This window comes from Scrofimicrobium canadense (genome assembly GCF_009696615.1).
Lineage (GTDB): Bacteria > Actinomycetota > Actinomycetes > Actinomycetales > Actinomycetaceae > Scrofimicrobium > Scrofimicrobium canadense.
The window spans coordinates 1-112,597 of record NZ_VULO01000006.1 but is presented as its reverse complement, the minus strand read 5'-3'; the positions used below and the strand labels follow the sequence as shown (position 1 = coordinate 112,597).

Sequence of the window (112,597 nt, the reverse complement as noted above, 5' to 3'; positions counted from 1 at the left end):
CAATACCGATCACGATGATCCAGGCTTGCGGCACGCGAAGTAATCGCTTTGTGTCGCGTATGAAAATCTCCCAGGCTTTTCTCACCCCACAGATTCTACAAGCATCATGTCAGGAGACTGCGTGAATTGTGCACAGTCACATCTGTGAAGTGCTTGTCGCTGCAATACTGTGTGGGGGTCATTGCGCAATCCCCCCACTAAAGCAGTGTCCCGGCGACAAATATCTCACTGCCACGGGAATTAGGGCGCTGTGATGAAAGAGTCAGTTAGAAAGGAACTTGCGTTGTCCACTGAAGAGACTTTCAGCCAGCTAAGGATGGAACTTAGTGCGCTTGCGGATGAACAGCGCGCGGTTCAGCAGAGCGCATATATGCGCAATCAGTTTCCGTATTTTGGGGTTCCCACGCCGCAGCGTCGGAAGGCAGCGCAAGGCGTACTGCGAAACCTACGAGGGGCTGTCGACTGGGATTTCGTTGATTTGTGCTGGAACGCTCCTGAGCGAGAATTTCAGTACGTTGCCGCGGATCATCTGAAGGAGAATGCAAAAACGCTTAAGGCCGCAGACTTGCCGTGCGTGGAATCTCTTGTCCAAAGGAAGTCATGGTGGGACTCAGTGGATCACCTAGCCCAATCAGTGTGCGTCGTTGTTCCAGGTGACACCAATTCGGGCGAGGTTATGCGACAGTGGGCAAGACACCCCAACTTCTGGGTGCGTCGGGTTTCCATCATTAGTCAGCTAGGCGCAAAAGAACTCACTGACACTGGGCTACTTACTGAGGTAATACTGGCCAACACAGGTTCGCAAGAGTTCTTTATCAACAAGGCAATAGGATGGGCGCTGCGACAGTATGCCCGTATCGATCCAGTATGGGTGCGGGACTTCTTGTCGGACCATGAGGATACTCTTGCACCGCTGAGCATAAGAGAAGCCAGCAAACATCTGTGACGAAATATCACTATGTCACATAGGGAAGGAACAAAACGTGAATGTGAAGATTGCTAGCGTTGTTTTTGAGTCCACAAATGCTGAGGAACTCATGAAGTTTTGGGCGGCGCTTCTGGCAGCTCCAAGTGCTTTCAACCCCGAATCAGGATGGGGCGCGGTTGTTGCAGATAATGTCACCATCAGCACCAAACCGGTGCAATTGCAGGAACTTCCAGGACTTGAAAAGGGGTCCCGCGTCCATCTCGACATCGAAGTGGAGAATCTTGAATCTGCAACAGATAAGGCTGTCGCCTTGGGGGCCACCATCAAACGCGGGCCTTTTGGTGAGGCGGAAACAGGACAATACACAGTCTTTGCCGACATCGATGGAAATGCATTCTGCCTCTACACAGACCCCGCGGGTGCTCATGGTGAGATTATCGAGGCTATTCGCAGCGGCGTCATAAGCTAGTTGTAGGTAAACCTTTTGGGAGAACAATGGATGAACAGAGACATGCAGAGAAGCTGACTCTCGGAGAGTTGCGCCCGCAGGACGCTGGTGAAGTCCTCACTCTTCAACGGGCAGCCTATGTAACTGAGGCACAACTCTACGGTGACCCGTTTCTGCCCGCACTCACGCAGACACTTGCTGAGGTAGAAAAAGACCTGCGCGGACCTGCTTTGGGGGTCCGCGTGGGTTCCCGGCTTGTGGGGTCGGTCCGGTGGACTATCGAAGATGGGGTGGCATACATAGGGCGGCTGATTGTAGCCCCGGACATGCAAGGTCAGGGGATTGGAACCTGGCTTCTTGAAGCTGCTGAACGGGCCAGTGGTGTGTCAGTTTTTGAGCTCTTCACTGGTGACCGCAGTGAAGCAAATATTCGTCTTTACAGCCGCAGCGGATATGTACCGACTGGAACGAAGTCTCTTAGCGAGGGTGTGGATATTATCTACCTGCGTAAAGGTACTTCTGCGCAGAGTTTGTGAATTTGACGGGTGCTTCGCTCTAGGATTGGTAATAATCTGATACTCGCCGTCACCACAGGGGGCAATCCTGCAATCTCGAGTATTTAACGTGCTACTCGTGGTGAGTGCTGTCATTTTCTTAGCTGTTTCCTTCATCGGTGCCGTACAGTTTCCGCTGTTACCAGGAATCTCAGCTAAGGACGGCAGTCTTATTCCTTCTACCGCCCAGCATTGGATGGGATTCGCACCCATTGCTTTGGTGGCGCCGATCCTCTTGCTTATCGTGCTATCACTTCTTTGTGTGCGGGGTCAGCGGAGCACATGTAAGGCGTTCATCTGGGTGATTGGAGTGCTGTGTGTCCTTGTGATTCTTGTGCCGGGCCCGTGGTGTTACTTTCTATCTGGCTTTGATGTTATGTGTGGGAGAGGTGAGTGTTTTTCTCAGCTCAGCCGGGTTAATGCCTTCAATGCAACAGTCCCTCTATTGCTGGTGGCGGGGCTGACAATCGTCTTACTGCACGTGATCGGGCGCAAGGTCACTACTAGTGGTGGGTGAGTAGGGTTTGGTCTTATGTGAGGATAACCCCACGTCATTCTCGATGAGATTTTCTACCAATAGTTCAGGTAATGCGGTAGTTTTCCAAGTAGTCATTGTTGCTGTGAAAAACATGCATGATATTGGAGGGGACTATGTCAGGCGCACAACCAGGATGGTATCCGGACGGATCTGGAAACTTGCGGTATTGGGATGGTGCTGGGTGGACTGAACATCTGGCGCAGGGTGGCCCCCAAGTTCCTGTTGCACCCGGGTATCCGATGGTAGTCCGCACTGAAACTAACGGAATCGGGACGGCAGGCTTTGTCCTTGCAATCATCGGGATTGTGTTCTCATGGGTGCCGCTTCTGGGATGGTTATCGTGGCTTTTAGGTGCGATATTCTCGATTATTGGTGTTTTCAAAATGCCTCGGGGCTTTGCTATAGCCGGACTAGTCTTGTCATTTTTTGGCGTTATTGTCCTCATTTTGTTCCTTACAGTGTTTGCCGGGCTTATCGCGTTTATCTAACTCTTTTGCTGCACCGCAGATGTGGGGAGCCAGTAGCTATCAGGGACGGGTATTTATGCTCGTGGCAGTCTTTAGAGCGTTAGCCTATTCATGGAGCTACGGTGTGCGCTGTAAGAATCGGTTGAAAAACACCCTGGCGGCCGCCGTATTTGCGATAATGAACTATGAACGCTGATACCGCGACGCCGCACATGTCTCCTCTAGTTCGTACGGCCCTGGTGCTTCTTATTGGGGTGATAGTGGGCGGGTGCGTAGGGGGTCTGATTGCGTGGGGGGTGACGCGCAATCATTATGAGCGCCAGTATTTCGAAGATCAAATCGTATGCACCGCAATAGGTGCCGAAGATAGCGTGATTGTGGACATTCCTCTTGATGTGTTAGAGGGCGTCAACAGTATCGAGTTGCGCGTGACCACAGGAACATATCCTGGAGATTCATCCATTTCATTAATGCAGCAGGTAGTTCCACCATTGACCGATGACTTAACTGAAACATGGTGGGTAAGTATCCCTATGTCTAAGACGATGGTCGAGAATACTTCAGAAGTATCGCTCCAATTGGTTCGTAGCGAAGAAGCAGTGCCAAATATTACCGGTTCCCATATCGCGAATCCGAACGTCTTCCAGTTTTCCCCCAATGGCCCCGATTGTGAACCGCATGTCGCCCAGATTCGACTCGAACTCGTCGGCGGAGAATTAGTGGCTAAGTCTGATGTCGAATAACTGCCAATGTCGGACGAGGCGAGGTAGAGCCGTTCAATCGGGCCCGCGGTGATTGTCTTGATGTTGCGCTTCCCCACACAGTGACCTATTGTTTAGCGATGTAAATATATTGTTAAACGATAGGTTCTGCTATGAGTAAGATAGTGGTCTTTGGAACGAAAACCGTGATTGCTCTGCTCTTTGTGGTCACGTTGATTGCCCAGTTCCTACTAGTTCCATTGCTGGCACAGGAAATGGCACATGAGTTCCCAGAGGTTTCTTACCTGCAGTGGCCAGGAATTATTGGCTGTGTTTGCGTGCTGCTGTGCGGACAAGTGGTGCTTGTGTGCGTGTGGCGGTTGCTTTCCATGGTGGCCAAGGAAAGCATCTTTAGTTCTACTGCATTCACAATTGTTAACGTGGCTATTGCAGCTATCTTTGTGGCCGCGGTCCTTCTTATCGCAGCGCTCATAGTCTTGCAAGCGGTGAATGCTTTGCCCGCAGGAGTGATGATCATGCTTCTGACCGGAGCTCTACTGGGGACCGGCCTGGGACTTCTCTTAATTGTCATGCGCGGATTACTGAAGAAGGCAACTCTCCTTGACCAGGACTTGGCGGGGGTGATTTGATGCCGATCGTTGTTAACCTGGATGTTCAGATGGCGAAGAAGAAGATAACGGTGGGGCAGTTGGCCCAGCGAATAGGAATAACTCCAGCCAATGTTTCTGTTCTCAAAAATGGTCGGGCCAAGGCCATACGCTTTTCTACTCTTGAAGCACTATGTGAAATTTTAGAGTGTCAACCGGGAGACATTTTGGAGTATGAGGCTTAATCCTCAAGGTAGACAACGCAAAAGTCTCATCGTGAGGTGATAGCGGTGGACTTCTCGTTATGACTATTTTGGGACCACTAGTAAAGGTAGTCCCAACGACCCCTTGATGTGAGCAACGTCGTTCTCAATAATGTGAAGGCGCTCATCAATGGAATCGAATCGCGTTGCGGTCTCATTTTTAAGCTCACGGAATTCTGCGAGAATCTGGTCTTTGAAACTCTGTGAATCAACCTTGGTATCAGTCTTGTGATCGGCGAGCAGCACCCGTACTTCTTCTCTGTGCTCGGTAAACATCGCGTGTACTTGTTGTTTGTGTTCTGCGAACTGTGTCTGTATTTCTTGTCTGTGTTCGGAGAGCAGCGCGCGTACTTCGCGTTTGTGTTCCGCAAACTGTGCTACAAGTTCTTGCCGCAGACCCCGGATTTCATCGGTGAGGTCTTTCCTCAGTTGGTCGTGTCGCTCTGCTGTCCGCTTTTGTTCGGAGCGCATAAAAGTCACCATGGCAACGACGGCAACAAGAAATGTTGCCGCGGTAACTATCGCATCGATTGACACTTCCACCATCCCTCTATTGTGCAGCATGACGGCTGAAAATTCAGCACCCAGTAAGGAAAACATGGGTTGGGTTTCTCCGCACACGGGCTCTTTTCAATTGGTGGAAAACCGCGCACTCACATCCTGTGGACAACGTCCTGTGAGGCCTTTAAAGAACAAGGTGCCGGGTCTTCGAGGCCCCTTCTACTGACTGCGCTGGTAGCCCGATCGCATCGCTCGCACCATCAACTCACCTCGGTTGCTGCACTCGGTTGCCTGCAATAGTTGGGACACGTAGGCCCGCACGCTGCGTTCTGTCAGATCCAGACGGTTTCCCATTTGTTGGGTGGTATGCCCTGAGACAAGGAGGTCCAGAGTATTTCTGAGACGTTGAGGTAGGCGTTCGATCCTTTCGAGCAGGGCGTAGTCCGGGTCTGGTTCGTTGCGAAGATATGAGCGTATCAACACGTCGGTGGGACCCGGGTCTATGATCTTTTCGCCGGCCATCACCTTGTTGATGATGGTAACTAGGCGGCCTATGGGCATGTCCTTGGTGAGGAAGGCTTTTGCCCCAGCTTCCAGTGAGCGTTTGAGTGAATCCGAGTGCTCAAATGCGGTGAGCATGATGACTTTCACGTCAGGGTGATATTTGGTGATCTCCCGTGCGGTACTCACGCCGTCCATGATTGGCATGTCAACGTCAAATTGTTTGTGTTTGGGGTTTAGTGAATGTGGGGGTTGACGCGGTCGGGGTAGGCGATTGCGAGTTGGGCTAGGGCTTGTTTCCAGTTGGTGGTTACTTGTCCTTGGATTAGTCTTCCTGATGCTTTTCGGTTTTTACCTCTCTTTCCTTTATTTCGTTGTCTTTCGGTAGCTCTTTTGTCTTCGATGTTGCAGATCCCAAGCCATAAGAGTTTCACTGCTGCTTCATCGTTTGGGAACTGGCCGCGGTTCTTACTGATTTTGCGTAACTGGTAGTTCAGTGACTCGATCGCGTTGGTCGTGTAAATGACGCGGCGTAGCTCTGGGGGGAACTCCAGGAACGGGGTGAACCGGTCCCACGCTGATTGCCATGTACTCACCGTTGCGGGGTTCTTTGCCCCCAATTCGCTCGCAGCAAAGGCTTTGAGTGCTTCGGTCGCGGCGTCGGCGTCAACGGCCGTGTAAATGGGTCTAAGCGCGGCGGAGACCTTTTTACGGTCTTGGTAGTTCACGAACCGCATCGAGGCTCGAATCAGGTGCGCCACGCAGGTTTGGACTATGGTTTTGGGCCAGGTAGCTTCCACGGCTTCGGGCAGTCCGGTGAGCCCATCACAACAAACAATCAGGACATCGGCTACGCCGCGGTTACGCAGGTTAGAGCACACCGAGGCCCAGAAACTAGCGCCTTCGTTGTTTTGCACCCAGATCCCCAGGACGTGTTTGACACCGTCCATATCAACGCCAATCGCGATATGAGCGGCTTTAGAACGCACATGAGATCCGTCCCGGACTTTCACGCGGATCGCGTCTAGATACATGACCGGGTAAAACTCGTCCAGGGGCCGTTTTTGCCATTCCAGCACTGCTTCTAGGACCGCGTCCGTGATGTTCGAGATCGTCTCGTGGGATAAGTCAGTGCCAATGGTCTGACTCAGGTGCCACTGGATTTCCCTGATCGTCATTCCCCCCGCGTACAAGCTGATGATCATGTCATCTAGGCCTCCCAGACGCCGCGATCCTTTCGGTACCAGGCGCGGGGTGAAAGAACCATCCCGGTCCCTGGGGATCGAGACCTCTACCGGGCCGACCTCGGTAGCTACTCGTTTCTGGTATGAACCGTTCCGGGAGTTCACCGCCCCGGATGCGCCCTTAGCTTCACGGTCGCCGTTGGCGTATCCCAAATGCGAGGTCATCTCCGCTTCGAGCCCCCGTTCTAACGATGTTTTGATTAGAGCCGGAATCAGGCCCCCGTCCCCGGTCAGCTCCATCTCGCCAGAATCAATGCGGGCGAACAAATCTGCCAGGGCCCCGGAATGCCGGAGTTCCTGAGCCAGACGATTCGTCGCCTCGTTCGAAAGATCATTCACCAAATCAGTCTCAATCAGATCAATCGTTTGTGTATCAGACACAAGTTACAGCCTTTCAAAAACAGGCCCAAACACAAACAATCTGACACCCTTCATTCAATGGCCCATCCAACTATCCGGTGGGAGAACACGTCGAACGTGGCGTCGGACAAAACGTTGTGGCAGGAACTGTGGCCACTGACTCGGCAACCCGAGTGCGAGTAACTGCCACCGGAGAAAACACCTCATTGGCAGGTATCCAACGGATGGTCCGCCGGGCACAAGAATCCTCATCCACGGCACAAAGACTGGCCGACCAGGCAGCTGGATGGCCCTTCTGGTTCGCAATCGTCGCCGCAATAATCACCGCAATTGTCTGGACAGCTCTAGGGGATCTCGATGCTGCCGTGGCCAGAACAATAACCGTGCTTGTCATAGCTTGCCCCCATGCGTTAGGCCTCGCTATTCCACTTGTCGTAGCGATCGCCACCGAGAAAGCTGCACGCAACGGCGTTCTCATCAAAGACCGGATAGCACTCGAAAACATGCGCACAATTGGCGCCGAGCGCGACAGTGAACGCCCCCTCGCTCAAGCAATCGTCTCGGCTGCAAACGAGGGAAATCTGGAAATACCAGAGGCAGTCGATTTTCAATCAGTTCCAGCGCTCGTAGTTAGTGCAACCGTTGGAGAAAGCATCATTCAAGTTGGCGGACCCGGTCTCTTAATGTCCCTGAACACTGGCCCACTGGAGACCTCCACGCAGTGGAGCAAAAACGGGGCCACCGTGCTCCACATAGTCAACAATGGAACTCCCGTAGGGGCAGTCAAGATCACCGATGAAGTTCGTCCTGAATCTGCCGAAGCCCTCCAAGCCCTTTACAAACGTGGTATCGAGGTTGTCATGATGACCGGGGATGCAGAGCCTGTAGCTGAGATTGTCGCCAATGAGATCGGTATCGATCGCGTCTTTGCTCAAGTGCGTCCAGAAGACAAGGCAACACACGTAGCCTCGCTTCAGGCACACGGAGAGAAAGTCGCCATGGTTGGCGATGGAGTCAACGATGCACCTGCACTCGCCAAAGCTGATGTGGGGATCGCAATCGGTGCCGGGACAGACGTTGCCATCGCCTCCGCTGGTGTTATCCTGGCAAGTTCCGATCCGAGAGCAGTGCTTTCAATCATCGACCTATCTAAAGCCTCATACACCAAGATGAAGCAAAACCTTTGGTGGGCAGCAGGCTACAACCTGGCATCTGTACCGCTGGCGGCCGGGGTTTTAGCTCCCGTTGGATTTGTACTTCCAATGTCCGTTGGAGCTATCCTGATGTCCGTTTCGACAGTCGTTGTAGCACTCAACGCCCAGTTACTACGAAGGCTTGACCTGGACCCAGCAACCGTCACCCAAAGAATCTTAGGCCGCGACTGGCATGAGCAAAGGAGCACCAATGGAGCCAGAATGTCATGACTCCGGCTCATACTCCGGCTAGGCCTCTGATAAGAACAACAATGCTGCTGCGGCGCCCTGGGAACGTTTTGGCGACGGCTGTCCAAACCGGTGACGTAAGAGAATGCTCCACCGCTGGCAGTGTCCCGTATCCCATTAGTTACTGGGGTAACGGTTGGTAGCCAGGCAATCTCGAGGAGAGCGCCGCGTTCTATAGTCGTTGCCACCAGGCCATTTATAGTGCAGGGTGGACCCTAGCGAATGTCGCTGGATTCGATAAGACTCTTCGTGAGGTTCCAAGTGGTTGGGGTCGATAGCATGATGGGCGATTCTCCCCGCTAATAGAAACGGGGAGAATCACCCATTTGGGCTTAGGCCTTATGAACGGCGTTTGGCTGTGAGAAGGGCTAAGCCTCCTGCGAGGAAGATCGCCCCCAAGGTGAGGAAGGGCAGCGGAGATGCTCCAGTCTTTGCTAATGCGGACGCCTTCTCCGTCGAAGCCGTGGGCTTCTCTGGAGTTTCAGTCGAAGATGACTCCTCGCCAGGGGCATCTTTTGTCCATTGTGCAACAAATTCTACGTTGCTGTTCATCTGGAACTGTGCTCCAGGCTTCAGTACTTTGGCTGTCTCTCGCGTCTGGAGAACTGGTAACCAGCCAGTAAACGCGTATCCAGGTCTTGTTGGTTCGGCCTGCGGCAGATCCAGTTTGAACGCCGGGTTTTCACCAAAGAATCCCACAGGGTTCAGCGCAGTTGCGTTGGCCACAGGCTGGGCCTGAATTTGGCCTTCTGTCTCAGGGAACACACTCCATTCGGAAGCTAGGCCCTGAGGCAGAGAACCACCATTGGCACTGAATGTCGCCGTATAAGTTCCGCGAAGGTCGAAATCGCCCTTTCCTTCGTTTTGCCACGCTGCTTTAGTTGTGGTGCCGTCCTCTCCAAGCCATACCCACACTGCGTTACCTTCTGGAAGCCACTGATAGGTGGTCACGGGGGTAGCCACTTGAACATCGGCAGGCTTGTTACTCTCACTGAAAGGGAAGAACAACATAAGTTTGTCAGTTCGTCCGGTCTTTATTTCTCCGTCATCATCGACCACAGCAAAAGCTTGAAATCCCACGTCCAGCGAGGAGACCTCTTCTGGAAAAACAATGCTCTTGAGTGTTGACGGCTCTACCGCGTACTGGATTGGGGCGGTCATTGGAGTCTCGTTACACACGAGATTTGAACCGTTGCCGGGCAAATCTGTCCCCTGGGAAAATGCGGCGGCTCCCACCGATAGGTTGTTCAAGGTGCGCGGGAATGTCACTGTCTTTAGTGCATATTTCTGGTCAGCGCCTCCGCCAAGAGCCACTTCCTGACGAAATGCCCCACAACCGATGGTCAGGTCATCCATTTGCTGCGGGAAAGTCACGTCTGTTAGTGCTGCTTGGGAGTGCTGGAGAAAAGCAAAGTCACCAAGCGTCAGATTGCGCAGAGATTCTGGGAAGGAAATCTTTGACAAAGCGCTATTCCCAACTTGGATGAAAGCCTCAGTGTCAATTGTGAGGTCCTCAAGGCCCTCTGGAAACTCAACTTGAGTCAGCACAGGATCATCAACTTGCTGGAAGGCGTGCGCTCCGATCTCAAGAGACTTGAGCGTACTCGGGAATTTGACCTCTTTAAGTGAGGCCTTACTTCTAAGTGCGTTCTCACCTTGAGAGAACGCGAGCTCCCCAATCACCAAACTGGTTGGCCCTTCGGGAAGGACAACTTTTTCAAGAGAAGACTCACCAGTTAGACGAAATGCAGCTTCTTTAATGGAAAGCTCATCAACATGCTCAGGCCAAACAATTTCGGACAGAGCCACCTGACCATTCCCTTCGACGTACTGGTCGAAGGATCCGTGGCCAATGTCCAGCACTTCCAGCGATTTCGGAAAGACGACACTCTTCAGAGAAGTGTTGCCTGCCTCATAGATAGCTTGCGCGAATGACCAATGCCCGGTGATCAGTCGCTTCAAGCCTGTTTCTGGGAACCTGACGCTTTCCAGTCTTACGGGTGAGCCTGAAGGAAGCCCATAATCGCCGACACGCTGGTAGAAAGCATTGTCCCCGATTATGAGTTCGTCGTACCCCTCACCCACGAAGGTGACGCTAGTAATCTTGCTGACGCATTCCAGGCCTCCCGATTCATTAGAAGCCGTGCCGATGAAGAGGCTCTCTCCACCCCACATGTCGTGCGCAGCTCCTAAATCAACCATCACGGCACCGGATTCTTCATCAAACGTCACCGCCGGGAAGTATGGTCCAGAATCGTTGTCACAAAAATTGAGCACGTCAAGCTCGAAGTCAGCAGCGATTGATGCCGAACTAGGCGCAATCATACGCTCATCGTCATCACTTTCTTCAGATAGGGAAGTTCGGGACTGCTCATCCGAGATCAACTCTTGCTCAGAGTCCCTTCGCTCTCGACTGTTTTGTGACTCTAACGAGGCTCTCGTCCCTGACTGCTCAGCCGCAGTTAATTGGTCTCTAGTCCCCTCACTGGTGGCGGCATGAGCAACACCGCCGGTACCAACCAAGGCAGCTACGACTGCCACCGCGAATATGCTCCTGGACAACCTAAATTCTTTCTTCATTTCGATTTTTCCTCTTCAAAACTAATTGCTGACTCGAATCAGGAAGCCAAATTGAACCGCCCCCGGGTTTGGTGCTGCTTGCTTTATTAGGCAGCGGCACGGGTTTGTGCGCTAGTTTAATAGTAGTGGTTCTCGTATTCGATGGGTGGCTTGTTTCTGATGGTGGAGTGGAGTCGTTCCTGGTGTATCAGGTCACCCATTCCAGGGTGAGGGTCTCGACTTCTCTCAGGCCGTGTAGTGGCCCCGCGCGGAAGGGACTGTCAGAGCGGACGGCTTCGTTTTTGAACAGGCCAATTACGCTCTCAGCGGCGGCGTTATCGTGGGCGTCTCCAACACTGCCGATCGAGGCACGAAACCCTTCCAGGTCCAAGGTGTCAGTGAACCGTACGGATGTGTACTGCGCTCCCGCATCCGAATTAGGGACTGTCCTGGGATCTGTGTAACTGGCCTTATCCGCTGATCGTTGGTCGGCGTGGAAGGTGGGCATGGTTTATGTCTGTTGCAACACTGGATGCTGTGGCATCGAAGAAGAAGAAGAAAACGAGCGTGGAGCCGACGCCTGAGATGGTCGCTGCGGCTGAGTTGGTCCGGCAGGCCAAGGCCGCTGGATTGGATTTGACGGGTCCTGATGGGTTGCCCGCGCAGTTCACGAAGACGGTCCTGGAGACCGCGTTGAATGAGGAAATGACAGAGCATCTGGGCCGGGAGAAACACGAGAAGTCAGCCGAAGGAAGAGCATCGAACTCACGGAACGGCACCACACAGAAGACCGTGTTGACTGATAGCGTCGGTGAGGTCCAGATTGAGGTGCCCAGGGATCGGGAAGGGACCTTTGAGCCGGTGATTGTGCGGAAACGCCAACGCCGTCTAAACGACGTGGATGAGGTGGTGTTATCGCTTTACGCCAAGGGACTCACGACTGGGGAGATCAGTGCTCACTTCCAGGATATTTACGGGGCGTCGGTGTCGAAAGAGACGGTCAGCCCGGTCACGGACCGGGTCGTAGAAGAAATGCACGAGTGGGCCAGTCGTCCTCTGGATTCGGTGTACGCCGCTATCTTCATAGACGCCATCGTTGTGAAAGTGCGTGACGGCCAGGTAGCTAACAGGGCCTTCTATGCTGCTATCGGTGTCGCCTTGGATGGTACGAGGGACGTGCTGGGTATCTGGGGTTCCCCTGGGGGCGAAGGCGCGAAATACTGGCTCTCCGTACTCACCGAGATCAAGAACCGAGGCGTTACCGACACCTTCTTCCTGGTCTGCGACGGACTGAAGGGCCTCCCCGACGCGGTCGAGGTTGTTTGGCCCAAAGCTACAGTCCAGACATGTGTTCTTCACCTGATCAGGAATACTTTCCGCTACGCATCCAAGAAGTACTGGGACGAGTTGAAACGGGATGTCCGACCCATCTCTCCCCCGCCAAAGAAGCGGGAGGTACCCCCACGCACCCAGTCTGGAGGCAGCCGAAGCCGCTAGAGACCTGATGTTTGAGAAATGGGGGGACCGGTATCCCGCAACCTGGAAGCTATGGGAGAACGCGTGGGAACAGTTCACCCCGTTCCTTCAGTACGACGCCGAGATCCGTAAAGTTATCTGCTCGACTAATGCTATTGAGAGTCTGAATGCGAGGTTCCGACGCTCTGTCAGGGCCCGGGGACACTTCCTTTACCGAAAGCAGCACTGAAATGCTTGTACCTCACGGTGCGGTCCCTCGACCCAACCGGGAGGGGCCAGGTACGCTGGACAATGCGATGGAAACCCGCATTGAACGCGTTTGCCATTCCCCCGCCAAAGAAGCGGGAGGTACCCCCACTTTCGCAGACCGCTGGCCAGACGCGAAAGACTATTAAATGAAAAACGCCAGTTACACAGATAACGTTATAGTCCCGATGACCTTGAGTTCCTCGGGAATGTCAGGGCCGCTGGGCAGGGGGTGGCCTTCGTGTTTTCTGGCCCAGATAGCCATCAGGAGAGCCTCCTCCGTTTCATCGTTCAAGTAGAAGCAAATGCTGGAGTGCGCGGTGACGACCGCATGGGTGAATTGCGCCCTGGCGTCTTCGGGCGTAACAATCAGAAACCACGGGCTGTAATCAAGTCACCCACGCACGCCGCTGCCCGTCTGCGAGTAATGCCTCCGGTGGCTACAAGCGCGCTGACCGTCATTGATTGCAAGGTTTTGTCTGCACGTGCCTGGGCTTGGAGCAGCCTGGCGAGGGTCCAAAGCAGTACGCGCTGGTAGACGTGGCGCGGGATGCAGCGGCTTCATAGTTGGCCGTTGTATTGACATTCCCATACTTCTGCTCGGTGGGGTGACGTGGAGTGCCAGACCTTCTGCCCACAAAACGACCCACAGCTTGCGCAGACAAGGGGGGCTTGCAGTGTGAGGCTGGTTCGACATGCGCTTGCGGGTCTTCCATCTGCCCATGTCAGGTTCGTAGCACCGTCCCAGCCGAGAGTTGTTGGGAGGTTGAGGCGAGCTTCTTGTGCCTGTAGCCAGGTGATGTTTCCGGCAAGTGCGAGGTTTTCGAGCACAAAGCATGTCTGGTGGTAGCGCATTGCCGCTCGAGGGTTCCATTTGTAGACGGCGAACTGCTGCGTTTCTACGGTTGTGCCGCCGTCGATGATTTTCATTGCCATAGCAGACATGAACGCTCTGGCAGCCCCAGGCAGTCAAGCCATACTTTTTGACGTCGGCCCGAACCTTTTGACGCGCCCCGCTCAAGACGCCCCCGGTGGGTGCAGCGAGCGAAACATGAACGCCTCTGCCGGACGTCCGAGGACCCCGTGGGCTGAATGGCTGACCGGGAAAGCTTGGCGGGGACGCCTCCTGATCCAACCGAAGCCGTGTCTCCGCACCATTTCAAGCGGCAAGCACGAACCCAGGTACGCCGTCGCCTGGTATTAACTGGAGCATCCACTCTTTCTCGTGGATCCGCATGGCACCTGCTGTCAGCAGGAGCCTTCATTTCTGTGATTGTTCCCATGGCGGTGTTCTTATCGCTACAACGATTCTTTGTCCGCGGGCTTTTGGCAGGCTCAGTCAAAGGGTAATCTATCATCGACCGGGTACGTCACATGCAATCGTCGGCACGCAACACAAGTAGGGCTCATACATGACTAGTGAATACGAAGCTGTCCTCTTCGACCTCGATGGAGTTCTGGTACCCACCGCCACCGTCCACCAGCGAGCATGGACAGAGCTTTTCTCTAGATATCTGGAAGAACAGGGAATAGTCGAACCCTATACGGACGAGGATTACTACACTTACATTGATGGTAAACCCCGCTTTCAAGGCGTAGCAGCCCTCTTGGAATCGCGCGGCATAGAGATCCCGTGGGGAGAAGTGACCGATCTTCCTACAGCAAATACCGTTTGTGGCCTTGGAAATCGTAAAAATGTTGTTTTCCTGGAGCTACTGGAACTGGGAATTGACCCCTACCCTGAAGTAGTTGGAGTCTTGTCAGCGCTTGCCTATGAAGGGGTGAAAGTTGCGGTTGTCACCTCGTCCAGAAATGGCCCGCAGGTTCTGCGCCAAACCGGATTAGCTAGAGAGATCCCCGTCGTTGTAGATGGGAATATCACTGCTGAAGAGGGGCTCCCGGGCAAACCGGCACCTGATGCTTTTCTTCTTGCCGCAGCGCGCCTGGGAATAGACCCCGACAAAGCCGTTGTGGTCGAGGATGCAATTTCTGGAGTGAAGGCTGGCAAAGCAGGCGGGTTCGGCCTCACTATCGGAGTTGACCGCGGTGAAGTCGGTGCAGAAGCATTGTACGAGGCGGGCGCCGACCGCGTGGTGACTAACCTTGACCAGATTCTCGACATTATCAGAACAGATCGGGGCGAGGAGGTGGCGGCAGATAAGCCCCCTGCCGATCCGGTTGACCGGAGTAGGTTTCCAGTAGATGAATGGAAACTGATCGAGGTCGAGCAAGGAGAGCGACAAGCTGATCAACTTTCAGCCACACTGTTCAACCAGGGAAATGGATATCTTGGTATTCGAGGAGACGGCGAACCGTTCCGAGAGCTTGAATCATCCACTTTTATTAACGGCTTCCACGAAACCTTCACGATTGTTCACGCCGAAAATGCTTACGGTTTTGCCCACGTGGGGCAAACCATTCAGGGACTACCTGACGGCGTGGGGTATCGGATTGCGGTTGATGGGGTTGATCTTCACAAAGGTGAGCTTCTCGAGGGGCGAACTGAGCTAGACTTTCGCACCGGAGTGACCACTAGCGTGCGCCTATGGCAGACCGAGGCGGACAAACGCATTCGAGTGACTGAACGCAGACTGGTCGCGCTCTTTGACCCACATCAGGCAGCTGTTGAGGTTTCTGTAGTGCCTCTTGATTCTGATGCAGAAGTAGAAACCACATTCATTACCGAGACGCGCCGCTCCCCCGGACAAGACACCACTGGTTTTCAAGACCCACGCTTAGCTGATCGAGTTGAAGACGGCGGGCTGGACCTGCGATATGCACGGCTCTCTATCAGTGGATGGTGCCGCAACTCGCTTCTAGGATTCGCGTGCAGTTGGCGTGACGATGTCGTGGCTCCGTGGGCGCAGGCCAAAGCCACGACACACCGCCTACCCGACGGGCATGTTGAGGCCGTGACATCTGGCCTGGTGGGTAAAAATCAGCAGCTCACAGTAACCAGGTATCTTTCCTACTATGCTCAGTCCGTTCCTCCTCAAGGCGTGGCAGGGGGATTAGCGGTGACGGCGCGTGAAGACAACCGGGGCCTGCGTACCGCCGCCTCGCGCAGTGCCGCGAGGGCTAGGAAACTGGGATTCGATGAGCTCATGCGACGCCAGGTGTGGTGGCTGAAAAGCTATTGGGACAAGGCTGACATCGAAATCCGGGGAGCTGCCCCGGCTGTGCAACAGGCAGTGCGTTGGTCAATGTTCCAGCTGGCACAGGTTTCAGCGCAACTTCAGCCCAATACCAGCATTGCTGCAAAAGGGGTTTCCGGAAGTGGCTATTCGGGGCATACGTTCTGGGATACAGAGATTTTTGTTCAACCGTTCTTTGCCTACACGAACCCAGCATTGGCGCGCAGAATCCTGGACTATCGTCATGCGATGCTGCCTGCTGCCCGCAGGCGAGCAGAAGTAATGGTTGTTGACGGCGCCTTGTATCCGTGGCGAACCATCAATGGGGAAGAAGCATCCGCCTACTATCCAGCAGGCACGGCTCAGTACCACATTGACGCTGACATTGCCTATGCCGTTGCACAGTACGTCATGGTTTCCGGTGACAAGGAGTTCCTGGCCCAGTCGGGAATAGACATTCTGGTTGAAACGGCACGCATGTGGGCATCGTTGGGTTTCATTGGTGCAGACGGATATTTCCATATTCACCAGGTCACCGGCCCAGACGAGTACTCTGCCGTTGTCGATGACAACTTCTATACCAATGCTATGGCGCGGTTCAACATGCTGGAAGCCGCCACAGCTCTGGAGTCCTTACCCCCATCTGTAAGACAAAAAGCAGTCGAACGCTTGAGTATTACTGAAGAAGAAGTGGACAATTGGCGCGCTTGCGGGGGCGCAATGATGTTGCAGTGGAATGACGAATATGAAGTCCACCCGCAAGACGCGATGTTCCTGCAGAGAAAGCCCTGGATCCCCGACGACAATCCAGCCCCGCTACTTCTTAGGTACCATCCCCTGGTTATCTACCGGCATCAGATTTTGAAGCAGGCTGACGTTGTTCTAGCAATGCAATTGCTCTCCGGTGAATTCACGGATGAGGAAAAGCGTGCGAACTTCGACTATTACGACCCCTTGACCACAGGAGACTCCACCCTATCTGCGCCTACTCAATGTGCCATGGTGGCCGCAACTGGTCATATGCAGGTGGCTTTGGATTATTTCCTTCAGTTGCTCTATACCGATCTAGCTGATCGGCATGGAAACGCATCGGTGGGCATTCACGTTGCTTCCACCGGGGGAGTATGGCAGGCACTCATCAACGGATTTGCTGGGTTGCGGGACCTCACCTATGACATTCCGGCATTAGAGCCGCACCTTCCTAGTGGATGGGAGCAGATGACCTTCAGCCTGGTTGTTCATGGGACTTGGCTCCGCTTCATAGTCACACATGATGTAGTAACTATTGAACGAATCGAAGGTGGCGGCGCTGAACTTACAGTATGGGGAGAGAAAGTCGCACTAGACTCCTCACAAAGCCAAGTGGAAGTGAGGGTGCCCCACAAATCTTAGTGTTGACAGTACATGCGATTCTTGCCTGCAAAAACTTCAGCCAATCTTCATAAGACTCTCAGATAGTGAGAGTTAACTGGTCTGGTTAGATCGATAAGGTGAGGAAATATGCGAAAGAACATCACAGCGCTTCTCAGCGGTATTCTTCTTGCAGGCGCAGGCCTGTTGGGAGGGTGCAGTAACACTACTGATACGCCTACCTCTTCAGAAGCAGATGCTTCAGGAATTGTAGGAGATTGGCAGATGGCTGGGTATGAGGACGCCTCACAATCTTTTGATGCCGAGGAATTGGCTAGCTATGGATACGCTTCGGTACTAACGGTCAACTCTGATGGCACGCTCGAACTGGATGGTTTCCCGGGTACTTGGGAAGAAGATAGCGAAGGTGAATATGTATTCACTGTCGATAGTGGGACGTCTGAATCGGAAGAGTCCTCTAGCCAAAGTGATGCGCAAAGTGCTGAAACGTCAACCGATACGGTTTTTACTGTGACTTATGAGAACGAAAAACTCAAGTTAGGTATCGAGGAGGCGAACTGGATATTCGAGCGGGCAACGGCTAGTTCTACTCAATCGCAGTAGAGCACTCTTTGCTCCGATCTGTGTGGGGAGGTTTGATGTGAGGTGCGTTCGGCGCACATCAAACCTCCCCAACGTAGGTTAACTGAGGGTGTTCCAATGGGGGTAGGTCACCGCAAATATGTTCTGCAGGTTCTGCGGGATTCTCACGCTGGTTGTCGGTGCTTGCTTTCAGCCGCGCGACAGCCTGGTGTTGCTAGACGCATTTGCTCTTGCGGAGGAAGACCTATGTGAGTTTGAAATCTGTTTTCCCATACGTGCAGCGCGCTTGCGCTGAGCATTAGTACCTTGAGATTTTCCATTTCCAGATTTGCCGGGTGATAACTGTTGAGGAATTGGTTTTACATACGGTGCTCGCTCGCCAACTAGGTCAGCAACTGCAGTTGATGACGGTATGACACGAACGGGGCGGATGTTGATAGAGGCTTTCCGCAGCAGTATAGCTGTGTCTTTCCGCTGTTCAGGAAGAACTATTGTCACCACGTCACCGGCGTGACCGGCCCTTGCAGTTCTTCCAGAACGGTGCAGATAAGACTTGGATTCGGCTGGCGGATCGACATGGACTACCAGTTCAACCGAATCCACGTGAACGCCGCGGGCAGCCACATCGGTGGCAACAAGGACGCGGATTTTCCCTGAGCCAAATGCTGCAAGGTTCTTGTCCCTTTTGCTTTGTGAGAGATTTCCGTGAAGGTCTACAGCTGGAATGCCCTGTGCTGTGAGCTGCTTAGCTAGTTTCTTTGCTTGGTGTTTTGTTCGAGTGAAAAGAATCCTCTTGCCCCGGCCAGCTGCAAGCTCACGAATTAGGGCCTTCTTGTTGTCAGTGCTAACTTCGAATACATGGTGAGTCATTTCGTCGACGTGTGAAGTCTCATCGTCAACAGAGTGTAAGACGGCATTGGTGAGGAAAGCAGCCACTAACCGATCAACACCGTTATCGAGAGTTGCAGAAAAGAGCATCTTTTGACTTGAGTGAGGAATCTGCTTGAGTAAACGAGTCACGGCAGGGAGGAAACCAAGATCGGCCATATGGTCCGCCTCGCCAATCACTGTTATTTCAATGGAATCTAGAGAAACGAAACCCTGACCTATAAGATCTTCGAGCCGCCCCGGACAGGCCACGACGATATCGACGCCTTTGGTGAGTGTGTTCACTTGGCGTACTTGACTAACTCCCCCGAAAACAGTGACAGTATTGAGTCCTGCCGAATGTGCAAGGGGAATAATGACGTCATTGATTTGGTTGACCAATTCCCTGGTCGGCGCAAGGACCAAGGCTCTAGGGCGTCCAGACTTGCGGTGGGTAGCGGTAGCGCTTAGCCGAGCAACCAATGGCAGAGAGAAAGCAAGTGTCTTTCCGGAACCTCTGCGTCCCGAACTTTTGCTGTGATCTTTGCCTTCACTTCTTGAGAGAGAGTGGGAAGTGCTTCGATAGTGGTGGTGGCTGAAGTTTTTGTCTCAGCAAATTCCTGAGATTTTATCGTTGCGATAACCCGTTTGGCGTATTCAAAAGTGGTTGGACGAATTGAGGAATAATCAGGCTCGTCATAGGTCATTCCGTCCCGATCAATGGCGTATTGGAAGATTCCTCCTTTAGCGCCGCCAGCGGGTTGCCACTGTGCCATGGTTATTGCGTTTGATTCCCAGATCGGACCTATTGTATCTTCCCACCGGTTCCCATCGAGTTCTTCGGGGCTGGTGTATCCCGACAGAAACTGACATGAAGAAATATATTCTGAGTATCCCGTAATGCCTTGGTCGAGGCGGCTAGGGGAAGCCCCATATGACTGGTAGAAGAGATAGTCAATGTAGGGTGCAACGCGCTCGATATAGGAGTTGTTTGCATAACGATTGGTATCGTAGATAAGAAGCTTGCCAGTGCCAGAAAGCGGCCCAAGGTAAACAGAAAGTGCTTTGTGCATTCCTTCGAGGATAATCTGTTGATCGAGGTCGAGATACTGTTCCATGTCTACGTCAAGCCCGGCAATTCCATCTGAAGTGACAAAGGTTTCCAGAATTTGCTGGGCAGCCGCAGCGTAATCGTCTTCTGTGGAAGCTGCTGACAGTCCCTACGTCGGTTTGAAAAACTCGTCAATCCCGATAGTCCTAATGACCTTTGTTCTGCGTTCGTGTAGCGCGGGCACGTAGACATCTCGAACCGTGTTCCAAAACTCGCTTTGGTCAATGTTCTTGCTGGGATCTACGTAGTGGAAGAGCGAAACAATGTCTACTCCATATGGCAAATCTGTCATGGCGATGACATTTGGATCGGGCAAGTCCGAATTGGCATTGTGTGGCATTTTTACATCCCGCCATGTGCGGTAGTAAGCCATGAAAACTGGATCAGGACATTCAGATTTGAGTCCCGGGTTGGCGGCTGTCGCTGAATTGCCCAGCTGCGCCTCCATGTCACTTGAGGTAGCTAGCTCATCAAGAAGTGTAATTTCGTTGCGACCATGGTCTTGATTGGTCACAGTGGATGCGACTTCTTCGGAAAAACTCTCCGATTGGGGGGCTTGCTCTGATACCAGATTGTTTTCACTGTTGGATTGCCCCGTATCAGAGGCAACCGCAGGTCCCGCGTATAAAACAACGGCTGCTAAAGCTGCAGCAGTGAGTGCGGCGCTTAGGCGTTTGGCCTTCTTCGTTGAATCTCCAATCATGCACACCTGAACACGTGTATGAACAAGCGTGTACTTAAACGCTTCAGTAATTAGGTTGTCAGGAATGCTTGCCTCATCTCCATAACTTTTTACCAATACGTGCCGGTGCTATGCTTCAATCCGATATAGCGCTTTGTTGTGCTTAGCAGAAATGTGCGCCTACCTTTAGCGGATTAGTTGAACGTGCTAGGTCAAGTCTCTTTGAGGTTGGGTGCCCCAAGTGACCTGGGTTGGTGGGACTATTCAGAGAGCAGCTTGCACAGCCGTTGTAAATGGGTTTCGATATTCATCTCCCCGTGAATCGCCAGTTCGGCAATGATCCCCATGACGTTGCTGCGTATTATTTGTGAGATCTCCAGCGGAGTAAGGCGACGTGTGACGGTTCCGTTGTCTTGCCATTTCCCAATCAGTTGCTGTAATTCTTCATCGACCCGGCCTATGTGAGAGATGAAATTTTCCTGCAGTTTGCGATCGCGGGGTGCCTCTGCCCATGCCCCAATAGCCAAGCGTGCTGAACGGACAATGGCCGCAGCGCTGCTGTCAAAGTCATCGCACGCCCAAAGGCTCTGCAATCCAGTCTTCAACGCCTCCGACAATGTTGGGGTTTTCTTGGACGTTCCCCAGGTGGAAATGGCAGAGATCAGCGGGTCAAAACGTGAGTGTGAAATTGTCTCAATGAGGGATTCTTTGCCGTTGGGAAAATAGCGATACACAGTGCTAGAAGACATATTTGCTGTCTTGATGATCTGGTCCATCGAGGCATTGTGAAAGCCATCTTCCGCAAAACATTCCTCAGCCGCGGTCAGTATCTTGCGCATTTGGCGATCTCTATGTGCTTGGGTGACCTTCGGCATGTGCCCACCATAGCATAACAAAACGAAACGTTCGTTTTGACTTGACTAATAGCTGGGTATAACCTCTCATATCGAAATACTTATTTTGATTTGGGGGCAGACATGTCACAAACAACTGACATTCGCACTATGCGGCGCAGCGCGCAGAGCACCAACCGATTGGTCTTGACCAGCGCAGTGCTGACGCAACTAATGATCATTCTGGATCTAACCGTCATTGCAGTTGCACTGCCGCAAATGCAGCAGCAGCTAGAGATGGCCTCTAGTCAAAGCCCCTGGATCGTCACCGCCTACGCGCTGGCGTTTGGAGGTTTGGTGCTTTTTGGGGGCACCCTTTCAGCAGCACTGGGTCTACGGCGGGCATATCTGATCGGCCTGGGCGGATTCGCAATTTCTAGCCTGATTGCAGGATTAGCCCCCTCATTTGCGGTCCTCGTTGCTGGGCGGGCAGCCCAGGGTGTATTTGCTGCCTTACTGGCACCTACATTGCTGGCCCTGGTCAACCAGGCATTTGGTGAGGTGGCAGGGCGGAATCGAGCCTTTGCAATCTTGGGTGCAACCGGCGGAACAGGCGCAGCAATCGGTTTGCTACTAGGTGGCGCGCTAACTGAATACATGAACTGGCGTTGGACCCTTTTCATTAATGTCTTCATTGCGTTCTTCGCGGCGCTGGTGAGCCTGCGTAGTATCAGCGCGCACGGTGCTGGTAGTAGTGCAGTAAAAATGAACAGGGATTTTTTGGGACTATTGCTTGGATGCTCAGCTATCTTCAGCCTTGTTTTCGGCTTTGACCGCGCTCAACAGGACTCGTGGACATCAGCTTCTGCATTGACCTGGTTTATTGCCGGGGGTCTTCTCTTAGCGACGTTCCTGCTTAGGGAAAGATACGCTAAAGATCCAGCCATTCCAGGCTGGCTGGTTTTCAGTCGGACCAGGGGCTCGGCGTATCTGACACAATTCTTTGTTGGTACTGGTCAAATGGGTGCATTCATTTACCTCACCTACTATTTCCAGAATCACTTTGAGTATTCGCCAATGAGGGCTGGGGTGACCTTTCTACCTCTAGTTGCAGCCTTGATTGTCACCGCGCTTATTTCGGGTAGAACCCTGGCACCCAAGTATGGGGCCCGGCTGCTATTTCCTGCAGGATTACTAGTGCAGGCAGCTGCATTGCTGATTCTGTCACGCATCACGGTTGATTCCAGCTATGTGGAAGTTGCACTTCCTGGAATAATTGTCTTCGGTATTGGGCTGGGACTGTCGATGCCTATGGTTTTCAATGCGGGAACAGCGAATGTCAATAGTGCATTTAGCGGCAGAGCTTCTGCGTTGGTGCAGGCATCCCAGCAGATAGGTTCATCTTTTGGCGTGGCAATCCTCTCCAGCTATGCCGCCACCAGCATTCGAGATTACGTCGCAGGTAATCGCGAGGGAGCCCAGGCGCAAGTCCTGGAACAACTGGCGGCAGCAGGCAAAGACCCAATGAGTGCGGAGGGGCAAGGAATTGCTGCCAAAGCAATGGAGAGTTTCCAAGATGCAGCACAACTCAATGCTTACAGTGGGGGATTTCTTCTGATGGGAGTGATTATTAGCGTCGCGGCATTGGTGGTGTGTGCCGTGTTGTTTCTGGGGTCGCCAACCCGTTCCAAAGAAGAGTAAACATATCCTCAAGGGAAGAAAAGACAGTATCTTCAGGAAGTAGCGAACTAGCTGCCAAGGATGCGAATCCGTGTATAGCGCCAAATACTGACCGCGTGAGATCGTCGGTTCAGGCCGTGATGATCTGGCCGTTCCTTTGCCCCTGAGAAATCGTCTCTGTCAAGACTGCCATCGCCGCGGAGCTTGCTTTTCGAACCTCTGACGCCTGGGCATCCTGTTTGGCAGCAAATATGAATGTGAATAGTGCGGGGTGAAAAGCGGCAAAATGAACATAGGTTCTTGCCAAAGACCGCAGCTGAGCTTACGTGTCCCGAGGTGGGGAAGTGTCTACATTGGGGAGAAGGAAATGGACCAGAAAAACCGCGTTGCGCTGATCACCGGGGCTAGTAGCGGATTGGGGTTAGAGTTTGTACGCCAGCTTGCAGCCACCGGCCAAAGTCTGGTTCTGGTGGCTAGGGGACATGAGCGCCTCGAAAAAAGCTGCCGAAGTTGTTGAACAGTACATGGTTCGCGTACACGTGATTGTCGCTGATTTGCAGAATCCCAGCAGTGCGCGAAAAATTCACGAAGAGATAGATAGCTGGGGATTTACGGTTGACACTTTGATCAACAACGCGGGGTTCTCATCCTTTGGTGACTTTGCTGATAGTGGCATGGGGTGGGAGATGGGCCAGATCGATGTCAATGTTTGGGCATTGGTCGCATTAACTAAAGGGTTTCTTCCAGAGCTACTGATCGCATTCAATATGTGTTCATGCAGCGTATTTGACGCCAGTGGGTACTTACTCTGGCAGTTAAATGATTCCTCTTTATGAGATAGCAATTTGGTGGCCATCGAAACGGCAAATTACGGTCGGTTTCTACCAAGCGTAGAAAACGGAACGGCCACCTATCCATTCTCCACCTAGGGAGAGGTATTGGTAGGTAACTGTAAAATCGTTTCATAGCCGAAATAAGTCAACTTTTTTGCAAATTTATAATACGGTAATTAAATATCGGCATATTCTTCACTGACGGAAAAGGATACTCTTCGCAAGACCGCCAGCAAAGGGTTGGAACCGCAGGACTATTCCTTAATGCCAGAGATGATCCAGGTAAATCCGTAGCGATCAACTAGTGCCCCTGATACGCCAGTGTCGTCCGGTGGCGGGTTGGTGGTCAGTGGTGCGATGACAGTTCCCTCATTGCTTAGTGCTTTGAAAGTTTCTTCAGCGTCACTCTCAAGTGGAAGAGATGCGTGAAGTGCCACGGTGGACCCCGATGCGAGCGGCGTTAGTGAGTCAGCGCCGCTGATTTTGCCTCCATCGGCAAGCTCTAGCTCGGCATGCATTACTTGGCGATTAATCTCCTCGCCCAGCGGGTTGTCAGGATCGGCTGGAATATCACCATAACGTGAAAGGTGGGTGATCTTGCCGCCGAATATGTTGGCGTACCACGTAAATGCTTCTTCGCAGTTGCCTGAAAAACTAAGGTAAGGAGATATCAATATCGATTCCTTTGTCTGAATATTATTGACAATAATATTTTTCCACATATGGGTATCTATTGGTGGTATTTTGTGATCTATATTCCAGCACTTGAGACGTGCATTTTAAGTGTTGTGGTTATGGTGACATCCAGCGGCCCCAAGATGTATGTCGTTGCAGGATTACTGCCCCAACCTCCGGGCTTTAAGATTGCAAAAGTCGGTGCGATTGCTACGCGGCTGATGGTCCAAATTATTGTGGTTTATTTGGTGTTGTTTAGCATTTCCTCAGCGATGGTATCACGAGGTTACGTTGGGCAGTGGTCACAGTAGCCCTTTTAGAGTGTGCGTTGCCTAACCTGATTTTTCGCCTGGCAATTCCTCGCAGTATTGCCCAAGTATTTCAAGGTCAACTTTTTCGACAATAGGAAGGGCCTCGTGCATGAGTAGCGTTCCTGTTCCCATTAGTGCTACGGCGGACGGTAAGGGCAACTCTGGTATCTCAAGAATGGCTTCGCCTGTAATGGCAAGAGACCTGCGGGAAGTTGCCATTATTCGAAGATTCGGCTTAGCGGTCAACAAAAATGCTGCCAGGTTGGCGATAGAGTCGATGAGATGTTCGCAATTGTAGAAAACTAGCGGTGTGGGACCCACGGGTGCGTTTTGCGCGATCCAAGCTTCGCGAGACTGGACCCGGGAGTCGGCTCCAGTGCCCGAACGTAGATCCAACGCCTCGGCAACCACACTGAGAACTTCGCCTTCCCTTGAGATGAGGGTGAACGCAACAACCACCACATTAGGCTCTGTTGCAACCGCGGCTGTTGCCTGCGCCAGTGGTCTTGCCAATTCCTCCGGGACCGACAATGGTTACCAGTCGACTATGAGAGAGCAGGCGCAGCACTCGACGTTGATCTTCATTTCGGCAGACGATGTTTCCGGCCGCAAACCGCAACCCCCTACGGTGGGGACGGTCGGCTGCCAACAACTCTTCATGCACTGTTACAAGCAAGGGGGCTCGATATGAACCCAGTCTGGCATTAAGGCGTCGGTATCGGTCAAACTGAGTTAGCGCCTGCGCTGGGCCCTCGGCAACACTAAGTGAATGGAAGTAGGCAGCGAGAAGGTCTTTGTCGTGACTGCCACAAGATAGTGGTTCTAAGAGAGCGAGGGCATCAGGTCACTATTCGGACCAGGACCACGATTCCGACCAAGCATCGCGGTCGACCACAGATAACTAAATGTGAACCCAATCGGTATTTAGAGTTTTTGCGGGAGTCGCCGAACGGATCGATCAAGCAGTTGCATATGCCCGTCCCACTGCATGACCTCTTCAGGTACCTAGTGTGAGGGGAGCGGCGAAGCACTTTGTGCGGACTTTTGGTATTACACGTACGCTATCGCGATTACGACAGGGTGCTAGGCGATTCTTCACAGCACTAAGCCACTCATGGGGTCTGCTGTAGGGATGGAGGTTTTGCTGTAACAGACCTTCTAGTCACCACGTCAGAGTTGCTAGTGGGACTACATGAACTCCAGAGGGGAGAGTGTAGGCGGCTTCGGTACCGGTGACAATGGCTAAGAATGCAGGTGCTCCCATTTTTGTTTTATCCACTCTATCGTTCGAGAGTCGCAGTAGGTTTTTCTCGGCCTTCGCAATTTCAGTTGATCCTAGCTTTGCTTCTACCGCTGCCCATGTTCCCGGGTATTCGATGATGAAATCGACTTCAAGCTCAGAACTATCACGGTACCGGCGTAATCGCCCTCCCCGGGTTGCCGCATAGGCTCGTAGATCACGGCAGGCCATTGACTCGAATACGAATCCAAAAAATTGTCGTTGCAAGATTAACCTATCGATACCTATGCCGAGCGTCGCAAGTGCTAAGGCGGGGTCAGCTAAATGGATGGCTTCGGCTACGCGTATTCGAGTGCGAGAACGGACATCAGCACTCCAGGAGGGGAGCGGGTCGTATGCGAATACTCTGTGCAACGCATCGAGGTCTCCGCGGATGGTTGACTCTGAAACGCTGCGTCCGTCGGCAGAGATTTCCCGCGTAATCTTTGCGATATTGATTGCCGTTCCAAGATTGCGTGACAGGGTGTGTAGCAGCCTGCTGATTCGTTCAGGTGTGGCGGCTACGCCAAGCAGCTCTGGTAATTCTACTTCCGCAAGTGACCGGCAATATGCCCGGTTGTAACCTGTGGCAGCCTGCTCACTGGCTCCTAGAAGCCGCGGCCACCCGCCTCGCACCGCAAAATAGGCCAAATCTTTGAAAGTAGCAGGCGAAACAGCACCAATGGATTCCACACCTTCTAGTAATGCGCCCAAAGAAACAGCGCCTGAGGAGTCCCCAGATTCAGATAATGACATTGTGCGCATGCGCAGGCGCTCGAACCTGCCTGCACCGGTATGTCTGGTGGCATCGGTTGCTGGGGTGGCTGACCCTGAGAAGATGAACTGGGCTTCGTGAGGATACTCGTCGATGCTGTGGCGAGCGGTATTCCAAAGAGCCGGAGCAAGCTGCCATTCGTCAATTAGTCGAGGTTTCTCTCCAGCAAGAACTATTGAGGGCTGCTCCTGAGCAAGAATTGCCAGGTCTGGAGACTGGTCGAGGCGAATCGATGACACTGCGTGATGGAGACCTGTAGTTGTTTTCCCGCAGCCGCGCGGTCCCTCCAAGAGGATTGCTCCGGCCCATTCGAAGGCGTTGCGTATTTCAATGTCGGTGCAACGGGAATGGTACACAGAGGAGGTTTGAATGGTCATACTGCCAAGTAAAGTGGATTTGCAGGACTCTTGCAAGTGGATTTGCAGATGTTTTAGAAGTGGATTTGCAGGTATTGGTGTCTCATTTCTACCTTTATTTAGGTAGACTTCTGCCGTAAGTTTGAACATTAAGAATGAGGCGACTCATGCGAAGGTGCGTAAGCTGGCTGAGGTGTGGAAAACGTCGCAGGTTGATGCAGTCGACCGTGCAGTGAGTCTGCAGCTATCAGGAATTGAATACGACGGACGCATGTCGCAGCTAGAGCAAGTGTTGCGCGATGTCAGAACTTACCGCGCAGACGGAATCGACGCGGCTAGTTCGGCCGATTTCCTCTATGACCACGAAGGATTTGCGTCATGATCGTCGATACCTCTGCGGTGATGAGCATTCTACTTGAGGAGCCTGGCTATCAGGACTTGGCGCGGGAGATTGCCGCAGAACAATCGTATATTTCCGCTGCCACTGTAGTTGAGCTCTCGGCGGTTGCGATGCGTCGCCTTCCGCCTTATGGGCACCGCGATTGTACGCGGGTACTCCAAGCACTCAATGTGAAAGTCCTTCCCTTCACTGACGAGCAAGCGAACCTAGCTGCGCGGGCATACCAGGAATACGTCAAAGGCAGTGGCCATCCAGCTGCGCTGAACCTGGGCGACGTGTACTCATATGCTGCAGCAATGGACATGGACCAAAGGTTAGCGTTCGTTGGAGAAGATTTCACGCATACAGACGTACGCTACTAGGCATACGCCGTGTAAGTGAACAAAGTCGCTACGCTTCCACCCGGTAGCCAGCCGCAGCAAGGTGGTCAAGAGCCCAAGGCCAGCTGATACGTTCCTGCTCTAACCGGGCGCCAGCTCCGAAACGTCCTGAACGTAGTTCGGAGTAAAAGCCCTGCTCCTCTGCAGTGAGATGGCGGAGCGTGGCAGGCTTCGGTGTGACATCCCGCCCCCACCTATCTTGATGGGTCACAAATGTTTGCCGGTCCATCAAAACTGACTGGCAACGGGGTAGGTAATGTCGGGTGCGGTTGAGAATGGCAAAACCATCAAGGTCAATATCGCCCCAGTACAGGACCTTGGCGCCGCGCAACCAGCTTAGTGACGCAGGATGGTCAACCCCATAACCGCGGCCCCACAAGACAACGGACCCCGGAACCGCAGGAACGGACAAATAGGTGACCTCATTCTCAACGATGAGTACCACTTGCGGACGCAGAGGTATTTGGTCAAGTTCCTCAACCCTTAGAATTGCTTCACTGCCAGGCATTTTGGACCAATGGGGAGCATACCTTAGCCTCACCATCTGTGGTTTGCTGGAAAGTCCTAGACTTGATTCGAACCGCTTGCGGTTGGCGGGAATTCCTAGAATACCAGCAATAGGGGACAAATGAGTCTCAACGAATTTGGTGTCCACACCAGGGGCGTCGATTTCGCGTAAGTACCGGCCAGAATTTCGTTGACTTTCAAGCCAGATTGCAGCGGCAACAATGTGCTCCCACACCTGTGCATAGCGAAGAGTGGTCAAGGGGTGATTTAGTACCCAGGCTCTGGCAGGCTCATAAAGCGTAGATGAGAATAGGTCTTGGAACAGTGTGGCATCTTCGGCGACCCCTAGTAGGCGAAATGCCTGGGTAAATGAGGTGACATGGGCGCGGCGGGGAAGCCGCGAGCGGCCAGTATCGCGCCCACCGACACAGCCATATTCCAGCTCATAGCAGGTGCCGAGGCGTGAGCGTTCCTGAAGTACTGTCGCCCATCTGCGTGCCTGGTCGAAATGTTCTCCAATATCTTTTGCTGTTGGGGCGCGCAGAGAAATATCGAAGGCAGGGAAAGGCTCCTGTAAAACAAAAGCCCGCAGCAGCGTCCCGTCACTCCACCGGCGGTGTATTTTTGAGGCTATCTGCGAAGGCGTAGTCCACTTGGCTGGATCAGACACGGTGACTCTCAGATTCCAGGGCCTGGCGTGCGGAGCTGCGCCGATGGAACTCTTCAATAGTGAGGGTGTGAACCCGGGAATAGTCCCCGCTGGGGCTATCCACAAAACCGATGGTCTTCACATAGGGGGCAATCACATTGACTTTTTGTAGGGGAGTGACAATCAGCAGTTGCAGACCAAGTTTGGAAAACAGTTCCAAAGCGTAGCGGGTTGAGGCTTCTGAGCCACGCCCAAATGCCTCATCAATGACGGCGAATCGAAAATCTTTGGACTTAGAGACCCCCCATTCCAATCCGAACTGATATGCCAAAGAGGCAGCCAGAATGGTGTAAGCCAGTTTCTCCTTTTGTCCGCCCGACTTTCCATCGGAATCCGTGTAGTGTTCATGCTCCACACCGGTGTACCGGTCTATCTCAGAGGCAGCAAAACTGTACCAGTTACGTACATCTGTCACGCGGGAAGCCCATGTGCGGTCGCTCTCAGCGTGCTCAGGTCGGCCCCGCAACCGTTCGATCAATGCCCTAACCTTGTCGAATCTGCTCTCATTGTTAGCATCATCTGGGGTCAGTACGTCGCTAGTTGCCTCCTTTAGATCGGCGCGGAACTGGCGAATCTCCTGGTTCACCGTGGGCTGCGTGACTAGTGTGATGTGCCGACCCGGATTGTAGTCAATCGCAGCCAATGCCTCATTCACGCGGGCAACCCTTTCATGCATCACCTCTGCTTGACGGCTGAGCCAGTTATTGAAGCTGGAGAGTTCACGCAAAGCATTAGTATTCAGTTGAGTTCTAAACTCCTCCTCATACCGGGGCAGGTCATCATTGCGTACCTGGAGATAAAACGTGCGAAAATCGCCGATTGATCCCACGTCGGCATCCATTTCCTGCTTGAGTTCTTGCCACCGGGAAAGAATCTCATTCATTTGGCGGTGGATGCTGGTGGTCAGTCCGTTGATTTCGTTTTGAGCAGACTCAATTCCTTGGGTAAGTGAGTTACTAAGTCGTGTCCTCTGAGCGTCACACTCTTCAACAGTTGCCGGTAACGTATTGCCCAGGAGTTCGAGCAAAGAGTCATAATGCGTGCGGGCCCGATCCAAAGTGCTGGCATCAACTGAGCTCAGTGCTTGTTGTTCAGCTTCTTGCCGCTGAACTAGACGCGTGTGCTCGTGGCGCAATACGGTCAGGTCAGCGTGGAGACGCTGAATGTCGTTTTCCAGTGAAGCAATCGCCGCGTCAACTTCACGAATCTGTTGGTTGATTGTAGCCAACGCGGATGACCCCTCAATCAGTTCCTGGCGCTCTGATTTGAGATCTTCCAGTCGCTTCGAAGCGCCCAAGTGATCGATTTCTTCCCACGAGTCGAACTGGGTCAAAGCCTCCAACGCATTAAGCCGGGAATGTAGTTCAGCGAGGGAGCGATTCCGTTCAGCCTCCTCCTTTTCTGCCGCGGCCTTTCGTGCCTGCAAATCTTCCATATCTGCAGTCAGCGCCTGTAATACCCTCTCAATTCCTCGCATCATCAGCCATTTACGAGGATCATCAATCCGATACCGATCATCTTTTTCATGCCGATTACCATTCTTGATCAAACCCTGGCGGGTGACCGCCTTCGGATTCTCACGCAGCTCGGCCATCGACTCAGCTAGCACATGGTCGGCGCGGCGCCACAGTTCCTGCCTGATGAAAGACTCATATGGTCCCGGTTCAACGTCAATGATGCTGAACAGTCGCGCCGCCGACTGTTCAGAATAGGTCGCTGACACTTTTGGCGACCTGGCCCGCAAGTACACCAGACGGGTCCCCAAATGGGTACTGTTGATCCACTGGGATACGGAAGGGTAGTTCTCTTCGTCAACCAGCATCGTCAGGGCCAATCCCCGCAATACCCGTTCTGCGGCGCCCCGCCATTGTTCCGCCTGCGGCTGGACATCCATAAGCTCTGCGCCAAATGGGAGCTGGCCAGGATCGATATCCAATGCATCGCAGATCATAGAGCGAACGTGCAGCAATTCTTTGGGAAGGTTTGAGCGTCGACGCTGCAGATGATCCAGACGCTCACGCAGTGCCTGCACTTCGTGCTGGACTTGCCCAAGACCAATGACCAAGGGTCTGAGGGCATCCTGTTCGCTTTGTTCCTGCGCGGCCAAATCAGATCGCTGACTGTTGGCGTTGCTGATGAGGCTTGAGAACGCCTCGGAAGTGAAGTCATTGCCAACCTGGCTAAGGTGGGCCGCGGCGCACAACTTGTTGAAGCGATCCCGACGCATGCGCACCGTGTCAAGGTGTTGCTTAGCATGAGGGATCTGCGCATCCAGGTCAGCCAGTCTATCCCCGCCAACCCCGGCACGCTTGGAAAGCAGCTTATCACGGTCCTTTTTTCTGGCTGCTAACGAAGCTTCCAGTTGGTGCAGTGAATACTCTAATTCTTGAGATCGGCGGGCGCTATCGGCCGCAGCACTCTCCAGCACACGCAGGGTCGACTCGGAGATAAAACAACCAACCGCATCGCGTTGAAAAGAGAGATCTGCACGGCGGCCAACCGCGCTTTGGAATTTGTCGCACACCCCAATCAGTGGGGTGAGCAACTCTAGCTGCGCGGTTGCTTTCTGAACAGCTTCATGTGCTTTAGTGAGGTTCTCAAAGTGGCTGACCACATTGTTTATGCGGGGCTGAGCGTCAACCTGCTCTAGCATATGGCCGCGAACATACTCATTGAGATTGCCAACCGACTTCATGGAAACAGTCTGCAAAAACAGGTCCATCGCCTGTTCAGAGCGAATCCCCAGGAGGCGGCGCATTTTTCGACCATAATCGGGAAAATGCTTATCGATAGTTGCTCCACGTTTGCGCAGCGCCGCCCGCAAGTCGTTGATATCTCCACCAAAGCCGGAGAAATCCGACTCAATTGAGAGTTCCTGGGAGGCTGTCACGTAGAACCGTTCGGGCTGCCCCGACAGATCCTTATAGTAGAAAACCTGCGCTAGTGTGACTACCTCGTCAAAACCGCGGTTGCGGAATACGCCAAGAATCACCGAAAAGGAGTGATTGTCACGCAAAGCCACTGGGTGTGAAAACCCAGTCTCTTCGCTGCGTTCAGAACGGTAGTAGCCCAGCACATAAGATCTAAGGTTGCGCTCTCGCGTTTGGGCGCCCGCCGCCTTGTTATAAGAGATTTTCTGCGCTGGCAGCAGCAACGTGGTGATCGCATCAACCAAGGTGGACTTTCCGGCCCCGATTTCGCCGGTCAGAAGAGAGTTGTCACCGCAGGGCGCAATCGACCACGCGTAACGGTCAAAAGTTCCCCAATTGAACACTTCGAACTTTTCCAGGCGATATCCAGTCAGCGCACCGCCTGACTCAGTTAGTTCCAGCGTCGAAAACAGTTGATCAGTCATCGCCCTCCTTGCCTGTGTAGGTTGCGAGCTTGTGGTCCAGATCCCCCAAAACCTCAGCATCCACGTACGCTTTCAGGATACGTTGCACCTCCCACAAGTTACCCTGACCTCGCAGTGGGCGAAGAAAACCTAGTTCTGTAGCTTTAGAAATAGCTGAGTCCACTTGACGGGCGCTGCGCACCTCGTTCGTTGAATCGGGCAGAAATACCCGCATCATCTCAGAAAGCTTCTCTCTGTTCACCACCAGCTTTCCTTCTTCGCCCGAGGCGTCAAACTCCAACAAGCGTTTGCGCAGCAGAACCAGCAGCAGACTGGCCCCGTAGGTGAGCGCGCGCTTGCGAACCAGGGGCGGCAGAGCCTCTTCGCCCTCCTGCACCGGGTTGGTGCGCAAATATGCGTACCCCTCTAGCTGGTCAATGACAACGTCAACGCCGATGAGAGAAAAATGGTCCCTGATCTGCGCCTCGAACCGATCCAAATTGGTCCACGTAGCCTCGTTTGCTTGCCGGTAGACCACCCCCTGCATCAAAGTGATGATGGTCGCTGCGGTTGCATGTTCCTCAGGAGTCCTCATTTCCTCACTACTTTCACTTCCGGCATCCGCATGCGGCGCATCCCATCAGGCCCGTTACACTCGATAAGAATCCGTTTTTCGTGGTTGACCACAATCTCAATATCAGGCGCGTCAATTGTGAGGTAACCGAGCAGTTCAGCTACCCCCTCCTCCACAGGAAAAAGATCAAGAATTTCAGGTAAGAATGCGCTGGAGCGCGGGGGAAGACAGGTACGAATGTTATTTGCAAGACGGACGGTGTCAACAAAGCGCTGCGAAAGCAAAGAATCTAAATCAATATCTTCGGATACAGCCGGTTCGACCAGGCTATCAACACTGACATCATGTCGCATCGTGTGCAGTGGACGGGCCATAGGCAAAGAAATCTGCACTCCAGGCACGTCGATAGTCATTCCTGCCCGCGGCTTTGCCTCAGGGTCTTCGCGCAGAGCCAAAGCCCGTTTTTCGATGCTGCGGATCAGCTCCAATACACGTCGGTTCTCCAGCCAGACGCGGTCTTCCAAAAACGAGCGCAACTGCTCAGACAGGTTCCTCACGGTCTGTTGGGTCCGCTCGGCGCCCTCCGCCCAATCGTGATGAATAGTTCGCACGCCGCGAGCCACATCAATATCCTCAATAGAAGTCAGAGCAGCTAGAAGATTCGACAGCTCTTCTTGCCGGTCACTCGACAACAGAAAATCATGAAATGATTGGAAACTACGTCCCTCATCCGAATTCGCGATGCTAGAACGGCTTTGTACCAGATCGGCCAGTAGCTCTCCTTTGCTTCCATCCCATGCGGCAATCATCTCTCGGGTGGCGCGGTCAAGGTCACGGAAATTCTCTTCCACAGCTCGAAAATCGGCCATAAGGTCCCGGGAAGTTGCCATGAACAACTGGTATCTTTCACGCAGATTAGTTGCTTCTAAACGGCCCATAATTCCTGCTTCAACTTTGGCAATTTCCTCATCAATGCGCTGGCGTTGAGCCTGAAGATCTTGCATGCGAATGCTGGGATCCTCTTCAGCGCCGTGAACCATCTCCCGTAACAGTCCCACTAGCGTATGGAGCCGGGATTCAGTGCCAATAAAAGCGCGAGTTTTTATCCCTTCAATCCAGCGGTACGCCTTTTCAACTGCTGAGGTGGCATCGAAATGAACCTCATCGGAACCACTGGGATAAAACTTACGCAACCAACCCTGATCTGGCTCAGACCAACCATCAAGATATGTCTGCGCACCGGCGGTGTACAGGTCCTCATCGACCAAATGGACCGCGTACAGATATTCGTCTAGCGCCCCCACAAGAGTGCTCTCCGGGGTGGCTCCCTGGTGCCTTTCAATGAAGAAATCCCCTAAAAAACCCAGTACCAATGGCGCATTTGGGACTCGAAGCAACTTCCACGCGGGGCTGGTTTCGCGCAGGTGTGCCAGAGCTTGCACATCGCCATATGGGTCAAGGGCCACCCGACAAGTATACCGTGGCTGGTAAACGCGCCGAGGGCTGTAGTGCGTGAGCGCTTCATTTACTCGACGTTGAGGCGGACGACCTCTTGCCGAGTGTGTGTTTTTGACAGACATTTGGAAGGAATTTCGGTAAAAACCACGCACTCGGTAGAAATGAGGCTACGACACCGCTGGGTCAGCGCGTAGCATGACTGCATGTGCAGCGAAATCGTCGAGAAGTGCTAGGACAGCTGGGGCTTGCCAGGTTTGTTGTCTACGATCTCTTCCGGACTGGGTGACGATTCCCAGTTGCGATAGCTGAGTCAACGCCCGTCCAGCCGCTCTGTCGGAAATATGCAGTTCTTGCACCAGGAGAGGAATAGAAACAACAGGATGTAAAAATAACTGGTCGAGGGCTTTCCAAGTTGTGGCATCCGAGCGGGCAGTGATCTGTTGGCGCCAACCATCTCGTAAATCTTCAATTTCGCGGGCAAGTTGACCACCCAATAACGCCGCGTTGTCCGCCGCATTTGCAAAAACCGTAGCAATGGAACTGATATCTCCTTTTCGATACGAATTGAGAGCTGCAAAATACGTTGCTGTGTTAGACAGTAATCCAGCCGACAAAGGTAGCGGCGAGACCGTTACCAAACCTGATCTGCGCAGGAATGAATGTAAGAGCGCACGACCTACTCTGCCATTGCCATCTTCGAAAGGATGGATCATTTCAAATTGTGCGTGTGCAATCGCTGCTGACAAAAGTGGGACTGCCTCAAGGGCCGGTGAGGAAATGAAGTCGATCAAGTCCTGGAGTAGTGCCGGAAGAAGCTCTGGGGGTGGACCCACAAAGCTTGCCCCAATCGGTGCGAAATCCGAACCACCGATCCACACATCCACTTCGCGAAGCCTGCCAGCATTGATGTGCCTCGATTTGGCAAGTAACTCATGGTGCATGGCTAGCAGTGAATCGACCGTGATCGGAGACTCTAGAGAAAACGCACGGATCATAGCTGCAGTATTTGCTGATATTAGCTCTGCGTTCGCTGAATTCCTCAGACCAATCTCAGTCTCTGCCAGAGTGCGTGCAGAGGCAGACAAGTTTTCGACTTGCGAGGATGAAGCCGACTCAGACCGCAGCAAGACCGAGTGCATAAAGGGAGGTAGTTGCTTGGCTGTTGCCTCAAATTCTCGCACCGTGCTGGTTGCTTCAACAATACGTTCAAGAGTTGCAGAGTCAAGCGCAGTCAGTGGATTTAGATTGGCTATACGCGGAGGTATTGTCCGGCTGAATTCCTGTCCGTCAATACGCTGGGCTCGATGGTTTCCCAGGTAATCGCGGATTTCCCCCGATACCCGCCATATGCCTATTTCCTCCGTGGCAGCTGGCCACATTCCAGTCATTGTCTTTCACCTCCTTCTACCTACGCCAACCCTATAACGTATGGATAATCGCTAACTATACGTTAGTAGACTGACTGACGTATGGATAGGGCCTCTTGTGCCTGGCGAGGCAGTTGGCCGCCGTGGTTATTGCCGGTGGGTGGACCTTCCGAATAGAGCGCAGAGTGTCTTGAGTGTGGGTCGCCGCCGCAGCGGTGAACTCGGGAGTGGTCACGTGGGTGACCACATCAATCCGGCAGTCCGCATAGTTTGTGCGGGCCCAGAGCTCATCCCCACATGCGCGGGGAAATGTAGTCGACCTTTAGTCTCCTACTTTCAGGAACTGGCTCATCCCAAGAAGTCCGCGGCGGCTACGAGAATTATACCTCTTGAATTAACCTGAAGGTTCAAGAAAGGAGGAGTAGAAATAAGGGAAGTGCTCTGCTACGGTAAAAACGTGCGAATCTTTTTGGGTTCGCAAGAAGAAATGAACACCGGGTGTGCTTCGCGGCAACGAGGCACACCCGGGTCGCCCAAAGGCGTTGTACGACTAGACAGTCGAGTACAGCGTACCGGAGATACCCATCCGTGGGAACCTCCGATCTCCTTTGGGCGACAGTTCACCCAAAATGAAGGAGAAAATGTGAGGAATGATGTTGTTGGTTATTACAACATCAGACGACCATATCCGTTTGTGAACGTAGATGTTTTTGTGGACACACCACTAGTGGTAGACCCGCAAGCCATCAGGCTTTCAAGTTCGCCACAGCCTTTCGCGCGCGAAGCGATTGATTGCCTTGAGAGCTTTTGGAGCTTGGTCGTAATGTATGTTTTAGACGGTAGTGAAGAGGCTCTGGCGAAGGCTGAGTTATTACTGGGGTCATTCAAAGAGCCCAAAGAGAACAGGATGGGAGTAACCTGCGGGGGAATATCCGGCCGGGGGAGTGCTCACGTCATTGCGAAAAGAATTGTTGCTGTGCTAACACACGAAGCTTACGGCCTCATGCAAGCTGGATCCGTTGGACAAATTGATTTAGTTCCACTTTTCGTGAGAGGTGTTGCCGCGACATCATGTCCGACATGACCACACGTATAGCTTTCGGGCCTCTGGCGAGTTTCACGCAGTGGGTGACCGATACTTATCCAGAGTTTTCAATGCCAGGACATAGAGTCAGCCTATTTCGTAGGCAAGTATGGGACCCCAGTGTTGGTCAATGGTTCGAAAAAGAAATGATGCTCCCAGTCGCTGGCGGAAACCCGTTGTTGTTGGTGCCTAATGAGTGGGTGCGGTCCGGTTTGCTCATGTCGGCCAAGCGTTTCTATAAGACAAAAGTTCTTGTTTTTGTTCAACAAACAAAGGCCGCATACTTGCCGGATCGGAAACTTCATATACCTACCAAAAAAGAGCTTAGGGCTTACCCAAACCTTCACGGAACACATAAGACGAACATTCGGGTGACATTACAGGCGCTTGATGCTGGCGACGACCTGGTCTCGAACTTTCAAGATCATGTAAACAAAAAATGGAACATGCGGCACTCCTCGAAAGCCGCATAGCCCGCACGCCCTGCCGGTCTGCACTAGCGGTGGACCGGCAGCATTCTCGCTTCATAAACTATCGACATTTTGCACTGCATGATTGCGCAGAACTCTGTGTGTTAAAAGGATGAAAAACGCCATTATGATGATGAATAAACAACTACAATTGAGGGTGCAGAGTTGCGCCTTGAAAACGGTGGAGGAAATGTGAATCAGATACCCGAAGCGACGCCGATTTTCGGTCAAGCGGGATGGAACTTTTCTCACCAGTGGTCACCGCAGGCCCTGTCTTTGTGGGCTAAATCAGGGGACGAAGAAGCGAACTTGTCGCTGCCACAGCACCTCCTTGATGCTGCTGGTGTAGCCGACCAATTATGGGTGACCTGGATACCTCCCAAAGTACGACAGCTTCTAGCTCAAGAAATAGGTCTATCGGAAGATGATTGTCACCGCTTAGTAGTGTGGTTAGCGGCCACGCATGACATAGGTAAAGCATCAATGCCCTTCGCAGGAATGCTAGATGATTCACCTCGCTACAGGTATCTAGGTGACGCAATCAGGGACTCAGGATTGCACTTACCCGGCAGAGTCCTGCCCGTTGACTATTATCACCACACAGTGGCTGGCCAGGTGATACTCGCCAGGTGGCTTTGTAACCGTTATGGATGTCGCATACGTCCAGCTGATTCGTTAGCTGCTATTGCAGGTACCCACCACGGGCTTCCCTCATTTAGGGAGCAGGTGATTCATGCAGCCCAGCACCTCGATAAACACGCGCCCATGTGGCATGAAGTCCATCAGGAAATCGCTGATGTTATGACCCGCTTTACGGGAGCGGATGAGGTTCTGTCACGGCTTTTAAAGTCCGGTCAGCGTCTGACCGATCCAGTCCAATTACTTCTCACCGCTATCGTGATCGTCGCAGATTGGATCGCCTCCAACACCGAGGCATTCCCGCTTGGTCCTGGTGCACGCTACGACCAAGAACGCGTTGAGGCGGGAATGGCGATGATAAATCTGCCCCCACTGTGGAATCCAGATGATTCAGGTTTGCCCGCCAAAGAGGAGTATCAACGTAGTTTCGGATGGTCCGATGATCGTTCGCCTTTTCCTGTTCAAGAAGCAGCCGTAGAGGTAGCACGAAAATGTGAGAAAGCCTCGATTATGTGTATCGAAGCATCAATGGGAAACGGGAAAACTGAAGCATCGCTGGTAGCCGCGGGGATATTTGCGGCGCGGCTGAACTGTAGTGGGGTGATGTTTGCTGCGCCAACCATGACGACCAGTGATTCTCTATTCGCCCGCGTGTCTCATTGGGCCAAGCTTGTTGTCAATGAGGCTGTCGTCTCCATGTATTTAGGGCATTCGAAGAATACCCTCAATCGAGATTTTGCGAAAATGTCGCGGATGCCTTCCATTGAACTTAGTGACGAATCCTCTGAACCTGGTGATGACTCGCAGAAAAGAGCGCTCACTGTCGCCCACGAATGGCTGTGGGGAAGAAAGAAAGGCATTCTATCTTCCATGGTCGTGGGTACTGTCGACCAACTTTTATTCATGGCATTGCAGAGCAAACACCTCATGCTTCGGCATTTAGGGCTTGCTGGGAAAGTCGTGGTAATCGACGAAGTCCATGCCTACGATGCCTACATGTCGTCGTATCTTGAGGCGGCACTTGAATGGCTAGGCTACTATGAGGTGCCAGTCATCATGCTCTCAGCAACGCTGCCGCACTCAGTCAAAGCCAAGCTCATAGCTGCGTATCAGGCAGGGGCATCAGGAAGATATCGTCGGGACTTTATTGACGAGGTTCCTGCCAGTGGGGGTACCTACCCGGTAATCACCGTTGCTGATGCTGACAAAGCTACTCTTTACCCCGTAAATGGGGCAACGAAAGATCTTGCGGTGACGGTTGCTCCAATAGACGACAGCGAGGAAGACCTGCGCCAGGTGCTAGCTCCCATAGTCGAGGAGGGAGGGTGCGCTCTAGTGTTGTGCAATACTGTGGCGCGCGCCCAACAGACGTACCATGAGGTTTCGCAATTAGTGGGGGACGATGCATGCCTACTTCATGCGCGGTTTACTGCGTGTGAACGCGTGGAGAAGGAACGCCAACTTCTGGAAGAACTAGGGCCACCCAAAGATGGCCAACCGTCGCCTCGTCCAAAGAGGCGAATCGTCGTCGCAACCCAAGTTGTTGAACAGTCATTGGATCTCGATTTTGACCTCATTGTCACCGACATTGCTCCGATCGACCTACTTTTGCAGCGCATGGGTAGGCTACACCGGCATGTTCGCGCGGCCGGCGCGCGCCCAGCGGCAGTGTCAGTCCCTCACGCATTTGTACGAGGTGTTGCCGACTTTGGTGATGATACGCGCGCGCCAGTATTTGCCGATGCGCTAGAGGATATTTATCCGCGGGCATTGTTATTGAGCACTTTCGTCGCCTTGGGGCTGGAAGGTTCCGGAACAGTTGTGGACTTACCAGCGCAAATTCCTTTACTGGTGCAAGACGTGTATAGCGACAAAGTCGATATCCCCACAGGCTGGGCAGAAGATTTCGATGAGGCGCGTGACGCACTGGAAAATGCGCGCATCGAATCTGAAAAAAAGGCGCTCACCTTTCAGCTGCCACCCCCTTGTGAGGCACAGACCTTTGCCGACCTATGGAAAGAGCAACGAGCCGACGTTGCCGATAATGCTTCTGCTGAACAGCGTGGCTTTGCCCAAGTTCGTGATACTGAACCCACACTAGAGGTGGTGCTCTGTCAGGAGGTCCCCGGCGGATACCGGCCCCTGCCCTGGCTTGGCTCAGGCTACCACGACACGGTTGTCGCCAAAGATCAGCCTCCAGAACCCAGTATTGCCTGGCAGCTTGCTACTTCAACCGTGCGACTGCCTTATAGGTTTTCTAAGCCGGCGGTATTTGACAGGGCACTTGATCAGTTAGAACATGAAACAGATGCCGGATGGCAGGAATCTACCTTGCTTCGGGGGCAATTGCAGCTTTGTTTGGATGAGTCTTTTGAGGCGACGCTAGCGAATTACAGACTTAGATACGATAGGAATCTGGGCCTGATTGACATTGAAGTTGAGGCCATGAAGGGAAATAAATGAGTAGTAATAACGATGTTGATACGCATGGCGGATTCAATCTACTTGACGAGGCGTGGGTTTCTTGTCAAATGATTAACGGCGAGCTTCGGTCGCTATCTCTAACAGATGTGTTCGCTAAGGCCCATGAGATTCGTCGCCTATCAGGAGACTCGCCAGCGCAAGACTACGCCGTACTGAGGGTACTCTTGGCCGCATACTGGGCAGCCTGCCGAGAGAAAGATGAGGTTGGCGGAAAAAGATTCGACGCTGAAATATGGTGGCTTGAGCAATTCGAGAAAGCGCAAACCGATTCTTTTGGCGACGCGGTCAACGAATACCTTGAAAGCTATCGGGACCGGTTCGACCTCCTCGATCAAAAACAGCCCTTCATGCAAGTGGCAGATCTTCGCACCGCCAAAGACACTTTTAGCGAAATCGCAAGAATTATTCCCGAAGCCGAGTCGGACTTTTTCACCATGAGGGCTGGCTCTGGAAACGAGAGCATCAGCCTGGCTGAGGCCGCGCGATGGCTTATTGCTATCCACGCGTGGGACTACTCGGGCATCAAATCCGGCGCTGTTGGCGACAGCCGAGTTAAAGGAGGTCGTGGTTACCCGATTGGGGCTGGGTGGACAGGTCGTACCGGCGGTGTAGTAGTGCATGGGCGTAATCTCGCTGAGACACTGGTGCTCAACACCGACCCACGGATGATTTTTACCAGTTCAGCAGCAGAGGACAAGCCAGTGTGGGAGCGTCCGCCTGATAGTGCAGCGGACCGAAATGGGGGGGATCCGAACATCCCTGAAGTTATACCCACCGGTCCCTGTGACATTCTCACGTGGCAGACGCGTCGCGTTCGTCTTCGCCTCAAAGGCAATCGAGTTGTCGGAGCCCTGGTATCTAATGGAGATAAATACCAGATCCGTAATCAATTCCAGGACCCCATGACTGCCTACCGTTACAGCAAGAACCAATCAAGCAAAACTGATATTGTCCACTTACCTAAACAACATTCAGCAGAGCGAACTCTGTGGCGCGGGCTCGAACCTCTTCTCATCAGGGACAGCGCAAAAAATGTCAAGAACGCAGAGGAAGGCGATAAGCGTCCGGCAACACTGGAGTGGATTGCGGAGCTGCAGTACTTGGAGTCTCTACCAAAAGACCTCCTGGTAATAGTGGAAATGGTCGGCGTGGTTTACGGCAACAAAGATGCTGTAATCGAGGACACTATCTACGAAGCTTTGCCCATGCGCTTGGCAATCCTCACCGAGGCAGGTTCGAAAGCTGCCTACGACATTGTCACCGCCGCTGACACCACAATGGATGTGGCTATCTCTTTGGGGCAGTTGTCAGGGAATCTTGAGAAAGCGGCCGGGGGTGAATATGTGTTTGATAAGGAAGCTGCTGAACAGCTCCTTCAAGGGGTGGCAATGCCATTTAAGAACTGGCTTGCCCAGATCAAGCCCGCCACAGATATGGATCGGCATCGTCAGCGCTGGTTCGAGATAGTCCGCCAAGCAGCCAATAATGAAGCGGCTGCACTGGTCAAGGGCGCGGGCCCCAAAGCCCTCGTCGGAAAGCTGGAATCAGACCGCCTTGTCTCAGCGTCCACCGCGCTTGCTATGTTTCGTGCCGCGCTTCGCAAACACTTGGGCCCACCCACAGTTGAGAGTGCGGATAACACCGAAGAAGTCTCAGAATCACAACCGACACAGGAGGTCAATGTATGACAACCACAGAGGCGATGTCGACCTCTTCGACACAGAAAGAATCCAGCGCCGACAGTCATCGTGATGATTTTGCGTTCGCTATTCGCAAGGCCATCGGACGTCTATACTCGGACCGGTATAGCGGCAACCGTTCCCGTGAAGCAAAAGCTCAAGCAACTTTCGCAAGGCTGCGTCAAGCCGCTGGAAGGAAACCACAGGATGATCCGTTGGCGTGGATGGAAGTCCTGGATCTTGTTTCGTCAGACTTGCCCGAGTGGTGCGTAGGAAAAGGCGATGCCCCGTCCCCGTACGAAGAGGCCGCGTTCGATGCACTCACGCTTTACGCGTTACATCAACGCTCACTGAGGCCATATATGTACCAAAAACAAACAAGCGTTGGTGCTGCAGCAGCGCAGCTAGCTAAGAAGACAGATAGTGCGTCAATAAAACCACGATTTGACGTGCTTATGGTGGCCAGGTCTCCTCAGGCGATTGATCACCATCTTCGCTCTCTCTTCGGACTTTTTAACAGTCATGAGATACCGCTTGATCACGGACAACTTGCAACCGACCTCGTCAAACTGCGATCGCCGAAGAGCCGCGATCAAGTGCGTCTACGATGGGGCCGCGATTTTGCCCGAACCCTTTATGCAAAAACTTCTGACAAATAGACAACTTTCACCAGATCACACCAACAAATTGGAAAGGTAACACTTCATGACCACTTATGTCGATATTCACGCGCTGCAAACCTTGCCCCCCAGCAACATTAACCGTGATCAAGATGGCGCGCCAAAGACGGCGATTTTCGGAGGTGTTCCACGGCAACGAGTTTCGTCTCAGGCGTGGAAACACGCGATTCGGAAAGATTTCAATAACAACCTGCCGAAGAACTTACGGGGAATACGCACAAAGCGTGTAACCCAGAGAATCGCCGACGAAATTATCGCAGCCGATCCTCAACGGACCAGAGAGGATGCTGAAGCTGCCGCAGTCAAAGTTCTTGAGGCCGCAAAGATCAAAACCAGTAAACCCAATACCCGTGAGGGCGAGGAAGAACGTGCCCCAGAAGTAGGGTACCTGCTCTTTCTTAGCACCCGGCAGATTGAGAAGATCGCACAGGCTATCGTGGACTCTCCTGACCTAAAGTTCTCCAAGAAAGACTTGGCTGCGCTTTTCGACAGTGACCACTCCTTTGACATTGCCATGTTCGGAAGGATGGTTGCTGATGCTCCCGAATACAACGTTGATGCTGCAGTGCAAGTAGCCCATGCAATCGGAGTATCAGCAACAGAACCCGACTTCGACTTCTTCACCGCCGTCGACGATATTGCGCATGGGGAGGAAGAAACTGGCGCGGGAATGCTTGGAACCGTCCAGATGATGTCTTCGACTCTGTACAGGTATGCCACGGTAAACGTCGATGCGCTTGAGGAAAACCTAGGAGACCCTGAAGCTGCTGTCGAGGCAACGAAAGCGTTCCTTTCTTCGTTTATCTCCTCGCTACCCACGGGAAAAATCAACACTTTTGCTAACCAGACGCTTCCTTACGCGGTTGTTGTCGCGGTTCGCACCGACCGTCCCGTCTCATGGGTGAATGCATTTGAGGAGCCCTTGGCCAATACCGATAGCGGTTACCGGGACGCGGCTGCCGAACGCCTCGCAAAAGAAGCCACATCTATAGGCGCAATGTGCGAAAAAGATGCAGAAGCCACGTGGGTTTTGACCCAACTGGGCCCGGATACTCCACTGGCCCAGCTCGGTGATGTCGTGAATCGAAAAGAACTGATGGACTCAGTCAGCGCCGCAGTTGCTACCGCGTTATCAGAGGACCAATAGTATGCAGTCGTTGCTTTTGAAGCTCAAAGCACCGCTGCAATCGTGGTCCCACCAGAGTCGGTTTCGTAGCCGAAGTGCCGGGGATGAACCCACAAAATCTGGTGTTCTTGGGATGTTGGCAGCCGCGCAAGGGCGGCGTCGCACCGACCCGATTGAGGACTTAGTGAAACTCGAGTTTGGGGTGCGCATAGATCAGCCGGGCACGCTAGAGCGAGATTTTCAAACTGCGGTTGATTGGCGTAAAGGTCCGCCAGGAACCATTGTAACTCGCTACTATCTGGCTGACGCAGTATTCGTCGCCGCCGTCTCTGGGCCGCCAGAAGTCCTTGAACAACTCCAGGCGGCAATCGCCTCGCCAAAATACCCACTGTACTTAGGTAGACGTGCATGCCCAGCAAATGCTGATCTTCTTTTAGGAATCAAAGACGGAGATGTGGAAGCCGCTTTACGAGCCGAACCATGGCATGCGGCGCCCTGGTACCGGAAAACCAAAGCAACAGAGGTCTACTTGCCGTTGCTTCGTGATGGTCGGCCAGAGGAAGTAGGAGACTTCCGCAAGGATGTTCCGTTGAGCTACGCATCGGAAAACCGTCAATACGGGCTGCGGGAAGTGGTCGAGGTTGAATCGGTCAGGGTACACAATGATCTTGGACAATCTGCGCGAGACCCCTTCTTCGAGGCGGTGGTGAAAGCATGACCTGGTTTGCTGCAATGAATATCAATCCTCAACGGCGGGGAGGCAGAAAACTCATCAGTTCACCGCAGGCAATGCACGCCGCAGTCATGTCGGCATTCGAACCCGGATCGCTTGACAGTGTGGAGGGAAGGCCACTGTGGAGGCTGGATATCGATAAACCTGTCTACAGGCTCTATATAGTCAGCCCACTGCGTCCCGATCTGCATCACATCATTGAGCAAGCTGGATGGCAGGGACAACGGTGGGACACAACTCCTTACACTCCATTTCTTGATCGCCTCCGACAAGGCCAAAGATGGGGCTTCCGATTCACCGCTAATCCCACCAAGCGAGGCCCCTCGCATGGGGGGCGGGGAGAACTGCAGCCACAAAAGTCTGTTACAAAGCAGACTCAATGGTTGCTGGAGCGCAGCTCAAAATGGGGATTCACCATTCCAGATATTGAGATTCCCAGGACTATGATCTCTCCGACAGAAGGCTCAGAAACTGACAGTTTGCTAACATCCCCTGACGTGAAAGTCACTAGCCGTGAGGAAAAGAGATTCAGCCGTAGGGGTGCCACAGACAAGAAAGCTTCTACCGTCACCATTGTGCAGGCCCAATATGAGGGAACTCTAGAGATCAGTGACGTTGATGCCTTGAGGTATTCCTTAACAAATGGGATTGGGCGCGGAAAAGCCTACGGTTGTGGATTGCTAACTCTCAAAGAACCGAGGTGACGTAATGGCATTGCCTGGGATGCCACCACCCGAACGTATAGAACTGGGCCGGATCGAAGACAGGTGGTCATTTGTATACCTGGAGCGATGCACTGTTCATAGGGATGCCAACGCAATCACCGCCACTGACCAAGAAGGAACCATCCACATACCGGTAGCAGTACTTGGGTGTCTCCTTCTTGGTCCCGGTGCGCGGGTCACGCACGCTGCAATGTCTTTGCTTGGTGATTGCGGGGCCAGTGTGGTGTGGGTGGGGGAAAATGGTGTCCGCTACTATGCACACGGACGTTCCTTGGCTAAATCATCCCGACTTCTAGAGACGCAAGCACGTCTGGTTTCGAATAATAAGAGTCGCCTCGAGGTCGCTCGAACCATGTACTCGTGGCGTTTTCCTGGTGAAGACGTTGAGGCTCTCACCATGCAACAGCTACGGGGACGGGAAGGTGCCCGCGTGCGGCGTGTGTACCGACAGGAAGCTGCGCGCGTGGGGATTAACTGGGACAAACGAGACTATGACCGTGATGACATAACTACTGGTGACCCAGTGAATCAAGCCCTAACCGCGGCCAATGCAAGCCTGTATGGAATCGTGCATTCGGTGATTGTTGCACTTGGGTGCAGTCCGGGACTTGGTTTTGTCCACTCAGGCACTGACCGAGCCTTCGTATATGACATTGCAGATCTCTACAAAGCAGTCGTGACCATACCGGCAGCTTTTGAAGCTGCTGCGTCCCCTGAAGATAATCTGCTGTCACAAGTAAGGAGAAAGGTGCGTGACGCAGTTGTCTCAGAGAGGCTTCTCAAGACTTGCGCACGAGACATTCTTACCTTGCTCAAGGCTGATCCTCAAGAAGTATGGGAACTGGATGATTCGTTGTCGCTCTGGTCTGGAAAAGGCGACACGACCGTGGAATCTGGGAAGAATTACGCAGGTGATGCGACGTGATGGTCTTGGTGCTATCCGCCTGTCCAGCCGGGCTACGCGGTGACTTAACGAAATGGTTGCTTGAAGTAAGTTCAGGAGTTTTTGTCGGCAAAGGCTCTGCCAGGTTACGCGAAGAAATCTGGAAAAGAGTGTGCGAGCTTTGCCGAGATGGCAGGGCCATCATGATCTACTCATCCGATGGTGAGCAACGATTGCGGTTCAAGGTTCACCGTCATGAGTGGGAACCAGTAGATCTTGATGGACTGATACTGATGAAACGCAAGACCTCGGAGGGTAAACGGTATGGAAGACGAACTGGGTGGAGCAATGCGCGCGCTTCTAGGCGTGCGCGAACCCCGGCATGGAGCAGGCAGCGTGGAAAAAACGACAATATTGATGAGTGAAGTTACCTTTCCTAAAGACCATTCCAGACGGGGGAATGTAGGCCGTTTTGAGCGTGTTGGTCTTTTTTTGGGGTTCTACCTGTTTGTTAAAAGTGAATTAGAATCGCGGGTCCGTACAATATAATTGCTGGTGATCAAGTGTGTTCCCCGCGCCCGTGGGGATGAGCCCTGGCCGGGTCATGGGATGAGGACATGGGTGCAGTGTTCCCCGCGCCCGTGGGGATGAGCCGATAACCACCAATGTCAGCCATGACAGTAGACGGTGTTCCCCGCGCCCGTGGGGATGAGCCGGTCGTGTCTCTCTAGTAGCATGATTGTATCGCGTGTTCCCCGCGCCCGTGGGGATGAGCCGCCATCTCAGAGCGGCTTGCAGAGGGACCGAGGGTGTTCCCCGCGCCCGTGGGGATGAGCCGTAAAAGGCTAAGCCCTAAAGCTTAGCCTTCTAGTGTTCCCCGCGCCCGTGGGGATGAGCCGGTCCACCGCGTCGAGTTGCGTTGAGTCGGGTTGTGTTCCCCGCGCCCGTGGGGATGAGCCGATCACGCGGCGAAACTGCGGATGCTCGCTGACGTGTTCCCCGCGCCCGTGGGGATGAGCCCAAAAAGGAGAAAACAGTGGACAGATTAGAGGCGTGTTCCCCGCGCCCGTGGGGATGAGCCCATGCCGCTGATCGACCGCAAGCGCTTCGCACTGTGTTCCCCGCGCCCGTGGGGATGAGCCGAGACGAAACGGGGCCGGGGTACATAGACGGGAGTGTTCCCCGCGCCCGTGGGGATGAGCCGGGCTGTCGGGCATATACCAGTGGGAGCGCAGAGTGTTCCCCGCGCCCGTGGGGATGAGCCGCACGACTGCACGCACATTGACGGCGAGGTGCAGTGTTCCCCGCGCCCGTGGGGATGAGCCGTCAACCCTGGCGGCAACAGGCCGCCCCGGTCGGTGTTCCCCGCGCCCGTGGGGATGAGCCGGTCACGCGCCCGCCTTTGCGTCCATCGCGCAGGTGTTCCCCGCGCCCGTGGGGATGAGCCCGGGGACTCACCCCCAACCACGGGAATAGTCGAGTGTTCCCCGCGCCCGTGGGGATGAGCCCCATTTGCCGTCACCAGTAGCGAAATATGGTTGGTGTTCCCCGCGCCCGTGGGGATGAGCCAGATTGGTAGCCAACGCCTGATAGATAGGAATACGTGTTCCCCGCGCCCGTGGGGATGAGCCGCACGCGGGGCATAGTATGTGCAATAAATGCTAGTGTTCCCCGCGCCCGTGGGGATGAGCCGTGACCTGGTCCCAGTCGGGGCAAGGCGCACTAGTGTTCCCCGCGCCCGTGGGGATGAGCCGTCGAGGATGCCACCATTCGCGTAGCCACGATCGTGTTCCCCGCGCCCGTGGGGATGAGCCGCAGATTACTCAGGAAAGGCAAAACTATGCAGAGTGTTCCCCGCGCCCGTGGGGATGAGCCGTCAAGCAGCTTGAGCCGAAGGCTGAGGCGTTTGTGTTCCCCGCGCCCGTGGGGATGAGCCGTGTTGGGGCCGGTGTCTTCTGGCGCGTTGATGGTGTTCCCCGCGCCCGTGGGGATGAGCCGTGCTTTACGACCGCTGAAAAGAAAGCATCGTCGTGTTCCCCGCGCCCGTGGGGATGAGCCGCGAAAACATGCGCTATAAGCTCGGAGAGATAGGTGTTCCCCGCGCCCGTGGGGATGAGCCCTGACCTGGGACTCTCAGAGTGGATAGAAGAAAGTGTTCCCCGCGCCCGTGGGGATGAGCCGGCGTAGGGGCCACCGCCGAATACCTGACAATCGTGTTCCCCGCGCCCGTGGGGATGAGCCCGTCGGCGCGCGCGTGAGCGATAAACTCGGCGTGTGTTCCCCGCGCCCGTGGGGATGAGCCGTCCTGCTGTCAGTTGGCGCAGATGCCGATCCCGTATTCCCCATTATTGCCCACTTTGGCGAACGGCTTGGCCGCAAATGGGTTATGGTTTCCACTTTGGCACTCATGGGGACTGCGACGTTCCTCGTGGGATGTCTCCCCAGTTTCGCCGCCATCGGCGTTGCTGCGCCGATCCTCTTATTCCTTCTGAGGCTCCTCCAGGACCTAGGTGCGGGAGCCGAGCAGTCTGGTTCAGCCACTCTTCTCACTGAAACTGCGCCTCCGGGAAAACGTGGTCGTATGTCGTCATCGGTGATGGTTGGTGCTGCCGGAGGAACAGTTCTTGGTACGTTCATGTTTGCGGTTGTTCAGTGGGTCATGCCGGAAGAGGCATTTATCAGCTGGGGGGTGGCGGATCATCTTCCTGGCATCGATTCTGGTTATTTTTGGTGCGTGGCTTATCTGCCGTCATCTCGCAAAATCACCTGTGTTTGTCGAGTTGAAGAACTCCACGGATGCCGAACATGCCGAATCGGCACCCATCGTTGAAGCGTTCAAGTATGGTTGGAAAAGCATTTTTATGGTCGCAGTAATGAACTGGGGGCCAAATACTAACTCTTATACTGTCCAAACATTCTTTGTGACCTTTGTTACCGCATATGTTGTACTTCCTGGTACCAGCGAGTTCTTCCCGCGTTCCACGATCACAGTCATTCAGCTCATCGGAGCAATCGTCGGAATGATCTCCGCATTCACCTGGGGATTCTTGTCTGATCGATTTGGACGTAAACCGATCTATCTTCTGATCGCAGGTCTGGGCATCGTAATGCCTATCGTTTATTTTACGCTGCTCAATACAGGTCTCACCGTGTTGGTCGGCCTTGCGGTAGTTTTGGGATATATTTTCGCAGCTTACGGTAACGACGGAGTGCAAATGGCCTACTTCCCAGAGCTCTTTGGTACTCGGTACCGGTATGCCGGAGTCACGATTGCTCACGAGCTTTCCTCCCTCATTGGGGGTGGCATCGCACCATTCATTTGCTCGTGGCTATTATTGCAATTTGGGACGTGGATTCCGATTGCGATCTATATGTCATTCACCATGATCTGTACCGTGATTGCCTCGATAATGGTTCCTGAAACTGTTGACCGCGACCTCACGATTGCGACTGACGCAGTACCTGGACAGGCTCGCACTGCCTCGTAAATGGTTTCGAGAGGTGTGGCCTCGTAGCCTGCGATATTTCGCGAGGGTGCGAGGCCACAATGATATTCGGCGTTTCGATACTGCCCCTTAGGACTGGTTTTTAGAGTTCATGTGAAAGCCACCGAACGGATCGATCAAACAGTTGCTCATAACCGTCCCACTGCATGAACTCTTCAGGTGCCCAGTGAGGAGAAATATCTGATGCATAAGATAGCTTAAGTTTAGGTTGGAAGTAGAACATCTTCTTGGGTGGCGGTGTTTAGTCGTCGGTGGTGATGTAGCAGCCGCTGTCAAGAGTGACTCTTGCGCCTCCAGAGCCCTGTTCCATCCAGATGCTGATCATGTCGTCGGTGTCGGCGGCCATCATGTAGTTGCGTTTGCCTTCTTCGTCACTGGAACGGTACTGGTTTTCTCTCTTGTTGATGCCTGGATAGTATTTGTTGAGGATCTCAATCATCTGCGTGTATTGCTCGTCAGTGGGGTCCACCGAAGTAACTTTAGACAATAAAACGTAACGTCCGATACCGAAGTGGTATTCCGAGTTAGGGTCTGCCGGCCCACACCTACCCCCACTGTCTTGGTGGTCTTCCCAGGGTCCTACACCGAGGGTTTCTTCTATCTCGCTAAGGGCTTCCATGAGGGGCTCTTCCAAGGCGGTGCCGAGTTCTTTGAAAGTGAGGTGTTGGTATTGGACAAACGGATAATACGCGGGCGCATCCCTATTCGTTGCAGGTATGTGACTGCGCCAGTCTTCCACAATTTCTGGCAACTCACCTTTGTTGGGATACCTGCCTAGCCCGTATGCGGCAATCATTTCATTCCATGTAATACGTTCACCTGGCGCGACCATCGTAGTATCCCCTTTCCCAGAACCTCGTGACTGCACAGTTTCCACCCCGCTGTTGGTGGTGTCAGTGGTGCCGCAGGCAGCTAACACTATTCCCAGTAGACACGCGGCAATGGCCAGGGTGGCGTGTCGATGGTGGCGTGGTGTCATGATGGTGTCAGTGACCGGTGGCGATGTAGCAGCCGCTGTCAAGAGTGACTCTTGCGCCTCCAGAGCCCTGTTCCATCCAGATGCTGATCATGTCGTCGGTGTCGGCGGCCATCATGTAGTTGCGTTTGCCTTCTTCGTCACTGGAACGGTACTGGTTTTCTCTCTTGTTGATGCCTGGATAATACTTGTTGAGGATCTCAATCATCTGCGCGTATTGCTCATCAGTGGGATCGACCGAAGTAACTTTAGACAATAAAACGTAACGTCCGATACCGAAATGGTATTCCGAGTTAGGGTCTGCCGGCCCACACCTGCCCCCACTGCCTTGGTGGTCTTCCCAGGGTCCTACACCGAGGGTTTCTTCTATCTCGCTAAGGGCTTCCATGAGGGGTTCTTCCAGGGCGGTGCCGAGTTCTTTGAAAGTGAGGTGTTGGTATTGGACAAACGGATAATACGCGGGCGCATCCCTATTCGTTGCAGGTATGTGACTGCGCCAGTCTTCCACAATTTCTGGCAACTCACCTTTGTTGGGATACCTGCCTAGCCCGTATGCGGCAATCATTTCATTCCATGTAATACGTTCACCTGGCGCGACCATCGTAGTATCCCCTTTCCCAGAACCTCGTGACTGCACAGTTTCCACCCCACTACCAGTGGCGCCGCAGGAAGCTAACAGTATTCCCAACAGGCACGCAGTGATGATGTGAGTAACTTGTCGATGGTGGCGCAGTTTCATGTTAGTCGTCGAGGGTGATGTAGCAGCCGCTGTCAAGAGTGACCATGGCTCCGCCTATGTCTTTGTCCATCCAGATACTGATGAGGTCGTCGGTGTCGGCTGCCATCTGATAGTTGCGTTTGCCTTCTTCGTCACTGGAACGGTACTGGTTTTCTCTCTTGTTGATGCCTGGATAGTATTTGTTGAGGATCTCTATCATCTGCGTGTATTGCTCGTCAGTGGGATCGACCGAGGTGACTTTGAGTAAACGCACGTAACCGCCGATACCGAAGTGGTATTCCGAGTTGGGGTTAGCTGGGCCGCAGGCGCCGCCGTGTTTTTCGTGGTGTTCCCAGGGTCCTACACCGAGGGTTTCTTCTATCTCGCTAAGGGCTTCCATGAGGGGTTCTTCCAAGGCGGTGCCGAGCTCTTTGAAAGTGAGGTGTTGGTATTGGACGAACGGGTAATACGCGGGCGCATCCCTATTCGTTGCAGGTATGTGACTGCGCCAGTCTTCCACAATTTCTGGCAACTCACCTTTGTTGGGATACCTGCCTAGCCCGTATGCGGCAATCATCCGATTCCATGTAATACGTTCACCTGGCGCGACCATCGTAGTATCCCCTTTCCCAGAACCTCGTGACTGCACAGTTTCCACCCCACTACCAGTGGCGCCGCAGGAAGCTAACAGTATTCCTAACAGACACGCAGTAATGGTCGGAATAACTTGTCGATGGTGGCGCAGTTTCATGTTAGTCGTCGAGGGTGATGTAGCAGCCGCTGTCAAGAGTGACTCTTGCGCCTCCAGAGCCCTGTTCCATCCAGATGCTGATCATGTCGTCGGTGTCGGCGGCCATCATGTAGTTGCGTTTGCCTTCTTCGTCACTGGAACGGTACTGGTTTTCTCTCTTGTTGATGCCTGGATAGTATTTGTTGAGGATCTCTATCATCTGCGTGTATTGCTCGTCAGTGGGATCGACCGAAGTAACTTTAGACAATAAAACGTAACCGCCGATACCGAAGTGGTATTCCGAGTTGGGGTTAGCTGGGCCGCAGGCGCCGCCGTGTTTTTCGTGGTGTTCCCAGGGTCCTACACCGAGGGTTTCTTCTATCTCGCTAAGGGCTTCCATGAGGGGTTCTTCCAAGGCGGTGCCGAGCTCTTTGAAAGTGAGGTGTTGGTATTGGACGAACGGGTAATACGGGGGTGCGTCCTTGTTCGTTGCAGGTATGTGACTGCGCCAGTCTTCCACAATTTCTGGCAACTCACCTTTGTTGGGATACCTGCCTAGCCCGTATGCGGCAATCATCCGATTCCATGTGATACGTTCACCTGGCGCGACCATCGTAGTATCCCCTCCGTTGGGTGATGCGGGTTGGTGTGGAGTCGGGGTGGCTGTTCCCAGACATCCCGTGAGGGCTCCTATTAGGGCTATCGACACAAACACCGGTGTTATTTTTCTACTGAGAGCATGTTTTAACGTTTTCTTACGACCGGAAGGGCTGCTCCGGGTAGTTCTAGTTTTCAAGGTTACGTCAGCCAAAATCGCTCCCCTGAGGATACTCCGTTGCTATTTCTTGTTTTGGAATCACATATGGAGAGCCTTTACCCGACATGATGATTCCGATATTGAGATCAGTAGAGGTAGGAGACGGGGTCTCCGCAGGGTCCGATGTAGCGTGTGTATAGCTATGCCCGTCAAAGCTAGTCCCAGAGAACTGTTGACCGTTGTGGGTAATTTCTCCAACATTGAGGTGATTGACGGTATCACCCAGAGCCCGGAAAGGAACACCGTGAACAGGAGCAATAGTTGCCATTATTTGCACAAAGTCTGTTGCATTCGATGCGAAAAACATATCCTCAATGGGCAACTTCGGATCAACGTTTAAGGGCACTCCGGGACCTCCTGCAAATACAGCCCGGTCAAAGGCATGGTCGGGGTCAGTCAGTGCGTTGAGTCCAACTACCGTGCCGTAGGAATGCCCCGAGAATACTAATAGCGGTTCAGTCGAGTTCTTTGATGTTGCCTTGATTCCCTGAGAAAACCTGACCAACGCGTCTGACGCATCCCAGGCCGCAAAAGGCAATACAACCGAGTTTCGCTGAGGCACCTCACCCCAATCAGGAGCATTGTATCCAAGCCAGTACACAGCAGCGGTAGAACCTGTATTATTGAGTTCCTTTTTGGTTATGTCGCGTTGTATGTTCAGTGTGGTCATGGCGTCGGTGATGGTGGTGCCGCCAACGGTTGTGTTCATGCCGGGGACATGTACAGTCATGTTTGTGCCGTGAGTGATGTCACCGGTAGCGATAATGGCTTGTACGTGAGCGGTGTTGCCGTGGTAGCCCAAAAGCACCAGCATATCGTCAGCGTTTTTCTTGCCTCTGTTCCATTTGTTGAGTTGGTTTTTGAGGTCTTGGATGTCTTGGCGCCGTGCGTTGAATAATGCTTTATCTCTTATGAGAGTCTCGAGATATTCGTTGTTTATGGAGGGAAAGGTCATAGCCGCTTTGATTTCTGTTTCGAGTTCTTCGATTTTGGTATTGAGGGCTTTGAGGTCTGTGTTCATTTGGATTAGGTTGGCTTGCTCACGGAAGTTGGGGGGTATGCCATCAAGGTTACCGATCACGGCAGGGTAGTGTCTGACCAGCCAGTGTTGTTCTGCCTCTTCCAGGTTTTCATACCACGCGTTGATCTGGGTTGGAGACATACTCCCAGTGTTAAGAAGAGTGCGGGCAAGAGCTGCTGCCGTGGCGGGATCAATACCAACAGTCGAGGCTACCGGTGAAGAAAACAGGTTTGCTAGTACTCCCTTGCGTGGCAAGAGGCTACTTGACACCGCACTGGTATGCGAAGCGATTTGACTGGCAATACTACTGCCCAGTTCCTGGCGTTGCTGGTCCAACTCATCAAGACGAGCCTGATAAGTACTGACCTGGCCAGGTCCCATCACTAGTTCACGCTGAACACTGGCCGGAACAGGATCAGTTGGATCATTGTTCTGTTTCCAGGACTGCGCATCTTGTAAAGCCATTTCAGCTTCTTCAAGATTAGCTTTAGCGATAAGCGCATCGTTGCGTATTTGCTCGACCTGTTGAGCATAATCCCGCAAAATATCAGCAACTTGCTGCTCAGCATTAATCCGACTATTCACACATACCTGCAAAGGCACAAGAGAAAACTGTAGGGAAACAAAAGCCTGCCCATAACCAGCAGCTGCTAATCTCCCCAAAGCATCATTAATCGCCTTGTTCCCATCCAGAAGATACTGCTGATCACTCAAAGAAGCGGCGTTGGCACGTATAGAATCCACGTCACCTCTCAAAGCAGTATCACCCCTCACCAAGAACCCCCCTCCGCAATCATGACAGCCAGACCCCGATCAAGCTCTGTGAAACTCTCGCTCATTCGCGTAGCATTCACCCCCGATGTATTCAGTCCCTCAGCCAGATCATCAGCTAAGCTAGTGCAGGCCTGACCAAAATGCGCCATGGCTTCCGCTACCGCGGTATCACCAAAATCTGCGGTGCAATAAGCTGGCAATATCTGCACCAACGCGGCAGCCTCGTAAAGAACACTCACCACATCAGCAACAGCGCTGCTATCGATTCTTAGCCCACTAGCCATATGTGATTATCTCCAAATACGCAACAGCCCCTGCCCCAAGAAACACCCTCACCTAGTTGATACGAGAAGCGATTTGTGCATCCAACTCACTCATAGCCGCAGCAGTCTGCTTCAAAAAGGCTTCAATCTCAGAAAGCTTAGCGATCACCGTATTCGCCGACGTCGTATAGTCGTTATAAGCAGCTTGAAACTTGCCGGATGCCTGGTCAGTGACAAATCCCGAAGAAACCAAATTCTGTATCTGTCCCTGCATCACCTGCAACCGAGACGTAATATCTTCCCGGCCATTACCAAGCTGCTGCGCCGCAGCCTCAATCTCACCATACGTGACCTGTATATTCGCCATCCTCGGCACCTCCAATACATAAAAAAACAACTCAAGCGACACCACTCAAGCACCACCATCGTATGCCTCAGACAACAACAAAAACCACACACCACCACCATACGAGACAAAGTAACCGGACGATTGAATAAGTGGGCAATATTGAGTTACCCGTCTGACGAAAGAATTACCAGACATGAAGATCAGGATTTCTGCTGTACGGTACGGCAATGGTGCGGAACGTATTCTCTGCGATGGAATCATCACCGCGGACAATACAACAAGTGTGCACGACATAGCCGACACCTTAATCCGCGCAGGCATGGGATCCCCAGCCTTGGTTCCCTATGCGTTAGCAACCACGGTCCCACTGACAATCAAAACATCGGCGTCGAGTGGTGCAATGCCACTGATACTAGATTCGGCCTCCCCGATAGGCGACAGTGGCTTACGTCAAGGCGACATCATCGAGCCCGTTTTGGAATCTCACCCCGGTGAGGGCACTCGGCTGCATCCCCCGATCGCGACCATCAGTGTGGTCGGGGGAGAACAAGACGGAGCGCTCTATCTGCCTTCGGCTGGAGATAGCCTTATTGGCCGCGATCGCTCTTGCCGGATTCGTTTGCTTGACAAAGAAGTATCGCGCCGACATGCGATGCTCCGGCCGTGTCCAGAGGGAATCGAAATAGAAGATTTAGGTTCTGCCAACGGCACGACAATCATTGAGGGAGACGCGCACTATGACAGTGAGCGACCTGGTGTTATCAGAGTAGGAAGAGTGGCGGCAGCCCTCATATCTGTGGGTGGGACGATGCTCCGGATCGAAAGTAGCCCTCCTTCGCCGGGCAGTTCACTCACGCCTCCGACAGGGAAGTACTTACCATCCCCAGTGGTCACCCCTTCTTTTGTTCCAGACAGTATTGAGCTGCCATCGCCCCCGCCACAACCTCGACGTCCTCGTTTTCCTCTCGTTGCCATGGTGGCACCCCTGCTTATGGGAACTGTCATGTTTGCCGTCACACGGTCTCCCCTGAGTCTCATATTCATTGCGATTTCCCCTCTCATCATGGTGGGAACCTGGCTGGACAATGTCATTAGTGGTCGCAGGACCCTTAAAACCAAGAGAGAAGAATACGAACTCAATCTGGCTCAAACGGGGCGGGAACTAGAAGAAGACCGCCGCAAAGAACAAGAACACCGCAATCAAGAAGCCGTGCGCGCCATAGATCTGGTTGAGGCGCCAGCCAAGTTAGCACCTATTTTATGGTCGAGGCGGGCAGAACAAGCCGCGTTTTTAGAGTTGACTCTGGGGCAAGCAACGCTCCCCAGTCGCAAAGAAATCATACTTCCACCGCGCTCAGATGTGTCAGCTGAAGAATGGTCCAAAGTAAAGAATCTTTACGAACAATACCGGTACGTGTCTCACGTGCCCCTAGTAGAACAACTTCAAACATGTGGCAGTGTGGGTGTCACCGGCTGCGACAACTGGCTAATGTCCGCAGCCCGGGCCATCGTTATTCAGCTGACCGCCCTCCATTCCCCAGCGGATCTGGTTTTTGCTGCCTTTGCGAACGAAAAACAAGCGGGCGGGGAATGGAGTTGGCTGAAGTGGTTGCCGCACGCCGATTCTGTCTACAGTCCGTTGGCTGCCCCGCATCTTGTAGCAGATGAGCGTAGCTCTGCAGCCCTGATCCTGGCCATAGAGAGTATCATCAACAGCCGGACAGCGGCGCATAACGGGCGGACTGTTCGCTCCCATATCAACAATGCGGTCTCAGCCGGTGCCCCAGGAAGCAAGCCTACCTATACGCAAGACATGCTTCCCGCAATTGTTGTGCTTGTGTTAGACGCCGGAAACGTTGATATTGCCCGTCTTGTTAGTGCCGCAGAAGAAGGTCCTGACGTCGGTGTTCATTTCATATGGGTTGATCCGGTGCCTCAACAGATCCCGGCAGCTTGCCGCACCGTGCTCACGGTGGAATATTCTTCATGGACGGTGGGGTTTGTTCGCCAAAGCACTACCATCCCACTGTCCAGCATTGACGCCGTGGATTTGCCAGATGCGGAACGTTTTGCCCGCGAACTTGCCCCCATCAGCGATATTGGGGCGCGAATCCTTGACGAAAGTGACTTGCCATCTTCGGTAACTATCGATGAACTGGTGCAAGAAGATGTATTGGGTTCGCCGCAAGCTATTGTGCGCCGTTGGGCTGACACGGATTCTCTGCACTCCCACTGGACCGCCGGGCAGGATCGAACCGACCATGGAATGAGGGCTGTTGTGGGACAAGGCAACGACGGACCCGCATACCTGGACCTTCGTACTCACGGCCCCCACGCGTTGGTTGGAGGTACAACCGGATCGGGTAAATCAGAGTTCCTACAGACCTGGATTACATCGCTTGCAGCCAGTTATTCCCCTGATCAAGTTACCTTTCTTTTGGTCGACTACAAGGGTGGGGCAGCATTTGCTGACTGTGTCAATCTTCCGCACACCGTCGGGTTAGTCACCGACCTCAACACCCACCTGGTTCGTCGTGCGTTGACCTCTTTGAGAGCAGAACTGCGTTACCGCGAAGAGCTTTTGGCCGAAAAAAACGCTAAAGACCTGCTCTCGTTAGAACTTAGGGGAGACCCCGAGGCGCCTCCCGCATTGGTAATTGTCGTCGACGAATTTGCGGCTTTAGTATCGGAAATTCCAGAGTTTGTTGACGGGGTAATTGACGTGGCACAGCGTGGCCGTTCACTTGGTCTGCACCTGATCCTGGCAACCCAACGCCCTTCAGGAGTAATCAAAGACAATTTGCGTGCCAACACGAATCTTCGCGTAGCTTTGCGTATGGCCGATGAAAATGACAGCAGTGACGTGATTGGGAGTAAGGAAGCCGCGTTCTTTACGCCCGAGACTCCAGGACGTGCAGCAGCCAAAGTGGGGGCCGGGAGTCTTTGGCACTTCCAGACAGCATATTTGGGAGGACGGCGGTCAAATGCCATTCAATCAGCCGTGGAAATCACCAGTCTAGATTTCGGGAGACAGGTCCCCTGGCAGGTCTTCATACCTCCTAGTTCACCAAAGAAATCGTCGCGCCCCAAAGGCCCTCGAGATATTGAGAGTTTGACCAAATCGATTGCTTTGGCAGCTGATAATGCGCAGCTGGATACGCCTCGTAAACCGTGGGTGGCACAGTTGGATTCGGAGATTTCTTTCGCCAGCCTGCAAATGGCAACTACCATGGACAATCTACTGATTGGCGAGGTCGACCAACCACATTTACAACGAAAAGCACCTGAATCTCTCTTACTGAGTGAGGTTGGGAACGCTGTTATATATGGCGGTCCAGGGAGTGGCAAGAGTACTGCGCTGCTGACGTGTGCCTATTCGCTTGTCATTGCAGATACCGCCGCACATATCTATGGTATTGATGCAGGTGGAAACGCTCTACAGATTTTGTCAACATTGCCGAACACAGGTGCGATTATTCCCAGTATTGAAAGAGACCGCGTTGGGCGCCTTCTCACCAGACTGAAGAACACTGTTGATTCAAGAATCCAGATGCCTGAAGGGACCGAGCATTCTCCGATTCTGCTGTTGATCGATGGTATTGCCACGTTTCGAGAGCAGTTCGAGTTCTCCCGCCAGTCCACTAATCCATTTGAGGATCTCTCTCATATTATTCGCCGCGGTCGCACCGTCGCAGTACACGCGATTTTCACATGCGAAAGAACGAACGGACTTCCCACTAGTTTGGCTGCCTCGATTCCAGAGCGTTTTACCCTGCGCCAACCCTCCGATAACGACTACCAACTGCTGGGAGTTGCCCCTACAATTCTTAGTGAAGCACCCCCTGGCAGAGCTGTGCGGATTGGAACCGACGAAGAAATTCAATGGGCGTGCCCCGGAAACACAAGCAGCATCGAGGACACACAGAAGGCCTTTGCAGCTGTAGCACATACAACGGGGGAGTCCCTCATTGATCCACCGTGGAAGATTCCTCCGGTCCCGACCGAAATCGCTCGCCGCGAATTGGATATTTGCGGTTCTCAGTCAGCTTTTGCTATCACCACCGCAGAACTGACACCAGTGACATTGCCCAAAGAAGGATTCATGTTGGTATCCGGGCCCGCAGGGTCAGGGCGCACCACGGCTATCCGTTCCATGCTTGCTGCTTTTACCGAAAAAGCCAATCTGGAGCGCCGCGACGTCGAGGCATACCTCATTTCCCCGGCAAAAAGCCCACTAGGTGGAGTCATGGCATGGGCCGGTATCGCCGACACCGCCTCGTCCAGGGAAAAAATCATAAGCTTACTGAGAGAACGACTTGACGACGTGCCAGCAGAACAACCAAATTTCTTAACGTTGCCGACCATCGGCACCACCGAAACTATCAGTCCCGAGGTACCCTCACATAAGCCTGACGCTCCCCCATTTCCGAAAGACGGGGCTGTGCCTCTAGTGGTCATTGAAGACATCGGTGGCTTCAACGGCACAGGTAACGAGAGAGACCTTGCCGTGCTCATGCGATTACTGCGCAGAGAAGACATACCGACAATCATCGAAGCTGAGAATGCCACCATCAACAGCGTATGGGACCTGTCGAGCCAACTTCGTGGAGTGCGATGGGCCATTGCCCTGCAACCTGACGCCAACGATGTTCCCGGAATCTTCACAGTCTCATTTACGCACTTCAAACGGGCCGATGCGCCGCCGGGCCGCGGTGTCCTCATCCGTTCAGGAGCGGTGGAAGGAATTCACGTCGCCTTGCCGGATCTCTAGCCCTGGGACTACTTCATTATGCCGTGGACGAGGCGTTCACTCGTGAGAGTCGGCCGCTTTGGTGAGAACCTCCATGCGTTTGCGTGAGGTGAGCAAAGACGCATCCCCAATATGGACCAAACTTCCATCCCACACCGCCCCAGGCAATCGATCAACGATTGTTGTACCACGAGTAGTTGGAGAATTTTTCAACCCAAAAGCAGACATAAGAGCTTTGACTGTACGCTCAGGATCGCTTTGTTTAAACCAATTATTTGCTTTCCCGCACACCCAACACACCGCCCCAGCCACAGAGGACTGCCAGGTGACATCAGCACTTGAACTGGCCTCTGTTGTGCTCTTCGACAAGAAATACTCCGGTGAAACACTGCCCAACTTTGCGAGGATGCGCAGTGCAGAAGTTGTCATCTCTGTGTCGCCAAAAAATGTCGGTGCTACGGCCTCAATGACCTCAGCAACACTGCGAACCTTGTGCGCGACCGCCATCGACATGCCACGTGTCTTTACCTTTTCTTTAGGTAGGGGATCGGTAGTGAGCGAATCCAACGTGGAAGCCTCACCAATATCCAACTCCCAAGAATCCGTCAACCAAGAGAAATCTGAGTCGTAGTAGCTGGGCTTGATCAAGCGCGAGTATGTGCGCTTGCATCCAGCGATCGTCGCGACCACATCTTCGGTAATAATCGGAGGAACCTGCAACTGTGCATGATAATAGCGAACGATAGCCTCAAGAACCTTGGGTATGGGTCGCAAGTAGTCCTGCCCAGCAATCACTTTTCGAGGTACTAGGTCAAGTAACATCCGCTCGGCCAACTGAGCGCTCCACTGGCGGATATCGCCAGTTCCATAGTTGGTAGCCAGGCTCAAGATTAGGTGCGCCTGGTCGGGGGCATTTTGGCTCAAGCCTGCTGCGTAAGGTGAAGAAATAAATGCATCCACCTCAGCATCGATTTCTTCTTCAGTGTATTCGCGATATACGTGCCCGCGGCCGCCATCGGGCATTGTGCGCAGACCCCACAGCAGAAGTGGCTTGCATGCAGGCCACGTGTCGGTTTCAGGCGCATCGATATAGCGGCCATGCCAATCTGCAGCCTCATCAACAATCGCTTTCGCATCAGCTAAAGATATTTCAGTAATTGCGCCAGCCGGGTCGTCTTGAAGGCCAGCGTGATGAATTATTTCTTTGATTGAACCGGGGAAAGCATACCCGTCCTCAATCAACGCAATCCCCGAATATGCAATACCAACCACCAAAGTGAGAGGCCCCCAAGGGCAAGCAAACTCAATGGACACCAACTCGAACTCTCCTGTATACGACCCAAAAGACGCGGCCGAAACAGGCCTTACCTGGTCAATCTGGCGTAGCCACTGAGGTGGCTCCTGTAGCCGTCGCAGAAGTTGCTTGTGGCGCAGCTCAGTCAGTGGGGACTGCGGTAGCATCTGCTCCCACACCACCAGTAACCAATCTGTTTGCGGGGTATCCTCTTGGAACAGCATTTCTGCCACTTCGGTGATTGATGGCTCAGAGTCAGAATTGCTGAAGGGGTCAGGAGTAGCTTCAGTGAATGAGGCGATCGCGCTTGCGGTGGTAAGCGCAACCAGCGGATCGCCAGAAGTAAAGATCTCTCGTACGTCGTCAATGAATCCAGGCGTGTCGGTCGTCATGTCGTGTGGGGGATGGTCCATAAAGCGAGTCTGCTGGCTTTCTCAGTTGGATGGGCGGAAATGCTTTTCGAAGGCTGCCGCTGATTATGGGCGCTAGGTGCTGACCGGGAAGGATTTATCTGGATTTCCCAAAAGCAAGCACGATGTGCAAGGGGAAGCTCAATGTGCACGAGGCGCATGCCCATCGAGCCTCCCGCTGCACATTGATGTGTGTCCGTATGAAATGACACATTGCCTAGGGTCTTCGTGGAGGTCAACTCGCGTGTGGTGCGGCGATCGGAGGGCACTAGTCAAGTGCAGAAAAAGTTCATTACATGCCGGAATAATCCGGCATGTAATGAACAGAAAACCCAGTTTCGTCGATTTTTAGCCTCGTTGCCGCCTCGCACGAGTCCGTCAATGTCCTGGGTGGTGCGAGACATCCCCGGAAGCCGGTATTGCAGCATCGTCCCTCCTTTCAGGAGGAACAGCGGAGCCCCGGACCTGTCGACCGCGCGTTGCAGGGCAGCGGAGACGACGGTCGCGGCGACGAGCTAGCCCAGGCGCGGACCCGCCGACTCGAGACGGTCCTGTGCCTGGGCGATCCAGGCGTTGAGTACGCGCGCCGAGGCGGGCGTCTTGCCTTTTGGTGTCAAGTCGTTCAGCGCCGAGGCAAGGTTCGCCCGGTCATGCTCAACCATCGCGCGCCTCCAACTCGGCGGTCAGCCGTTCCCGCTCGTCGGCTGGCAGCACGCTCGTTCGACCGGCGCGGTCTAGCGCATGGCGGATCAGGTACGTCGGCACCCCCGAGGCGATGCCTTGCGAGATCGCGGTGGGAACGTTCACGATGCGGATGCCCTGCCACCACGTGACCTGAGCCGGGTCGAGGTCGTCGTGATGGATGACATACCGTTCTCCTCCGGCACGGCGCAGCCGTCGGTTCCGGGCTACGGTCACGTGGATGTGGTCGGGGTTGATGTCGGTGATACCCCACGCTTCCAGGGCGGTGTCGTGGCTCAGGCATGCCTCCGGCGCGCCAGTCCAGAGCACCGCGAGCTGGTACTGGTCGTACTCGGTCTCGGAAACCTGTGGCACCCGGTATACTCCGTGGGCGGCACGCTCGATCCGGCCGCGGGTGACCATCATGGACAGGTCAGCGTGCGATATGCCTTCTTCGAGGGACTGCGCGGTCGTGATGAACCCATGTTGGTCCAGCGCGACCTCCCGCAGACGCTCCAACTTCGTCACCACAGTCGTGTCAATACCTTAACAAAAAGTGAAGGTATTGACACAATGAATCGGCCCGACTTTCGTTCCTATCGGGGGCCCTGTCCGGCAGGTACCGGCTGGCCTGATTCTTGGTCAGCGTAATACTCCTGTTCGACCTCCACGGAAGTGTGCGTGTCGACTTCGCCGTCGAGCCGCTGGTTGTTCTACCATCACACCCACTCCAGGGTCGCGATTTCGACTTGCTCGGCGGTCCGCCAGGGTCCTTGCTGGCGGACCAGCTCGGTCTTGTAGAGGTTGTTCACTGCCTCGATCATCGCGTTGTTGAACGAGTCGCCGACGGCGCACGACCGACAGCAGCGCGATAGCCGCGGTAGGTGAGGAACCCCTGGACTGCCGGTCGGAGAACCCTGCGGATGAGCTCGACCCTGAAACGCTCCCGGTGCTCATTGACGAACCGGATAATCTTAGCCAGGGCTGGTCGCGCTCCTTCGCGAAAAACACGCTCGCAACCTTGCGGATCTCGTTCGCCTTGCGCAGCTAGGCGTTCTCCTTCTGCAGCCGCTTGATCTCCGCCGCTGCATCCGTGGTCACCCCCCGCTTCACACCGGCGTCGACTTCGTAGTGACTCTGCCAGAGGCGCAGCGTCGTTGTCTTACCCGCGCCGTTAGGGCCAAGATAGCGAACTGTTTTTCCAGCATCAACGTGAAGTGACAGGTCTTTGAGGGCATGGGTGGCGCCGTATTTCTTCCGGAGCCCCCGAATTTCTATCGCACATCCTGAGTTGGTGCTACGCTTCGTATCGTAATTATTCGTGAGTTTACGGCATCTCCGAAAAGGATACGGCGCAAATAAGTCCAGTCGAATCACTGACGCAAGCACTTCCCAGGGCAGCACTCAGCGAAATGCATCAAAGACACTCGCAGGGTTCAGCAGATAGCGCAACGAACGTCTGCTTGAAATACGTTGGCGCGATCTCAAACTTACCTCCTACCTCATGACAATACGCGGCTTTTGGGCGCGCCGCCGGGAAGGGCTGTCGCTCTCAGCGTTGCTCGATGAGAAATGGATTAATCCAGAGAGTATCTTTTGTTCCCTGGCCATGAAACCAGGCAAGTATGTTGCCGTCGGCTTCCTCGCTACGCCATGGAACTTCACCTCTGAACAGCCGTTGAGACAGCCGACGACCCTTGAGGAACTCAAGATGGCAGATGCTGAGGGCGGAATTGAAGATCGGCATGGACTTCACATTTACGTCAACAGCTACCGGTTGCCTCATCACAACAGCGACCTTGTGCGAGGCGAGCACCGCCTCGGCAGCCAAGAAGTTTAGACCGTACTGGTGGTTGATCCGACCATTCTCAGGATTGATCCGCCGCGAAATCCTATGGCACCTGGTACGTTAGGTGCGCATATCGGGTTCGGCTGCGGTTTCTAACTTTGCGCGAACGGCTGCAGCCCTTCAATCAATTCTGGATCTTGAGTAAAATCCGTCAGCGGAACAAGGCGCGGACCTGGAGGAAAGTGAATTGAATAGGTCGCGAGGTCCGCAGATAGGTCTCCGAAGTCGTCGCGTTTCATGGTAATGCCGTCGGTTGATACTTCAAGCAGCCGGACGCGCACCCAGGTCCCGTCATCTCGTTGGAACGCGTAAGGGTCCGCGAGATAGCCGATCCCCAGTGTATTGAGGTATTCCTCGGCATGAAACCAATCAGTGAGGAGGCCTTTTCTGCCCAGTAGATCAATCGTCACGAAATCCTCGCCGTCTAGCACGACCCAGCCCACAAGTTCGCGGTCGTCGCGGCGAATCTCGATCCAATCTGTAGGTACGCTCATGAGCCAGAGTTTAGCGGGCCGCCAACCCCTCGCGCATTACAGAGTTATAAATCCAAATACCATGGAAGATAGCCTCAGGGATTTAGTGTTTTTCCCAGGGGTTTCTACGGATACAATCTGGTCGATATTCAATTATCCTGAACTTATGTGTGGAAGAGTCGTTGTCGACTACGACGAGAATATGGGTGGCGCGGCGTGGCAAGATATCGCTCAGTGGATCGGCCACCTACCCGAGGGATATGCGCCGTCGTGGAATATCAAACCAACAGAGCAAATCCCTGTGGCATTTACTGATAGTGAGGGAAACAAACGCTTTGAGTACGCCTACTGGTCGCTGATACCTCCATGGGAGCGACAACTCAAAACCAAATACCCCACGTTCAATGCGCGGGCAGAGACAGCCGCGGAAAAGCCAACCTTCAAAGCGGCAGTGAAACATACCCGCTGCATTATCCCTGTGACGGGATTCTATGAGTGGACGGGCGCCAGGGGTACGCGTATTCCTCATGCGATCGTGGGCCCTAGCACAATACTTCCCATGGCTGGCCTCTACTCATGGTGGCATGACCCTGCGGCCCCGGAAGATAGTGGCTGGTACCTGACGGCCACCATTCTTACCTGCAAGTCTTCTGGCGTCATGGAAAGCCTTCATGATCGGATGCCGGTATTCATGACTCCTGCATTGGCGTGGGAATGGTTGGACCCTGCAACAATGGGTGACCAAAGCCTAGTGAATGCTGTCGCAGATGCTGCAGTACCTATTTCTAAGGGTCTGAGGCAGTGGCCTGTGCTGCCACTGCGTGGGGATGGGCCAGAGCTCATGCAGCCTGCACCAGTTCTTCCCATCGAAGTCGAATCCCCCTGAATAAAACACTGTCCCGGTGACAAATATCAAACTGCCACGGGAATTAGGACACTGTGATGTGACAAAGGAAGGAGGGGAGGGCAGATCAGCGAACACCCAGGTATGTGCACTAGCATGGACTAGTCGAATGTATGCACAGAGAGGGAACCAATGAGCACTGGTCATAATGACAAGGAATACTTGAACCGCTTAGCTCGCCGCGCCGAAAAGCATGGTCTGCACATCGAAGCCGTGGACGGCGATTCTGAAGGTGGCACCTACTTACTTAAGAACGTGCAGACCGGTGCAGTGGCTCACCAGGCACAATCTGATAGCAACCGCGACTATGGTTTAGGTTTGCGTCAGATTGAGGACTACCTCAACGGCCTTGACTGATCCGGTAGCAGGGCAGGACTATCTGCTCGAAGAAGAACTTGCTCAAGCCCAATCACTGTTGGACCGGGTTAACACACTCTTTCGCCAACGCGTTGTGGGACAGGATGACTTGCGCGAGGCGTTGCTGGCCGCACTGTTAGCAAAAGGACACGTACTCATCGAGTCCGTCCCAGGGCTGGCGAAAACCACTGCGGCGCAAACTTTGGCCAATTCTGTTTCGGGTTCCTTCAGACGTATTCAATGCACCCCAGACTTGATGCCTAATGACATTATTGGCACGCAGATTTTCAACTCGCAGACTGGCCAGTTTGTAACGCAGCTAGGACCTGTGCATGCCAACTTCGTTCTCTTAGATGAGATCAACCGGTCGTCGGCAAAAACTCAGTCGGCAATGCTTGAAGCAATGCAGGAACGCCAGACGACGATCGGCGGTGAAAACTATCGGCTTCCTCAGCCTTTCATGGTGATGGCAACGCAAAACCCCATTGAGGAAGAGGGCACCTATGTGCTCCCAGAAGCACAGATGGACCGCTTCCTTATGAAAGTTGTGATCACCTACCCCAGTCCCGCTGAAGAACTCAAAGTGCTGCAGATGATCGATGAGGGAACCTTCGCTCAAGATCTAGAAGGCACTCCGATTTCGCTGGATGAACTACAGGTACTGCAAGGTTTTTCATCGCGAGTCTTCGTTCATGACTCCATCAAGTCGTACATTGTTGATTTGGTCAACACCACGCGTGGTGGAGGGCCAGCACCACTGCCGAATTTCCGTTCGCATGTCCGACTGGGAGCGTCTCCTCGTGGAGCAATTGCCCTTCAGGAAGTGGCGAAAGCTCACGCGCTGATGGACGGTCGTAGTTTTGTTGTCCCCGACGACGTCAAAGCATTACGTCATCCCGTGCTTCGCCATCGCATGGTTCGCACATGGGACGCGGTGGCTGACGACGTATCTGTTCCAGGTCTTATCGACGCGGTTTTCACCGCGGTACCTGTTCCGTAAACACCATATGGCTGCAGGTGGTTTGTACGACTACGGGAAGTTGGTGGACTTCCCGATTCAACGTCGCCTATTTTCGCTGCTTGATGGCAGGCACCAGGGGCTAGGTGCGGGGGCAAGTCATGAGTTCTTGGACATGGCAGAGTACAAGCCAGGCGACGATATCTCGGACATCGATTGGAAAACTACCGCACGCCACAGCCAGGCGATTGTCAAACGTTTTGAGTCAACCGCGACCCTGAACGTCGAGCTAGTTGTGGACCGCGGGTCGAATATGGCGGCGATTGCCCCTTCGGGTGAATCAAAAGCAGAAATTGCTGGCGAAATAACAACTGCCCTGGCGTGGATGACTTCTGTGCGAGGCGATCACCTGGGCTTGGTTACTGGCAACTCTCAGGGTGTGGTGACTCTTCCAGCGAGGTCTGGGGTGTCCCATTCTGAACTGGCAGTCAAGGCAGTTGTGCGCGCTGACCCACAAGGTGGTACTGCTGTTGTGCCACAACTCTTGCGACGTGCAGAAACCCTGGTGCGTCGACGGTCCTTAGTTTTCTTGGTGACCGATCTTGCCCAGATTGCGCCGCCCATCCGCGGGCCTTTGCGTAGGCTGGCGACTCGCCACTCCGTCGCGGTGCTCATCGTCGATGATTTCGATCCGACAAAAACGGCAATGCAGGAGATCCGAGATATCGAACTCGGTGAACTTCCCGATTTTGTCGGTGAGGACGCTGCGCTCGCTAAGGAATGGGAACAGGTGATAAGCCGGCAACGCCACTATGCCGAAGAGGCCCTGCGATCACTAGGACTCCGGTTTGCTTTTGTTGACTCGCGTCAAGCAGTGCTCGATGCGCTAGTCCAGGTGTTGGGGGGAGGTAGACGTGGAACCCTCACTGCGTGAACCTGTCATGTATCCCAACTGGGTGTGGGTTTTGGGTGGAGCTCTCATACTTTTTTCTCTCATTTGGCTGCTGGGACTCATCATTGGTTACCGTTCGTCAAGGATCCGCCCTAGCACGGATCGCACGACTCTTTCAGCAGCACGGCGTGCCCGCTATGAGCGTTTGATCAGTGAAGTTGAAGAAGGATTTGAAACCGGAGAGTTAAGCGTGCGCGAGGCACACTTGGCAGTTGCTGCGATCATCCGCGCTGCGGCAACAGAGAGAACTGGCAACAACATAGAAAGTCTCACTGTTGAAGAAGTAGGCCTTTACCAGCAGGACTGGCCGGAGTTAGGACAGGCGCTGGCCTGGTGTGAAGAGCCGTCCTTTGCTGCCATCGAGGAGGCACGCCACATAGCTGACGGGGCCACCTGGGCTAGAGTGGTGGTTGGATGAGATTCCTGTGGCTGACCATTGTCATTCTGATAGTGGTGATTGCGGCATGTGCGTTGATGTTTTGGAGCAAGACGAAACCCTATCGCGAGCCTCAAGCGTGGGTTGCTAACGTAAAGTCAATAGAACATGTTCCCATGTTCCGGGCGTTGCGCCGGGCAAATCGGGCTGGACTCATCGCGGGTGCTGTTGCCTTGATTGGTGCTCTGATTGCCGCAGCCATATTGGCTGGTGGACCAGTTAATCGCGAAACCAAGAACCCAGCGTTAGGTAGACGCGACATGGTTTTGTGTTTGGATGCGTCGGGATCAATGCTTCCTTACGATGGGCAGATTCTACGGACCGCCTCTGAGCTAGTGGATAGCTTTTCGGGAGAGCGGATGGCTCTGGAAATGTGGTCGGCTCGTTCCATTGTGAAATTTCCTCTCACCGATGACTACCAACTGATGCATGAAGTTTTGGAAGATGCTGCCAGAATCATCGACGCAGGATATTTAGGTAAAGAGGGTGACTATGTTCTGGTGACCCCGGAACTCTCTGATTACCTTCAAGGCGTTGATTCTGACGAGGCGGGTGTCGCCTCGCTCATAGGCGACGGTTTGGCTTCGTGTGTTCTCAGCTTCGACCACCGCGACCAGGAACGTTCCCGCACGATTATCTTGGCCACGGATAATGAAGTGGCTGGAGATCAGATCTATTCTCTGACCCAGGCTGTCGACTTTGCTTCCGATCAGGGGATCGAAGTAATCGCTCTCTACCCAGCGCTCTCAGGTCAGTTGACGTCAGAAGGTGAACAGCTTCGATCGGTCATTGAAGCTGCAGGCGGGGAGTTTTATAAGGCTGATGATCCTGCAGCCATTTCGTCGATTATGGAGCGTATCGAAAGTCAGCAGTTGGCCGAGGCGGACGGGAAATCATACGTGGTAGAAACCGACACGCCTCAAACTGCCCTGTCGTGGACTGTGTGGTGTTCTTTGATCGGGTTGGCGGTTCTGGTGTGGAGGCGCATATGAGTTTGTCTCCGCTGGTAGGAGTCCCCAGTTTAGTGTTGTTCGCCATGCTGTGGGCATCGATGGTTGTGGTGGGGGTATTGCGGGCACGTAACCGCCGTTGGGTGTGGTTATCCGCCCTGCGGCGTTCTCTGCTGGGGATCGTGCTGTTTGCCGCGCTACTGGGGCCAGTCGTCCAAGTTGAGCGCGAGGATATGGCAACAAACACTGAGATTCTTTTGGTGGTCGATAGAACAGGGTCTATGGCTGCCGAAGATGTGGAAGGAGGGCCACGCCTCGATGCAGTCAGCCGCGACATTATGGCGCTTTTGGAGGCTACTCCTGGCTCGCGCTATTCGATAGTCACGTGGGATGGCAGTGCTCGCACTGAGTTACCGTTGACCACGGATACATCCGCAGTGGCCAGTTTTGCAGAACTCTTGCACCAGGAAATATCTGAGTTTTCTGCGGGTTCATCGCTCAACCGCCCCTTAGATGATGTACTGGATATCCTCGAGAGCAGTCACGAATTGCGGCCAGGGAATGCGCGGTACCTCATCGTCATTTCGGACGGAGAAGCTACCGATCCATCCGATGCTGAAGTGTCCAGTACCTGGCAAGAGGTGGCTCCTCTAGTCGATGGGGGAGCGATCTGGGGTTTCGGCACCCCTGAGGGCGGTCCTATGCAGACCTATCAGGTGGGCGTCGGTCCAACGGGCGAATATATCGAAGACCCTGATAGTCCAGGACAAAATGCAATATCGCGTATTGATCAGCATGCCTTGCAACAGTTAGCTGACTATACACAGCTGCCGCTCACCATCAATCCCAGTGAGCAACAAGTCGCTGAGCTGGGAAGTCAGATCCTGGATGGTGCTGAAAGTGTCGCCACCAGGTCCCGCAATAACTGGTCCTACAACTATGTGATCTGGCCTTTAGGTATTGCTGCCGCCGTGCTAATTGGCTGGGAATGCATTAGTTTTGCAGGAACAGCCGCAACGTGGAGGAGGCGTCATGCCGTCTGAGATTCTGCCTCCTTTTGGGGCGCTCACGCCCCCGCCTCGTCCCACTCAACGCAACCGCACACTACTGGTGGCACTATGGGTTTCCCTTCCTTTCATCGTGGTGGGACTCATTGCGGGGCTAGCGCTAGTGCTACTACAAGTGTGGGCGTGGCTAGGGATTCGTGATTTCCAGTCTGAGGCTTATGCGGATGCGCGGGTAGCATTCAAAACTCAAACGTCACTGCCTTTCCCAGCTACGTGGGTGCCTCAATACAATGTTGGAACGGCAATTTTGGCGCAAGGCAACGCAGAAGAAGCACTCACGTATTTCGAGAAGGCCTTTGAAACTGTCCCCAAGGCGGTAGTCGACGAACAAGGAAAAATCCAAGCCTTTACCTATGAATGCTCAGTTCGGATGAATACGTCTGCCGCATATGAAAGTATGGGAGACCAGGTCAAAGATTCTGATGCCACGCAAGCAGATGAACTGTATGCTTCAGCTCAAGAATGGGTGGCGCCCTGTGTGATGTCCAGCTCTGGTGGTCAGGGTGACTCTGAGGATGAGGAACAACAGCAAGGTCAAGGACAAGGGTCGGAATCGCAGGCTGATCAAGAAGCTAGTGACGCGGGTGAGCGATTGGAACAAAAGCGTCAAGACCTGCAAGGTGACGGGCAAGAACCACAAGAGTCCGAAGAGCAGCCTAGTGAAGGCGGCGAAAATCAAGAGACTCCAGATTCTTCCGATCCTTTCGACGGTGAAAGCCAAGCCGAGAAGGAACGTCGAGAGAAACTTCAGGGACAAAAGAACGACCAGGCTGAGCGTCAGCGCGAGCGCGAGGAAGCGCAGAACCGTGACCGCACGGCCAAGGGGTGGTAAGGATGGTCACGCCTGTTGCTCCCTGGGAAGTGATCGTCATCGGCGCCGGGCAGGCAGGTCTAGCTACAGCCAGGGAACTGGTAAGAAGAGGGCTCACCCCAGGAAGTGAAATGCTGGTCCTCGACGCTGACGAAGAGCCTGGAGGCGCCTGGAGACATCGGTGGGATTCGCTCACTTTTGGTCGAGCTCACGGCGTCGCAAATCTTCCGGGAATGAAGCTCGAAGATGCTGATAACGATTTACCGGCATCTCAAGTAGTTTCCGACTATTTTCGTCAGTATGAGGAAAATTTTTCCTTGGGTGTAGTTCGGCCGGTTCGAGTGAAACACGTCAGTGACGACAATGGGCTACTTCGCGTAGAGACCGACAACGGAGTGGTTTTACATTCACGCATGATTGTTTCTGCCACCGGCACGTGGCAGGCACCCTTTATCCCCTGGACGCCTGGAATCGACACGTTCCAGGGCAGACAGATGCATACCGTCGACTTTCGCAGTGCTTCAGATTTTGAGGGTGCTCGCACGCTGGTGGTAGGGGGAGGTCTATCAGCCGTGCAACTGCTACTCGACATTGCGCCTGTGACTAAGACCATCTGGTCAACTCGCAGACCCCCACAGTTCCGGACGCGGCCGTTTGATGACAATTGGGGGCGCGACGTTGAGTTTAAGGTGCGCGAAAGAACCCTTGCTGGGCTACCACCTCGTTCAGTCGTATCAAATACCGGCATCCCTCCCTTACCTGAATATCTGAATGGGATTGAAAAAGGCATCTTGGTCAGTCGCGGCCCTATTGCCCGGTTTCGTGAAAATGGGGTTGTCTTCGCAGGGGCGCCCGAAGACCCATCGCTGGCGCAGCCTCGCTCATGGAAGCCAGCAGCACCTCAGACTTTTGAGCAAGTCGACATTGTTTTTTGGAACACAGGTTTTCGTTATGCTATTTCCCACTTGGCTCCTCTTCGTTTACGTGCTTCTGGAGGAGGCCTGGCAATGGTAGACGAAGTTCGAACCGTTGACCCTCGTGTGCTCGTAGTTGGGTATGGTGCAGGCGCTTCAACAACGGGAGCGAGCCGGGAAGGACGTATGGCTGCGCGCGCCGTGGTGGAATATCTCGCAGGTAAATAGCGGGTCAAAGTTTGGACTGAAGCTGGACAATGTGTAACGCTTTGGGACAATGAGGCGTCAGATTTTTATCGGAGGCAAGGATCGCTAGTGAATCAACAAGTCCAAGAAGTCTATGAAGAAGTGCTTCGACGTAATCCTAACGAACCTGAATTCCATCAAGCCGTCCATGAGGTTCTTACTTCTCTTAGCCCAGTGATCGATCGACAGCCAGAGTTTGCCGAATACGCCTTGCTCGATCGACTAGTCGAACCAGAACGCCAAATCCTGTTCCGGGTCCCCTGGGTCGACGACTCAGGTAAAGTTCAGGTAAATCGTGGCTATAGGATTGAATTTAACTCCGTGCTGGGGCCATATAAAGGCGGGTTGCGTTTCCATCATTCGGTAAACCGCAACATCATCAAATTCCTCGGCTTTGAACAGATCTTCAAGAACGCTCTGACCGGGCAGGGGATCGGTGGAGGCAAGGGAGGGTCAGACTTCGATCCTCACGGCAAAACCGACAACGAAATCATGCGTTTTTGCCAGGCCTTCATGACGGAACTCTCTCGCCATATTGGCGATAAGACCGACGTTCCTGCTGGTGACATTGGTGTGGGTGCTCGCGAAATCGGATACCTCTTTGGTCAGTACCGCAGGCTCACCAACCGGTATGAGACCGGTGTGCTCACTGGAAAAGGTCTGGACTGGGGTGGGTCTCTTGCTAGGACCGAGGCAACGGGATACGGTACCGTCATGTTCGCCCAGAATATGCTGGCTGATCGTGGCATGGACCTTGAAGGTATGACCGTTGCAGTCTCTGGCGCCGGCAACGTGGCAATCTACGCCATCGAAAAAGCACAGCAGTTCGGCGCTAAGCCGGTGACGTTCTCCGACTCTTCTGGCTGGGTGTATGACAAGGACGGAATTGACTTAGATCTCCTCAAAGAGATCAAGGAAGTCAAGAGAGGCCGCGTTGCCGATTATGTTGCGCAGCGCCCCACTGCCGAGCTTCACACGGATGGGTCGCTGTGGTCAGTTCCTTGTGATGTTGCTTTGCCATGTGCAACGCAAAATGAGCTTCATGAGGACGACGCCCGCACGCTCGTTGCGAACGGATGCAAGGTAGTCGCTGAAGGCGCAAATATGCCGTGTACCCCCGAAGCTATCGATATCTTCCAAGAGGCTTCGGTTCTGTACGCACCAGGTAAGGCGGCTAACGCTGGTGGTGTGGCAGTCTCTGCTCTTGAAATGCAGCAGAATGCCAGCCGCGCCCGCTGGACATTCGATCAGGTGGAAGAATCTTTGGCGCTGATCATGAAAGATATTCATGACACCTGCCTGGCTACCGCTGATGAGTTTGGCTCTCCCGGTGATTATGTGCTGGGTGCTAATGCCGCCGGTTTTGTTCGCGTAGCTAAGGCAATGCGCGCTCAAGGTGTCATCTGACAATGAGTGAGCTTACAACAACTGCCCGGCGTCTATTGGGGGAACTGCAGCAGCGGTACCCTGGCCGGGCAGTTGAAGTACGCGTTCCATTTGTTGGGGCAGTACAGATTCTTGAAGGGACCAGGCACCGGCGTGGAACCCCACCGGCGGTGGTGGAGATGTCCGCTGAGACCTGGGTGTCTTTGGCGCAGGGGAAGATCACCTGGGAGGACGCGGTCGACCAAGGACTAGTTGATGCCTCGGGAGAGCGCGCTGATCTGAGCGCCTGCCTTCCGCTCTAATTCCCACGTACGGGGCCATAAAACTGTAAACGGGGACATACACAGCCCCGGCACATGTCACACGGCCCCGGCAGCGGAAACGTACCTAGAGGCCGTGGGCCTCGATGAATTGATTTGTCTTTTGAGCCGCGAAACGCTGCGCAACGGTCACTGCCGCCGCAGAGACGATTGCAAAGGCAAGCAAACGCGTTGTCGAATCGCCTTCTTCCGCGCTTGGTGGGTTATTTCCTGTGGCGATCTTCCATGCCAGTTCGACTGCCTTTCCCACCGCAAATGCTGATAGGCCCATCACTGCAGTGGAAATTAGTTTACTTTTCATGTCCATGCCTCCAGCCTAGTGCTATCTGGCGCGCACGCCCAGGTAGGCTGGAGGCGTGAAACGTGGATTCGTTCTTTTGCCTCTTGCACTCTTACTGGGAGCCTGTACTGCCTCGATAACGGGCCAACAGTCCGGCTATGAACCGGTCAGTGTTATTCTTCCCGAGGGGGCCTCGGTAGATGTCCTGAGCGAAGAGTATCCAATTGATGAGAATAACGAAGATCCCGTGGAGATCGGTGAGGATGTCTCCGGTGTGGAGATTGGGCGCGATGCCACTTGTGTGCTGGTGAATCAATCGTGGTTTCTGGTCAATAAACTTGCACTTCCTGGATCGAGCTCAGAGATAAAACCCGAGTGGCTTTTCGTCCCCGCTGATCTCGAAGAGGAATGGCCCAACGGAACTGGTGGTGAGGACGCGCCCGCCCGTATCGACTCGGCTCTCTTGCCGTGGCGAACAGTCAATAACCTGGGAACGGAATCGCAGTGGGTAGTTCTGGAAGATACGTGTATACCGCATACGGTCAAGGTCAGTGGAAAGGCTCCAGAGTCCTTTATTAATTTCTTGCAGACCCCAGCAGGGCAGGATGTATTAGCTCGGGCTGGGATAGCTTTTCCTCTCGAAGGGGAAGGGCCAGAGGAAGTTTCGCGGATAGTGACCTTGCCACAATCTGAGTAGCATATGCCCTTATCCAAGCATAGACAGCGACACCGAGCACTCATCACCAATGCGCATGGGCGCGATTTTTCCTTCGTCGCGTAGCTTCAGTAAGTTCTCTACTGAGCGTTTCCGAACCCTCCACGGATCAATGGTGTTGAGGTAGATGCGCGTTCCTCCCTCAAAACCCGCCATTGTCGAGATTCGCCACTTCAACAACATGCGCCAGCGCACCGGAACCTTAGTCGCTGGGGGCCGGTGATACCACTCCTCATTGGAAGGAACTTCAACACCGGTTGCGGCGTGGGCCGCGTGGAGAATGTCAGAAACCCCGCGCAGATAGTCATCATCTGCCTCCCAAGGGTTAATGGGAGCTCCCAGTGGCCATACCGCCAAGGAGGGATACCGGTGACCAAAACCAGCCAAGACAACTGCATGCTCATTTTGTGCGACCAATAATTTGCGTGTCGCCCCCACCTGCAAAATGTCTGTGTAAATGTCGGGGCGTTGCCGTATTCTTTCGATTTCGGCGTTGATCTGCACTGCACGCTCATCGATTGCGACCAGCTGTTTGTGAAGGTGGTCGAAAGAAGCTCCGGCAGGTTTGAGCCAGTTTTGGAAGGTCGCAACATATTTCACGGCCGGGTCGAGGTGGTAGAGATCATCCATCGCATCGACAGTCATTCGGGTGTACTGGAAATGCTCTTCAGGGGTGAGCGTTCCCGATCCAGCCAGTTGATCGGTGGTTTCGGCCCCCTCGATATAGTGGCGTCTAGCGATGATCACATCGTGACCCCCCGAAAAGAATCCATTCGCATGTTGCAGCTTCTCCGACTCACTCATGCGCGCGAATTCTTCTTCACTGGTTCCAGCGGCTAAGACACGCGCTTTAACTACACTCATCACATGGTCGTAGCCGACATCAGATGCCAGGTATTCTGCCATGCGTCGGCCCTGTGCTTCAGAGGGCATGTGACCGTGGTTCAGCATCCAATAGCGGTAGGAAACAATCTCAAACAGATTGGGTATGCGCCGAAAGTCAGCCGTGGTATCGAAAAGTCGATCGGCTGGAAGCCCCGGAAGATAGTCCCACACTTCACCGTTCTTCACTAGCCGTGACTTCTCTGGAGGAGTCTCCAAGTAGCGGTTCTCGCAGAAGGCGCACCAGCTTCCCGTTTTTCCCTCATCGATAGGCTGGCTTTCAGGGAGCGCCCGGGGTAGCGGACGATCGCCTCGCCCAGGTACCGTCCACACTTCAGTGCCGGAAAGAAGATTGGTTTGTTTGACAGTGCCATCTGCCATTCGAACTATTGCGTCATTGCCATAGTTTTCAGGATTGCCCATAGGTCCTATCTTAGCGGCCCAGCCAACCTTCAGCCTGCGATGAAAGTCCCGCCAACAGTCGCATTGCTTCGGCTGCCCGCGAAACTGGAACGAAGAGATGATCGTGATGGAATCCAGCTATCACGTTGCAGGGAATGTCACGTGAGGCAAGAGTCTGTGCAATTGTCGCTGTTATACCTACAGCATTCAACGAGGTGAACGCCCCCAAACTGATACGGGCAAAAGGTACTGTGGCGGGCAACTCTGCCCCCGCTGCGTCCTCTTGATCAACAACGATGGTAGTTCCTTCATCCTCATGGATGATTGCGAAAGGCTGAACGCCAGACGGAATGCTGTCGACAGTTTCAAATACGTAGGTGCCTACAATGCGCGGGTCGAGCTGCGCCAGGCTTTGCTCAAGGTTAACGAGGGCATTCATATAGATATGGTAGCCACATGTCTCTAACCGAAGTCGACGCTTCCGCCATAGTAGACGCTCCCAGGTTCTAGCAGGCCAGCAAATAGTTGTGAAACGGTCACCAGGGTGAAGCCGCGCGCGCGTAGTCCTTCTACAATGCCGGGAACTGCATCTACTGATTGGTCGTGAATATCATGTATCAAAATGACATCGCCAGGTATGGCAGGATTCACTGCCCTATTGACGATCTCGCCAACTCCGGGCTTTTGCCAATCGTTTGTGTCAATACTCCACCGCATTGCTGGCATCCCAGCTGCGTCCAGGGTCTGCTGGTTGAAAGAGCCGTAAGGAGGCCTCATAGTGGCGGGGGTAATTCCACTGGCATCAGCAATTGCCTGATTGGTGCTTTGGATTTCTTCGACAACGCCTGCTGGGCCAAGAGTCGTCAGGTCGGGGTGCCCCCACGAATGATTACCTAACTCATTTCCGCTATCAGCAATCTGCTTGACTATCTCGGGATAGTTGGCAGCGTTTACTCCTAGAAGGTAAAAAGTGGCTGCCGAATCGTGCGAAGCGAGAATCTCTAGCACCTCCGGCGTGCGTGCCGCTGGCCCATCATCGAAGGTGAGGGCCACGCAGGGGGTGAGTGAACAATTGGTGTATGCCTGGCCGGGGCTGGTTGCAGTGATGGGAGAAGGAGGTGTGTGCGAGGCGAGAGCCTCAGAGATTGCGGTGCCCAGCGGCGTGAGATAGTCAGAGGCGATCTGGGCGGGTATCTGGAATAAAGCTTCGGAAGGATAGGAAGCTGCATTAGTGAGGGCTCCTGTGAATGCGTCGGTGACGGCAAAAATCAGATTTCCGTCCTCATCGAAATGCACGTCTGAGATAGTCTGCGCCAGGAAATCGGCAGGATTCTCGGGTCCGCCAGATTGCGGTGGAAGAAAAGTTACTGAGGGTCCCATATTGTCTAGGACCTGCTGCAAGGTGAGAGGTAGTGCCTCGGGAGAGAACAGAGCGCTGCCGCGAGCCACCTCGCCCGTATCCCTGTGCGTAAAGAGAGTCTCAGAAGTGTCGAGCGTCACCGCCTGGGCATCGCCCTTGACAACGCGAAGGCGCTCGGCAAAAACCGGACCGGATGCTATGACGACATCACACGTGATTGAAAGCCGTTGTCCATCGGTGGGGGAAACATCGGGATTCGCCAGAATTTCGGAGGCGGGGCGAAAAGTAGTACCGGGGATGCAGCCGCGATTTTGGAGTTGCCAATCGGCTGGATGAACCTGGGGGAAGTAGGTACTTTCCTGCTCCTCAGCATTGATGTCAAGCTGTTGTTTAACCAGTTCAGCCAACGCCTGGTTGAACTGGTCGCTGCCGGGTAGATAAGCAAAACGGGCTTCCGCGTTATGGGTAGAATCAATAATTCTCTGCCCGGACAAGCCCTGTATTTCGACAGGGCCGCGGGCGACATCTTCTGTGACTCTCTCAATCGTTGGCGGCTTTTCTGCCGGTGTAGATTGAGGTGAGGTCGTATTGGAAGACTGTGGTGAGAAAACCGCGGTGCATCCTGTCAAAACTGTGAGGGCGACGATAGCGCACAACGTCATTCTTGCACGCCTCACAGGACTCACCTCTTTTGATCGGGATGGCTTCCAACGCGGCCATCATCTCCCCGATCTAGAGTAGCAATAAGTTTCATTTCTCTCTCGGAAAGAACGAAATCAAATACGTCAATATTCTGCATTTGCCGTTCAGTATTACTGGCTTTGGGGAAAAGAATATCTCCGCGTTGCAGGCCCCAACGTATCGCGACCTGTGCGGCGCTCTTTCCGTGAGCCTGGCCGATTTGGGTTAAGAGGGGGTCGGTAATAACTTTCCCCCTAGCCAATGGCGACCATGCTTCGGTGACAATGTCGTGGGAAGAATCGAATTCATGCAGGGATTGGCAAGGCAAATAGGGGTGAGATTCGATCTGGTTGACGTGAGGGGTTACCGAGGCATCCCGGAGCAGCATTTCCAGATGCGGTTGGAAAAAATTCGACGTGCCAATTGCGCGCGCGGTGCCCTGCTCATAGAAGTCTTCTAAAACCCTCCATAGATCGTGGTAGCCACCGGGGTGAAGATCGGGAAGAGGCCAGTGGATGAGAAACAAATCAACGCGATCGGTGCGTAAATCACGCAGAGTCTTGTCGAAAGCTCGCCTAGCATCATCAGGATTGTGATGAGGATTGTCCAGTTTTGACGTGAGGAAGAATGATTCGCGAGGCAATCCAGAAGATTCCCACGCGGCGCCTACCTGGGCCTCATTCCCATACATTTGGGCCGTATCAATGTGGCGGTATCCGACCTCAATTGCAGAGGAAACAATCGGCTCCACATTTTCAGTCACCTTGTACGTGCCAAAGCCCAGTACCGGCACTTGCACGCCGTTCGAAAGTGGAGTTGTTGGAATTTCCATGGTGCTGTCCTTAGAAAATCAGTCTTATCGTCGCGAATGTTTTGCCCATTCTTCGCCGCGCAAGGCTTCTAGTTGGCGGCGTTCCTTCTTCGTTGGCCTCCCAGTTCCCTTCTCACGGTGCCCCTGGATCATCTGATATTGCGGCCTGGGGGCCGATAGATCCTCATAACATTCTTGGGCCAAGGGAGCACCCAAGCGTTTCGGGGGAAGCTGCTTCACTACCAGAATACGATCGAATCCTTGCACGCGCAGGCGGACTTCGTCGCCGACCCTCACTGGGGCGGAAGCTTTCGCGGTGAGCCCGTTGATGCGCACATGACCAGCGCGCGCTGCTGCAGTTGCTAAGGATCGTGATCGAAGCTGGCGCGTAGTCCACAACCACACGTCGACTCGCAAGGTACTCGCATTCGTGCTCATGTGATCTCGATGTAAGGCATATTGGGGGAACACAGACGTAGCAGTGCTGCCGCATTGAATGCTGCCACCCCGGCGGCGTAGCGCGGACTACCAAGACGTGGGAAGGTCCACGCATCTATGTGGAATGTCTGACGACCAGCGTCAGAAGTGGAAGTTCCGGGCCTTAGGTTCACTACTGCGGCCTCTTCACGGTGAGGGCCGATAAGAGTGACGAGATGACCGTTCTCTCTGATGCCTTCTATAAGGTTCATTCCGCTGGGGGACACAAAAGACTGTGCAATACTCAGCATCTCTTGGTCCACTACCGTTTCGTCGAGCCCCCACGAGGAAATCATCTTTCTCACTGCAATCGGGTTGCTGGTAAGAATCGCAAGAATGTCGCTGAGATGATCGGCAGCCGCGCATCCTGCCTGGTCAACTGCGTGAGCGGGTCCCGTATGACCGCCAATTGGGGTGCCGTTTTGGGAAAGGTGCTCGGCAAAAATGTCGAATGGAAGAGTCGTCTCGCCAGCGAGAGTTGCCCCGATCCACAGGGAAATAGTGCCGCCCGCAGCCTTTGGTCCTTCAGGTAAGCCTGTTTCAGCGGGGCGCCCATCCATGCAGACGAATGGAATTGTCTCCGTCGTCGCAGCCAGCCATGCGCCAGAAGACAATCCGGATAGAAAGTCGGGGGAAATCTCTGCGGGAGCCAGGGCCCCAATAGCTTCACTCAATGCCATTGTGTAAGTGTATCTGGTAGAAAAAGCTATCGAAAAGCCTCGGCGGCGCAGGCGACCCCTCAAATCAATGGAGAAAAATCTGAGAAGAATGTCGCCGCTGCCCGAGCGAGATACCAGGCGTCAGCTATGTGGATCATTTCCCGGGCCGAGTGCATTGATAGCATCGGCACTCCGACATCCACCGTGCGAAGCCCTGTACGTGTTGCCGTTATTGGCCCGATAGTGGATCCGCAGGGGACATCGTTGCGAGAAACAAAACTCTGGTGGGGGATATCGGCTTGGGTGCAGATCGCTTCCCACAGCGCGACCCCGCTTGCGGTGCTGGCATAGCGTTGGTTTGCGTTGAGTTTTGCCACGGGACCACGGCCGGCAACCGGATGAGTGTCAGGATCGTGCATTCCCGCATAGTTAGGGTGAACACTGTGTCCGGCATCGGCAGAAATACACAGTGATGCGGCGACCATGCGGTCGTTGTCTTTGCCCAGAGCGGCGCTGGTGCGACGCATAAGTGATTCAAGGAGGGGACCTGCGGCTCCCGTGCGGCTTGAGGATCCCACTTCTTCATGATCGAAGAAGGCCAGGACCGGGATGTGAGTCGTGGGGGTGCTCAGTGATTGCAGGAAGCCTTCAAGGCCGGCATAGACGGATGACAGATTGTCTTGGCGTCCCGCAGCTAAAAACTGTGCGTTGTTGCCGAATGTGTCAGGTCGCTGGGTTGGTACACAGAACAGATCGCTGGCAGCTATCTGTGAAGGTGCGATCTGCGCTGATGCTGCAATGACCGCCATGATGTCGGCATCGGGATCATCCACCGTCCAGACTGGCTGTAAATGGCGCTGAGGGTCAAGAGTGAGTCCCTGATTTACACCGCGATCAAGGTGTATTGCCAGCTGGGGGATGCGGGCGATCGGCCCGGTTCGGACAAGGTGCGTCGAACCATCTTTTGCGTAGAGGACTCCGGCTACTTCGAGTTCGCGATCCAACCAGGAGTTATATAGTGCGCCGCCGTAGACTTCGACGAGGAGTTGACCCCACCCATCGGGGGTGGTGGCGTGAGATGTGGGCTTGAGCTTGAGGCCCGGTGAGTCTGTGTGAGCGCCAAAGACGGCATACGCATGTACGTCGGAGGAGGGGATGACCCAGGCAAGGAGTGCCCCCTCGTCCAGCACAAAGTACTTTCCAGGCGTTGCAGGCCACTCCTGCGTTGGGTCTACACGGAAAAAGTCACTGTCGGTTAGGATGCTGGCGACTTTTTGGGCCGCGTGAAAAGATGTGGGCGAGTCGGATAAGAACTGAGCGTAACGTCGGCCATAGTCGCGGGCCGCCTCCGAAAGCACTTTTACTTCGCCTCCAAGCGGTAGACGTTGGTCTCACGCAAGGAGAATCCGCAGCGTTGATAGAGGCGATTGGCAGCCTCTCGGCTTGGCCGGGAAGTGAGGTCAATCGTCTTACACCCCAGTTCTGCTGCTTTCTTAGCGGCTGCTTCAACAAGTAGTTGACCGGCTCCTTTGCCCCGCGCAGCTTCATCTACGACGACGTCTTCAATCCACGCACGTAACCCGGTGGGAATCATAAAAGTAGCTAAAGTCAACATGCCAAGGACCGGGCCGCCTTCTTCTGGACGGTAGAAGAAGAGGTGAGTGTCCGGTTGGTCTACGAGTGCCTCCACTTGGTTGGCGGTGAGCGATGGTGCGGAACTTGAGAGTTGAGGGATCAGCCGGTTGATTGAATCGATCACCTCGGAGGTGGCGTGCTTGACTAGTTCAACAGTCATGAAAGTCTCTCCTCAATAATTCTCAGTTACTAATAATGAGTGTACGTCCCCCGAAGCGGATGGAAGCACCGACTCCGGCGTGGGCGGACGAATTGGGTGCAAGTCGAATGGTTGCACCGCTTGCGCTTGTAATAGTGGTGCCGTTTGTTGAACCTAGATCGGTGACGACGACTCCCGCGTCATCGCGGTCAAGCCTAAGGTGGTTTTTTGAAACTGTGCGTGTGGGGTCAGTGACGGCCCAGACCTCTGCGTCGTGCCCCCAGGGACTGCGGCCAAGGATGACTGACGGTGGCATTTCCTTGGGATCGTCACCATCGAGTTGGATAAGAATCTGAAGGGGTGCGGGGTTTTCGTCAGGGGTGGGGGGAGGAGAAACCGGCTCTGTGGCGGCAGAAAGGGGCACTGAGGTCTGCTGTGCAGCCTCAGTGCCCCTTCCAAAAATAGCGTCGAAGTTCTCCGCGTTTGACCACCCCGTCATTGCATGCCTCCACACGTTGTATAAGACGTTTCAGAGACTATGGTAAATGCATAACGGGGTTTATTGTGTTTAGGCGCGTCTACGCGAGGAAATCACAAATCCGGCACCGGTCAGAATAGCCAAGGCTCCTGACCCCATGGCGAAGAGGCTGACTCCGAACGAGAGTACCGAAGTAAGTAGTGATGTGCGCAATAGTGAAGCGTTCATCGCGGTGTCCCGTGTAGCTTGTGCTTCAGCAGCTTCAGGGGAGTCTTCTCCGTAGGTTTCCTTGGCCTCGTTCACTACGGCGCCAAGTTCTGAATAGGTTTGCCCGCCAGTGATTTTCTCGGCGTGCATGTTGATAGTTTCTTGCATGGACCATGCGGTAAAGGGACCGGCAACGGGAGCGCCTGCATTCGACAATGCGTCCCCCGGTACGGTCATTTTTTGAGCACTCAACTGTGACGACACAGCACCCCATGCCACGCCACCGACGATCACCATGATGGCGCCTATGACAACCATGATGATACCGATGACATTGAGACTGCGCCTGCGTTTTCCTGTAGATTCTGCTGTTTGTGTTGTGTCGGACATATGGACCTCCAGTTCCATAGTGTGGTGGACAGACCTAAACATAACGATGTTTTCGACGCCTGTCCCAATATTAGTGAGGCTGCCCTAAGCAGTGATTTTGCGGTGAACCTGTCCATTTGGTCAGAACTTGACACTTGCTGTGGAAAAGGACACATCTCACTCTACTAAGAATAGCAGGACTATGGTCCTAATTTCCGCCATTGCGAATGAGGCGATGAGTTGAGTCGATGTGACTCAACTTTCGACTATTCCTCTTGCGCGGAGCGCTCGATGACTCTAGACTTGAGTGCGTAAGACTCAAGAATGAAGTTCTAAAGACCTAGTAGGAGTAACAACTTATGGCAAAAGCAGTAGGGATCGACTTGGGAACCACCAACTCGGCCTTGGCAGTTCTTGAAGGTGGAGAGCCCACCATCATTGTCAATGCTGAAGGTGCCCGCACCACTCCCTCAGTAGTGGCTTTCTCTAAAGGTGGAGAGGTCCTGGTCGGGGAAATTGCCAAGCGGCAAGCAGTGACCAACGTTGACCGCACCATTTCTTCGGTCAAGCGCCACATGGGCACTGACTGGAAAAAGAAAATCGATGACAAGGAATACACTGCGCAGGAAATCTCTGCCCGTATTCTCTCTAAACTCAAGCACGATGCTGAGGAATACCTAGGCGACACCGTTACTGATGCGGTTATTACTGTTCCGGCATACTTCAACGATGCGGAACGCCAAGCAACCAAAGATGCTGGCCAGATCGCCGGTCTTAACGTGCTGCGCATTATCAATGAGCCCACGGCTGCAGCTCTCGCATACGGCCTAGATAAAGGTAAAGAAGACGAGCTCATCCTCGTATTTGACCTTGGTGGCGGTACCTTCGACGTTTCTTTACTCGAAGTGGGCAAGGACGATGATGGATTCTCCACCATTCAGGTGCGCGCGACGGCCGGTGACAACCGTCTCGGTGGTGACGACTGGGATCAGCGCATTGTTGACTGGCTGGTATCACAGGTGAAGAACTCGACCGGTGTGGACCTCTCTAAGGACCCGGTGGCGTTGCAGCGTCTGCGTGAAGCTGCCGAGCAGGCCAAGCGTGAATTGTCGACAGCGACTGCAACCACAATTTCTCTGCAGTACCTTTCCATGAGCGAATCTGGTCCAATCCACCTCGACGAGAAACTTACTCGTGCAAAGTTTGAAGATATGACCAAGGACCTTCTGGATCGCACCAAGAAGCCTTTCCACGACGTAATTCGTGAAGCTGGCATTTCTGTTTCAGACATTGACCATGTTGTATTGGTGGGTGGCTCTACCCGTATGCCAGCGGTAACCGAAGTCGTCAAGGAGCTCACAGGTGGCAAGGAGCCCACCAAGACTGTGAACCCGGATGAGGTTGTTGCCATCGGTGCTGCTCTGCAGGCTGGTGTTCTGCAAGGAGACCGCACCGACGTCCTTCTCATTGACGTGACTCCGCTGTCGCTCGGTATTGAAACCAAGGGTGGCGTGATGACGAAACTGATCGAGCGGAACAAGGCTATTCCGACTCGCGCAACAGAGGTCTTCTCTACCGCAGAAGATGGTCAGTCTTCAGTTCTTATTCAAGTGTTCCAAGGTGAACGCGAATTCACTCGCGACAACAAGCCGCTGGGCACATTCGAACTGACTGGCATTGCTCCCGCACCGCGCGGCGTGCCGCAGATTGAAGTCTCTTTCGATATCGACGCCAACGGCATTGTCCATGTTTCTGCTAAGGATCGCGGGACAAACAAAGAGCAGTCCATGACCATTACCGGTGGGTCGGCACTTCCCAAGGAAGAGATTGACCGCATGGTGAAGGAAGCGGAAGCTCACGCTGAGGAAGATAAGAAGCGTCGTGAGGACCAAGAAACCAAGAACGTGGCCGAGCAAACGGTCTACTCATTGGAGAAGCTCCTCAAAGACAATGAAGAGAAAGTCTCCGAAGGCGTGCGTTCTGAGGTGCAAGAAGCTATTGACGCCACCAAGAAGGCTCTTGAAGCTGACGATGTTGAAGATGTCAAGAAACAACTCGAAAACCTCAACCAGGTTGGCTTGAAGATTGGTGAAGAGGTCTATGCTGCTGAGCAGCAAGCCCAAGAGCCAGACCTTCCCAGCCAAGAAGATGTCAACGCTGAAGAAGAAGTCATCGACGCTGAAATCGTCGAAGATGAGGACGACAAGAAGTGAGTGAATCCGTAGACGACCAGGGGATCCCTGAGGATTCCGATATGGCCGCCTTCGAAGCGGATCTTGCCAGTGATTCGCCGGTGGTGGATGAGCTGGCTGACGCGGATGACGACTTGGCGGAGGCGCGTAATGAGCTAGCCTCCGCCAAGGAGGACCTCGCTCGCAGCCGCGCTGACCTGTACAACCTGCAACAGGACTACAACAGCTATGTTCGCCGTGCAAAGGCAGATGTTGCAGTTCAACGACAGGTGGGTCAGGTGGCAGTCCTCGAAGCGATGCTTTCGGTCCTTGATGACATTGAAGGAGCGCGTGCGGCCGGTGAGTTAGAAGGGCCTTTCGCCGCAATCGCAGACAAGCTCGAAGATACTCTTGCTTCCCGCTTTGAACTGACCCGATATGGCGCGGTGGGGGACGAATTCAATCCTGAGATTCACGAGGCGCTGATGGCCCAGACCAACCCGGAAAGGGACCATCCAGTCATCGGCCAAGTTCTCCAGCCAGGATACAAAGCGGGAGATAAGGTCTTGCGGCCAACAAAAGTTATGGTGGAAAACCCCGAGTAGGAAAGTAAAGGAGGCGTCATGGGTGAACAAGAATGGTTCGACCAAGATTTCTACAAGACGCTCGGGGTAAGTAAGGACGCCGACCAGAAGGAAATCAAGAAGGCATACCGCAAGCTGGCGCGAAAATGGCACCCGGATCAGAATCCAGGTGACGCTAAGGCAGAAGAGCGCTTCAAGAAGATTTCTGAGGCATTCTCCGTCCTTTCTGACCCTGAACAGCGCGAACGTTACGATGCAATCCGTCAGATGGCAGCTGGTGGAGCCCGGTTTACCCCCGGCCCCGGTGGTGCACCTGGCGGCTTTGAAGATATGTACGGTGGCATGTTCGGTGGTGGCGCGCCCGGCGGCACGTACTACCAGTCCACCGGCGGTGGGGCAGGCGGGTTCGAGGATATCCTCTCTGGCCTCTTCGGTGGTGGCGGTTTTGGCGGAGGCAATTCCGGATTTGGACGGGGAGGCTTTTCCTCCCAGCCTCAACCACAACGCGGCGATGATTTACGTGCCAGTACCAGAATTAGCTTCAAGGACGCCTACCTCGGTACCACCATGAAAGTTTCTATCGGTGGGAAACCGGTGACGGTTCGTATTCCTGCCGGTGTACGCGATGGACAGAAGATCAAGCTGCGCGGGAAGGGGCAACCTGGAGTTGCAGGGGGTCCCGCAGGAGACCTTGTGGTAGAGGTCGAGGTAGAGAAATCTTCAACGTATAGCGTTGAAGGTGCCAATCTTCGTATCAAACTTCCGATCTCATTCCCAGAGGCGGTACTAGGTGCACAGGTGGCAGTTCCTTTACCCGACGGCAAGACCGTCACAATGAAGGTACCCGCTGGCTCTTCCTCCGGACGTGTTCTTCGTTTGGGCGGTCGTGGTCTGAAGAAGGGCGGCAAAGCAGGCGACATTCTGGTCGAACTGCAGATAGTCGTCCCACCTCATGAAGATGAGGCATACAAGGAACTAGCCCGTAAAGTACGGGAGGCACAAGGTGACTGGAGTCCACGAGGATAACTATGCCTGATCAGCCTCGTTTCGTTATTTCGGTTGCCGCAGAGCTCGCGGATATGCATCCGCAGACTCTGCGGCAATATGACCGGCTGGGATTGGTTGCACCCAGCCGAACAAAGGGTGGGGGGCGTCGATACTCTCACGCCGATATTGCGCGCCTGCGTGAGATTCAACGACTTTCCCAAGAAGAGGGAGTGAACCTCGCCGGTATACAGCGCATCATGGAACTTTCTGACCAGGTGAGGAGACTACAACATCAGGTAGCTCAGCTGAGGGCTGATGCAGCAAGCCAACGCCGCCGCCCCCGCGTATTTACAGCTGATGCTGAGGGTGCTATTTCCACCAGTTTTGTCAGGACGCTGGTTGACCATAACTACCAGCTTCGTAATATTCCAACATCCGTTTTACAGCTTCTCGCTGCTAACAGCTCCCAGTGACGTCTTTCCCCCTCTCTTCCCGTCCCCTCCCCTCAGGTGCGTGTTATGTGTCTGTTATTCACTGCTGAAAGTCGCATTTTTCCAGCACCTGACGAAGGGGAAAAAATGCATTCCAGAATGAACTAGATTTATACCCATGAGTGAACGCACACTGCGGGGACGGCTGGCAGTTGCCAGCGGCCGATTGGCTGGACATGCCTCAAGAATGCTGGGACGCGGCTCCGGCGGCATGATTGGAGGCAAAGTTGCACTCAGTGCCCATCCAGAAGTATTGAAAGAGCTGTGTGCCGACCGGAAAGTTGTCTTAGTAACCGGCACCAATGGCAAATCAACAACGAACAAAATGGTTCGGGCAGCCCTCGGCGGCGAATCAGTAGCGTCGAACGTGCGCGGAGACAACATGCCACCGGGCATAGTTACCGCCCTCATGAACCATCCCCACAGCGCGTATGCAGCTATAGAAGTCGATGAAATGCATCTACCTGCAGTAGCTGCAGAAGCTAAACCTGCAGCGATTGTCTTACTCAATCTTTCTCGTGATCAGCTGGACCGCGTCGGCGAAATTGGTACCGTGGAAAAGCGCTTGCGGCAGGCCGTGGAGGAAAACCCGCAGGCTGTGGTGATTGCCAACTGTGATGATCCTCTGATCACGTCGGCGGCATGGGATGCGCCAAATAGCGTGTGGGTTGCCGCGGGATCAGGTTGGGGCGCGGATTCAGCATCATTTCCGCGAGGTGGCGGTCGGGTTCTTCGTGAGGGCACAGAATGGCACGTTGAAGGGCAGCCGCAGTTTCGTCGGCCTTCACCAACCTGGTGGATCGAAGGAACAGAACTTGTCGGACCACAGGGCCGGTATCCGCTCAACCTGAAACTACCGGGCACTGTCAATCTGTCGAATGCCGCACAGGCTATCGCATGCGCCGTAGCCCTCGGGGTGGATGTGGAAGAAGCGGTGGCTGCGGTCGAAAACGTGGGCGAAGTTGCTGGGCGGTATCAGCGTTTTGACGTCGAAGGTCGCCGGATCCGCTTGCTCTTGGCGAAGAACCCGGCTGGTTGGCAGGAAGCCCTAACTATGGTCGATCCGCACACCGAAAGTATTGTCATTGGTGTGAATGGGCAAATACCCGATGGGGAGGACCTATCGTGGTTATGGGATGTTGACTTCGAAGGCTGGGGAAGAACTCACGCAACGGCATCTGGGGAACGAGGCGCCGACTTGGCCGTGAGACTAGATTACGCAGAAATTGATGCTCCACTCATTGATGAGCCCCTTGATGCGATTCTCGCTCAGGAAGAGGGCGATGTTGATGTGCTACTGAACTACACCGCTTTTAGAGATTTGCTCTCGCAACTGCGCGCAGCGGGATATCAGGAGGTCGCTGGTGAGTGAGTCAACCTTACAGATAGGGCTTATTGCCCCCGAAGTCCTAGGAACGTACGGCGACGGTGGAAATGCCTGTGTATTGACACAAAGAGCCAAGCGACGGGGGATTGACGCGGACATCATTGAAATCCCTCTTTTCGAGGCGATACCCGAATACCTTGATATTTACACCTTGGGGGGTGGCGAAGACACTGCCCAGTCTCTTGCTGCTCAGCACATGCAGCGACATCGGGGACTCATCAGGGCTGTCACTCAAGGACGTCCCGTTCTGGCGATTTGTGCCTCCCTTCAAGTTCTCGGACGCAAATACACAGATGCGGAGGGCCGCACTGTTGAGGGGCTTGGGCTTCTCGATGTAGAAACCGAGCCGATGGGACACCGCGCTATTGGCGAACTAGTGTCAGACCCACTCATTGAGGGACTTTCCCAACCTCTTACCGGTTTTGAAAACCACGGTGGGGCAACAACTCTCGGTGAGGATGCCTCACCATTGGGTCAGGTCGTTGTCGGGTGTGGAAATGATGGAAAGAGTGGCCTCGAGGGGGTTGTCCAAGGCAGCGTCATTGCCACATACATGCACGGACCGGTCTTGGCGCGAAACCCAGAATTAGCGGATTTGTTATTGTCCCGCGCTCTGGGGTGTGAACTAGAGCCTCTCCCTATGCCCAGTGTTGATCGACTTCGCAGTGAGCGTCTGTCCATCAGCTAGATTACAGTCGGAGTATGACTAAACACGGGGACAACAGTCTGGCACAACAAGGCTGGTATTCCTACGGCCAGCAAGGTAGAGAAGCGTTGTGGACAGAAACATACTGGTCTGGACAGACGCGTGAAAATGCTGCGATTACCAGTTTGCAGTGGAACAAGCGTCTGTGGGGATTCCTCACCCACGCGTGGTTTTGGTGGCTTGTTGCGGGAACTGTTCTCTCTACGATCAGTGGTGTAGGTATTTGGCATGCTAAGACCGCAAAAGAACTGGAAGCCGAAGGGCGCCAGGCGGTTTTCGGTTTTATCTTCGGATGGTATTCGTGGGCATTGCTATGCGGAATGCTTGCCACCATGGTGGGCTTCTACCTGCTGTTGGATAGGCATTGGAGCCTGGGAAAAGCGCAACGTTGGCGCGGCACATTGCTGTGGGGCATCCTCGCGGGAGTCTTTGCATCAGCGGCGGCTCTTACCCTAGAGGGATATGCCGAGCCGGTATGGCACATCCCCTATTGGATTGATCTGGCATTTGCGGGACCCATCGAGGAAACGCTCAAGTTGATGGTTCCGCTACTGCTGTGGTTGGTAGGACCCAAGTATTTGAGAGAACCGCTCAACGGGGTTCTTCTAGTTTTCACTTCGGCGGCTGTCTTTGGAATTCAAGAGGGAGTCACTTACGTCTGGGACGCAGCTGGTTCAGAACTGGCTGTTGTGATGGGCGCTGCAAGACCAGTGTCTGAACTTCTTCATCCCTCACTTACTCTGATAGCCGCATCACTGATATGGCTGGTAGCCGCGCGAACTGGGCGCCTCTTTTCTTGGCTGGGCGTTCTTGGCTGGGTCATCGCCATGGCGCTTCATTCCCTGCATGACACGATCGGGGCCAACGTGCATTCGTCAGCAACAACGGCAGGGGACAGCGCCGCAAACATTGGGATGTCAGACCCAGCGGTATTTTGGGGAACAATAATTGTCTTGCCGTTGTACGCACTGTTGTGGCTCATCGTTGCATTCCAGGTGATGAGAGTGTTTGGACGAGAGCTCACTCCGCCGGATGCAATCGCGCATAACCCACCGCGGTGGCGTCCGCTTTTACGGCCCTGGGGTGTGAAGTAGACCGCATCAACTGTTACGTTCTGGTTGCGAATCGCCATATCTGTATTCCACAGTCGTCATGGAGGTGCTGGTTTCATTACATTTGATATGAAGTCGAGATCCGCGACTGATGAAACTGGAGGAGAATTTCGTGAAGAACTCAGTGAAATTTGCCGCGATTGCCGCCATCGGTGCAATCGCTTTAAGTGCGTGTGGCGCCGCTCCCGAGAAGGAAGCTCCTGCTTCCGGTGCTGATCAATCTGGTAGCCAGTCCGGTGCGGCTGCTCCCACTACCGGGGAAAACATCAAGGCCTGTGTTGTTTCTGACGAGGGTGGTTTTGAAGATCGATCCTTCAACCAGTCGGCTCATGAAGGCCTACTGCGGGCAGAATCTGAACTTGGAGTGGAGATTGCGCAGGCCGAATCAGGCAGTCCTGATGATTTCGATCCGAATATTCAGAACATGGTTCAAGAAAACTGTGATCTGATCATTGGTGTGGGCTTTATGCTACAGGATGCGATGATTGCTGCTGCCCAGGCAAACCCGGACATCAAATTCGCCTTGGTTGACTCAACCTTCGTTAAAGAAGAGGGCGATAAAGCGCCAGAGAACGCTCGTGCGCTGGTGTTCAACACAGCTGAAGCATCGTACCTTGCCGGATACGCGTCTGCGGCGATGTCGAAAACTGGCAAAGTTGGCGCCTACGTTGGCATGAAACTGCCCACCACGGCTATCTTCAATGACGGATTTGCTGATGGTGTGAAAGCCTACAACGAAGCTAAGGGGACATCTGTTGAGCTTCTAGGCTGGGATAAAGACAAGCAAGACGGCATGATTGTTGGTGACTTCTCTAACCAGCAAAAAGGCAAAGAGCTTACCGAGCAGCTCTTCCAGCAGGGCGCAGATATTGTCATGCCTGTTGCTGGTCAGGCTGGTTTGGGCACTCTAGCCGCCGCTAAAGAAAAAGAAGGCTCTATGGTTGTGTGGGTCGATGCCGACGGTGCTGAAGCTCAGCCTGAGTCTGCCGCGGTCATCCTCACCTCGGTTATGAAAGAGATTGACAACGCGGTATTCGATACCATCCAGTCTGTTCTCGAGGGTACGTTTGATTCCACCGATTACATTGGGACTTTAGCTAACGGTGGCGTAGGACTTGCTCCGTGGCATGATTTTGAATCACAGGTCCCAGCAGAGCTGAACGAAGAAATCTCAGCATTGCAGGAAAAGATCATCTCGGGTGAGATCAAGGTTGAAACAACTAACCAGCCGTGATCTGAATAGCCGGTAGGTCAAAAGTAAGGGGCACCTGGCGACAGGTGCCCCTTCTATTCTGCGCATTTGTCGGCGTGACAAGGTACGCTGGTGACACGCTCAGGACGAAGCGGGGTCGTGAGGAAATAATTTGAAACTAGAATTACAAGGAATTACCAAGGTTTTTGGCCCCTTGGTAGCGAATGATCAGATTGACTTAGTGGTTGAACCCGGTCAGATTCATGCGCTGTTGGGTGAAAATGGTGCGGGCAAGTCAACCTTAATGAATGTGCTCTATGGCATTTATCAACCAGACGCTGGACGCATACTTATCGACGGTGAACCAGTCACTTTCAACGGACCCGGACAGGCTGTCGCTGCCGGCATTGGCATGGTGCACCAACATTTTATGCTGGTGCCTGTATTTACCGTCGCTGAATCGGTGGCATTAGGGTATGAGCCTACAGACGCAGGAATTATCAATAAGAAAAAAGCTGCCGAGAAAGTGAAGGAACTTTCTGCTCGCTTTGGCTTTGACCTCAATCCCGATGCTGTCATCGAAGATCTTCCAGTTGGCGTGCAACAACGGGTCGAAATCATCAAAGCGCTTTCTCGTGATGCAAAGGTGTTGATCTTGGATGAGCCCACCGCCGTGCTCACACCTCAAGAGACCGATGAACTCATCGCGATTATGAAAGAGCTGAAAGCCTCGGGTACTTCAATCGTATTTATTACTCATAAACTGCGGGAGATTCGTGCTGTTGCTGACACCATAACTGTGATTCGTCGCGGCAAAGTGGTGGGTGAAGCCACCCCAGATGCGTCTGAAAAAGAGCTGGCAGCTCTTATGGTGGGACGTCCCGTCGATCTTGGTGTTGCCAAAGAAGAGAAGGCTCCTGGGGCGACAGTGTTGGCCTTCGATGACGTGACAGTGATAGAGGACAACGGACAGGTAGTGTTGGACCATGTGTCTTTTGATGTTCGTGCGGGAGAAATTCTTTGTATTGCCGGGGTACAAGGCAACGGACAAACTGAGCTGTGTGAGGCAATCTTGGGTTCAACTCGACCGACGGGTGGACACGTTACCATTGACGGGCATGACCTGACTGACAGCACCATCAAACACAGGTTGAGGCAAGGCTTGGGATATGTTCCAGAAGACCGCGCCAAAGACGGTATGATCGCCTCTTTTTCCGTCGCAGAAAATATGATTCTCGACGTGTATGACCAGCCTCCTTTTGCTACTGGCATTTCGATGCACCCACAGGCTGTCATCGAAAATGCGGAGAAGCTACGCAAGATCTTCGATGTACGTGTGACATCGGTGCTCGATCCCATCAGCACTCTTTCCGGCGGCAATCAGCAAAAAGCAATTTTGGCACGTGAACTCTCCAGGCCTATCAAGACTCTAGTTGCCGCACAGCCTACCCGTGGCCTCGATGTTGGCTCTATCGAATTCGTTCACCAGAGCATCGTTGAACAGAGGGATTCAGGCACTGCAGTATTGGTGGTTTCTACAGAATTGGATGAGGTGGAAGCCTTGGCAGACCGAATTGCGGTGATGTATCGCGGTCGTATTGTCGGGATTGTTCCCCCTGACACGCCTCGAGATATTTTAGGACTCATGATGGCTGGGGTCCCCTACGATGAGGCCCGTACGGCAGGAAAAGAGGTGCGCTCATGAGTCAGGCAGCGACACTGGAACCTATCGAGCCTTCCGCACCACTGGAAGATAGTAAGCGTGACAATGATGTTCCATTCGTCACCAAAATACTGCGGACACTCTTTAGCCCCAGCACAGTAACCGTATTCTTCGCAATCATCTCTGCCCTCGTGATAGGGGCTTTGATTGTGGTGTTCTTTGATCCCAAAGTTCAAGCGACCATGGGATACCTTTTCGCGCGGCCAGAAGATTTCTTTGCCGAGGCGTGGAGGGCCTTCTCAGGATTCTTCACCTCTTTGGTACGTGGATCAATCTTCGACTGGAACCAAGACAGCCTTGCAGGTGCATTCCGGCCGCTCACAGAAACTTTTGTTCGCGCAACCCCGTTGATCATCGCTGGCCTGGCCATTGCGGTGTCTTTTACAGCAGGTCTGTTCAACATCGGTGTTCAAGGGCAGCTCATCTTTGGTGCGATCTTCGGCGGGTTCATTGGTTTTTTTTGGGATCTTCCCCCAGTCATCCATGTGCTTGTAGCGGTGATCGGCGCTATCGCCGGTGGGGCACTGTGGGGTTTCATTCCCGGCATCCTCAAAGCCAAACTTGGCGCGAATGAGGTCATCGTGACCATCATGTTGAACTCTATTGCCGCGTATTTCCTGGCAGCACTTCTTAATACTTATACTTTCCATGGTGATGGTTTCGCCGGAAAGTCGCGAATCATGGGCCCCAATGCCCAGTTACCTCTGATTTTAGGTCCCTCCTACAGGATGCATCTGGGTGTGATTATCGCTATTTTGGCCTGCGTTCTTGTCTGGTGGCTGCTAGAACGTTCGACTTTTGGCTTCGAACTACGTGCTGCGGGAGCCAACCCGGAGGCTGCCAAGACAGCTGGCATCAACGTCAACCGTACGCTGATGCTCACTTTGGTGATATCGGGAGCCTTAGCTGGTCTTGCTGCCACAGGGCCAACTCTGGGCACTGAAAAGGCTCTCACCGCGGGTATTGCTGGATCGATAGGTTTTGACGCAATTACGGTGGCACTCTTAGGCAAGTCAAAGCCCATCGGTGTCTTCTTTGCCGGACTGTTGTTCGGCGCTCTCAATGCTGGGGGCGCTTTGATGCAAGCATCAGCCAGCATCCCCGTTGATATCGTCCAAATCACGCAGGCCATTGTGGTTCTCATGATTGCGGGCTCTGAAGCAGTGCGATATATGCGCCAGAAGAGACGACGAGAGCTTGCAACCACGCGCAAGGTTGAGGAGACCCCAGTCGCAGCTCCGAAAGAGGTGGGAGCATGAGCGCCCAAGTGACAACGTCTGAAAACCAGGTGGTAGAAGGTATTCGCCTACCAGTGCAATGGCGAGACCCAGTCGTTGCCGCCGTCATGTTGATACTTACCCTGGTCATCGCCGTGATGGCACGGGGAGAATCCCGGATTTCCTTTGCAGACATTTCTGGCTGGTTTGAAGGTGGCATCTGGGTTATTTCGGCCCCCATAGCAGTATGGACTATGACCGTTTTGTCGGTGGTGGGCACTGTCATCATCTGGCTGCGGGCTTTGGCCAGGAAACACATCAATGGTTGGTGGCTGGCGTTAGTTAGTGTCGCATTGGTGGTGTCATTTCTGGTGTGGGTGGTAAGCGATCGGCCAACCGCGATCCTGCCGGTTGTCTCATTATTGGCCGGTGGTCTGATGTTTGCGGTTCCGCTGGGCTTTGGGGCTTTGGCCGGGATTGTCAACGAACGATCAGGCGTCATCAATATCGCCATTGAAGGGCAACTACTTGTTGGCGCATTTGCGGGAGCAGTAGTTGGGTCTGCATTTGGGTCCCCATGGATGGGACTTATTGGTGCGCCTTTGGCTGGCATGGCTTTGGGAGCGATCCTCGCATGGTTTGCCATCACCTTCAGAACAGACAACATCGTGGTTGGCGTGGTGCTCAATATGTTGGCGCTTGGCCTCACTTCGTTCCTGTTCTCTACCATGCTGAAGAACTCCCAACATTTGAATCAGAATCTCAAACTGCCAATCTTGCCTATCCCCGTACTGTCAGATATTCCGATTATTGGTCCGGTGGTATTTAGACAAAACATCCTGGTCTACTTGATGTTCGTGGTTGTCATTGTCATGCAGTTCATGTTGTTCAACTCCCGCTGGGGCTTGCGACTTCGAGCTTCTGGTGAAAAGCCGCAAGCAGCCGACACCGTCGGTATTAATGTGAACCGGATTCGCTGGCACAATGTTCTCTTGGGTGGTGCTTTAGCTGGCTTGGGCGGCGCATTCTTTACGGTAGGAAGTGGCTTATCTTTCTCTAAAGACATGGCGGCAGGCAATGGGTTTATCGCATTGGCGGCTATGATCCTCGGTCGATGGAATCCGACCGGTGCTTTAGCAGCTGCTTTGCTTTTCGGGCTAGCCACGAACCTTGGTGGAGTAATGCAGGCCGTAGGTGCACCTATTCCTGCAGAATACCTTTTGATGATTCCTTATCTTGTCACTATCTTGGCAGTCGCTGGTTTCGTGGGGGCAGTGAGGCCGCCAGCCGCGGAAGGAAAGCCATATCCGTGATAGATGAAAAACTGTGGCAGAAACTGCGCGAAGACGCTACGCGGGCCATGAAACGCGCCTACTGTCCGTACTCCCATTTTCCAGTGGGAGCGGCAGCATTGGTCGACGATGGGCGAGTGATCACCGGATGCAACGTCGAAAACGCTGCTTACGGAGTGACTCTATGCGCCGAATGCGGACTGGTGTCCCACCTCATTAACACCGGTGGTGGGCGGCTCAAAGCCTTTGTCTGCGTTGATGCGCGCGGGGAGGTTATTTCGCCGTGTGGCAGGTGCAGGCAGGTCCTTTATGAACACGGCGGTCCGCAGCTGCAAATGCTGATGCCGTCGGGACTCACAACCATGGAGAAGGTACTTCCAGATGCATTTGGGCCAGCAAATCTAGAAGGAGTATGACGTGGAGAATTACGATGCAGTGGACGTCATCCGCGCAAAACGTGATGGCGAGGAACTAAGCTCCGAGATGATCAGCTGGGTTGTCGACGCATACACGCGGGGCATCGTTGCTGACGAGCAAATGTCAGCATTGGCTATGGCAATCTTCCTCAACGGTATGATCCCACGGGAGATTGCGGACTGGACAGCAGCCATGATCGCATCGGGAGAGAGAATGGACTTTTCCTCTCTTCCTAAACCCACGGTTGATAAGCATTCAACCGGCGGCGTCGGTGACATGATCACACTTCCACTTGCCCCACTCGTTGCGTGTTTTGACCTTGCGGTACCGCAGCTTTCCGGACGTGGCCTTGGGCATACCGGAGGCACTCTAGACAAACTTGAGTCAATCCCCGGATGGCAAGCCGAGGTCTCAAATCGGCAGATTCTTGAGATTCTGGGGGAGGGGCCCGGCGCTGTTATTTGCGCGGCAGGTAAAGGCCTTGCACCGGCAGACAAGAAACTCTACGCACTGCGTGACGTGACTGCGACAGTGGACTGCATTCCTCTCATCGCCTCGTCCATCATGTCAAAGAAAATTGCTGAAGGTACCGGTGCATTAGTTCTGGACGTCAAGGTTGGCTCCGGCGCATTCATGAAAGATCTTGATCGAGCCAAAGAACTGGCCAAGACGATGGTGGACTTAGGAACTGCTGCAGGCGTACGGACCTCCGCGCTGTTGACCAATATGGAGACACCACTGGGAAATGCTGCCGGAAACGCGTGTGAAGTAGATGAAGCCCTCGAGGTCCTCTCAGGGGGTGGGCCACAAGACGTTGTGGAACTGACAGTGGCATTGGCTCAAGAAATGCTCAGACAGGCAGGGCGTGACGGGGATGTCGAAGCAGCTCTTGCCAATGGGCGAGCAATGGACAGGTGGCGCCAAATGATCGAAGCGCAAGGTGGCGACCCTGATGCCCCACTTCCACAGCCCAAAGAAACTGAACTAGTTACCGCAACGGCTGACGGATACTTGTCTGAGCTGGATGCTCTAGCGGTCGGCATTGCCGCGTGGAGACTGGGAGCGGGACGCGCCCGTCAAGGCGAAAAGGTTCAAGCTGCGGCAGGTGTTCTCATGCATGCAAAACCGGGGGATGCCGTGAAGGCAGGCCAGCCGCTACTGACGCTGTGTACCGACACCGCGGAACGCATTCCACGGGCACTCGATGCGCTTGCGGGCGCGGTCACGGTCAGTGACCACAAACCTGACGTGGCTCCGGTTATTCTGGGCCGGGTATTACCAGAAGGGGAATGATGAAAAAAAGAGATGTAGCCCAGATGATTGACCACACGCTGCTCAAGCCAGAGGCCACCGCTGAGGATGTCGTGGCCCTTGTTGATGAGGCAAAACAGTTAGGCACCTACTCTGTCTGCGTGTCCCCTTCCTTGGTGCCAGTGACTGATACGGGTGACGTGAAAGTTGCCTGCGTGGTGGGTTTTCCTTCAGGTGCTCACCCGACCGCATCAAAGATTGCTGAAGCTGCGGCCGTAGCTCCTCATGTAGATGAGATCGACATGGTGATTAACCTGGGATTAGCTAAGGGCGGGGATTGGGCGGGTGTCGAATCAGATATTCGCGCGGTTCGTGAGGCTGCTCCTGAAACGGTCCTCAAAGTAATCATCGAATCTGCGGCCCTAACTGATGACGAGATCATCAAGGCCTGCCAGGCTTCGGAGAGTGCTGGTGCTGATTTTGTTAAAACTTCTACCGGTTTTCATCCAGCTGGCGGCGCATCCGAACACGCAGTGAAACTTATGCGTGAGACTGTAGGGGATCGACTAGGTGTAAAGGCATCGGGTGGTATACGCACGCCTGAGGCTGCGGCCTCCATGATTAGTGCCGGTGCATCACGTTTAGGCTTGTCCTCGTCTGCTGTGATCCTTGAGGGATTTGACGACTAAACACACAGTTCGAAGTGGGTGGCTCCCAGTAATACCGAGGTCACCCACTATATATCTCACTCTTCGCGTTTGAGTATTACTTTGAGTGCTTTGTTTTTACCGGCATTGGCAAAAACGTCGTAGGCTTTTTCCATTTCGTTGAGTGAAAACACGTGTGTTCCCATGGGTTTGACGTCAAGAACCCCAGCCTCAACCAGGTCGATGAGCGTTGGTGCGCTAACTCCGTCTACCAATCCCATGGTGAGGGTGATGGATTCACTCTGTTACCTCGTACGGGGTCATAAAACTGTAACCGGGGGCGTATACCGCCCTGGCACCAACCACATCGCCCAGGCTGCGGGCGATGTGGTTGGCTAACCGCATGCACCCCGCCTTAGGTGCTGGAAATTTGCGATGTCAAGCCATGCATAACACGCACATAACCAGCACCTGATGGGGTGGGGGTGGAGGACTAGATGCCGATGGCCTCGCGCATATCCGCTTTGATTACCTCAAGACGATCCTCCGCTTCCTGCCGGGCTGCAGGCAAACTACCCGACACCGGAATAATCACTTCGATGTAGCACTTGAGTTTAGGCTCAGTACCTGAAGGACGAACCACCACCTGATCGCCCGCCTCAGTCAAATAGAGAAGCCCATCTGTGGGAGGAAGCTCATCACTGCCGCGGGCCAAATCCTGTGCCACAGTCACTGGTGAACCAGCAATCTGAACTAGTGGGGTCGCGCGGAGATTCTGCATCCCCTGAGCAATAAGATCTAAATCTTCGACGCGAATAGTCAAGGGCGCAGACGCGTAAACACCGAACTCCTCTGCCTGCTCATCAAGTAGCACCTGCAAAGGAATAGACGCGGCAAGCGCAGCCAGACGAGAACACGCAGTGATCCCATCCTTATCCCGTACATAGTCAGGATCGGTACAGTAGCCAAGGGCCTCTTCAAAACCAAACACCAGGCCAGGAACACGAGAAATCCACTTGAAACCAGTGAGAGTGCGCTTATGAGACACCCCAAACTTCTGGGCCAGGCGCGCCACTAGGCGTGAACTCACTATCGAGTTCGCTAGAACAGCATCTGGATTGCCTGCGTGTTCACGCGCAGCCTGTTCTCCCAGAAGTGCGCCCACCTCGTTTCCAGTGAGCTGACGCCAACCCGTCGGTGAGGTAGCAGAGGGAATCGCAGCAGAACAACGATCCGCATCAGGGTCGTTGGCCAAAATCAGATCCGCATTCACCTTCTGTGCCAATGCGATAGCCAAATCGAGAGCGCCAGGTTCCTCAGGGTTTGGAAAAACAACGGTCGGGAAATCTGGATCAGGATCCTGCTGCTCGGTCACAACATGAACATCGGTGAACCCGCAACGGTGAAGAGCAGAAAGCATCGTCTCGCCACCCACACCATGCATAGAAGTAAGAACAATACGGATGTTGCGCGGCCCGTCGGGGACTATTTCCTGCAGTCTGGCCAGATATGCTTCGACGACCTCGTCGCCAAGCCACTCCCATCCAGAATCGGCACGCTTGATCGACGCCACCGAAGGAACACTCTGGATCGCCTCGAAAATCTGGGCATCGAAAGGAGAGACAATTTGTGCTCCCTTTCCTGAATCTGATACTGCACGTCCACCCAAGTACACCTTGTAGCCATTGTCGTCTTTGGGATTGTGAGATGCAGTCACCACCACTGCAGCGTCAGCATCAAAATGGCGCAACGCGAAAGCCGTCAGAGGCGTGGGAAGAGCCTTCTCGAAGATGAGAGCATGACCACCTGTCGCCTCAACCACAGCTGCCGTGTCGAGGGCAAACTGGCGCGAGCCATACCGCGCATCGTAGCCGATCACCATGCGATAACCGTCAGGAAGCAAATCCTGCAAGAAATGGGCCAGTCCTGCGGCGGCGCGGAGCACCACCGCGCGGTTCATTCGATTGGGGCCACCCCCCATACGGCCACGCAATCCCGCAGTCCCGAAAGTGAGAATTCCTGAAAAACGGTCCTCCAACTCGTCCGAGGCGCCAACATCTCCAGCTTGGGCCAGATTCACAAGATCGCGGACTTCTTGAGCGGTCTTAGTGTCTGGGTCGTCAGCAATCCACTCTTCAATGACGGAGTAGTCAAGCATGGTTTCCTCTCAGATTTTCTGAACGATATCAGCAAGGAGTCGGCTAATACGCGGCGCTGCAGCCTGCCCCGCCTCTAACACTTCAGCGTGGGAAAGAGGCACTGGTGAAATACCGGCCCCCAAGTTTGTCATCAGAGAGATCCCCAAGATTTCCATGCCAGCCTCACGCGCTGCGATTGCCTCAAGCGTGGTTGACATGCCCACCAGGTCGCCGCCGATGATCTTGGCCATGCGAACCTCGGCCGGCGTCTCATACTGGGGGCCGGGGAACTGGACGTAAACCCCCTCAGGCAAAGACTCATCGACCGTATGTGCGAGGTCTCGCAGTCGCTGAGAATAGAGGTCAGTAAGGTCGACGAAGTTCGCCCCCTCAAGGGGAGTTGCCGCGGTGAGATTGATATGGTCGCGAATAAGGACGGGCTGTCCAGGCTTCCAATGAGGATTCAGTCCGCCACATCCGTTAGTGAGCACGACAGTTGAACACCCGAGCGAGGCTGCCGTACGCATCCCGTGTGCCACCGCGCGCGTCCCTTTGCCCTCGTAGTAATGGGTGCGACTGCCAAGAACCAACGCGATTTTGTCCGATCCGTGGATACGCAGAGTTCTCAAACTGGTGCCGTGACCTTTGACAGCCGGGGCAGAGAATCCTGGTACGTCTTCCGCGGGAATCTCGTCGATAAGGTCGCCGATCAATTCTGCGGCGCCTCCCCAACCCGAACCTAAAACTAGGGCAATGTCGTATCGGGGGATCCCTGAATGTTCGCGAATAGCGGCCGCAGCCTGATCGGCCAGGAGGAAAGGATTTTCTGCATCAGTGCTCATAGACCAAGGATAGTCAGACAAACGTCGATCTGCTACGCATGTGGTTAGCGCGGATAGGCGCTGCGTAGGATAATGAGAATATGGCAAAGAAACCACAATCATATCGGCGCGGATCAGCGATAATGCGGGGGTCGCAGATTCCAACAGAAACAGCCGATACAAAACTACTTCGCTCACGACGTACGGATCCATGGCGCGTACTGCGCATTCAAAGCGAGTTTGTTGAAGGATTCGGCTCTTTGGGAGAGCTGGGTAATGCGATTTCTGTTTTTGGCTCAGCGCGCACCAGCCCAGATTCGCACGACTACCGCGTTGCAGAAGAAATCGGCCGCCTCATTGTTGAACGGGGTTTTGCTGTTATCACCGGTGGAGGTCCCGGTTGTATGGAAGCCGCCAATAAAGGGGCGGCTGAAGCAGGCGGTACGTCTGTGGGGTTGGGTATCGAGCTGCCCTTCGAACAAGGGATGAACCCCTATCTCAACCTTGGGATCAACTTTCGATACTTTTTCGCTCGCAAAGTGATGTTTGTCCGATATTCACGGGGCTTTGTGGTCATGCCGGGCGGATTCGGCACCATGGACGAGCTTTTTGAAGCTCTTACTCTGGTACAAACCGGCAAAGTAGAGATGTTCCCACTGGTTCTGGTAGGGACAGAGTTCTGGACGCCTCTCGTCGATTGGATTCGCGGATCGCTACTGGAGCGGGGATTGATTGGGACTGCTGATATGGATCTTTTCAGTGTTGTCGATACGGCGGAGGAAGCAGTAGATGCGGTCTTTTCTGGCCTAGAGCGCATCGAAAACGGGTCAGGGAAGCATTAGACGGGTAGAATAGGGGGTACTAATGGAAAGATCAAGGAGTAAATAATGGCGGCGATGAAACCGCGTACGGGCGACGGGCCAATGGAAGCCACCAAGGAAGGCCGCGGAATCATCATGCGAATTCCCAGTGAGGGCGGCGGCCGACTGGTCATCGAAGTGACGCCTGATGAGGCTCGCGAACTTGCGATTGCTCTCAATGAGGCTGTAGGACTCTAACGCCTAGTAGCGATGAGAACGCCTTCCCCAATGGGCAGTAGGGCAGTTGTGAATTGTTCAGATTCTGCCAAGGCGCGTGTCATCTCACGCATGATTACTGTCTGAGGATCACGCTTAGCTGGATTCGCCACGTGTCCTGCTAAGAGGGCGTTGACTATTACAAGGATTCCAGTCCTACGCAGCATGCGAGTTGCGTGATCCAAGTACCGTGGCATTTCTTCTGCCGGAGCGTCGATGACCACCATGTCGTAGGCGTCTTCTGCCATGCGAGGAAGCACATCGAGAGCGCGGTCGGTGATGAGTCGCATGCGGTGTGAGGCGATCCCGCTTCCTCTAAATGTTGCGCGTGCGGCCCGGTGGAACTCTGCCTCTGGATCGATAGTGGTGAGAACTCCATCAGGGTTCATCCCCTCTAAGAGGTACAAGCCTGAAACGCCGACTCCGGTACCGATTTCAACCACAGCCCGAGCATCCTTTGTGGCGGCAAGCACGCGCAATATAGCCCCGGTACCGGGGCTCACCGGGTGAGCGCCCAGTTCTTGTCCAATCTCGCGTAAACGCTCAAGTGCAGCATTATCCTGGCTGAAATCTTCACAATAGAGCCAGCTTGCGGCCACATCCACGTGCATGTCCCCTCCCATCGTCTGCTCACCAGTCTATCTGCATGAGGGTAGGCTTGGGGACGTAGACAAGCGGAGGGGACTATGAGAGTCGTATTCGGATCAGATCATGCTGGATTGGAAATGAAGCAGTACCTCATAGAGGCGGTGAAGCGCTGGGGGCATGAGGTTGAGGACATCGGTGCTTACGATTCGCAGAGTGTGAGCTACGCCGATTATGGTCGGAAAGCTGCTGAGGTTGTCGCCCGCGGCGAGGCGGACCGTGCCATTTTGGTGTGTGGAACCGGTCTTGGAATTTCTTTGGCTGCCAATTCAGTCAACGGCGTTCGGTGCGTGGTGTGCTCCGAACCCTACACAGCTAAACTTTCGCGCAACCACAACAATACGAATGCTCTTGCTGTGGGTGCCCGCGTGATTGCCCCGCCCCTCGCAGAGATGATTGCCGAAATCTGGCTATCGGAACCCTTTGAGGGGGGGCGTCACCAAACGCGCATCGACTCGGTTGACAAAATGAAATTAGAGGGGTGAAACACCGAGCGGGCGTCCAGCCAGCCCGCGAGCTTTCTTTGCAAGATCGGCGCTGAGCCCCTGGAAAGCCTTGCCTGCTGGTGAGGTTGGGTTCCCTAGTACTACTGGCATTCCAGCGTCGCCACCTTGTCGAAGCTCGATGTCCAAAGGAATCTGAGCCAGCAATGGAACAGGGTGACCCAAGAGATTCCCCAGACGGACGCTTACTGTTTCGCCGCCGCCTGACCCGAAAATATCGAGGTGAGAGCCGTCTTCTTGCGGAAGGTACGACATATTCTCGACAACGCCCAACACACGTTGCTTCGTCTGAGTAGCGATCGAACCGGAGCGTTCGGCCACCTCGGCCGCGGCAACCTGAGGTGTTGTGACTATAAGCACCTCGGAATTGGGTAATAGTTGGGCTACTGATATTGCGACATCTCCAGTGCCAGGAGGCATGTCAAGAAGCAGCACATCCAAGTCACCCCAGAAAACATCGGCAAGGAACTGTTGCAAAGCACGGTGTAGCATGGGTCCGCGCCAAATCACGGGTTGTCCCTCAGGCACAAACATGCCGATGGAGATAACTTTGACGCCTCCCGCTCCGATCGGAGGAATGATCATGCCATCTATCGACTGAGGTTCAGAGGTGATTCCTAGCATTCTGGGCAGCGAGAAACCATAAATATCTGCGTCCAGAACTCCAACCTTAAGTCCTTGCTGCGCTAAGCCAACAGCCAAATTCGCTGTTACCGAAGACTTGCCGACGCCCCCCTTACCCGAGGTGACCGCAATGACGCGAGTGAGGGAATCTGCCTGGTTAAACGGGATTTCACGTTCTTTATGTCCAGTGAGCTGTTCGCGCAGGGCTTTCTTTTGCTCGTCGTCCATCACGCCCATATCGACCGTTACTTCTTCGACACCCTCAACAGCAAGAACTGCTGTTTTTACGTCCTTAGTAATGGTATTTTTCAGAGGACATCCAGCCGTTGTGAGCAGCACCTTTACGGTAACGTGCGCTCCATCAATGGTGATTTCGTCGACCATATTCAACTCGGTAATGGGACGGTGAATTTCGGGGTCCTGAACGCCCTCAAGGGCGCTGTGAATCTCTGCTTCAGTTGCTGCCATGCCTCCATGCTATCTCACCGGGTAACCTAGGAAACCTACAGATTGATGAGGAGGACCCATGGCCCGCAATAGCAGCCAGTTTCCCGCGTTGCCTACCGGCACCGAAGTCGCGTCTTTCACGACCTACGAAGGTGCTGTTGAGGCAATCGAGAAACTGGCTGAAAATGATTTCCCTATTACTTCTGTCGCAATCGTTGGATCAGACATGCATGTGGTTGAACGGGTAATGGGCCGACTCACACCTGCACGTGTTGCCTTAGCCGGCGCGACTCAAGGCTTGACGTGGGGATTGCTTTTTGGTCTGATGACCTTCTTTATTATGGGAGATGCTGCCGGATTGTTCCCCTTGCTTGGGATATTCTTTGGTGTCCTAATGGGAATTATTTTCGGAATGGTCTCCTGGTCTGCGGGGAGGAAGAAAAAGAGTTTTGCAGCGCAAACTCAACTGGTGGCATCGCGCTATGCAGTTTTGGTTAGTGAACAGACTGATAGAGCGTTCCAGCTGTTGCAGGGCATGGGAAGTGCGCCAGTGCGTCCGCGCCCCACCCGCACTAGGCCTCCCGTGGACCCCAACAAGCGCCCAGAGTTTGGAGTGAGGCTCTCCCCTGAAGAACGACGCAAACGAGATCGCGAGAATCCTAAGCCTGACTCAGAAGAAGAGTGAGTTTATCTTCTCGCTGCGAGCCGATGTGCACGGGGAAGCTCAATGTGCATGGGGCCCGTGCACATCGAGCCCCCGAGTGCACATCGGGCATTCTTGGGTATCTTTAGAAGCGCCTTGCTCCCTCGATCAGACTCCTGGGAACCGGTTTCCAGATGGGCCCACGTGGGGTCGAGAGCAGAACGCCAAACGGTTTTATATTGTCCCGTAAAGTCCGCGCTAAGCGCTCGATATCCCGTAGCTGACCAGTCTGAATGCGAATAATCCTCCATCCAGCAGAGAGCAAGAGTCGTTGCCGCGTTAGAAAGTCACCATGAGGATCTGGTGAGTCTTCCGTGGGTGCTAGTTTGCTTCTCCCATCAAATTCGATGGCAACCATGAAATCAGGAAAAGCAAAATCGAGTCGAAATAGTCGGCCCTGCACAACCACCTCATGCTGTACGTCAACGGATAAGTCTGGCGGCACCATACATAGCAAGAGCCAGAGTACTGCTGCTTCTGCAGGATTTTCCACACGTCCGTCAGCTGCCGAAATGATATGTCTAGCGCGAACCCTTCCGTTTCCTTTCCGTGACGCTGCAACCTGGAGCAGGTCTTTTCTAGGGTGCCCGGCCCTCATTGTCATACAACAATCGACAAAAGCGCTCAGCGGATGCATACATTGGGCAATATCAGCCACCGCTTCTGTGGGAGCACACACGCGTATACCCCGGCATTCCTTTGTGAGAGGCTGCGGTCCTGCGCGACGAAGGGGAATGGATTCCACCTCGCACGCAGTAGTCCCACGGATCTCAATAGAGGGCACTACGGCGCGGTGACTCTTGGACGTTGTGAGACATCGGTATGCGATGTCACAGGTGTTCCACCAGGTAGGAATGGATTGCAATGCGAGAGCGGCTTCCATCGTAGGTAGAACTTGATGCCGGGAAGCTACCACTATTGCCAGGCTTCTTGCGATTGTGATGAGACGGCGAATATGCCAGCTTGGCACGTCCGTTGGAATTCGATCATCGGCAAGGTAGACACCGCGCACCAGGCGAATAAGCCCGTGAGCGGATTGTTTTCCTCTCAACCATTCTTTGCGGTCAAGTATTTGTAGATCTTCGACGGTGAGTTCCATTCCTCCATCAAGACAGAACCACTTGATTCAGACAAGTATGGTCCGGAGGCGCTGTGGAAAAGTCACGTCCAAGTGACTGTGGATATTCCAGGGAGCATCGTTTGTGTCGCACGCCAAGACTCAATGTGCACGGGGAAGCTCAATGTGCATGGGGCCCGCGCACATTGAGCCCCCGAGTGCACATCGGGGACCAAAGAGGAAGAAAGAGGGCCAAGAAACCTCAGCGGCCTTGAACTTGCGCCATCCAAGCTTCAACATCGGCAATAGTGCGGGGAATGTCTTCTGACAAACGCCGCGGAGTTCCATCCGCCTCGATTACAACGTCATCTTCAATACGTACACCGATTCCGCGGTATTCCTCAGGCACAGTGAGATCGTCAGCTCGGAAATAGAGCCCAGGCTCAATGGTGAAAATCATCCCCGGTTCCAGCAGAGCGCCTTTGTATAGTTCAGCCTTCGCCTGAGCGCAGTCATGAACGTCAAGACCAAGGTGGTGACTGGTTCCATGGGGCATCCACCTGCGGTGATGCTCTCCCTGGGGGCTTAGTGATTCATCGGCGCTCACTGGAAGAATGCCCCATTCTTCCAGGCGCGCCGCCAGTACTCGCATTGCCGCAGTATGGAGATCTTTAAACCGCGCACCCGGCTTCGCGGCTTCGGCAAGTGAAGCCTCGGCAGCATCAAGAACCGCCTGATACACCCTAGCCTGAACCTCGGAAAACTTTCCAGAAACTGGAAGTGTGCGAGTGATGTCAGCGGTGTAGAGGGAGTCGACTTCAGCGCCAGCATCGACCAAAACTAGAGCCCCTGCGGGAACCGGGCCGGAGTTGTCCATCCAATGCAACGTATTGGCATGGTTTCCTGCCGCGGCAATTGTCTCGTACCCAAGTCCGTTGCCTTCCTCGCGTGCGATCGCTGCAAAGGCTCCTTCAATGACTCGTTCACCACGAGGATGTTCAACGGCACGTGGCAGAGCTTTAATAATTTCCTCAAAACCAGTTTTCGTCACGGCGACCGCACGTTCCATTTCAGCGATCTCGAAAGCATCCTTGGTGAGGCGGATTTCTGAAAGGTGCTCGGCCAGAGCATCATCCATCGGCTTATCAATGGGTAAAGAAGCTTCAGTACGGACCTCGTCTACCATTGCCTCGACCTGTGTATCGCATCCGCGAACCACGCGAAGTTTCACCAGGCCAGCATCTTTCGCTAACGCATCGCGAAGCGAGGCAATAGGTGCGCACCGCAGGCCAGTTTGTGCTTCCATCTCCTCAATAGATGGCCTGGCACCAACCCAAAACTCTCCATACCGGGCATCGGCGTAAAATTGCTCGGATGTGCGCGACGCGCGAGGCTGGAAGTACAAAGTGGCTTCACCATCAGGCTCGATAACCAGCACAGAATCCGGTTCTAACTCGCCACCCAAGCCTGTCATGTGTGCAAAGGCTGAATGAGCGCGGAACCTGTAATCCGTGTCATTGGAACGCACTTTGAGGGTTCCTGCCGGAATCACCACGCGATCCCCAGGAAATCTCTCGGTAACGCGTGCGTGGCGGGCCGCCAGGTAGTCTGCTGCAGGACTACGGTCTGGCAGAGTTTGCGCGCGCGGACCCCACCCGGAAGCCATAAACTCCCTGAAAGCTTTTGATGTTGGACGATGCGAACGAGTCTCGCCGCGGGACTGCAATTCTTCCTCACTCATAACTCTATCTTTGCACTTGTCGGTGAACGGGGAGAAACTGGTGCTATGTTCCGTTTTGACGCCCACGTGCACTCTGTAGTTTCCGATGGTACGGAGTCGCCCGCTCAAGTCATGGAAGCTGCAGCCCACGCGGGGTTAGATGCGGTTGCACTCACCGATCACGACACTTTTGAGGGGTTAGCAGCCGCGCATGAAGCCGCAGAACGAGTGGGAATTGAGCTAGTTCCGGGAGTGGAACTCTCAACCAAAGTGGGAGGTGTGTCGCTCCACATGCTGGCCTACTACCCCGCTCAGGGTCCTTCTCCGTTGCGGGACTTGATGGAACGCATACGCCAATCAAGGCTGCTGCGCATACAAGAAATGGCCGGTCGACTGGGTGTTGACTACCCAGAAGTGTCATGGGAAGCACTCCAAGAACTAGGCGAGGATGACAAGTCGTGGGGCCGCCCCCACTTAGCTGATCTTCTCGTGGGTGGGGGACATTTTCATGACCGGGCCGAAGCCTTCCAGACGGTTCTACACCCCCACAGCCCCTACTATGTGCGGCAATGGTCGCCAGCCCCTGAAGACATGGTGCGGGCGGTCCGCGATGCTGGGGGAGTACCTGTCATGGCTCATCCGCAATCGAACCGTCGGGGGAAAATGGAGGAAGAGACACTGGAACGCATGGTGGAGGCGGGACTATTTGGGCTAGAACGTGACCACCGTGAGCACGATCAGGCAGCACGAGCCCAAATAGACCAGTGGGCGCGGCGTTGGGGTTTAGCTGTAACGGGCGGTTCTGACTATCATGGCCTGGGCAAACCAAATCGTTTAGGAGAGAACCTCACCAGCGAAGAGGTGTTTGCGCAGATAAAAAGAGAGGCGGGTCGGTGAGCGGAATCGACATTGTGGACGGAATGCTCCTACTGACCACTTTTACAACACTCTTTGTCATCATGGATCCACCCGGAACGATTCCGGTATTTCTTGCCTTGACGCCACGCATGGACCGCGGACAAAAACGCCGCGCCGCCCGTTATGCAACATTTACCTCGTTCGGGGTGATCATAGCTTTCGCGGTCTTGGGTAAGTATCTCCTCAACCTGCTACACATTTCCTTTCCAGCATTGCAACTCTCCGGCGGATTTCTCCTGTTCCTGGTGGCCATGCAATTACTTATGGGGAAAGAAATGAGCACCGGGCAATCGTCAGATGAGCGTGTCAACGTAGCTCTCGTCCCCTTGGGGACGCCTCTCTTAGCAGGCCCCGGGGCCATTGTTGCCGTGATGGTGTCGGTCGACCAAGGCGGCTCTACCATCCAAGGGTGGGTGGCAGTACTGCTGGCGGTACTCCTCATGCACATCGTCATTTGGATGACTATGCGCTTTTCCATCGTCCTATCGCGCATTTTGGGTGAGGGCGGAGTCATGCTTCTCACTCGCATCTCGGGGCTACTACTGGCAGCTATCGCAACCCAGATGATGGCCGAGGCGGTCTATGCCTTCGTCCGTGGGTACGTGTAGTCAGTCTGCTTTGCGAACCCGGCGGCGCTGACGATTGCGCTTTGGCCGAGGCGTTTGTGAGTCTTCCGTTGCGTTATCACTGCGTCGTTTCCCTGAACGCTTGCGGCCACTGGTTGAACGCGACGGCTTGCCCTCGATGTCCTCAAGCTTTTCAGCTTCGAGGCCGGGGCGCGTTCTCTGACTACGGGGCAGACGCTCGGTGACGTCTCTTGGGATGTCAAGGTCAGAATAGAGATGATCGGAGGTGTGGTAGGTTTCGACTGGCTCAACAGTGTCAAGTCCCAGGGTTTTAGCAATCAGGTTCCACCGTGGAACATCATCCCAATCGACGAACGTAATTGCTGTCCCCTTCTTACCCGCGCGTGCGGTGCGACCAATCCGGTGAAGGTAAGTCTTTTCATCCTCTGGGCACTGGTAGTTAATCACGTGGGTAACATCATCAACGTCGATTCCCCTTGCTGCGACGTCGGTTGCGATGAGGACATCCACCTTATTAGAGCGGAACGCCCGCAAAGCCCGTTCACGAGCGCCTTGGCCCATATCACCGTGAAGAGACGCAACGGCAAATCCGCGTGCAGCTAGGTTCTCTGTGAGCTGAGCTGCCGACCGTTTAGTGCGAACGAAAATGATTGCACGTTCCCGGCCGTTAGCCTGCAATATGCGTGCGGCAACTTCCGCTTTATTCATCGCATGACAGCGGTAGATGAACTGTTTGACATCCTTGACTGTTGAACCTTGATCTTCGGGGTCCTGCGCGCGAATATGCGTGGGGTGGCTCATGAATCGGCGTGCCAAGGCAATTACGGGTCCGGGCATCGTGGCCGAAAAGAGCATCGCGTGGCGACGTGAATCGACCTTCGATAGGAGCTTTTCAACGTCGGGGAGGAATCCCAGATCCAGCATTTCGTCCGCCTCGTCCAACACCACTGTGTGAACGTCTCCAAGTTGCAATACCCGCCGGTTGGACAGATCAATGAGCCGTCCCGGAGTGCCGACTACAACTTCGACTCCTCGTTTGAGGGCGTCTATCTGTGGTTCAAACGCGACTCCACCATAAATATCTGTGATCCGAATAGGAGTGTTCTTCGCTGCCGCGCGCAAATCTTCGCCCACCTGTTTACAGAGTTCTCGGGTAGGGAGGATGATGAGTGCCTGCGGAAAACCAGGATGGCCCAGGTCCTCAAATGTAGGGTCATTAGGCGCAATAATGTTTTCTAACACAGGCAAACCGAAACCAAGTGTTTTACCGGTACCTGTTTTTGCTTGACCAATAATGTCGTGGCGGGTGAGGGCCACGGGAAGGGTGAGAGCTTGAATGGGGAAAGGATGGGTAATGCCTTGCGCTTCCAGCGCCTCGACAAACTCCGGTCTAATCCCGAAATCAGCAAAAGTCTTTAGTTGTTCTGTCACAATCAGCCTTATCTATTTCTTAGCTAGGAGCCGATCGCGCATTTTCTTTACTGGCACAGTGCCATGTCAAACTTGGTCCCTACGACCGGGCATCCACTTCTCGACTCAGTGTAACGGTATGGGTCTTAGACAGATAGGCTTAGGGTATGAGCATCGAAGAAGAGCAAGCTGAGTTCCAGTCCGAAGAGAGTCCCCTGAGTGAAGGTGCAACGCAAGTAACAGGTTTGCTGGCATACAGCAGCCTAGCTGCAATGACGCGCCTGTCGAAGGATGGGGATCAGGCACCCCAATTCTCCTATTCTGTAGAGCATGCCCGTATGGCCGCGCTAGCATTTCGTGAGTTCCGACACCTCGAAAAATTCTCCGAGGTAGCAGGCCTCGATTTAGAGGCTGCGGCCGGACAATTTGCGGGACTTTTTGATGAGTTGGATCAGCGTACGCGTCCGTCGAACTGGTGGGAAAGATCTGTAAAAACCTATGTGACGATTGGGATTTTTTCTGATGCGTTGCTTGAGCTCACCTTGCGTCACCAGCTCTTTGTTGATGCGCAGTGGTCAGGTGATTTCGGCCAAGGTGTGTGGGAAAGGGACCACTTGGCCCCATTAACCGAAGCGGACCCGCAACTGGTTGCGCGCCTTTCTTTGTGGTCGCGACGTGTCGCAGGAGAAGTCTTTGCCCTTTTACGAGCAACTCTCTTTAGCTACCCTGAGCTGGCGGGCGACCCCGACACGGTTGACGCGGTAGTCAAGGTCGCCACTGATGGGCATAGGGCCCGCCTAGAATCGGTGTACCTTAAGGCGTAAATGCCAATTATTTACGCGCGGCCAAACCCGACCTTGCGGCTGCGATCTGTGCGCACCATGACGTAGGCGATTGAGTCCGCAGCAAATACTGCCCGATCGCCTTTCACATCGGTGAAATCTAGGAATCCACCTTGTTCGCGCGCATCTTTCCACGCGTCCATGAGTTGTTCTTCGGTCCACTCCACCTCATAGGAGAGTTGCCCAGCGACGTTATTCAAACCAACTGTAACTAACATGCTCAGCCTTTCTTTTCTGCTATAGAACAGGTTACCTGTCGTAGGGGTGGGGGATACTAAGAGAGTGGAAGAAGAACTGAGCGACGTGAGCGGGCCAGGTGCCGTTCTTGTGGGTGGTCCCGGGACCGGCAAAACTCGTACCTTGCT

General features: G+C 53.9%; 115 protein-coding genes, 3 pseudogenes and 1 CRISPR repeat array (1 of these 119 cut by a window edge). Of the genes and pseudogenes, 65 read left to right on the top strand and 53 right to left on the bottom strand.

Annotation, left to right across the window (positions count from 1 at the left end; genetic code table 11):
* Window positions 1–85: the 5' portion of a YhgE/Pip family protein gene (locus FYJ24_RS13390; protein ID WP_154544598.1), read on the bottom strand. Its footprint begins 2,489 nt before the window's first position; only the first 85 of its 2,574 coding nucleotides appear in the window; it begins with the start codon at window positions 83–85; the stop codon falls past the left edge of the window.
* Window positions 86–253: 168 nt separating this feature from the next.
* Here FYJ24_RS13390 and FYJ24_RS06110 point away from each other — a divergent pair, with 168 nt between their 5' ends.
* From FYJ24_RS06110 to FYJ24_RS06070, 8 genes are all read left to right on the top strand, one after another.
* The gene (locus tag FYJ24_RS06110; RefSeq protein ID WP_206192547.1) at window positions 254–946 is read left to right on the top strand and encodes a DNA alkylation repair protein; all 693 of its coding nucleotides are present in this window, start codon (window positions 254–256) and stop codon (window positions 944–946) included.
* Window positions 947–983: 37 nt separating this feature from the next.
* Entirely contained in the window at window positions 984–1,397 is a 414-nt protein-coding gene (locus tag FYJ24_RS06105; RefSeq protein WP_154544596.1) for a VOC family protein, read from the top strand.
* A gap of 26 nt (window positions 1,398–1,423) precedes the next feature.
* A complete protein-coding gene (locus FYJ24_RS06100; RefSeq protein ID WP_154544594.1) occupies window positions 1,424–1,912 on the top strand; it encodes a GNAT family N-acetyltransferase in 489 nt (162 codons plus the stop codon).
* Between the two features lie 100 nt (window positions 1,913–2,012).
* A complete protein-coding gene (locus FYJ24_RS06095; RefSeq protein ID WP_154544592.1) occupies window positions 2,013–2,447 on the top strand; it encodes a hypothetical protein in 435 nt (144 codons plus the stop codon).
* Between the two features lie 134 nt (window positions 2,448–2,581).
* Window positions 2,582–2,956, top strand: coding sequence for a DUF2510 domain-containing protein (locus FYJ24_RS06085; protein ID WP_206192546.1), 375 nt, complete (start codon window positions 2,582–2,584; stop codon window positions 2,954–2,956).
* A 164-nt stretch (window positions 2,957–3,120) separates the two neighbouring features.
* Entirely contained in the window at window positions 3,121–3,678 is a 558-nt protein-coding gene (locus FYJ24_RS06080; RefSeq protein WP_154544590.1) for a hypothetical protein, read from the top strand.
* A 131-nt stretch (window positions 3,679–3,809) separates the two neighbouring features.
* Window positions 3,810–4,286, top strand: a complete 477-nt coding sequence (locus FYJ24_RS06075) for a DUF2975 domain-containing protein (RefSeq protein ID WP_154544588.1) — start codon at window positions 3,810–3,812, stop codon at window positions 4,284–4,286.
* Complete coding sequence (locus FYJ24_RS06070; RefSeq protein ID WP_154544586.1) at window positions 4,286–4,489, top strand: helix-turn-helix domain-containing protein; 204 nt, start codon at window positions 4,286–4,288, stop codon at window positions 4,487–4,489. Before FYJ24_RS06075 ends, FYJ24_RS06070 begins: the two co-directional genes overlap by 1 nt.
* A 63-nt stretch (window positions 4,490–4,552) precedes the next feature.
* On the opposite strand, the gene FYJ24_RS06065 is transcribed toward FYJ24_RS06070, so the two are convergent.
* From FYJ24_RS06065 to FYJ24_RS06055, 3 genes are all read right to left on the bottom strand, one after another.
* Window positions 4,553–5,053, bottom strand: a complete 501-nt coding sequence (locus tag FYJ24_RS06065; RefSeq protein WP_154544584.1) for a hypothetical protein — start codon at window positions 5,051–5,053, stop codon at window positions 4,553–4,555.
* Window positions 5,054–5,227: 174 nt separating this feature from the next.
* Window positions 5,228–5,716 carry a response regulator transcription factor gene (locus FYJ24_RS06060; RefSeq protein WP_154544582.1) on the bottom strand — a complete coding sequence of 163 codons (489 nt, stop codon included), beginning with the start codon at window positions 5,714–5,716 and terminating at the stop codon, window positions 5,228–5,230.
* Between the two features lie 29 nt (window positions 5,717–5,745).
* Entirely contained in the window at window positions 5,746–7,107 is a 1,362-nt protein-coding gene (locus FYJ24_RS06055; protein WP_404814705.1) for an IS256 family transposase, read from the bottom strand.
* 104 nt (window positions 7,108–7,211) lie between these two features.
* Here FYJ24_RS06055 and FYJ24_RS06050 point away from each other — a divergent pair, with 104 nt between their 5' ends.
* Window positions 7,212–8,537: an HAD-IC family P-type ATPase gene (locus tag FYJ24_RS06050; RefSeq protein WP_318656564.1), complete on the top strand. Its 1,326-nt coding sequence runs from the start codon at window positions 7,212–7,214 to the stop codon at window positions 8,535–8,537.
* A 357-nt stretch (window positions 8,538–8,894) separates the two neighbouring features.
* Here FYJ24_RS06050 and FYJ24_RS06045 read toward each other — a convergent pair whose 3' ends face one another.
* Window positions 8,895–11,135 (bottom strand): leucine-rich repeat domain-containing protein, encoded by a 2,241-nt coding sequence (locus tag FYJ24_RS06045; RefSeq protein WP_154544580.1) that lies wholly within the window; start codon window positions 11,133–11,135, stop codon window positions 8,895–8,897.
* Between the two features lie 231 nt (window positions 11,136–11,366).
* A pseudogene (locus tag FYJ24_RS06040) lies at window positions 11,367–11,559 on the bottom strand (IS3-like element ISMysp3 family transposase); the annotation flags it as partial.
* A gap of 140 nt (window positions 11,560–11,699) precedes the next feature.
* Here FYJ24_RS06040 and FYJ24_RS06035 point away from each other — a divergent pair.
* Window positions 11,700–12,985, top strand: a pseudogene (locus FYJ24_RS06035) (IS256 family transposase).
* A 412-nt stretch (window positions 12,986–13,397) separates the two neighbouring features.
* On the opposite strand, the gene FYJ24_RS06030 reads toward FYJ24_RS06035, so the two are convergent.
* Entirely contained in the window at window positions 13,398–13,781 is a 384-nt protein-coding gene (locus tag FYJ24_RS06030; protein WP_154544576.1) for a hypothetical protein, read from the bottom strand.
* 147 nt (window positions 13,782–13,928) lie between these two features.
* Here FYJ24_RS06030 and FYJ24_RS12630 point away from each other — a divergent pair, with 147 nt between their 5' ends.
* The 3 genes from FYJ24_RS12630 (at window position 13,929) to FYJ24_RS06015 (ending at window position 17,944) form a co-directional block, all read left to right on the top strand.
* Complete coding sequence (locus FYJ24_RS12630) at window positions 13,929–14,186, top strand: hypothetical protein (protein WP_206192544.1); 258 nt, start codon at window positions 13,929–13,931, stop codon at window positions 14,184–14,186.
* Window positions 14,187–14,248: 62 nt separating this feature from the next.
* Window positions 14,249–17,362: an HAD-IA family hydrolase gene (locus FYJ24_RS06020; protein WP_154544574.1), complete on the top strand. Its 3,114-nt coding sequence runs from the start codon at window positions 14,249–14,251 to the stop codon at window positions 17,360–17,362.
* A gap of 108 nt (window positions 17,363–17,470) precedes the next feature.
* Window positions 17,471–17,944, top strand: coding sequence for a hypothetical protein (locus tag FYJ24_RS06015; protein ID WP_154544572.1), 474 nt, complete (start codon window positions 17,471–17,473; stop codon window positions 17,942–17,944).
* A gap of 168 nt (window positions 17,945–18,112) precedes the next feature.
* On the opposite strand, the gene FYJ24_RS06010 is transcribed toward FYJ24_RS06015, so the two are convergent.
* The 3 genes and pseudogenes from FYJ24_RS06010 to FYJ24_RS06005 all read right to left on the bottom strand — a co-directional run bounded on the left by FYJ24_RS06010 (window position 18,113) and on the right by FYJ24_RS06005 (window position 21,458).
* Window positions 18,113–19,273 (bottom strand): DEAD/DEAH box helicase, encoded by a 1,161-nt coding sequence (locus FYJ24_RS06010; RefSeq protein WP_263970221.1) that lies wholly within the window; start codon window positions 19,271–19,273, stop codon window positions 18,113–18,115.
* A pseudogene (locus FYJ24_RS13640) lies at window positions 19,258–20,274 on the bottom strand (EndoS/ChiA family endoglycosidase). Before FYJ24_RS13640 ends, FYJ24_RS06010 begins: the two are co-directional and overlap by 16 nt.
* A 569-nt stretch (window positions 20,275–20,843) precedes the next feature.
* Window positions 20,844–21,458 (bottom strand): TetR/AcrR family transcriptional regulator, encoded by a 615-nt coding sequence (locus FYJ24_RS06005; protein WP_154544570.1) that lies wholly within the window; start codon window positions 21,456–21,458, stop codon window positions 20,844–20,846.
* Window positions 21,459–21,560: 102 nt separating this feature from the next.
* Between FYJ24_RS06005 and FYJ24_RS06000 the strand changes: the two genes are divergently transcribed.
* On the top strand, window positions 21,561–23,117 hold the full coding sequence (locus FYJ24_RS06000; protein ID WP_225872035.1) for an MFS transporter: 1,557 nt from the start codon (window positions 21,561–21,563) through the stop codon (window positions 23,115–23,117).
* 109 nt (window positions 23,118–23,226) lie between these two features.
* On the opposite strand, the gene FYJ24_RS13550 is transcribed toward FYJ24_RS06000, so the two are convergent.
* On the bottom strand, window positions 23,227–23,403 hold the full coding sequence (locus FYJ24_RS13550) for a WHG domain-containing protein (protein ID WP_206192541.1): 177 nt from the start codon (window positions 23,401–23,403) through the stop codon (window positions 23,227–23,229).
* Here FYJ24_RS13550 and FYJ24_RS13385 point away from each other — a divergent pair.
* Both FYJ24_RS13385 and FYJ24_RS05985 read left to right on the top strand, forming a co-directional pair.
* On the top strand, window positions 23,383–23,613 hold the full coding sequence (locus FYJ24_RS13385) for an SDR family NAD(P)-dependent oxidoreductase (protein WP_154544568.1): 231 nt from the start codon (window positions 23,383–23,385) through the stop codon (window positions 23,611–23,613). The two genes, FYJ24_RS13550 and FYJ24_RS13385, sit on opposite strands and share 21 nt — an antisense overlap.
* Window positions 23,525–23,932: an SDR family NAD(P)-dependent oxidoreductase gene (locus FYJ24_RS05985; protein WP_404814701.1), complete on the top strand. Its 408-nt coding sequence runs from the start codon at window positions 23,525–23,527 to the stop codon at window positions 23,930–23,932. Before FYJ24_RS13385 ends, FYJ24_RS05985 begins: the two co-directional genes overlap by 89 nt.
* A gap of 251 nt (window positions 23,933–24,183) precedes the next feature.
* Here FYJ24_RS05985 and FYJ24_RS05980 read toward each other — a convergent pair whose 3' ends face one another.
* The 3 genes from FYJ24_RS05980 to FYJ24_RS05970 form a co-directional block, all read right to left on the bottom strand.
* Window positions 24,184–24,651: a VOC family protein gene (locus tag FYJ24_RS05980; RefSeq protein WP_154544564.1), complete on the bottom strand. Its 468-nt coding sequence runs from the start codon at window positions 24,649–24,651 to the stop codon at window positions 24,184–24,186.
* 285 nt (window positions 24,652–24,936) lie between these two features.
* Window positions 24,937–25,428, bottom strand: a complete 492-nt coding sequence (locus FYJ24_RS05975) for a hypothetical protein (protein WP_154544562.1) — start codon at window positions 25,426–25,428, stop codon at window positions 24,937–24,939.
* 649 nt (window positions 25,429–26,077) lie between these two features.
* Window positions 26,078–27,346, bottom strand: coding sequence for an ATP-binding protein (locus FYJ24_RS05970; RefSeq protein WP_154544560.1), 1,269 nt, complete (start codon window positions 27,344–27,346; stop codon window positions 26,078–26,080).
* A gap of 121 nt (window positions 27,347–27,467) precedes the next feature.
* Between FYJ24_RS05970 and FYJ24_RS05965 the strand changes: the two genes are divergently transcribed.
* Together FYJ24_RS05965 and FYJ24_RS05960 are read left to right on the top strand one after the other, a co-directional pair.
* Window positions 27,468–27,707, top strand: a complete 240-nt coding sequence (locus tag FYJ24_RS05965) for a type II toxin-antitoxin system VapB family antitoxin (protein ID WP_154544558.1) — start codon at window positions 27,468–27,470, stop codon at window positions 27,705–27,707.
* Window positions 27,704–28,087 carry a type II toxin-antitoxin system VapC family toxin gene (locus FYJ24_RS05960; RefSeq protein ID WP_154544556.1) on the top strand — a complete coding sequence of 128 codons (384 nt, stop codon included), beginning with the start codon at window positions 27,704–27,706 and terminating at the stop codon, window positions 28,085–28,087. Before FYJ24_RS05965 ends, FYJ24_RS05960 begins: the two co-directional genes overlap by 4 nt.
* 28 nt (window positions 28,088–28,115) lie before the next feature.
* Here FYJ24_RS05960 and FYJ24_RS05955 read toward each other — a convergent pair whose 3' ends face one another.
* The 5 genes from FYJ24_RS05955 to FYJ24_RS05935 form a co-directional block, all read right to left on the bottom strand.
* Window positions 28,116–29,282, bottom strand: coding sequence for a Wadjet anti-phage system protein JetD domain-containing protein (locus tag FYJ24_RS05955; RefSeq protein WP_206192539.1), 1,167 nt, complete (start codon window positions 29,280–29,282; stop codon window positions 28,116–28,118).
* Window positions 29,275–32,676, bottom strand: coding sequence for an ATP-binding protein (locus FYJ24_RS05950; RefSeq protein ID WP_206192538.1), 3,402 nt, complete (start codon window positions 32,674–32,676; stop codon window positions 29,275–29,277). The genes FYJ24_RS05955 and FYJ24_RS05950 overlap by 8 nt, the downstream gene beginning before the upstream one ends.
* Window positions 32,669–33,250, bottom strand: coding sequence for a DUF4194 domain-containing protein (locus FYJ24_RS05945; protein WP_154544550.1), 582 nt, complete (start codon window positions 33,248–33,250; stop codon window positions 32,669–32,671). The genes FYJ24_RS05950 and FYJ24_RS05945 overlap by 8 nt, the downstream gene beginning before the upstream one ends.
* On the bottom strand, window positions 33,247–34,695 hold the full coding sequence (locus tag FYJ24_RS05940) for a DUF3375 domain-containing protein (protein WP_206192537.1): 1,449 nt from the start codon (window positions 34,693–34,695) through the stop codon (window positions 33,247–33,249). The genes FYJ24_RS05945 and FYJ24_RS05940 overlap by 4 nt, the downstream gene beginning before the upstream one ends.
* 159 nt (window positions 34,696–34,854) lie before the next feature.
* On the bottom strand, window positions 34,855–36,075 hold the full coding sequence (locus tag FYJ24_RS05935; protein ID WP_154544548.1) for a Fic family protein: 1,221 nt from the start codon (window positions 36,073–36,075) through the stop codon (window positions 34,855–34,857).
* A 436-nt stretch (window positions 36,076–36,511) separates the two neighbouring features.
* On the opposite strand from FYJ24_RS05935, the gene FYJ24_RS05930 reads away from it, so the two are divergent.
* From FYJ24_RS05930 to FYJ24_RS12915, 12 genes are all read left to right on the top strand, one after another.
* Complete coding sequence (locus tag FYJ24_RS05930) at window positions 36,512–37,138, top strand: hypothetical protein (protein WP_154544546.1); 627 nt, start codon at window positions 36,512–36,514, stop codon at window positions 37,136–37,138.
* Window positions 37,135–37,611 (top strand): hypothetical protein, encoded by a 477-nt coding sequence (locus FYJ24_RS05925; protein ID WP_154544544.1) that lies wholly within the window; start codon window positions 37,135–37,137, stop codon window positions 37,609–37,611. The genes FYJ24_RS05930 and FYJ24_RS05925 overlap by 4 nt, the downstream gene beginning before the upstream one ends.
* Before the next feature lie 189 nt (window positions 37,612–37,800).
* Window positions 37,801–40,710, top strand: coding sequence for a CRISPR-associated helicase Cas3' (cas3, locus tag FYJ24_RS05920; protein WP_206192536.1), 2,910 nt, complete (start codon window positions 37,801–37,803; stop codon window positions 40,708–40,710).
* Complete coding sequence (casA, locus tag FYJ24_RS05915; protein ID WP_154544540.1) at window positions 40,707–42,419, top strand: type I-E CRISPR-associated protein Cse1/CasA; 1,713 nt, start codon at window positions 40,707–40,709, stop codon at window positions 42,417–42,419. Before cas3 ends, casA begins: the two co-directional genes overlap by 4 nt.
* Entirely contained in the window at window positions 42,416–43,069 is a 654-nt protein-coding gene (casB, locus tag FYJ24_RS05910) for a type I-E CRISPR-associated protein Cse2/CasB (protein WP_154544538.1), read from the top strand. Before casA ends, casB begins: the two co-directional genes overlap by 4 nt.
* Before the next feature lie 46 nt (window positions 43,070–43,115).
* Window positions 43,116–44,237: a type I-E CRISPR-associated protein Cas7/Cse4/CasC gene (gene cas7e, locus FYJ24_RS05905; protein WP_154544536.1), complete on the top strand. Its 1,122-nt coding sequence runs from the start codon at window positions 43,116–43,118 to the stop codon at window positions 44,235–44,237.
* Window position 44,238: 1 nt separating this feature from the next.
* The gene (gene cas5e, locus FYJ24_RS05900) at window positions 44,239–44,934 is read left to right on the top strand and encodes a type I-E CRISPR-associated protein Cas5/CasD (RefSeq protein WP_154544534.1); all 696 of its coding nucleotides are present in this window, start codon (window positions 44,239–44,241) and stop codon (window positions 44,932–44,934) included.
* Entirely contained in the window at window positions 44,931–45,653 is a 723-nt protein-coding gene (gene cas6e / locus FYJ24_RS05895; protein ID WP_206192535.1) for a type I-E CRISPR-associated protein Cas6/Cse3/CasE, read from the top strand. Before cas5e ends, cas6e begins: the two co-directional genes overlap by 4 nt.
* Before the next feature lie 4 nt (window positions 45,654–45,657).
* Entirely contained in the window at window positions 45,658–46,599 is a 942-nt protein-coding gene (gene cas1e, locus FYJ24_RS05890) for a type I-E CRISPR-associated endonuclease Cas1e (protein WP_154544532.1), read from the top strand.
* A complete protein-coding gene (gene cas2e / locus FYJ24_RS05885; protein ID WP_154544676.1) occupies window positions 46,599–46,982 on the top strand; it encodes a type I-E CRISPR-associated endoribonuclease Cas2e in 384 nt (127 codons plus the stop codon). The genes cas1e and cas2e overlap by 1 nt, the downstream gene beginning before the upstream one ends.
* 140 nt (window positions 46,983–47,122) lie before the next feature.
* Window positions 47,123–48,860: direct repeats of the CRISPR family, unit length 29 nt; unit sequence GTGTTCCCCGCGCCCGTGGGGATGAGCCG.
* A gap of 2 nt (window positions 48,861–48,862) precedes the next feature.
* A complete protein-coding gene (locus tag FYJ24_RS13165) occupies window positions 48,863–49,387 on the top strand; it encodes an MFS transporter (RefSeq protein ID WP_318656567.1) in 525 nt (174 codons plus the stop codon).
* Window positions 49,272–50,045 carry an MFS transporter gene (locus tag FYJ24_RS12915; protein WP_318656566.1) on the top strand — a complete coding sequence of 258 codons (774 nt, stop codon included), beginning with the start codon at window positions 49,272–49,274 and terminating at the stop codon, window positions 50,043–50,045. Before FYJ24_RS13165 ends, FYJ24_RS12915 begins: the two co-directional genes overlap by 116 nt.
* A gap of 100 nt (window positions 50,046–50,145) precedes the next feature.
* Here FYJ24_RS12915 and FYJ24_RS13380 read toward each other — a convergent pair whose 3' ends face one another.
* The 8 genes from FYJ24_RS13380 to FYJ24_RS05840 all read right to left on the bottom strand — a co-directional run bounded on the left by FYJ24_RS13380 (window position 50,146) and on the right by FYJ24_RS05840 (window position 55,729).
* On the bottom strand, window positions 50,146–50,286 hold the full coding sequence (locus tag FYJ24_RS13380; protein WP_154544530.1) for a glutamine amidotransferase: 141 nt from the start codon (window positions 50,284–50,286) through the stop codon (window positions 50,146–50,148).
* Between the two features lie 18 nt (window positions 50,287–50,304).
* Window positions 50,305–51,042, bottom strand: a complete 738-nt coding sequence (locus tag FYJ24_RS05870; protein ID WP_154544528.1) for a hypothetical protein — start codon at window positions 51,040–51,042, stop codon at window positions 50,305–50,307.
* Window positions 51,043–51,049: 7 nt separating this feature from the next.
* Complete coding sequence (locus tag FYJ24_RS05865) at window positions 51,050–51,778, bottom strand: hypothetical protein (protein ID WP_154544526.1); 729 nt, start codon at window positions 51,776–51,778, stop codon at window positions 51,050–51,052.
* A gap of 1 nt (window position 51,779) precedes the next feature.
* A complete protein-coding gene (locus FYJ24_RS05860; protein WP_154544524.1) occupies window positions 51,780–52,508 on the bottom strand; it encodes a hypothetical protein in 729 nt (242 codons plus the stop codon).
* A 1-nt stretch (window position 52,509) separates the two neighbouring features.
* Window positions 52,510–53,100, bottom strand: a complete 591-nt coding sequence (locus FYJ24_RS05855; protein WP_154544522.1) for a hypothetical protein — start codon at window positions 53,098–53,100, stop codon at window positions 52,510–52,512.
* A 190-nt stretch (window positions 53,101–53,290) separates the two neighbouring features.
* On the bottom strand, window positions 53,291–55,069 hold the full coding sequence (locus FYJ24_RS13375) for an alpha/beta hydrolase (RefSeq protein WP_154544520.1): 1,779 nt from the start codon (window positions 55,067–55,069) through the stop codon (window positions 53,291–53,293).
* Window positions 55,070–55,095: 26 nt separating this feature from the next.
* Entirely contained in the window at window positions 55,096–55,383 is a 288-nt protein-coding gene (locus FYJ24_RS05845; RefSeq protein ID WP_154544518.1) for a hypothetical protein, read from the bottom strand.
* A 52-nt stretch (window positions 55,384–55,435) separates the two neighbouring features.
* Window positions 55,436–55,729: a WXG100 family type VII secretion target gene (locus FYJ24_RS05840; protein ID WP_154544516.1), complete on the bottom strand. Its 294-nt coding sequence runs from the start codon at window positions 55,727–55,729 to the stop codon at window positions 55,436–55,438.
* A 175-nt stretch (window positions 55,730–55,904) separates the two neighbouring features.
* On the opposite strand from FYJ24_RS05840, the gene FYJ24_RS05835 reads away from it, so the two are divergent.
* A complete protein-coding gene (locus FYJ24_RS05835) occupies window positions 55,905–60,482 on the top strand; it encodes an FtsK/SpoIIIE domain-containing protein (RefSeq protein ID WP_154544514.1) in 4,578 nt (1,525 codons plus the stop codon).
* A gap of 36 nt (window positions 60,483–60,518) precedes the next feature.
* Here the strand turns inward: FYJ24_RS05835 and FYJ24_RS05830 are convergent, their stop codons facing one another.
* The 5 genes from FYJ24_RS05830 to FYJ24_RS05815 all read right to left on the bottom strand — a co-directional run bounded on the left by FYJ24_RS05830 (window position 60,519) and on the right by FYJ24_RS05815 (window position 64,250).
* On the bottom strand, window positions 60,519–62,168 hold the full coding sequence (locus FYJ24_RS05830) for a hypothetical protein (protein ID WP_154544512.1): 1,650 nt from the start codon (window positions 62,166–62,168) through the stop codon (window positions 60,519–60,521).
* A 269-nt stretch (window positions 62,169–62,437) separates the two neighbouring features.
* A complete protein-coding gene (locus FYJ24_RS12905) occupies window positions 62,438–62,650 on the bottom strand; it encodes a nucleotidyl transferase AbiEii/AbiGii toxin family protein (RefSeq protein WP_225872041.1) in 213 nt (70 codons plus the stop codon).
* Window positions 62,651–62,680: 30 nt separating this feature from the next.
* Complete coding sequence (locus FYJ24_RS12900; protein ID WP_225872033.1) at window positions 62,681–62,827, bottom strand: hypothetical protein; 147 nt, start codon at window positions 62,825–62,827, stop codon at window positions 62,681–62,683.
* Window positions 62,820–63,374, bottom strand: a complete 555-nt coding sequence (locus FYJ24_RS05820) for a type IV toxin-antitoxin system AbiEi family antitoxin domain-containing protein (protein WP_206192532.1) — start codon at window positions 63,372–63,374, stop codon at window positions 62,820–62,822. The genes FYJ24_RS12900 and FYJ24_RS05820 overlap by 8 nt, the downstream gene beginning before the upstream one ends.
* Before the next feature lie 519 nt (window positions 63,375–63,893).
* On the bottom strand, window positions 63,894–64,250 hold the full coding sequence (locus tag FYJ24_RS05815; protein WP_206192531.1) for an ATP-binding cassette domain-containing protein: 357 nt from the start codon (window positions 64,248–64,250) through the stop codon (window positions 63,894–63,896).
* Window positions 64,251–64,350: 100 nt separating this feature from the next.
* Here FYJ24_RS05815 and FYJ24_RS05810 point away from each other — a divergent pair, with 100 nt between their 5' ends.
* A complete protein-coding gene (locus FYJ24_RS05810) occupies window positions 64,351–64,686 on the top strand; it encodes a hypothetical protein (protein ID WP_154544491.1) in 336 nt (111 codons plus the stop codon).
* Window positions 64,687–64,787: 101 nt separating this feature from the next.
* Here FYJ24_RS05810 and FYJ24_RS05805 read toward each other — a convergent pair whose 3' ends face one another.
* Window positions 64,788–65,189 (bottom strand): hypothetical protein, encoded by a 402-nt coding sequence (locus FYJ24_RS05805; RefSeq protein ID WP_206192530.1) that lies wholly within the window; start codon window positions 65,187–65,189, stop codon window positions 64,788–64,790.
* 61 nt (window positions 65,190–65,250) lie between these two features.
* On the opposite strand from FYJ24_RS05805, the gene FYJ24_RS05800 reads away from it, so the two are divergent.
* From FYJ24_RS05800 to FYJ24_RS05750, 11 genes are all read left to right on the top strand, one after another.
* Complete coding sequence (locus FYJ24_RS05800) at window positions 65,251–66,054, top strand: SOS response-associated peptidase (protein WP_206192529.1); 804 nt, start codon at window positions 65,251–65,253, stop codon at window positions 66,052–66,054.
* Window positions 66,055–66,204: 150 nt separating this feature from the next.
* On the top strand, window positions 66,205–66,429 hold the full coding sequence (locus FYJ24_RS05795) for a hypothetical protein (protein ID WP_154544487.1): 225 nt from the start codon (window positions 66,205–66,207) through the stop codon (window positions 66,427–66,429).
* The gene (locus FYJ24_RS05790) at window positions 66,422–67,429 is read left to right on the top strand and encodes an AAA family ATPase (RefSeq protein WP_154544485.1); all 1,008 of its coding nucleotides are present in this window, start codon (window positions 66,422–66,424) and stop codon (window positions 67,427–67,429) included. The genes FYJ24_RS05795 and FYJ24_RS05790 overlap by 8 nt, the downstream gene beginning before the upstream one ends.
* A gap of 7 nt (window positions 67,430–67,436) precedes the next feature.
* Window positions 67,437–68,321, top strand: a complete 885-nt coding sequence (locus tag FYJ24_RS05785) for a DUF58 domain-containing protein (RefSeq protein WP_154544483.1) — start codon at window positions 67,437–67,439, stop codon at window positions 68,319–68,321.
* Complete coding sequence (locus FYJ24_RS05780; RefSeq protein WP_154544481.1) at window positions 68,302–68,757, top strand: hypothetical protein; 456 nt, start codon at window positions 68,302–68,304, stop codon at window positions 68,755–68,757. The genes FYJ24_RS05785 and FYJ24_RS05780 overlap by 20 nt, the downstream gene beginning before the upstream one ends.
* A complete protein-coding gene (locus FYJ24_RS05775) occupies window positions 68,754–69,767 on the top strand; it encodes a vWA domain-containing protein (RefSeq protein ID WP_154544479.1) in 1,014 nt (337 codons plus the stop codon). Before FYJ24_RS05780 ends, FYJ24_RS05775 begins: the two co-directional genes overlap by 4 nt.
* Window positions 69,764–70,768 (top strand): vWA domain-containing protein, encoded by a 1,005-nt coding sequence (locus FYJ24_RS05770; protein WP_154544477.1) that lies wholly within the window; start codon window positions 69,764–69,766, stop codon window positions 70,766–70,768. The genes FYJ24_RS05775 and FYJ24_RS05770 overlap by 4 nt, the downstream gene beginning before the upstream one ends.
* Window positions 70,758–71,624 carry a hypothetical protein gene (locus FYJ24_RS05765; RefSeq protein ID WP_154544475.1) on the top strand — a complete coding sequence of 289 codons (867 nt, stop codon included), beginning with the start codon at window positions 70,758–70,760 and terminating at the stop codon, window positions 71,622–71,624. Before FYJ24_RS05770 ends, FYJ24_RS05765 begins: the two co-directional genes overlap by 11 nt.
* Before the next feature lie 2 nt (window positions 71,625–71,626).
* On the top strand, window positions 71,627–72,745 hold the full coding sequence (locus FYJ24_RS05760; RefSeq protein WP_154544473.1) for an FAD-dependent oxidoreductase: 1,119 nt from the start codon (window positions 71,627–71,629) through the stop codon (window positions 72,743–72,745).
* 87 nt (window positions 72,746–72,832) lie between these two features.
* Window positions 72,833–74,170 carry an NADP-specific glutamate dehydrogenase gene (gene gdhA, locus FYJ24_RS05755; protein ID WP_318656563.1) on the top strand — a complete coding sequence of 446 codons (1,338 nt, stop codon included), beginning with the start codon at window positions 72,833–72,835 and terminating at the stop codon, window positions 74,168–74,170.
* Between the two features lie 2 nt (window positions 74,171–74,172).
* Window positions 74,173–74,451, top strand: a complete 279-nt coding sequence (locus FYJ24_RS05750; RefSeq protein WP_206192528.1) for a sterol carrier family protein — start codon at window positions 74,173–74,175, stop codon at window positions 74,449–74,451.
* Window positions 74,452–74,536: 85 nt separating this feature from the next.
* On the opposite strand, the gene FYJ24_RS05745 is transcribed toward FYJ24_RS05750, so the two are convergent.
* Entirely contained in the window at window positions 74,537–74,770 is a 234-nt protein-coding gene (locus FYJ24_RS05745) for a DUF4235 domain-containing protein (protein ID WP_206192527.1), read from the bottom strand.
* Window positions 74,771–74,825: 55 nt separating this feature from the next.
* On the opposite strand from FYJ24_RS05745, the gene FYJ24_RS05740 reads away from it, so the two are divergent.
* Window positions 74,826–75,446, top strand: a complete 621-nt coding sequence (locus FYJ24_RS05740) for a hypothetical protein (protein ID WP_154544469.1) — start codon at window positions 74,826–74,828, stop codon at window positions 75,444–75,446.
* Between the two features lie 9 nt (window positions 75,447–75,455).
* Here FYJ24_RS05740 and FYJ24_RS05735 read toward each other — a convergent pair whose 3' ends face one another.
* From FYJ24_RS05735 to FYJ24_RS05690, 10 genes are all read right to left on the bottom strand, one after another.
* The gene (locus tag FYJ24_RS05735) at window positions 75,456–76,769 is read right to left on the bottom strand and encodes a DUF4921 family protein (protein WP_154544467.1); all 1,314 of its coding nucleotides are present in this window, start codon (window positions 76,767–76,769) and stop codon (window positions 75,456–75,458) included.
* Between the two features lie 10 nt (window positions 76,770–76,779).
* Complete coding sequence (locus FYJ24_RS05730) at window positions 76,780–77,187, bottom strand: ACT domain-containing protein (RefSeq protein WP_154544465.1); 408 nt, start codon at window positions 77,185–77,187, stop codon at window positions 76,780–76,782.
* A 23-nt stretch (window positions 77,188–77,210) separates the two neighbouring features.
* Entirely contained in the window at window positions 77,211–78,785 is a 1,575-nt protein-coding gene (locus FYJ24_RS13370; protein WP_154544463.1) for a polysaccharide deacetylase family protein, read from the bottom strand.
* Window positions 78,786–78,790: 5 nt separating this feature from the next.
* A complete protein-coding gene (locus FYJ24_RS05720) occupies window positions 78,791–79,621 on the bottom strand; it encodes an aldo/keto reductase (protein WP_154544461.1) in 831 nt (276 codons plus the stop codon).
* A gap of 24 nt (window positions 79,622–79,645) precedes the next feature.
* Window positions 79,646–80,038, bottom strand: coding sequence for an RNA-binding S4 domain-containing protein (locus FYJ24_RS05715; protein ID WP_154544459.1), 393 nt, complete (start codon window positions 80,036–80,038; stop codon window positions 79,646–79,648).
* Window positions 80,035–80,757, bottom strand: a complete 723-nt coding sequence (locus tag FYJ24_RS05710; protein ID WP_154544457.1) for a hypothetical protein — start codon at window positions 80,755–80,757, stop codon at window positions 80,035–80,037. Before FYJ24_RS05710 ends, FYJ24_RS05715 begins: the two co-directional genes overlap by 4 nt.
* Window positions 80,758–80,816: 59 nt before the next feature.
* Entirely contained in the window at window positions 80,817–82,094 is a 1,278-nt protein-coding gene (locus tag FYJ24_RS05705; RefSeq protein WP_318656562.1) for a M18 family aminopeptidase, read from the bottom strand.
* A gap of 2 nt (window positions 82,095–82,096) precedes the next feature.
* Window positions 82,097–82,531, bottom strand: a complete 435-nt coding sequence (locus FYJ24_RS05700) for a GNAT family N-acetyltransferase (RefSeq protein ID WP_154544455.1) — start codon at window positions 82,529–82,531, stop codon at window positions 82,097–82,099.
* A gap of 22 nt (window positions 82,532–82,553) precedes the next feature.
* Window positions 82,554–83,009 (bottom strand): FHA domain-containing protein, encoded by a 456-nt coding sequence (locus FYJ24_RS05695; protein ID WP_154544453.1) that lies wholly within the window; start codon window positions 83,007–83,009, stop codon window positions 82,554–82,556.
* 69 nt (window positions 83,010–83,078) lie between these two features.
* Window positions 83,079–83,585, bottom strand: a complete 507-nt coding sequence (locus tag FYJ24_RS05690) for an aromatic ring-opening dioxygenase LigA (protein WP_154544451.1) — start codon at window positions 83,583–83,585, stop codon at window positions 83,079–83,081.
* 338 nt (window positions 83,586–83,923) lie between these two features.
* Between FYJ24_RS05690 and dnaK the strand changes: the two genes are divergently transcribed.
* The 14 genes from dnaK (at window position 83,924) to deoC (ending at window position 98,783) form a co-directional block, all read left to right on the top strand.
* Complete coding sequence (gene dnaK / locus FYJ24_RS05685; protein ID WP_154544449.1) at window positions 83,924–85,777, top strand: molecular chaperone DnaK; 1,854 nt, start codon at window positions 83,924–83,926, stop codon at window positions 85,775–85,777.
* Window positions 85,774–86,340: a nucleotide exchange factor GrpE gene (locus FYJ24_RS05680; protein ID WP_318656561.1), complete on the top strand. Its 567-nt coding sequence runs from the start codon at window positions 85,774–85,776 to the stop codon at window positions 86,338–86,340. The genes dnaK and FYJ24_RS05680 overlap by 4 nt, the downstream gene beginning before the upstream one ends.
* A gap of 18 nt (window positions 86,341–86,358) precedes the next feature.
* A complete protein-coding gene (locus tag FYJ24_RS05675; protein ID WP_154544447.1) occupies window positions 86,359–87,345 on the top strand; it encodes a DnaJ C-terminal domain-containing protein in 987 nt (328 codons plus the stop codon).
* Window positions 87,346–87,347: 2 nt separating this feature from the next.
* Entirely contained in the window at window positions 87,348–87,779 is a 432-nt protein-coding gene (locus FYJ24_RS05670) for a heat shock protein transcriptional repressor HspR (protein WP_154544445.1), read from the top strand.
* A gap of 136 nt (window positions 87,780–87,915) precedes the next feature.
* Window positions 87,916–89,169: a Mur ligase family protein gene (locus FYJ24_RS05665; protein WP_154544443.1), complete on the top strand. Its 1,254-nt coding sequence runs from the start codon at window positions 87,916–87,918 to the stop codon at window positions 89,167–89,169.
* Complete coding sequence (locus FYJ24_RS05660; RefSeq protein ID WP_318656560.1) at window positions 89,162–89,872, top strand: type 1 glutamine amidotransferase; 711 nt, start codon at window positions 89,162–89,164, stop codon at window positions 89,870–89,872. The genes FYJ24_RS05665 and FYJ24_RS05660 overlap by 8 nt, the downstream gene beginning before the upstream one ends.
* Window positions 89,873–89,886: 14 nt before the next feature.
* Window positions 89,887–90,984 (top strand): PrsW family glutamic-type intramembrane protease, encoded by a 1,098-nt coding sequence (locus tag FYJ24_RS05655; RefSeq protein WP_154544439.1) that lies wholly within the window; start codon window positions 89,887–89,889, stop codon window positions 90,982–90,984.
* Window positions 90,985–91,114: 130 nt separating this feature from the next.
* Complete coding sequence (locus FYJ24_RS05650) at window positions 91,115–92,236, top strand: BMP family lipoprotein (RefSeq protein ID WP_318656559.1); 1,122 nt, start codon at window positions 91,115–91,117, stop codon at window positions 92,234–92,236.
* A gap of 130 nt (window positions 92,237–92,366) precedes the next feature.
* Window positions 92,367–93,899, top strand: coding sequence for an ABC transporter ATP-binding protein (locus tag FYJ24_RS05645; protein WP_154544435.1), 1,533 nt, complete (start codon window positions 92,367–92,369; stop codon window positions 93,897–93,899).
* Entirely contained in the window at window positions 93,896–95,176 is a 1,281-nt protein-coding gene (locus FYJ24_RS05640) for an ABC transporter permease (RefSeq protein WP_154544433.1), read from the top strand. Before FYJ24_RS05645 ends, FYJ24_RS05640 begins: the two co-directional genes overlap by 4 nt.
* Window positions 95,173–96,447, top strand: a complete 1,275-nt coding sequence (locus FYJ24_RS12885; RefSeq protein WP_154544431.1) for an ABC transporter permease — start codon at window positions 95,173–95,175, stop codon at window positions 96,445–96,447. Before FYJ24_RS05640 ends, FYJ24_RS12885 begins: the two co-directional genes overlap by 4 nt.
* Window positions 96,444–96,842, top strand: a complete 399-nt coding sequence (locus tag FYJ24_RS12880) for a cytidine deaminase (protein WP_404814700.1) — start codon at window positions 96,444–96,446, stop codon at window positions 96,840–96,842. The genes FYJ24_RS12885 and FYJ24_RS12880 overlap by 4 nt, the downstream gene beginning before the upstream one ends.
* 1 nt (window position 96,843) lies before the next feature.
* Window positions 96,844–98,136 carry a thymidine phosphorylase gene (locus FYJ24_RS05625; protein ID WP_318656558.1) on the top strand — a complete coding sequence of 431 codons (1,293 nt, stop codon included), beginning with the start codon at window positions 96,844–96,846 and terminating at the stop codon, window positions 98,134–98,136.
* Window positions 98,136–98,783 carry a deoxyribose-phosphate aldolase gene (gene deoC / locus FYJ24_RS05620; protein WP_154544668.1) on the top strand — a complete coding sequence of 216 codons (648 nt, stop codon included), beginning with the start codon at window positions 98,136–98,138 and terminating at the stop codon, window positions 98,781–98,783. Before FYJ24_RS05625 ends, deoC begins: the two co-directional genes overlap by 1 nt.
* A 56-nt stretch (window positions 98,784–98,839) precedes the next feature.
* Here deoC and FYJ24_RS05615 read toward each other — a convergent pair whose 3' ends face one another.
* The 3 genes from FYJ24_RS05615 to FYJ24_RS05605 all read right to left on the bottom strand — a co-directional run bounded on the left by FYJ24_RS05615 (window position 98,840) and on the right by FYJ24_RS05605 (window position 101,721).
* A complete protein-coding gene (locus FYJ24_RS05615) occupies window positions 98,840–99,022 on the bottom strand; it encodes a hypothetical protein (RefSeq protein ID WP_154544427.1) in 183 nt (60 codons plus the stop codon).
* 212 nt (window positions 99,023–99,234) lie between these two features.
* Entirely contained in the window at window positions 99,235–100,899 is a 1,665-nt protein-coding gene (locus FYJ24_RS05610) for a phospho-sugar mutase (protein ID WP_154544425.1), read from the bottom strand.
* Window positions 100,900–100,908: 9 nt separating this feature from the next.
* Entirely contained in the window at window positions 100,909–101,721 is an 813-nt protein-coding gene (locus FYJ24_RS05605; RefSeq protein ID WP_154544423.1) for a purine-nucleoside phosphorylase, read from the bottom strand.
* Window positions 101,722–101,801: 80 nt separating this feature from the next.
* On the opposite strand from FYJ24_RS05605, the gene FYJ24_RS05600 reads away from it, so the two are divergent.
* Window positions 101,802–102,542: an LOG family protein gene (locus tag FYJ24_RS05600; protein ID WP_154544421.1), complete on the top strand. Its 741-nt coding sequence runs from the start codon at window positions 101,802–101,804 to the stop codon at window positions 102,540–102,542.
* Window positions 102,543–102,587: 45 nt separating this feature from the next.
* On the top strand, window positions 102,588–102,758 hold the full coding sequence (locus FYJ24_RS05595) for a DUF3117 domain-containing protein (protein WP_154544419.1): 171 nt from the start codon (window positions 102,588–102,590) through the stop codon (window positions 102,756–102,758).
* Here the strand turns inward: FYJ24_RS05595 and FYJ24_RS05590 are convergent.
* Window positions 102,755–103,387: an O-methyltransferase gene (locus FYJ24_RS05590; RefSeq protein ID WP_154544417.1), complete on the bottom strand. Its 633-nt coding sequence runs from the start codon at window positions 103,385–103,387 to the stop codon at window positions 102,755–102,757. The two genes, FYJ24_RS05595 and FYJ24_RS05590, sit on opposite strands and share 4 nt — an antisense overlap.
* A gap of 75 nt (window positions 103,388–103,462) precedes the next feature.
* Here FYJ24_RS05590 and rpiB point away from each other — a divergent pair, with 75 nt between their 5' ends.
* Window positions 103,463–103,906 (top strand): ribose 5-phosphate isomerase B, encoded by a 444-nt coding sequence (gene rpiB / locus FYJ24_RS05585; protein WP_154544415.1) that lies wholly within the window; start codon window positions 103,463–103,465, stop codon window positions 103,904–103,906.
* Here the strand turns inward: rpiB and FYJ24_RS05580 are convergent.
* Window positions 103,895–105,016 carry an Mrp/NBP35 family ATP-binding protein gene (locus FYJ24_RS05580; protein WP_154544413.1) on the bottom strand — a complete coding sequence of 374 codons (1,122 nt, stop codon included), beginning with the start codon at window positions 105,014–105,016 and terminating at the stop codon, window positions 103,895–103,897. The two genes, rpiB and FYJ24_RS05580, sit on opposite strands and share 12 nt — an antisense overlap.
* 58 nt (window positions 105,017–105,074) lie before the next feature.
* On the opposite strand from FYJ24_RS05580, the gene FYJ24_RS05575 reads away from it, so the two are divergent.
* Window positions 105,075–105,680: a general stress protein gene (locus FYJ24_RS05575; RefSeq protein ID WP_154544411.1), complete on the top strand. Its 606-nt coding sequence runs from the start codon at window positions 105,075–105,077 to the stop codon at window positions 105,678–105,680.
* Between the two features lie 103 nt (window positions 105,681–105,783).
* Here the strand turns inward: FYJ24_RS05575 and FYJ24_RS05570 are convergent, their stop codons facing one another.
* Window positions 105,784–106,797, bottom strand: a complete 1,014-nt coding sequence (locus FYJ24_RS05570) for an RAP domain-containing protein (RefSeq protein WP_154544409.1) — start codon at window positions 106,795–106,797, stop codon at window positions 105,784–105,786.
* Window positions 106,798–107,017: 220 nt separating this feature from the next.
* Window positions 107,018–108,496 carry an aminopeptidase P family protein gene (locus FYJ24_RS05565; RefSeq protein ID WP_154544407.1) on the bottom strand — a complete coding sequence of 493 codons (1,479 nt, stop codon included), beginning with the start codon at window positions 108,494–108,496 and terminating at the stop codon, window positions 107,018–107,020.
* Between FYJ24_RS05565 and FYJ24_RS05560 the strand changes: the two genes are divergently transcribed.
* Complete coding sequence (locus tag FYJ24_RS05560) at window positions 108,452–109,372, top strand: PHP domain-containing protein (protein ID WP_225872032.1); 921 nt, start codon at window positions 108,452–108,454, stop codon at window positions 109,370–109,372. The two genes, FYJ24_RS05565 and FYJ24_RS05560, sit on opposite strands and share 45 nt — an antisense overlap.
* A 5-nt stretch (window positions 109,373–109,377) precedes the next feature.
* A complete protein-coding gene (locus tag FYJ24_RS05555) occupies window positions 109,378–110,001 on the top strand; it encodes a MarC family protein (protein WP_404814704.1) in 624 nt (207 codons plus the stop codon).
* On the opposite strand, the gene FYJ24_RS05550 is transcribed toward FYJ24_RS05555, so the two are convergent.
* On the bottom strand, window positions 110,002–111,411 hold the full coding sequence (locus FYJ24_RS05550; RefSeq protein WP_318656557.1) for a DEAD/DEAH box helicase: 1,410 nt from the start codon (window positions 111,409–111,411) through the stop codon (window positions 110,002–110,004). It abuts the gene before it with no gap.
* Between the two features lie 146 nt (window positions 111,412–111,557).
* On the opposite strand from FYJ24_RS05550, the gene FYJ24_RS05545 reads away from it, so the two are divergent.
* Complete coding sequence (locus tag FYJ24_RS05545; RefSeq protein ID WP_154544402.1) at window positions 111,558–112,214, top strand: ferritin-like fold-containing protein; 657 nt, start codon at window positions 111,558–111,560, stop codon at window positions 112,212–112,214.
* An 11-nt stretch (window positions 112,215–112,225) separates the two neighbouring features.
* Here FYJ24_RS05545 and FYJ24_RS12605 read toward each other — a convergent pair whose 3' ends face one another.
* Window positions 112,226–112,450, bottom strand: coding sequence for a DUF3107 family protein (locus tag FYJ24_RS12605; protein WP_206192526.1), 225 nt, complete (start codon window positions 112,448–112,450; stop codon window positions 112,226–112,228).
* Between the last annotated feature and the right edge of the window lie 147 nt (window positions 112,451–112,597).

What these genes read in the sequence shown, in the direction of transcription:
- FYJ24_RS05960 (WP_154544556.1), top strand. Translation starts at nt 27,704, where the DNA reads ATGATCGTCGATACCTCTGCGGTGATGAGCATTCTACTTGAGGAGCCT.
- FYJ24_RS05695 (WP_154544453.1), bottom strand. Translation starts at nt 83,009, where the DNA reads ATGACGGGGTGGTCAAACGCGGAGAACTTCGACGCTATTTTTGGAAGG.
- cas6e (WP_206192535.1), top strand. Translation starts at nt 44,931, where the DNA reads ATGACCTGGTTTGCTGCAATGAATATCAATCCTCAACGGCGGGGAGGC.
- FYJ24_RS05715 (WP_154544459.1), bottom strand. Translation starts at nt 80,038, where the DNA reads ATGAGCACGAATGCGAGTACCTTGCGAGTCGACGTGTGGTTGTGGACT.
- FYJ24_RS06030 (WP_154544576.1), bottom strand. Translation starts at nt 13,781, where the DNA reads ATGTCTGCTATGGCAATGAAAATCATCGACGGCGGCACAACCGTAGAA.
- FYJ24_RS05610 (WP_154544425.1), bottom strand. Translation starts at nt 100,899, where the DNA reads ATGCTTGACTACTCCGTCATTGAAGAGTGGATTGCTGACGACCCAGAC.
- FYJ24_RS06080 (WP_154544590.1), top strand. Translation starts at nt 3,121, where the DNA reads ATGAACGCTGATACCGCGACGCCGCACATGTCTCCTCTAGTTCGTACG.
- cas7e (WP_154544536.1), top strand. Translation starts at nt 43,116, where the DNA reads ATGACCACTTATGTCGATATTCACGCGCTGCAAACCTTGCCCCCCAGC.
- casA (WP_154544540.1), top strand. Translation starts at nt 40,707, where the DNA reads ATGAGTAGTAATAACGATGTTGATACGCATGGCGGATTCAATCTACTT.
- FYJ24_RS06060 (WP_154544582.1), bottom strand. Translation starts at nt 5,716, where the DNA reads ATGCCAATCATGGACGGCGTGAGTACCGCACGGGAGATCACCAAATAT.
- FYJ24_RS05785 (WP_154544483.1), top strand. Translation starts at nt 67,437, where the DNA reads ATGGCTGCAGGTGGTTTGTACGACTACGGGAAGTTGGTGGACTTCCCG.
- FYJ24_RS05710 (WP_154544457.1), bottom strand. Translation starts at nt 80,757, where the DNA reads ATGGCATTGAGTGAAGCTATTGGGGCCCTGGCTCCCGCAGAGATTTCC.
- FYJ24_RS05545 (WP_154544402.1), top strand. Translation starts at nt 111,558, where the DNA reads ATGAGCATCGAAGAAGAGCAAGCTGAGTTCCAGTCCGAAGAGAGTCCC.
- casB (WP_154544538.1), top strand. Translation starts at nt 42,416, where the DNA reads ATGACAACCACAGAGGCGATGTCGACCTCTTCGACACAGAAAGAATCC.
- FYJ24_RS05770 (WP_154544477.1), top strand. Translation starts at nt 69,764, where the DNA reads ATGAGTTTGTCTCCGCTGGTAGGAGTCCCCAGTTTAGTGTTGTTCGCC.
- FYJ24_RS06000 (WP_225872035.1), top strand. Translation starts at nt 21,561, where the DNA reads ATGTCACAAACAACTGACATTCGCACTATGCGGCGCAGCGCGCAGAGC.
- FYJ24_RS05700 (WP_154544455.1), bottom strand. Translation starts at nt 82,531, where the DNA reads ATGACTGTTGAACTAGTCAAGCACGCCACCTCCGAGGTGATCGATTCA.
- FYJ24_RS05855 (WP_154544522.1), bottom strand. Translation starts at nt 53,100, where the DNA reads ATGGTCGCGCCAGGTGAACGTATCACATGGAATCGGATGATTGCCGCA.
- FYJ24_RS05670 (WP_154544445.1), top strand. Translation starts at nt 87,348, where the DNA reads ATGCCTGATCAGCCTCGTTTCGTTATTTCGGTTGCCGCAGAGCTCGCG.
- FYJ24_RS05830 (WP_154544512.1), bottom strand. Translation starts at nt 62,168, where the DNA reads ATGGACCATCCCCCACACGACATGACGACCGACACGCCTGGATTCATT.
- FYJ24_RS05640 (WP_154544433.1), top strand. Translation starts at nt 93,896, where the DNA reads ATGAGTCAGGCAGCGACACTGGAACCTATCGAGCCTTCCGCACCACTG.
- cas2e (WP_154544676.1), top strand. Translation starts at nt 46,599, where the DNA reads ATGGTCTTGGTGCTATCCGCCTGTCCAGCCGGGCTACGCGGTGACTTA.
- FYJ24_RS05605 (WP_154544423.1), bottom strand. Translation starts at nt 101,721, where the DNA reads ATGAGCACTGATGCAGAAAATCCTTTCCTCCTGGCCGATCAGGCTGCG.
- FYJ24_RS05560 (WP_225872032.1), top strand. Translation starts at nt 108,452, where the DNA reads ATGCGAACGAGTCTCGCCGCGGGACTGCAATTCTTCCTCACTCATAAC.
- FYJ24_RS05795 (WP_154544487.1), top strand. Translation starts at nt 66,205, where the DNA reads ATGAGCACTGGTCATAATGACAAGGAATACTTGAACCGCTTAGCTCGC.
- FYJ24_RS05735 (WP_154544467.1), bottom strand. Translation starts at nt 76,769, where the DNA reads ATGGGCAATCCTGAAAACTATGGCAATGACGCAATAGTTCGAATGGCA.
- FYJ24_RS05775 (WP_154544479.1), top strand. Translation starts at nt 68,754, where the DNA reads ATGAGATTCCTGTGGCTGACCATTGTCATTCTGATAGTGGTGATTGCG.
- FYJ24_RS05675 (WP_154544447.1), top strand. Translation starts at nt 86,359, where the DNA reads ATGGGTGAACAAGAATGGTTCGACCAAGATTTCTACAAGACGCTCGGG.
- FYJ24_RS13380 (WP_154544530.1), bottom strand. Translation starts at nt 50,286, where the DNA reads ATGTTCTACTTCCAACCTAAACTTAAGCTATCTTATGCATCAGATATT.
- FYJ24_RS05565 (WP_154544407.1), bottom strand. Translation starts at nt 108,496, where the DNA reads ATGAGTGAGGAAGAATTGCAGTCCCGCGGCGAGACTCGTTCGCATCGT.
- FYJ24_RS05945 (WP_154544550.1), bottom strand. Translation starts at nt 33,250, where the DNA reads ATGAGGACTCCTGAGGAACATGCAACCGCAGCGACCATCATCACTTTG.
- rpiB (WP_154544415.1), top strand. Translation starts at nt 103,463, where the DNA reads ATGAGAGTCGTATTCGGATCAGATCATGCTGGATTGGAAATGAAGCAG.
- FYJ24_RS05720 (WP_154544461.1), bottom strand. Translation starts at nt 79,621, where the DNA reads ATGGAAATTCCAACAACTCCACTTTCGAACGGCGTGCAAGTGCCGGTA.
- FYJ24_RS06110 (WP_206192547.1), top strand. Translation starts at nt 254, where the DNA reads ATGAAAGAGTCAGTTAGAAAGGAACTTGCGTTGTCCACTGAAGAGACT.
- FYJ24_RS06005 (WP_154544570.1), bottom strand. Translation starts at nt 21,458, where the DNA reads ATGCCGAAGGTCACCCAAGCACATAGAGATCGCCAAATGCGCAAGATA.
- FYJ24_RS05980 (WP_154544564.1), bottom strand. Translation starts at nt 24,651, where the DNA reads ATGTGGAAAAATATTATTGTCAATAATATTCAGACAAAGGAATCGATA.
- FYJ24_RS05860 (WP_154544524.1), bottom strand. Translation starts at nt 52,508, where the DNA reads ATGAAACTGCGCCACCATCGACAAGTTATTCCGACCATTACTGCGTGT.
- FYJ24_RS05590 (WP_154544417.1), bottom strand. Translation starts at nt 103,387, where the DNA reads ATGCACGTGGATGTGGCCGCAAGCTGGCTCTATTGTGAAGATTTCAGC.
- FYJ24_RS05595 (WP_154544419.1), top strand. Translation starts at nt 102,588, where the DNA reads ATGGCGGCGATGAAACCGCGTACGGGCGACGGGCCAATGGAAGCCACC.
- FYJ24_RS05805 (WP_206192530.1), bottom strand. Translation starts at nt 65,189, where the DNA reads ATGAGCGTACCTACAGATTGGATCGAGATTCGCCGCGACGACCGCGAA.
- FYJ24_RS05750 (WP_206192528.1), top strand. Translation starts at nt 74,173, where the DNA reads ATGAGTGAGCTTACAACAACTGCCCGGCGTCTATTGGGGGAACTGCAG.
- cas1e (WP_154544532.1), top strand. Translation starts at nt 45,658, where the DNA reads ATGGCATTGCCTGGGATGCCACCACCCGAACGTATAGAACTGGGCCGG.
- FYJ24_RS12605 (WP_206192526.1), bottom strand. Translation starts at nt 112,450, where the DNA reads ATGTTAGTTACAGTTGGTTTGAATAACGTCGCTGGGCAACTCTCCTAT.
- FYJ24_RS05845 (WP_154544518.1), bottom strand. Translation starts at nt 55,383, where the DNA reads ATGGCTAGTGGGCTAAGAATCGATAGCAGCGCTGTTGCTGATGTGGTG.
- deoC (WP_154544668.1), top strand. Translation starts at nt 98,136, where the DNA reads ATGAAAAAAAGAGATGTAGCCCAGATGATTGACCACACGCTGCTCAAG.
- FYJ24_RS05600 (WP_154544421.1), top strand. Translation starts at nt 101,802, where the DNA reads ATGGCAAAGAAACCACAATCATATCGGCGCGGATCAGCGATAATGCGG.
- FYJ24_RS05655 (WP_154544439.1), top strand. Translation starts at nt 89,887, where the DNA reads ATGACTAAACACGGGGACAACAGTCTGGCACAACAAGGCTGGTATTCC.
- FYJ24_RS05765 (WP_154544475.1), top strand. Translation starts at nt 70,758, where the DNA reads ATGCCGTCTGAGATTCTGCCTCCTTTTGGGGCGCTCACGCCCCCGCCT.
- FYJ24_RS13385 (WP_154544568.1), top strand. Translation starts at nt 23,383, where the DNA reads ATGAACATAGGTTCTTGCCAAAGACCGCAGCTGAGCTTACGTGTCCCG.
- FYJ24_RS06100 (WP_154544594.1), top strand. Translation starts at nt 1,424, where the DNA reads ATGGATGAACAGAGACATGCAGAGAAGCTGACTCTCGGAGAGTTGCGC.
- FYJ24_RS05935 (WP_154544548.1), bottom strand. Translation starts at nt 36,075, where the DNA reads ATGACTGGAATGTGGCCAGCTGCCACGGAGGAAATAGGCATATGGCGG.
- FYJ24_RS05730 (WP_154544465.1), bottom strand. Translation starts at nt 77,187, where the DNA reads ATGAATGCCCTCGTTAACCTTGAGCAAAGCCTGGCGCAGCTCGACCCG.
- FYJ24_RS05865 (WP_154544526.1), bottom strand. Translation starts at nt 51,778, where the DNA reads ATGAAACTGCGCCACCATCGACAAGTTACTCACATCATCACTGCGTGC.
- FYJ24_RS05840 (WP_154544516.1), bottom strand. Translation starts at nt 55,729, where the DNA reads ATGGCGAATATACAGGTCACGTATGGTGAGATTGAGGCTGCGGCGCAG.
- FYJ24_RS05745 (WP_206192527.1), bottom strand. Translation starts at nt 74,770, where the DNA reads ATGAAAAGTAAACTAATTTCCACTGCAGTGATGGGCCTATCAGCATTT.
- FYJ24_RS05615 (WP_154544427.1), bottom strand. Translation starts at nt 99,022, where the DNA reads ATGGGATTGGTAGACGGAGTTAGCGCACCAACGCTCATCGACCTGGTT.
- FYJ24_RS06085 (WP_206192546.1), top strand. Translation starts at nt 2,582, where the DNA reads ATGTCAGGCGCACAACCAGGATGGTATCCGGACGGATCTGGAAACTTG.
- FYJ24_RS05800 (WP_206192529.1), top strand. Translation starts at nt 65,251, where the DNA reads ATGGAAGATAGCCTCAGGGATTTAGTGTTTTTCCCAGGGGTTTCTACG.
- FYJ24_RS05665 (WP_154544443.1), top strand. Translation starts at nt 87,916, where the DNA reads ATGAGTGAACGCACACTGCGGGGACGGCTGGCAGTTGCCAGCGGCCGA.
- FYJ24_RS06065 (WP_154544584.1), bottom strand. Translation starts at nt 5,053, where the DNA reads ATGGTGGAAGTGTCAATCGATGCGATAGTTACCGCGGCAACATTTCTT.
- FYJ24_RS05835 (WP_154544514.1), top strand. Translation starts at nt 55,905, where the DNA reads ATGAAGATCAGGATTTCTGCTGTACGGTACGGCAATGGTGCGGAACGT.
- FYJ24_RS05580 (WP_154544413.1), bottom strand. Translation starts at nt 105,016, where the DNA reads ATGGCAGCAACTGAAGCAGAGATTCACAGCGCCCTTGAGGGCGTTCAG.
- FYJ24_RS05760 (WP_154544473.1), top strand. Translation starts at nt 71,627, where the DNA reads ATGGTCACGCCTGTTGCTCCCTGGGAAGTGATCGTCATCGGCGCCGGG.
- FYJ24_RS06015 (WP_154544572.1), top strand. Translation starts at nt 17,471, where the DNA reads ATGCGAAAGAACATCACAGCGCTTCTCAGCGGTATTCTTCTTGCAGGC.
- FYJ24_RS05970 (WP_154544560.1), bottom strand. Translation starts at nt 27,346, where the DNA reads ATGACCATTCAAACCTCCTCTGTGTACCATTCCCGTTGCACCGACATT.
- FYJ24_RS05575 (WP_154544411.1), top strand. Translation starts at nt 105,075, where the DNA reads ATGGCCCGCAATAGCAGCCAGTTTCCCGCGTTGCCTACCGGCACCGAA.
- dnaK (WP_154544449.1), top strand. Translation starts at nt 83,924, where the DNA reads ATGGCAAAAGCAGTAGGGATCGACTTGGGAACCACCAACTCGGCCTTG.
- FYJ24_RS06045 (WP_154544580.1), bottom strand. Translation starts at nt 11,135, where the DNA reads ATGAAGAAAGAATTTAGGTTGTCCAGGAGCATATTCGCGGTGGCAGTC.
- FYJ24_RS06075 (WP_154544588.1), top strand. Translation starts at nt 3,810, where the DNA reads ATGAGTAAGATAGTGGTCTTTGGAACGAAAACCGTGATTGCTCTGCTC.
- FYJ24_RS05810 (WP_154544491.1), top strand. Translation starts at nt 64,351, where the DNA reads ATGACAATACGCGGCTTTTGGGCGCGCCGCCGGGAAGGGCTGTCGCTC.
- FYJ24_RS05690 (WP_154544451.1), bottom strand. Translation starts at nt 83,585, where the DNA reads ATGTCCGACACAACACAAACAGCAGAATCTACAGGAAAACGCAGGCGC.
- FYJ24_RS05925 (WP_154544544.1), top strand. Translation starts at nt 37,135, where the DNA reads ATGACCACACGTATAGCTTTCGGGCCTCTGGCGAGTTTCACGCAGTGG.
- FYJ24_RS05870 (WP_154544528.1), bottom strand. Translation starts at nt 51,042, where the DNA reads ATGACACCACGCCACCATCGACACGCCACCCTGGCCATTGCCGCGTGT.
- FYJ24_RS05570 (WP_154544409.1), bottom strand. Translation starts at nt 106,797, where the DNA reads ATGGAACTCACCGTCGAAGATCTACAAATACTTGACCGCAAAGAATGG.
- FYJ24_RS12885 (WP_154544431.1), top strand. Translation starts at nt 95,173, where the DNA reads ATGAGCGCCCAAGTGACAACGTCTGAAAACCAGGTGGTAGAAGGTATT.
- FYJ24_RS05950 (WP_206192538.1), bottom strand. Translation starts at nt 32,676, where the DNA reads ATGACTGATCAACTGTTTTCGACGCTGGAACTAACTGAGTCAGGCGGT.
- FYJ24_RS06020 (WP_154544574.1), top strand. Translation starts at nt 14,249, where the DNA reads ATGACTAGTGAATACGAAGCTGTCCTCTTCGACCTCGATGGAGTTCTG.
- cas5e (WP_154544534.1), top strand. Translation starts at nt 44,239, where the DNA reads ATGCAGTCGTTGCTTTTGAAGCTCAAAGCACCGCTGCAATCGTGGTCC.
- FYJ24_RS06070 (WP_154544586.1), top strand. Translation starts at nt 4,286, where the DNA reads ATGCCGATCGTTGTTAACCTGGATGTTCAGATGGCGAAGAAGAAGATA.
- FYJ24_RS12630 (WP_206192544.1), top strand. Translation starts at nt 13,929, where the DNA reads ATGGCTGACCGGGAAAGCTTGGCGGGGACGCCTCCTGATCCAACCGAA.
- FYJ24_RS12900 (WP_225872033.1), bottom strand. Translation starts at nt 62,827, where the DNA reads ATGGTTGAGCATGACCGGGCGAACCTTGCCTCGGCGCTGAACGACTTG.